Origin of the sequence: Paenibacillus monticola (assembly GCF_009664975.1) — a bacterium.
Classification (GTDB): domain Bacteria; phylum Bacillota; class Bacilli; order Paenibacillales; family Paenibacillaceae; genus Paenibacillus_AQ; species Paenibacillus_AQ monticola.
In genome coordinates this window covers 749041-864383 of the sequence record NZ_WJXB01000002.1, presented here as the reverse complement: position 1 = coordinate 864383, position 115343 = coordinate 749041, and the positions used below count along the sequence as shown (strand labels likewise).

Sequence of the window (115343 nt, the reverse complement as noted above, 5' to 3'; positions counted from 1 at the left end):
CTAGGGGTTATATTGAGACAACGATTGAGGAAATTACAGCCTATCCGGCTGATCATATTTTTATTACTGGAATTCCGTCTTCTATTGAAGGAAAGAAACGTCTATACGATCTGTTCCATAGTCCTTCATGGCTACAGCTTGAGGCGGCCCGCAGCAACCATGTGTATGTCCTGAACCAATCGGATTTGTTCTATGGTTTTGACCCGATGTCCTCGCAAGCTCAGCTTCATGTACTGTTAAGTGCATTAATATCATAAAACTGCATTAATATCATAAAACTGCATAGGAGAAGATCACTCTAAGCCATAGTATTTATCAAGTGAAGCCTGTAAAGTTATAATGAGAATGATAATCATTATACATAGGAGGAATACAAGTTGTCTAATTTACAACGGAATAGCAAGAAGCGGACAAGATGGCTCGCACTCCCTCTGCTGTTAATATTGACAGTAGTAGCCTCGGCCTGCGGAAATTCCAATTCTGCCAGAAACACAGCGGGTGAGACTAACAGCATAGCAACAACAACTCAGATGCCTGCTGAAACTAGCCTGCCCACGGCGACTGCCTCGCTTCCTGAATTTAAAACCGTAACCACCGTAAATGGGGAAATCGAAATCCCAACACAGCCCAAGCGTATTGTTGCAGAGGAATACCTTGGCAGCCTAATTGCGCTGGGTACAATTCCTGTAGGAGCTCCTGGACTCACGTTGCAGAATATGTATTTCAAAGAAGCACTGATAGGTGTCCAGGACACCGGGGAATACGGAAAGATGTCACCAGAAGCGATTATCACCCTTTCTCCTGACTTAATTATTTCAGGCCAAGCGGAAAGTTACGAAACATTAAGCAAAATTGCCCCTACGATCATTGTTCCTTATGGAGATCTGAAAGATGCCCACGAAGAATTAACCTATTTCGGCAATCTGCTGGGTAAGGAAGCTGAAGCGAAAGCTTGGCTCAGCGAATATGACCAGCGTATTGCCGTTGCCAAAGCCAAAGTGGACAAGGTTATTCCGGCTGACGCTACATTCTCGATTATGGAGGACGGTGGCAAATCCATTTGGGTGTATGGTGATAATTTCGGCCGCGGAGGTCAGCCCGTTTATCAGGCACTTGGCCGTAAGCCACCCTCAGCGATCGCAGCGGAAATTATGGAGAAGCAGTGGGCGGAAATATCCACCGAAACCCTCGCCAAATATGCAGGGGATTATATCATTATGACCTCCAATACGCTGACTGCAGAGGATTATAAAACCACTGCGATCTGGAGTAGCCTGCCGGCTGTCAAGAATGGTCATCTCTATGTATGGAAAGAAGAGCGTTCCTGGTATTATGATCCGATTGCTGTGCTCTCTCAGACCGAAGAATTGGCAGACTGGTTAACCCAGTAAGCATACAGTAAATATAGTGACTATTTTCTCTAGCTGTAAAATATAGAAATTCACTTCTGTTCTTCATCAATTTCGAAGAATTGATTGAGTTCCATGCCTTGTTGCCCTATCGTTGCGAATTGTCCTTTTGGATCAATAAATCCGTAACGGGCTTCCATAATGGGAAGCATTAGTTCATAGAAGACAATACGTCTGGTAACGGTAGGCATTTTTCCATCCTGTTTCAGAATTTTAAAGGGTAAAAAGAAATAAGGTCAGATCTCCCCTTTCATCATTTTATATCGAAAAACCCCCTTGAGTTAACGGTATAAGTTACTGTTACTCGAGGGGGTTTTTTTTGAAAAATATTAAAAAAATAGGATAGCAGCAGTTACGCCCATTTGGCTGACCACAGCTTCATTTCCTTCAGAATTTGGTGTAAATCCTCGCCTTTTGGCGTTAAAGAATATTCTACTGTGACTGGGACTGTGGGAAAAACATGGCGTTCGAGCACGCCCTGCTCCTCCAGATGGCGGAGGGTAGTAGTCAAAGCGCGAGGGCTGACATTCGTGATTTTGCGTTGCAGCGCTCCGAAGCGCTGGGTTCCGTCGAACAATTCCCGCAGAACGAGGAAAGCCCATTTTCCACCCAGCACATTTAGTGTTTTTTCCACATTACATTCAATAATAACCGGACTCTTCGGGATATAATTACTGGCAGATTTAGCCGTGTTCAAGGAATCTCCTCCTGCTCCGATGTTGCTATACTTGAGTATAGCAACTATATTTGGGATCATATAATAAACTATTTTTCACTTCTTTCTATTATATACAAACTATTCTAGAATGAATATGAGCTTGAAGCAACCCTACTAATGATAACAGTAGGATATTGAGAGGAGCAATACTAATGAAATATCGCAGACTAGGTGGAACCGGTCTTAAAGTTAGTGAAATCAGCTTAGGCAGCTGGCTGACATACGGAGGATATGTAGAGAAGGAGAATGCTGTCAAAGCCATTGAAACCGCTTACGAATTAGGTATTAATTTTTTTGATACAGCTAATGTATATGAGAAGGGTGCCGCGGAAAAAGTACTTGGTGAGACACTACGTGGATATCCACGCGAGTCTTATGTTCTGGCAACAAAAGTATATGGTGATATGGGTGAAGGACCGAATGATCGCGGGCTTTCCCGCAAGCATATTACGGAGCAGTGTCATGCCAGCTTAAAGCGGCTTGGAGAAGATTATGTGGATATTCTCTATTGCCACCGTTATGATACGGAGACTCCGATAGAGGAGACTTTGCGTGCACTGGATGATCTGGTTCGCCAAGGCAAAGTATATTACATTGGTGTTAGTGAATGGACTGCAGCACAAATGGCGGAAGCGCTGGCTGTAGCGGATCGTTATCTGCTTGATCACATTGTCGTCAATCAGCCTATTTATAATATGTTCGAGCGTTATATCGAGAAAGAGATTATTCCGCTTGGGCAGCGGAAGGGTATTGGACAGGTTGTGTTCTCCCCGCTGGCGCAAGGATTACTGACTGGTAAATATAGCTCCATAGCTGATATTCCTGCAGATAGCCGTGCGGCTAAGCTGGATTGGATGCGCAAAGGCATTACAGAAGAGAAGATTGAAAAAGTCCGCCAATTGGGTTCAATTGCAGCTGAACTGGATATTTCAGTCGGGAATCTGGCCTTGGCTTGGATCTTGCGTCAGCCGAATGTAGCCAGTGCACTTGTGGGTGCAAGCCGGCCGCAGCAGGTGGAGGAGAATGTTCTGGCTTCTGGAATTGAGCTTACCGATGATGTCCTCAAGCGGATTGAGGGTATTATTACAGAGTCTGACGGAGAGCGGGCCAGATAAGGGGCTGCTTACTAAAAGGAGAATATGAACATGGCTAAGGTTGTTATTACTGGCGGAAGCGGAATGTTGGGTAAATGGGTAGTGCGGCATTTTGTAGAGCAGGGCTATGAGGTTGTAAATGTTGATACGCAAAAACCTGCTGAGCCGCTCTGCCATACCCTCATTGCTGATTTGAATAATTTGGGTGAAGTGTATGGTGTACTGGCAGGTGCCGATGCAGTGGTGCATTTGGCTGCCATTCCGGCCGCCCATATCAAGACTAACGAAGTCACATTCCAGAATAATGTCATGTCGACTTATCATATTTTGGAGGCAGCTGCAGGTCTCGGTATTCGCAAAGCGGTTATCGCTTCCAGTGAATCTTCCTACGGGATTGTATTTGCAGTCAATCGTTTCGGGCCACAATATGTCCCGGTTGATGAGGATCATCCTCAATTGCCTCAAGATAGTTATGGTCTGTCCAAAATCGTGAATGAACAAACAGCAGATATGTTCCACCGCAGATCGGGCATGCAGGTAGTTTCGCTCAGAATTGGAAATGTAATTGATCCGTCGGCTTATGAACGTTTTTCGTCCTTTATTCATGATCCTGAGCAGCGTGATCGGATTCTGTGGAGCTACATCGATACAAGGGATGTTGCAGAGGCTTGCCAGTTGGCAATTGAAGCCGAAGGGCTGGGTTCTGTAGCACTTAATATAGCGGCGGACGATACAAGCATGGCGGTTTCCAGCCGGGATTTAATGGCCGCACGCTTTCCAGAAGTGACGGATTTCCGTCAGCCATTTGAAGGTCATGAGACGCTGCTCAGCAATGCGAAAGCCAAGAAGCTGCTGAACTGGCAGCCTAAGCATGTTTGGCGGGATTATGTTAAGGAGAGTGAAGCATGAAGGTATTATTTATCGGCGGCACGGGACTGATCAGCCAGGCTGTATCACGGCTAGCCGTGGAACGCGGGATTGAGCTGTATTTATTTAATAGAGGCCAGCGTGACGAGTTCGTACCGGAAGGTGCGAAGGTAATCAGGGGCGATATCCGCAATCAGGCAGAGTCTGCAGAAGCGCTGAGGGAATATGAGTTCGATGTTGTCGTTGACTGGATAGCATTCACGCCTGATCATGTGCTGACAGATATTGAACTCTTTACGGGCAAAACGAAGCAGTATATTTATATCAGCTCCGCCTCTGCCTACCAGAAGCCACAGCGGAATTATCTCATTACGGAAGAGACACCGCTCGAGAATCCTTATTGGCAGTATTCTCGTGATAAAATTGCCTGTGAACAGTTATTGACGGAAGCATACCGCAACAGCGATTTCCCAGTCACCATTGTTCGCCCTTCCCATACCTATGGAGATACAGCGATACCGGCGTCACTCAGCAGTTGGGAGCATCCATGGGCACTGGTGGACCGTATTCGCAAGGGTTTGCCCCTCGTCATTCATGGTGATGGCACCTCTTTGTGGACGCTGACTCATAATTCGGATTTTGCCAAAGGGTTTGTCGGATTGCTGGGACATCCGGACGCGATCGGAGAAGCTGTTCATATTACTTCTGACGAGGTTTTGAACTGGAATCAGATTTATACAGCGATCGGGGAAGCCGCAGGAGAAGTACCTAAGGTTGTGCATATTTCTACAGACTTCATCGCTGCGTATTCTTCAGTTGACACAACAGACGGGCTTATTGGTGACAAATCAGTGAGTAGTATATTTGATAATAGCAAGATTAAACGTTTGGTGCCGGACTTTCAAGCTACTGTCCCTTTTGCTGAAGGGGTCAAGCAGACCATTGCCTGGTTTGACGGTCATCCAGAGCTGTGCACCGTAGATCCGGAATGGGCAACGCTACTAGATGAATTGATTCTGAAACACGGTGTCGAAGCAAAGCCGCTTTCCTACTACAATTAGTACTGAGACTTAGCTGATTCATATAAGGTGCAAAAGACAGCAGATCCCTTCCAAGGGTAATCCGCTGTCTTTTTTATTGTCCATGACCTATGTATGTAAGGTTATGGTATGAAACAAAGAAATCCGAATATACTTTCACTACCGAAATTCCCCGTAAAAGGAGTCCTGGCCATGCCAACACATCCATATGTTTCCCGTTTTTTTGTGAACTCCGATGCACGTCGTGATCATTTGATTTTTGATTTGCCGGAATCATGGTGGAGCCGCCCCTTTGAATACGAGTGGTGTATTAATTTCATCTCACCTCATGGTGTAGTACTGGATGCCGCTTGCGGCATTTCTCACCCGCTGAAGTTCTATCTTGCCGGAGTTTGCGCCGAAGTCCATGCTTGTGATATCGACAGTAGGATTGTCTCAAGGGAAGCAATCCTAGAGGAAATCAGCTATGAGATTGGAACAGAAGCAGCGAGGCTCGTTCAAGCAGAAAGCATGTTGAATCTAGACCTGATACAAGCCAATTTGACCGCTCTTCCTTACGATGATGAGAGCTTCGACACTATTTTTTGCATCTCCGTGCTGGAACATCTGACGCTTGAAGATACAGTTCGAGCGTTGCAGGAATTCCACAGAACATTAAATGGCGAGGGCTTGCTGGTACTGACCTTTGATTACCCAACGATAAACCTCTCGCTTATGAATAATCTTCTTATGAAGGCCGGCTTTCTATACTGGGGCGAGACCGATTTTGAGTTACCTGATGATGCAGTGCATACGAACGCCTTGGGCGGACTGAATTGTTTCCGGGCTGTACTGAAAAAATCAGGAGATTAGCGACTCGTTTGAGCACTCATTAGGATACCTCCTCCCAGTAGAGTAGAATAGATAAGACATACTGAGAACAGGAGGCTGTGAACATGGGAATGACAGGCCAATATATAGCTGTAAGTTCGGATATGCTTCAGGCAATCAAGAATCAGGAATTAAGCATTCATAGTCTTGAGGTAGGTTTGGATATCGATAAATCGTGGCAGGCACTGCATTATGTGTTGTGTGGAAGTATTGCTGAGGGAGAACCGCCGCTAGGGTATATCGTACCTCTGACTACTAGTTATATTGGGCATTTATCGGATGTTGAGGCATTTGCTCTGAGTCCGGAACAAATCCGTGAAACTCTGGCAGCGGTAGAACAGATTACAGCAGCCGAGTTAAGAGAACAATACAATTTCGTTGAGATGCTAGAGAACGCGGTCTATCCACTAACGGAAGACGACACTGCTGAGGAGTTTTTTGACTATATTTATGAGAATTTTGTGGCTATCCGGGAATTCTATACCCAAACAGCGGCAGAAGAGCAGAATATTATATTTTATGTTTTTTAAAAGGGGTCTATATCTTGCGGAGATTTACAATCATTACAGTTATCTTGTTACTTATTTTTCCGGCAGCTATGTCATCAAGTAAGGCTTCGGCAGCACCGGCAGATCGTATTAATATCACTTTCGTAGGCGATATTCTTTTGGACGGTTTTGTTGGTGACCAGATTGCCAGATACGGAGCGAACTTTCCGTTCGTCAAAGTTGCACCTGCGTTACAAAAGGCCGATATCGCCTTTGCCAATCTGGAAACTCCTGTATCCATAAGAGGTGTATCGGCGGAGAAAACCTTTGTCTTTCGCTCTAAACCAGCAGCGCTAAGCGGATTGAGATATGCAGGGATTGATGGAGTGAGTCTTGCCAATAACCATATTCTGGATTTCGGGAAAGTCGCCATGCTGGATACCTTGGTACATTTGGATAAATACAAGATTGCTCATACAGGTGCGGGCCGAAATATTGAACAGGCGTATAAACCGTATATCAAGACGGTAAAAGGAAAAAAGGTTGCTATTCTGGGCTTAAGCCGTGTATTGTCAGATCCTTCATGGTATGCCGGTACTAACAGCCCCGGCGCGGCCTCGGCTTACACTCCAGAACCTATGCTCAATGCAATTAAGAAGTCGGCTAAGGACAATGATTACACGATTGTGTACATCCATTGGAATGAAGAATTTAAGGATTACCCTGAGCAATACGCCCGAACGTTGGCTAAAAAGATGATTGACAGCGGAGCGGATATTATCGTTGGTTCGCATAGCCACTGCCTAATGGGTATTGAATACTATAAACATAAGCCGATCTATTATTCATTAGGCAACTTTGTATTTAACCGTTCTACTCGCGGGGGCGAGAAGACTCTACATTCCATGCTGGTAAACATCGCCATCGACGGCTCCAAGCTGACCGGCAAGATTACACCCGTCAAAATCATTGGCGGCCAACCCAATTTCATGGGTGCTGCATACAATAAAGAGACTATTAAGCTGATGAACAAGCTCTCCTTCAACGCAATTATTGATGGGAACGGTAATGTGAGCGAAAAGAAACTTTAAAGAGGTATAAACGATTGTCGAGACCATAAAAATTAAGTCGAAGTAGAATAAATTAACATGAATTCCTGCTGCTAATATGAGGTCGTATCACACTTGGAGGCTCATTAACATGAATTACTGCCTCTAATTTGGCTCTTGGACGCTGATTTTCTAAATACAGATGGAAATAACGGCATGAACTGCTGTTATTTAGAAAATTCACCCTGTATCCAACGATTTAACGGCATGAACTGCTGTTAAAATAATTAAGCCTCCGGATTCTTGATAAAGATCAAGATGTCATCCGGCGAAAAGCCAAACGGCAAGTCTCCACTAATAGGAGACTTGCCGTTTTTTGTAATCAGTTTATAAGGAGAGGTAACACCTCATTTTGCAAGCGGATACCTATTCAGGTTGTTAAGACTTGCTTGTTTAAGATTTAGGTATGCTTTCTGCTGATAGCAGCGGAGAGAAAGGAACGATTGCGGAAAAGCGGAGCGTTCGCCTTTGTCTCCGGATTTAGACCGCTAAGGGATAATTCAATAAATCTGGAGACAACAGCGATTGAAGCAACGTTCCGTTCACGGAGCGTCCGCATAAAGCACCTACATAACTCTTAAGACAGGAGGCCTGTCGAGCAATCAACCCTTAACAGCCCCAGCCACAACACCCTTAACAATATACTTTTGCAGGAAGATGAACACCACGATGGATGGCAGCACGGCCATTACCATGGCGGTCATTGCATATTGCCAATCTGAGGTATATTGCCCAACGAAGGTGTAGGCGGCCAGCGTTAGAGTTTTTGTATCCGGCGAGCCATTGACCATAAGCAGTGGGAGCAGGAAGTCATTCCAGATCCACATTACGTCGATAATGACGATAGTTGTTGTAACGGATTTCAGTAGTGGGAAGATGACACTAAAGAACAGGCGGAAGCCGGAAGCTCCATCAATCGTCGCACTTTCATCAATTTCCAAGGGGATCCCTTTGACAAAGCCATGGTAGATGAACACGGCGAGTGGAGCGCCAAAGCCCCAATACAGTAAGCCTAGACCCCAAGTGCTTTCAGACAAACCAATTTTCTTGGCGATTTGCAGCACGGTCAACATGATCGATTGGAACGGAATCAGCATCGGCATGATGCACAGGAAGTAGAAGATTCCGCTCAGTCTGTTTTTCGTCCGAGCCAGCTTATAGGCTGCAATAGAAGAGACGAACACGATGCCCAGAAGGCCGATAACAGTAATTACCAGATTGTTCATGAACAGTTTGGGATAGTTGATAAACTGCCAAACGTATGAATAGTTACTGAACACCAGATGTTTTGGCAACGCGATTACATCGGTCATAACCTCGCTAAAGCTTTTAAAGGAATTGAGAATGGTCAGGAACAGCGGATATAAGAACAGAAGAGAGAGAAGGACCATAACAACCTCTACAACGATTCGACCTGTCTTGTTGTTATTTTTATTCATTATGCTTCAACCTCTCTTCGTTTGAAGAATGCCAACTGCAGGATGGTAACAACCAGCACGGCTAAGAATAGAATTAACGCTTTAGCTGTACCGTATCCATACAGATTATTCTGGAAGGTATCCCGGTAAATATCGTAAGCGATACTATAAGTTGTTCCACCAGGGCCGCCTCCGGTTAGTGACAGAATGACGTCAAATACCTTAATGGAGTTGGTCAGGGCCATGAACACCGAAATGGTGATCGATGGTGCCAGCAATGGAAGAGTAATACTGAAGAATTTTCTCATAGGACCTGCGCCGTCAACGGTGGCTGCTTCCTTGAGATCCTCAGGTACAGATTGCAGGCCGGCAATGTAGATGACCAGATAAAAACCGATCGACTGCCAAATCGAGACCAGCAGTATGGAGATAAAGGCAAGTCCCGGCGTCCCCAGCCAGCTTAGGGCGAATACAGACCAGCCTGTACTTTCTCCGAGCGAGTTGAAGCCCTGCATGAAGATGAACTTCCAAATGAAGCCGACAATAACAAGACTTAAGATGTAGGGAATGAAAAAGGCTGCTCTCAGCCAAGGTGTAGTCTTAAGCTTCATATCCAGGACGACTGCAAGCAGAATAGCGAGTACATTAACGAGAACAATGTACAGTACCGCATACTTTACAGTGAACCAGGCTGAATCGGCGAAATTCGTATCCCCCGTAAAGATTTGTTTGAAATTATCAAGTCCAACAAATACGGGATTCTTGGAGATTCCGTTCCATTTAGTCATGGAATAGCGGACGGTCATGGCAAACGGAATGTAGAATGCTACAGCGATACAGATCAGAACCGGGAGTGTGAATATCCCGAACTCTATTTTCTCGCGCCATTTTCTGCCGAGTGTTTTTAACATGGATGCACCTCTTCTTGATTTGTTGGGTGGGAGTGTATTCCGTTTAGTCTATATTGTGTATTATAGAGCAGTCCCCTATACTCAAAAATGGATTTAAGAGTACAGTTAGGGGTAAAAAGGTGAACTCAAATTTGATAGAGCAAGGAGGCGCCTGTCATTATTAAGAATTCGATACTGAAGCTGTTTGAACCTTTACTGGAGCGTGTATCACGCAGGCTGGCGAATAAGCTTATTCTCCTGTTCACAATTATCATTATTATGGTAGTGACCTCATTAACGTTTATCTCCTACGGAATGCTGCAGAAGGAGTCAGTGAATAACAGTATTGCCAGTACAAGCAACAATCTGCTGCTGGTGGGACGCAATCTGGAAAGCTATCTGGATGGGATCGAGCAATTGTCCCTGCCGCAAATATCATACGATGAGATTACCTACGCGATTCTGCACGAATCAGAGGATTATGCCTCGAAGATGTATGTGGAGGATTATTTGAAGAAGCTGTACTTCTCCCGTGAGGATCTGGAATCCATCTATCTGTACGTGATCAAAGAGCATAAATATTATTATGTCACCAAAGAGAGCTACAATATTACAGTACGGGTGGCAGAACATCCTTCTATTGAGAACCTTCCTTGGTATAAAAGAGCACTGGAAAGCCCGTTCAACCGTTCTTACCAGTCTTTTGTGGAAGAAGAATCTCCGCAGAATAGTGAAGATTATTACGTAAATACAGATAAAAGCTTCATGGGATACCATCGGGTGCTGCGCTCCATTGTTTCCAGAGAGCCGCAGGCGGTTTTATCTCTGTACTTCAATTCTACGGTAACGAATGAGATAATGAAGGATATCCCTTTCAGTGAGGGACAGCATTTGATGTATGTCAGCCCGGATAATCAGCCTTTCTTTGTAGATGATCTGAAATTCTATAAGCAGAGCGAAGCGGGGGGATTGTTTACTCATCTAACCACGGCTGCAGGTGGACGTTTTACATGGTCGGATAGCGAACAGAAGTATCTGGTTATTTATAACAATAGTAAAAAAGAGAACTGGAAGCTCATTAAGCCCATTCCCTACAAAGAGATTTATGAAGCTGCTACAACGACTCGTAAATTAAATTACCTTATAGGTTTTTTGTTTCTAATTGTCTCTGTAGTCCTTGTCAGCTATACATCCAACAAAATCACGAATCCATTAAAGAATCTGTCGCTACAGATGAAGCGATTCAGTACAGGCAGTTTCGAAGCTGAGGCGCTGGTGGAGGGGAACGATGAGATAGCTTACCTGTCACGCCACTTCAATAAGATGGTGGAGAAGACGAATGAGCTGATTAATGAACGCTACAAGATGAAGATAGTGGAGAAGAACGCTGTATTAAAAGCTTTGGAGGCGGAGATTAATCCCCATTTCTTATATAATGCGCTGCAAGCTATCTCCACGATGGCCCTTAAAAACAATAATGATGATATTGTCGATATGATTGATAATCTGGCTTTAACCTTAAGATATTGTGTGAGCGGCAAGGATGTTGTTCAAGCCAAAGAAGAATTGAAGCATATTGAACGTTATTTGGCTCTGCAGAAGGCCCGTTTCGGAAACAGAATGCAGGTGGCTTATCGCTGGGACGAGAATCTAATGGGGCTGGAAATTCCAAAGTTGTCTATTCAGACACTGGTGGAGAATTGCATTAAGCATGCGCTGGAGAAAGTCTCGAGTACAATCACAATAACGATTGAGGCACGAGTGACTGCCAACCATTCGATCATCTCTGTGTTGGACAATGGGCCAGGCTTCAGCCGGGAGCGGCTGGAACGGGTGCGAAATTCATTGCAGCTTCAATGGGAGGAGCAGGATGAAGACAGCGTGGCTGAGAATGACATGCAAAGTATTGGACTGAAGAATTTGAATACACGCTTGAAGCTTCTATATGGAGCAGAGGCAGGACTGTTCATTACGAGTAATCTTTATGGGACGAACATGGAAATGCGAATACCGCGGGGAGGGCTGGGACATGTATAAAATACTAATCATAGATGATGAAGAGCCGCTGCGCGAAGCGATAAATATTCTTGGCGACTGGAAGGGTCTTGGCGTCGATCAAGTGCTTGAGGCTACAGACGGCAATGTTGGACTGGCTATGCTGCGTCAGCATAAGATTGATATTGCCTTGGTGGACATGAAGATGCCGGAGTTGAACGGGAGTGAACTACTACAGATCATAGAACTTGAATTTCCAAATCTGCTGACGATTGTGGTCAGTGGTTATAATGATTTTGAATATACCCGCCAAGCTATTCGCTCCAAGGTTGTCGATTATTTACTGAAGCCGGTTAATCGTGTGGATCTCAATGCCGCACTGCGTAAAGGAATTGATATGCTGGAGGCCAAACGCGAGAAAGAGAGCGAGTTCATTAACAAGAACATTACGCTCAATATGTCCATTCCGAAGCTAAAAGAGAAGATGTATCTCTCAATCATTGGCCGCAGCTTCAAGAATCAGTCGAATGAAGCCTTCCTGCCGCTAATTGGTGCAGATCGAGCAGGTAATTATTTTGCAGCAGGTGTGCTGCGAGTGCTTAATCTGGAGCAGGTGCGTAAAGACCGATTTCATGAGGATCGTGATTTACTGCATTTTGCCGTGACCAATGTGATTAATGAGAATAACGATGCACAATTTAAGGCCTTTAGCTTTGCAAGCCATAAGGGGGAACGGGAATTTATCGTTATCTTCACGATGACAGGCGGCTATGTGGAAGATGCAGCCTTTCTCTCCCTTCATCATATGAAGAAAGTGACCTCTACGCTGAAGGAGCTATTCGGTATTGTCTCTGCAGGTGGAATTGGCGAGCCTTATGGCGATATCACGGATATTGCCAATTCTTATGAGAGTGCCAAATCCTCTCTAGATGGAATTGACCTGTTAAAGCTAAAAGGGATTGCAGTTATGAACAGCAGTACTGATAAATCACTTACTAAAGATAGTCCTTCGCTGACGGGGCGTATGCCGCTAATCCGCAATGCTCTGGAGAACGGGAACATCAGCCATGCCAAAAGTATTTTATTTGAATTTACGAAAAGATGGAATTCCTCAGAGCATTTTAGTCTGGGAGAAGCGGACAGAACCATTCAGGAATTCTTTATTTTGCTAAATGATATCGCTATAGATCTGGATGCTGTGCCTGAGCAACTCCAGAACGGAAAAGACAAGGGACTGCACGGACTTGGCATTAGTGTCGACTTTGCTTCTTTTGGACAATTTGAGATCGTGCTGAATGATATCTTGGATTGCTATGCTAACAGCTTCAGCAAGTCGCTTGCCGGAAACCGTAGCAGTGTGCTGGAAAATATTAAAGCATACATTGATAACCATTATTTTGAGAATATTAAAATATCGATGTTTACGGATAAGTATTTCCTGAGCAGAGAGTACTTGATGAAGCTGTTCAAGGGTCAGTATGGCTACGGCATTCACGAGTATGTGCAAAAGGTGAGAATGGACAAGGCGAAGGATATGCTATCTGACTCCAGCTTGAAAATTCAGGACATATCCGAAATGCTGGGATACAAGGACAAGAACTATTTCAGTAAGGCGTTCCGGAATTACTACGAATGTTCCCCTACTGAATATCGAATCCAGCTTTTGGGGGTGGAAAAGTGAAACGGTTACATGAACACACTTTTTTACCCTTATAAGTTCACTTATGTACATTCTTATCCTTTTCCATTTTCATTAGAATAACACCAAGACCACAAGATGCATAAGGAAAAGGGGGCAACATCATGTTAAAGAGATTTACAGCACTATCTGCAAGTTTGCTGCTCGTTGGCGGTCTATTGGCCGGCTGCGGAGGAAATAATAACGCTGCTAATAATACGGCCGCAACAAATGAAGCTGGAGCAGAGAACACTGCAGCGACAGATTCTACCAAGCCGGTTACGATCAATATGTTTACCGCGTCTCCTGAATACACGGATGCTTTTAATGCTTACATTGCCGAGTACAAGAAGGTTAAGCCGAATGTAACGATTAATCTGGAAATTATGCAGGCCGACTACAATACAGTACTTAAATCCAAAATTGCTGCCGGAAGCACGCCTGACGTATTCCAAACTACGGCTGGCGGCGATATCGATACTTTTGCGGAATACAGTGCCGATCTTACTAACGAACCACTGGCAGCGGCTATGACCGATGCTGTTCGCGCTAACATGAGTTCAAAAGACGGTAAGGTACTTGGACTTCCTGTAAAAGGAAACTTGTTCGTACTGATGTACAATAAAAAACTTCTGGCCGATGCCGGAATTACGGAGCTTCCAAAAACAACCGCGCAAATGGATGATGCGATTACTAAGCTAGAAGCGAAGGGAATTACACCTTTTGCCAACGCTTATAAAGAGTGGTGGGTATGGAAGCACATCTTCCAACACTTCGTGGATGCAGCTGCCATTGATGCTGGTACGGACGCTAAAACGCTGGTAGGCGATTTCATCGCTGGAAAAACTACCTTTGCGGATCACCCTGTGCTGAACGATAACTTCTTCAATTTCATTGATACTACTGTCAAACACGGAACAGACAAACCACTGGAACGGGACAGCAATGCTGAAGTCAGCGACTTTGCACTTGGCAAAGCAGCATTTATGACAGGTAAAGGCGCATGGGATGAAGAAGCAATCAAGAAGATTACGCCTGACTTTGATCTGGGAATCATGGGTTACCCTGTCAGCGACAAAGCGGAACAGTCCACAATCATTACCGGTGCCGATCAGGCGCTGCGTATTAACAAGGATTCTGCTGTAGCTCCTGAAACCATTGAATTCTTTAACTGGCTGTATACTTCTGAATACGGCAAGAATTGGTTCTCTGCTGTAGCAAAGGTTATTCCTCCAATCCAGGATGCTCCGATGCCTGACCTGCAAATGCCACAAGAAATGGCGGAAATTCTGAAAACAGAGAAATCCGGCGACCTGTCGGTTAACTACTCTCTGGATACGTTCCACCAGAAATTCGGTGAATTGATGCAGGCTTATATTGGTGGAAGCAAGACTAAAGAACAAGCTATCACCGAAATTCAAAAAGCTTGGATTCAATTCGGATCAGCTGCACAATAACTAATATTCGTTAAGATTCGGGGCGGTCTCCAAGTAAGATTCATTACTGGAGAACCGCCTCTTTCTATGTGTATATAATGAGAACTTTGGGAGGCTAAGATTAGATTATGAGCAGTAATAGGATTGAAATAACGGAAAATGGACTTTATCTTGTCCTTGAGATTACCGCAGACCAAGATGTTCAATTGCTCCATTTCGGAGCTGGACCCTTGGAGGCTGGGGTCATAGCAGATAAGCATAAACCGGGTTTTCGGCTGCTGGAGCTGCAATTATCAGGGGAGGATCGGGCTGAATATCACGGGCGCACCCATCGTGCTTCTTATCCTGGACTTCGTATGATTTATGACGGTCATAGTGACACTGTGAATGAACTGGGGCGTAAGTTTGAACTCGCGCTGATTGACCCCGTAACCCGCTTGAAGGCGGTCCAGCATTTTCAGTTCTATCAAGGCATTCAAATCGTACGTTGCTGGACGGTATTGAGAAATGAAGGTGAAGCTGCAACAGCGGTAGAATATATATCTTCCTTTGCGCTCACTGGAGTGGATAAAGAGGGATCTGAGGACCGCAACGACAAAATAGAGGTAACTATTGCTCATAGCGGCTGGCAGAGCGAGCTGCAATGGCGGACCTATAGTCTGCCGGAGCTGGGGATGTCTCACCTGTCTGACCGGGGATCGAAACGGATCGCCTGCAGTAATACAGGTTCTTGGTCCGCAGCGGAGTTGCTGCCTATGGCTGTCCTGCATAATAAAGAGAGTGGGACAAGCCTGTTCTGGCAGATCGAGCATAACGGTTCTTGGCATTGGGAATTAACGGATCAATTCGATCAGCTTACCCTTTTGGTTAGCGGACCGACCGAAAGTGACAACCATTGGTGGGTGAACCTTGAACCGGGCGAAGATTTCACTTCAGTGCCTGTTGCTGTCGGATCCGTTCAGGGTGAATTTCAGACTGCGATCGAACAGCTGACTGCTTACCGTCGTGTTATTCGTAGACCTAATGAGGATAATGAGCTTTTACGGATTATTTTCAATGATTACATGAATTGTCTATGGGGTGATCCCACGACAGAGAAGCTCCTGCCTTTGATCGATGCGGCTGCTGATGTGGGTTGCGAATATTTCTGCATTGATGCAGGCTGGTATGCACCCGGAGAGTGGTGGGATGGGGTTGGGCAATGGGAACCGTCGATGGAGCGTTTCCCAGAAGGAATCAAATATGTCCTAGATTATATTCGCAGCAATGGGATGATTCCCGGCCTGTGGCTGGAGCTGGAGGTTATGGGCATTCAGAGTCCGAAGCTTGCGGAGACAGATGACAGCTGGTTCTTTATGCGCCATGGCAAACGGGTCAAAGATCGCAGCCGCTATCAGCTGGATTACCGCAATCCGCATGTAATTGACCATGCAAATAGTGTCATTACCAGATTAGTGGAAGAATACGGTGTGGGTTATATCAAGATGGATTACAACATTAATTCAGGCATGGGTACGGAAACCGATTCGGATAGCTTCGGAGACGGTCTGCTGCAGCATAATCGGGCCTATCTTGGCTGGTTGGATAGCATCTTTGCACGTTACCCTAAACTTGTTATAGAGAATTGTTCGAGCGGCGGGATGCGGATGGATTATGCCATGCTTAGCCGGCACAGCATCCAGTCTACCAGCGACCAAGAGGATTATGTACAGTATGCGGCGATTGCCGCCGCTTCTCCCGCTGCGCTGACTCCAGAGCAGTCAGCGGTTTGGTCCTATCCTTTGCGGGAAGGTGACGACGAGGAAGTAATCTTTAATATGGTCAACGCGCTGCTGCTTCGTGTGCATCAGAGTGGCCATTTGGCCGAGCTGAGCCCACGGCGTAGAGAGCTGGTGAAGGAAGCTTTGGATTATTACAAAGTTATCCGCGGAGACATTGCAATGTCTACACCGTTCTGGCCGCTAGGCTTGCCTGACGCATCCGGGGAGTGGGTCAGCTTTGGACTACGGCACGGCGAGCGTCGTTATCTCGCGGTATGGCGGATCGCTGGCGAAGCTGCAGCTGTCCAGCTGCCCATTGGAGAGCTGAAGGGCCTTGATCTGTCCGTGAACTGTGCCTACCCACAGGAGCATAGCTCCACTTGGGAGTGGAATAAGGTTGAGGGTATCCTTAATGTTACTCTTCCGGCAGGGAAGACGGCCAGATTGTTTGAGCTTTGTTCCTAAATCAGTAATCAAAAATCCCTATAATGGGAAAAAGGATACCCCGTCTATTTTGGCCTCAGCAGAAGCCACAGGAGACAGGGTGTTTTTTTATAAAAATATAAGTATTATTTAAAAAAATATATGAAAATAAATTTATTATTTGTCGAATTAAAGCTAAACTTATTGAATATTTTGTCGATATATATCAAAAGATGTTGAAATAAAATTGACAGGAAAGAAATAGCACTTTACAATGCAAGTATGGCATAATCATTACTACTTTATAGAAGCTTTGAAAGCTTTTAACACGAATGATTATATAAGTATTATTTCAAGGAGGATGCATAATGATGAAAGCAACAGGAATTGTAAGAAAAGTGGATGAACTGGGACGTATCGTGATTCCGATTGAACTACGCAGAACGATGGGAATTGACATAAAAGACCCGCTTGAGATTTTCGTGGATGGAGAAAAAATCATTCTTAGAAAATACGAGCCTACTTGTATCTTCTCCGGAAGTGCAGAGAATCTCATCAACTTCAAAGGTAAGATGGTTAGTAAAGATGTTCTCGATGAACTGATTTCAAGCTTTGACACTATTTAATCATATCTTAAATTAGCAACGAGCATAAACAATGCAAATAGGGACCGGCTGCAAGCACAGAAACGTGTTTGCCAGCCGGTCCTTTTTTCTGTTCTATTCTGCTCGTTTAAGCGAAATCAAGTTCCAGCACCCGTTGTATCTCTTTAATAAAAGCTGCATACTGTGCCAAACCCAGCTCCATACACATTTTCTGGTAAGTGCCTAGTTTAGTATCCAGCTTTTTTAACTTTTGCTCCAGATCGTCGAACATGGTCTGCTTCTCTTCCATGGCCTGTCGAAGCAATTTCTCTACGGTTTCTTTATCGGTCATATCTCCAAAATACAGATGCATAAAAAAGTCTGAACGCAGCACTTCCTTCTCTACCGGTCCATGCAGATAGGTCTGAAAGCGTTCTGTTCCTGTACTTGTAATGGTAAATACATTTTTGTCAGGCTTGCCTTCCTGTCGCACCGATTCTTTGGTTATTAGCTTAAGACCTTCCATCTTGCTCAGGGTAGGATAGATAGTGCCATAGCTGGCATCAAAGAAGAAGGAGAAATACTCCTCGAAATGCTGCTTGATCTCGTAGCCGGAATGGGGCTTTTTATTTAGTATTCCCAGAATGACATCTTGTATGTTCATAATAGCCGCCCCTCCTTTCTATATTCACTACCATATCACAACTCCATAGTTTGCCTCAATTTGATAGGTCATGAATCAAGGTCTTTTCGGGCTCTTTGGTGATCTTCGGTTCCCGGCGAATGAAAGTCAGGAAGATGCTGAGTGCAACAGCCACGGCTCCGATAGCTATAAGGGCAAGCACATTCTGCCCCACTCCTGACCCGCCAATGACGAGGTCAAGCATTCCATTTACTGCATAGTAAGCAGGGAAGAATTGTCCAATCCAGCTATAGAAGGGAGAGAGTAGGTCCCTTGGGATTGTTGCTCCCGAGGACAACATCTGAATGGAGAGGAGGGCGATATTTAACCAAGCGCCGGCATCCCCGAGCAGGATAAGACTGAGTTGGGCAATGCTCATACAGGAGATAATAACAATGAATTCGAACATCCACATCGCCATGAACCCAAGACTGGATGGGATGCCAAGCCAATGAATCATTGAAGTGCCAATCAGAGAGGTTATAAAGGCAGTTGCCCCGAGCAAAATAAAACGGGCGCTCAGTCTCTGCCACTTTCCAGCTTGCAGTGATAAGTTCGAGGAAGCTCGGTTCAGGTTCATGGCTAATAACATAGATCCAGTGAAGGAAGCCGTAACAATCATTAAGGGCACCATCGTTTGTGCAAAGTTGGTCGCAGGATTAATGATTTGTACATCAGAAGTCACCCGGTCACCCGTGCTGTTCCTGATTATCTTCGCCTGAGCTTCCGGAAGCTTCATTCCGATTAAGGTCTGGTTGAGGGAAGAGCTGCTACTCTCCGTATTCAGCGCCGCTGTAACTTTAAGCGCTACGGTCTGCATCACATTGCTTACCATTTGCGGATTAGACTCATTTAAGAAATAGCGGATCTCGGCATGGCCGGAAGGATCACTAATTTGCCCAGTGAATCCTTGGGGGATATTAATAATCAGACGAATTTCACGACTCTCCAGAGCATCCTTTGCTTCAGCCAGTGTAAGATTCTTCTTGATCTCGAATTTCAGCGACTCTGAAATTCCGTCAGCAATAGGCTGTGCAGCAGCGCCGTCTTCATTCACAATAGCTATGGGCAATTGAGTCACCCGATCTGTTACATGATCATAACCCGTAATCCAGATTAAGCTGAAAAAGACTTGGAATAATATGGCTGTGATGATACCGACTATAGTGACAGGCTGTTTAAGAAACTGAAACAATAATTTACTGTTCATTTTGAACTCCTCCTTCATATATCAATATGTAATATGATAATACGAAATATATCATGCTGATATATAAATGACAAGAGGTGATTTACATTTTACTGTTTCCGGAGTGCTTGAACTTGGCCTTAGCCTAGACAATTCAAAGTGATTTCCTATATCATAGGCATAAAAGAAGTTAAGAGGGGAAGATTCGTTAGATGACTAACCTGAAGCTAAAGAAGCCAGAAGCTATAATATTTGATATGGATGGAACGTTGTTCCAGACAGAAAGTCTGTTATTGCCTGCATACCACAAGATGTTTGATATTCTGCGGGAGGAAGGTCTGTATTCAGGCCCCACACCACCTGAGGAACGCATTCTGGGCAGCCTGGGCATGTTACTGTCACAAATATGGAAGAATGTAATGCCAGAAGCGGATGAAGCAGTTCACCAGCGGGCTGATCAACTGCTGCTGCAGTTGGAGATCGAAGGACTTGAAGCAGGTGAGACACAACTGTATCCGTTGGTAGTGGAAACACTGAGCGCGCTTAAAGGACGCGGAGTACGGCTATTCGTTGCCAGCAACGGACTGCAGGATTACATTCACAGCATCGTAGTGGTTCATGAGATGAAGGAGCTGTTCGAGGGATTGTACAGCGCGGGAGGACAAGGAACGGCAACCAAGGTTGATCTGCTGCGGATTCTGCTTGAGGAGCAAGGAATTAGCAATGCCTGGATGGTAGGGGACCGCTCGTCCGATGTTGAAGCAGGCAAAGGGAACGGACAGATTGTAATCGGTTGTAGCTATGCGGGCTTTGGGAAGCAGGATGAACTTAAAGGCTCTGATGTGATCATTACATCTTTTGATGAACTGACTAGCTTGTATGACAGTGCAGAGTAGAAGTTAAACCAGACTATGCAACTTGAATGGCTTACACTCGATGTGGACGCTCCGCGAACGGACCGTTGTTCCAATCGCAATAATTGGACCCACCCTTCTCAGACAGAGAGAAGGATGGGCCTTTTTGTGTGGATAGTCTTGCAACTTCTTAGGCTGCTTTCTTCGGACTGGTTTTCATTTTTTGTAATTTACGTTGTTTTTGTATCTTTGGACGCTGTAATGATTTTTTCTTCCCAATATTATTTTTTGCGTTTCGTAACTTTTTGCGTTTTCCTTTCAGAGTTCTATTCAACAAGGTATTTATTGCCTTGCGCTTTACCGTAGATTTTCGTAATCTTCGTTTGCTTCTCCGCTTTTTTCTCACTTTAGGCTTTGAAGCTATAGTTGTACTAAAGGAATTGACTAACCCTGGAACTTTAACAATAAGGTTATCGCTTGATGCAGTACCTGTGTTTGAAGCGGGTTCATTAGGTTGTTGTGCATGTACGGTTGAAGGAACTGGAATGAGCCCTTGTACTGGATCGTTAGCAGGCAACGGTGGGTCCTCCAAAAGAGAGGCCGTTGGAGGCGGATCACTCCTTTCTATTGGCTGAACGTCGGCTTCGACGCTCGCAGGGATGAAGACAAGTTCATTGCTGGTTTGCGGAGACTCTGCAGATTCCAAAGGAGATGTCGTGAAGCTGTTTAGAGCTTCGTCCTGAACGTCTGCCATAACTTCAGTAGTTGTGGCCTGTTCCGCTTCCCTGGTAGTTGATTCACTTGGGGATTGATAAAAATAGATTGCGTCGCCTAGAACAGCGTTATGGATCAGTTCATCCGCAATTTGGATCACTTGCTCGAAGCGGCCTCCGACTTGTTCAAAGGCCTCCATCGACGAGATGGGATGGAGTGTTATCCCCCGGCGCAAGTAAACAGTAGGTCCGGAACCCTTGAAGAATTCACCAAGTAGAAGAGGATTGTTAACATCGATCTGAGGAATCAAAGTATCCATCGTCTCGCTGAGATGATTGATATTACGTTCGAACGCAGCAAGACCAAACACTTGTTCAGCCTGCAAATAGTTTTGCATACCAATCTCAGTTAAATGCTGTTCATTTCCGAGCAGCTTCGCTATTGTTTGGGAGAGTAAGGTCACGTCTCCCTTGGGTACCAGAAACTCTTCATTATGGGTCTGGATCATAATTTCGGAGAGCCCGCCCGATGCATAAGCAACCACCGGTTTCGCAAAAGCAAGTCCTTCGAGTGCTGTCATTCCAAAACCCTCATCACCGATGCTGGGTACAACCAGAATATCAAGTGCCGGATAAATTTGATCGATATTCAGCTCGAAAGGATGAAAGATAAATCTTGAAGGGTCAACGGTTGCCGCGATAAGCCGTTTGCATTCCTCTACATAATTCTGATTCGCTAACTCTTGGCTGCCGACAATGAGATATCTTGTATTTGGGAATTTGGACATCAGAATATGAGCCATCATAATAAACTCCGCAATACCTTTATGAGGGGCTAACATTGCCGTAACAACACCGATCAGCAGCTCCTGTTGCGCCACACCGTATTTTTCCCTAAATGTATAACGATGCTGAATACATCTTTCTGTATCTAAGGCTGAACGGTCCCATGTTGGATTGATTAGCAGCGTTTTCTCTTCCAGTTGAGCACCTGTATACGGGGTTAAGACAGCTTCTGATATCCCAATGATATAAGTAGAATACCGATTTACGGTTTGCACAGATGATATCTGATATTCTCCCGGGTACATGACTTCAGTAAGAATCCATGCTGTGGGAATGCCAATTTGTGTTGCTGCCAAGGCTGGCAAAGCGGCTACAATCGTATTGACAATGATCCAATCAGGTCTATGCATATGGAGGAAATTTATTAAATGGTGATAGAACTTACTCTGTTGGAGCGCATCCAGTTCCCTTTTTGTGGAGGCGGAAGCTTGATAAAGCGACCATGATAGTGGATAGTCTGCAATGACGATATTAATGGACAGGGCCTCAGCCTCGATCGAAAGGATGCCAGGTTGGGGCACAACAAGCCAAACCTCATGCTGGCGGGCTAATATTTTGCCGATGGAAAGGAGCATCTTCTCCGCACCCGTGATACGTCCTGGATCGCTGATATGGGAGAATAACATGACTTTTGGTTTTGAGGTCACAGACTGCATACCTGTCATGTTGCCACAAGTATGCTTTTTCACCTCCTTCTTATAAGTAATGTAATATATGTAGACTCTATCTCCGCCCGTCACGACGGTTTGCTCAGGAGAAATGCCCATTTTCAGTAAAAAACCGGTCTCCAAGGGAGCCGGTTCACCTAAAATTACGCAACGAGTACACTTCAAACAATATTTGGCCCTTTGAGACAACTATCGAAGATAGGCTGCGGAAGAAGAATTGGTTTTTGCAAATGCCACTTATATTTCACAAGTTCAGCTACAGTGGGGATTGGACGCAACCGTCCTCCTTCGGCATAATATTGGCCTTGTTCAGGATCCATGTACAGACGATAATCAATCAATTCATGATTTTCCAGTACATTGGAGTCGATTGGCACACTCAAGGGAAAGTAAGCCAACTGCTCCGCTGTTAGCAGAACAGCTTCTTCGGTCCGATACCCTAAACGTTTAAAGGATAAATAGTCGACGAAAGGGTAACGCAATCCATGGCTGATGAGGTACATTCCGTCATCGGTACTCCGTGCGATAAAGACGTCGGGGTAATGACTAGGAATGAGGCCATCATTGATCAGTGTCTCGCCTACCGGGAGAAGTGCGAGTTGGTCATCCGTGATCTGGACCACTTGTTCCATACGAAATCCGAAGGCATAAAAGTCTTCAAGTGAACAGATGGGCTGTTTGTTTCCTTGTTCAACTTTGTACACCTCTCCTCGGGTATTGCAGACAAGTATGCCTGAGGGAGGCGTAGGTTCAGCGGAAGGATGATGGGGGTGTGGAGCAGCATAGCTGCCTGGCAGGAAATTCTCATCCAACGTATAAATCAATCGATCCGGATTAAACCCCCATTTTTTTAAAAATACACGACGATTGTTCATCGCAAAAGAATTCATATCAATGGAGTTGGATAGAAAGCTTGCATTGCCTACATGATGAACATAGGTATCGCTAGCAATCACTAGTCGCCTTCCAGCTTTCAAAGCTCGATAGCAGAAATCAATATCCTCATAGCCCCCACGCAAGAAGGATTCGTCCAAGCCCCCAATCTGATGATACAACTGCTGATGGAATAACATGCAGAATCCACTAATAGCTGTAGCATCCCGCCATATTGAGGCATTGGACCGGTTGAAAGATTCAGCAAAGCGATGATATTCTTCATAGGTTGGATATGATGCGGGATATCGCTGCTGTGGAATTACTAGATTGGACATGGGACCCACAATACCTACCTCAGGTGAGCTTGTGAGCACAGTCATTAAATTTCCGAGCCAGCGATGGGAGACGACGGTGTCGTTATTCAAGAGAAGAATATAATCTCCAGAAGAAGCGGCCATTCCTTGATTACTAGCGCGGGAAAATCCCAGATTCCGTTCGTTTTCTATAAAGTACAGATCTTTACGGTCACGTAAATGAGCCTGAGTCCCATCGGTCGATCCATTATCAATACAGATGATTTCATATGGAATCTCCGTATAATTCAAAATACTATGCAAACATCGCTCGGTTAAGTTCCAGTTGTTCAACGTCAAAATAACAATACTGACTAACATCTGCTCCCCCCAACCTTGTTGTCATTTTTGAGATTACAGTGCTTATACAGACACTCCGAGATATTTCAGCATGCCTATGAAATTTGTTGCATACGTGTAGGGGCTAAAAGAGGCCTCCATTAGTGCTCTGCCTTGAGTCCGGATGGACTCCCGAAGCGGTCCTCTCATGAGCTCAAGACTTTCTTTAACAGCCTGTTCGAAATTGCCTAATGGATAAAACTTCCCGGTTACGTTATGGGAAATAAATGAACGTACACCATCGGAATCGGTACTGAGAACAGGGCACCTACAGCTGATTGCTTCAGCAACCGCATATCCGAAGCCCTCCATAATGGATGTGGATAACAATAAGCCACGGGATTCACCAATGATAGATAAATAATCAGCCATTTGCTCATGCGCGATATTGGAGAATATATCGATTTTTTTGCTTAGTCCCAAGCGTTTGACTGCATTGAGGTAAGCGAGACGCTCCGATTCAAGCGATAGATTGGAGTCTTCAAAAAACCACAGACGAAGCTGAGACTCATGTAAGGAAATTCGATAAACAATTTCCAGACATTCTTGCCAGTTCTTGTTGGGTTCAAGTCGGCCTACCCAGCCAATGATGGGATAGGGGGGGGGAGTGTGCTCCCGGTACTGAAATTTAGTCGTATCCAAACAATTAGGAAAACAAAAATGAAGCTTTGTCGGAAATCTGGATAACAAGTGGATCAAGTGAGAAGTAGGAGGATATAACAAGGCATCTGCGTACGCCAGAATATAAGGCGTGGCCTCCGTGATGACACTTTCCGCCTGTTCCAACGTTCCAAGCCCTTGTACTTCATAGATTAAGGAGCCTGTATAACCCAATAGACGAAACTTTTCCAATAACATAAAATTGGAGGAGACAACCACAGCCTGAAAGGATTCAGTGGAGAGCAAATGGCGAATCTCGTTATCATTTTCGGTTACATGTGTCGGGCAAGTCGCCATATTTTGCAGTCCTGCTCCATAACGTTCATATAGAAGATGACAGTCAACACCTTGTTTGCGTAACTCTTCCGTCCGAGTTCGATTCAGGGTGTCCATTCCGCCACTCGGTAGGATGTAGCTTAATAGAACTTTCAATCGGCTCCCTCCTTAGTAGACTGCTTCTCCATACCATATGTGGCGGCAAGGAGAATTGGATGTACGGATAACCAATACAGTGAAAGAAGTTACTGTTAACTTCCCATCCCAAAGCAGCTACGAGTCCACAACTATAAACTGCACTATGCATATGTTATAAGACTTGATAAATAAGAGAGGTGTGCGGATTGGCAAAAGTATCGGTGATTATACCGTTTTATAACTGTAAATATGTAGATCAGGCTATAGATAGTGTACTAAAACAAACCTTCTCGGATATAGAAATCATTCTGGTAGATGACGGTTCTACGATGTATACAGAGAAATTATTTCCTTATTTAGATCGGATTCATTGTATAAGACAGATAAATGGCGGAACCGCTTGTGCGCTGAATCGTGGCCTTCAAACGGTTAAAGGGGAGTATGTGGCCTGGCTTAGCTCGGACGATTTATTTTACCCGGATAAAATTAAGCGTCAGGTCGAGTTCATGGAACAACGCAATGCAGCATTCTGCTATACAGATTACCATGTCATTAATGAACGAAGTCAAATCATCCAGCATGATGCGACGGCAAAATTTCGCACGTTTCGTTCATTCATAGAAGCATTTACGAGCTACTGTCCAATCAATGGATGTACGGTCATGATGAAAAGCTCGATTATCAAGCAAATTGGATATTTCAATGAAACGCTCACCTATACCCATGATTATGATTTTTGGGTGCGTTTGTTATTAGAGAAAGAGAATATGTATTATATGAATGAACCGCTAACCGCGTATCGCCGGCATGAAGAGATGGGGACCATCCGGCATTTGGGCAGTATCCAAATTGAACTTGAGAAAGTGAAGGTCAACTATTTCAATGAGTTTCAGGGATTATTGGCGAATTATTAACAATATCACACCCGAAAACCTCCGAATTCGCCACAGAAGACGGACTTGGAGGTTATTTTATTGTGGAAATTACTACTTGCTTTTAATATCGTTATAACGTAATATTACGATATAAAGATTATTTGCGAAGAGGTGAACAGCTCCATGGATAATAATTTTAAAGCCTACAATGAAGCCGCTGATCTATTAAAAGCTTTGGCTCACCCCGTCCGATTGTGCATTGTAAGAGGACTGATCGAGAAGTCGTCCTGCAATGTTACCTATATGCAGGAGTGTTTGGATCTGCCGCAATCTACAGTATCCCAACATCTGCAGAAGCTGCGCAGTATGGGAATCGTTGAAGCAGATCGTAAGGGTCTTGAGGTTAACTATTCAGTCACCAATGAAAGAGTCAAGCAGATCATAGAAATCATGTTCAAGGAGGAAATTAATAATGAGTAACAAAGTTCTGATCGTCGGTGGAGTGGCCGGTGGCGCATCTGCAGCAGCAAGGTTGCGCCGCTTGGATGAAGATGCACAGATCGTGATGTTTGAGAGAGATCCCTATATCTCGTTTGCCAACTGTGGGCTCCCTTATTATATTGGGGATTCCATCAAAGACCGTTCAAAGTTACTGGTGCAGACACCCGAAGGCATGTACCAACGCTTTAACATCGATGTTCGAATCGAAAGTGAAGTAATGGGGATCGATCCAGTGAACAAAAGAGTTCGTGTCCGCAGCAAGGAACGTGGCGAATATATGGAAAGCTACGATTCTTTGATTCTTTCGCCGGGGGCCAAACCGCTTCGCCCGAATTTACCCGGTATTGAAAGTACCCGAATTCATACACTTCGGAACATCCCTGATACGGACCGAATCAAAAAACGAGTGACAGAAGAAAGAATCCGTTCAGCGGTTGTCATTGGTGGAGGCTTCATCGGTGTGGAAATGGCTGAGAACTTAAAGGAAATTGGATTGGAAGTGACCTTGGTCGAAGGCGGAACGCAAATTTTGGCCCCCTTTGATAGGGAAATGTCCTCTGCTTTATCCAAGGAACTGGAAGAGAATGGCGTTAGCCTATTATTGTCGCAAAGCGTGCAGTCGTTTCGGGATACAGATGATCAGATCGAAGTGTATCTAGCAAGCGGTACGGTACTAGTCAGCGATATGGTTATTCTAGCGATTGGTGTAGCGCCGGACACCGCTTTTTTAAGAGACAGTGGAATGGAATTGGGCCCGCGGGGCCATATCATCGTCAATGACAAGCTGGCAACAAACTTGAACAATGTGTATGCCGTTGGGGATGCGGTAGAAGTCACAGATTTCGTGAATGGCAAGAAAACCGCTATCCCACTGGCTGGCCCAGCCAACAAACAAGGGCGAATCGCAGCGGACAACGTGTGTGGGTTGGAGACGACTTTTAAGGGGACCCAGGGAACCTCCATAATCAAGGTATTCGGCCTGACTGGCGCATCTACCGGAAACAACGAGAAGACCTTGCAGCGGCTGGAGATTCCTTACCGTGTATCCTATGTTCATCCGAATTCTCATGCGTCTTACTATCCTGGAGCCACGCCGCTTTCCCTTAAACTTTTGTTTAACGATGCAGGAACGGTGCTGGGAGCGCAAGCCGTCGGCTTCGATGGCGTAGACAAACGAATTGACGATATCGCCACGGTTATCCGGTTTCGGGGAACGGTTACGGACTTGACAGAACTTGAGTTGGCTTATGCTCCTCCGTATTCTTCTGCCAAAGATCCAGTTAATATGGCTGGTTATACGGCAGAAAACATTCTGACAGGCAAAACGGAGGTATTCGTCCCACAGGATTTAGAGACGCGAAATGTGGAATCCACGCAACTGATAGACGTTCGGTCCGAGATGGAGCATGCCAATGGGAATATTCCAGGTTCGCTGCTTATTCCAGTGGATGAACTTCGCGCAAGACTGCAGGAATTGGACCCGGCCAAAGAAATTTGGGTTTACTGTCAGGTAGGCTTGCGGGGATATACAGCTTCTAGAATTCTCACTCAAAAAGGGTATAAGGTGCGTAATCTGACTGGGGGCTACAAAACCTACCAAATGGCTACTTACAAGCCAGGAAGCAGCATGAATCAATCTTTTGAACCTATACAAGTCATCCAACCCTCCCTCATAGAAACGAAGTTGGATATCGCCAAAGTGAATGATGCTGTGCTTCGAGTCGACGCGGAGCTGGATGCCTGCGGACTATGTTGCCCAGGACCTCTGATTCAGGTGAAGCAGAAGATGGATCAGCTTATGGCAGGACAGGTGCTGCACGTAACGGCATCCGATCCGGGCTTTTACGAAGATATTCAATCGTGGGCCGTCATGTCCCGAAATCGGATGATTAAGGTAAGTAAATCTGCCAATGGCATTATTGAAGCCTACCTATGCAAGGAACCGCCTGAGCTGAAAGATGCTTCTAAACCAACTCTCTCAACGCCTGAAGGCAGTACGATGGTCGTCTTCAGCGGCGATCTCGATAAGGCGATTGCTTCGTTCATCATTGCGAATGGTGCGGCAGCGAGTGGTAAGAAAGTAACGATGTTCTTCACCTTCTGGGGCTTGAATGTGATACGGAAGTCTGCTAAAGTCCCAGTTTCCAAGAGCCTCGTTGGACATATGTTTGGTGCTATGATGCCTCGGGGCAGCCGTAAATTGTCGCTCTCCAAAATGAATATGCTGGGCATGGGCGCCAAGATGATTCGCGGCGTCATGAAGAGCAACAATGTTTTTTCCCTTGAAGAACTGATCGATACAGCTATTGGCCAGGGCGTTGAAATCGTAGCTTGTCAAATGTCTATGGATGTTATGGGCATTAAGGAACAGGAACTGATCGATGGCGTTCTGATCGGTGGAGTGGGCTATTACCTCGGCAAGGCAGATCAAGCTGGCATTAATCTTTTTATATGACAACAGATAATAAAAAAAGTGAAGGAGAGAACAACGATGGCATTTAAGATCCCTAAAGAAATTAATCCTCAACAGGTTGCGAAACGTCTAAAGGCAGGAGAGTCCCTGATAATGGTGGACGTTCGTGAGCTTGCAGAATGGGCGGATGGACATATAGTAGGTGCCAAACATATCCCGCTTGGACAGTTAATGGAACGGCTGGGTGAGTTGGACCCGAAGCGTGAAACTCTTGTGATGTGCCGAAGTGGCAGCCGAAGCGGTCTTGCCTGTGAGATGCTGAGTGAGAAAGGCTATAATGTTGTGAATATGACCGGCGGACTGAGTGCTTGGACGGATGAATCACTGTGGGAACAATAAGGAGAAGATAATCATGTCTATTCTGTATCTGCTGTTAGCCCTAATAATCATTTGGGCCTTACGTCAGGCTTGGCCCGTAAACTCCCTTTCCTATGTGGATGTCCATAGGGTCAGACAAGGCATAGAAATACCAGCAACGGTAAAATTAGTTGATATCCGAGATGCGGTGGAGTATCAGAAAGACAACGTTCGTGGGTCAATGAATATTTCTCTCGGTCGGCTGCCTTACGTGTGGAACAAGGGTCTCTCACCAGAGGACTCTGTCCTGATTCTTGCGGATAATCCCTGCAAAAGCAATAAAGCTGCGAGAATTCTTCACAAGCGGGGATTTCGAAATATGTATAGCATAAACGGTGATTTTTTACTTAACAAAACAACGCTGTCTGAACTAATAGCGAAAGGGTGAACAATAACTTGGAAATAGGTACAGTTATTAATGTTGCTATCTTAGTACTTCTTGTCTGGTTTGGCTTTTCCCGTCTTCGGCCAGCTAAAGGATTAAGAACACTGAAATCGAATGAGTTTAAGAGCGAAATGGAACAACTCAAAAATAGGTTGCTGCTCGATGTCCGGGAACAGAATGAATACAAGCGAGGATATATTCCTAATGCGAAGAACATCCCGTTATCCCAGTTACAGCAGCGACTCGGAGAAATCCCGAAGGAGCAAGATATTCTGCTCTACTGTCAAAGCGGCATGCGTAGTAAGAATGCGGCACGAGTTCTTCAGAAGCACGGTTATACCCGACTTGCTCACTTGCGGGGCGGAGTTAGTACTTGGAGTGGTAAGTTAACACGGAGCTAGAGAGGGTGTAACAAAAGGGACGGCTGATGAACTTGTGGCCACGGAACAACTAGTATTTTTTATTTTTCGTGAAAAAAACTCAATAAGTAAGGCGAATTCCATTCGATTTTGAATGAGAATTCGCCTTTTTAATTGTTTTTTCAATAGATACTAATTATTTTATAGGTTTTATACGATTCATTTCTCAGCATAGTTCGCATTATCCAAAAATCACAGAGCATCAATTAATATGATAGAATTTTGTTATGTCAAAAAGTTTAAAAGAGATTGGAGGAAGCTCGATTGGAATTGTTTGAGTATATTTTACTTATGCTAGCGGCTATCTCAGTATCAAATTTAGTGAATCGATTTGTCCCTTCTGTTTCTGTACCCATCATTCAAATCCTGCTTGGGATGGTTATTACACTACTGCCTCTGCACTACGAATTAACATTAAATCCTGAATTATTTTTATTGTTATTTCTTGCCCCATTGTTGTTCAATGATGGGAAGCATGCAGATAAAGAGGCGCTTTGGGGTCTAAAGAAACCGATTCTTTTACTAGCGCTGGGATTGGTCTTTTTGACAGTAGTAGCTTTGGGTTATTTTCTGAATTGGATCATCCCAATCATTCCACTAGCAGCTGCTTTTGCTCTGGCGGCGGCGCTTGCCCCTACGGATGCTGTGGCAGTCGGTTCGCTGGCTGAGAAGGTTGAGATCCCGCATCAAACCATGCAAATTCTAGAGGGCGAGTCCTTAATTAATGACGCATCGGGTTTGGTATCTTTTCAGTTCGCAGTAGCAGCTATGGTCACAGGTATGTTTTCATTAAAATCTGCCAGTTTGAGCTTTGTGTATATTTCCTTAGGGGGTATTATATTAGGCCTCCTATTGACACTAGTTAAATATATAATCGTCAAATGGCTGCGAAAGCTGGGCATGGAAAATGTTACGCTTCATATGCTGATTGAAGTATTAACACCCTTTGCTATTTATTTAGCGGCTGAAGAGTTAGGAGTAAACGGTATCCTAGCTGTAGTTAGTGCAGGGATAGCCCATTCTTTTGGCTATAAGAAATTGAATCCAGAGGTTGCGAAACTGAATATAGTATCGAAAAGCACCTGGTCCGTGATTATTTTTGTGTTAAATGGACTAGTATTCTTGCTATTAGGCACACAACTGCCAGACATTATCCAGACCATATGGAGCAGTTCAGATATAGGACATTTTCAAGTGATCACCTACACCTTGTTATTAACTGTGGCTGTATTAGGGTTACGTTTGATCTGGATTCTAATTATGGATATTCCTCGAAGCACGGACTTGCAAGAACCATGGCGGGATAAAATGAAGAAGGCATTCATCCTTAGTTTGGCGGGTGTGCGGGGAACAGTAACACTGGCAAGTACAATGTCATTGCCGTTTTTTTTGGATAATGGCAATCCATTTCCACAAAGGGATCTGATCATCTTTTTAGCTGCGGGTGTAATATTATGGACGCTGCTTGCTTCCAACTACCTTTTTCCTGTTTTAGTAGGAAGAGAAACGGTGGCTGAGCGAAATGAAGACGAAATTCAGGCGAAGATTGATATTCTTCGGAATGTCATTGTCGGATTAAGTGAACAAAAAACGGATGAGAACAGATTTGCTATTGGCAAAATCATTAATACATATAATGATAGAATTCGAATGCTTAAGGGAAATGAACATAAGAACAACGCCGAGAAATTAATGTGGGTTTCCACTCTAAATTGGGAAAGAGAGAATACCCTATCTGTTATGGAGAGCAAAGAAGTACATCCATATATGGCTTACCGGCAATTAAATTCGATCAATAGATTTTTATTTAGGCTCACTCATGAGGATCAGTACAAAAGAGGTTCTCTTCCGGTTACGTATTGGCAAGAGGGAATTGGGATGGTTCAACAATTCAGATTAACTATCCATGAGAGACGCGCGGAACTGGATAAATTAAGAATTCTAAATATTACTTATGTGCTGCAGCAGCTAAGAGATTTATTGAATAAGGATGAACTAGATATTGAGATTGTCAGCTCGTTTATTTTGCATTACGAAGGAAGATTGAGGAGATTGAAGGGAAGCGAAGCTGTCTCTGCTACCAAACAGGAATTCGACACAGAATTGCAAGAGTTGGCGAGGCTCGGGATTCAATTGGAAAGAGATAATATTCAGTTAATGTTCGAAACTGGGCGGATTCTAAGACCAAGCATGAAGGAAATGAAGCGCAATATAGCCTTAATGGAACATGATCTTAGAGAAGAGACAAGTTAAAAGGTGTCTCACCGTCATGAAAATGGCGGTGGGGACACCTTTTTTTGAGCTTATCTCTATTCCTCAACCGTCTTCGCCGAGCTCGGTGTGTTCTTATACGTATCCAACGGACGCACCAGAGCTTTGCGGTAGGTACTGCTGTCCCCAGACCGAGCGAATACTTCGCGGGTGGGTTTGGGATTTACCTCAAGCACGTAAATCTTTCCTTCACGGTCAATGACTAGATCCAGGGCAAGTTCGCATAAGGCTCCGAAGCTGTCTTCAAAGAAAGCTGCGGCTTCGAGACCGGGCTATGCTTCAGCATTCGTTGCAGGTCGGCAGAGGACTAGTAGAGCAGTGTCTCCGGCAGATGCTGCCGAAAGCGGGGCTTCTGAGAGAAGGTCTGATGAATCGTCCAGTTGTTGCGCAGCGGCCGATTTAAATATTCAACAAATCGTATATTAATTTTTTTTCTTACACTGCGATGATCTCACGAACATGTTGCCGCGTTATGCTGAAAACGCTTGTCCTTTAAAATTTAAATTTTTAAAAATGGGGTTTAGAGGTTAACAAGAACAGATAACAAGGAGCGTGGCGGTTAGTGAGTAATCATCATCCATTTGTAAAGAGAGTATTGAGCGGAATATTGGCAATAACGGTTCTGATCCCGTTTATTCCACCTTCACTTTCATCGACATCCACGGCCTATGGGGATGCAGCGGAGCCTAGCGGTGTCGTCATGGTAGAAGATTTCGAAAATGTTAGTTTAGCTGACTTAACTTTTGACCGTGCACGTATTTATAGCGGCAGTTTAGCGCTTGAAACGAATCCGAAATACGTCCGTGACGGGGCAAAATCCTTGCGGATTGATTATGACTTTATTGGCGTAACAGATAATCCATCCCAGGTTGCAGTGGGGCCGGCAACTCAGTTGGCGTTGACAGGCAGAGTTCCCAAAAAAATCGGGATGTGGGTATACGCCAACAACGAGGGACATGGTCTAACTTCCAAGTTCTACATTTCATCCACTGGAAAATCCAAAACGTATGAGATTAGAAGTGAAGAGGTAGGTATAGACTGGAGTGGCTGGAAGTATGTAGAGGCTGAAATAGGGAATGATTTGTCTCTTCCGGGCACTTTGGCGTTCTACTTCCAGATGAAAGAAAGACAAGTGAGTAAAAAGAATAAAGGCTCGATTTGGATTGACGATGTCAGGCTCATTTATGATGAACCGGTGGATGAAGATATGGATGTTCCCGTGTTAAGCCCAACGTCTCCCACTCCCAAACAAACGCTGACTGCCCCCGTCTCCGATATTATTCTGTCGGCGGATGATGCTAAGTCGGGCATCGACCCGGATTCGGTCCAATTCACTGTGGATGGACAAGCTGCTGCACCAGAGACCTACACCTATGATCCGATAAATAAAGCGATAACGTATCATGCGGAGGAACCGCTGGGTGGTGGTTATCATCAAGTGCTTGCGGAAGTTAAAGATTTGGCAGGAAATCCTGAAGCAGCAGAGTATACTTTTAACATTGAGCACGGCGCCATGTTTACATTAGAGGCTCCAGCGGAAGCTGTCAGCAATGAGATTTACCGGTTGAAGCTTGAGGCGAAGGATGTAGGCGAAGCCAAGAGCATGCATGCTAAGATCAAGTTCGATCCGGAGACACTGCAGGCGAATGTTGTTAACGCACGTTCCGGTTTAAGTAATGTGCAGACCATCATCGATAATGCTGGCGGTTATGTTGAATTCAGTGCAGAGGGACTGCAGGGCGACAATGCGGCAGCTCTGGCAAGCATCGATTTCGAGGTGAACAGATCCGCGAAGATGGAACGCGGCGAGATGTATAAGCAGATTACCATGGTTGGGGGCGGATTTGGGTATGGCGGCGGCCGCACTCCCGTGAATTCCTTTGCCACACCGCTGAATTATACGATCGGATTCCCGTACACTGTAACGGTCAAGGGTTCAGGGCTGCAAACACCGAATATCATCACCGTTACAACTCACATAGGAGAGCCGGTACAAGGAGCGGAGATCGATTTTACCGATGCAAGCGGCCCTCAGACTTATGTGACCGTAACCGCTGATGGTTCCAATATCTATACGAGTTCGGATAGTTCGTCCGCAGTGTTGCTGGCGGCAGCGAAGAACGGGCAATTTTTCGGTACAACAGGTAATACATCCGGATTCGTAAAAGTGTATCTGCCGGATGGAACCAAGACAGGCTACATACCAACCGCTGATGTACAGCAGAAGGATCTTACCGAAGGGTTGGGCTTGACAGATGCCAAGGGAGAGATTCATACAGCACTAGCTAACCTTGCAATAGGCACCTGGAAAGTGCAGGCGGTCAAGGATGGCGGTACCAGCGAGAGTATCAGTATGAACGTTGTTTCTCAGTTTGGTGGAGGCGATCCGAAATATGTACAAACCTTTGTTACTGAAGATATGCGTACGATGATGAGCGTAGGGTGGCAGACGGCACCAAGAGTTCAAGAAACTTCTATTCAATATGTGAAAAATAGCGATTTGATTAATGGTGATTTGACTACTGCACCAGAAAAGGCGGCAGAGCAGCTTGCGCTCTCTGAAGTGGAGGTCATCCATGAGGTCCAGGGCGGGCCACTGGGCGAAATTAAGTTCCATAAATCATTGGTTACCGGCCTCGAGGCAGGTACGGATTATCATTACAGAGTTGGCTACGAAGGACATTGGAGTACATGGTACGAGTACAAGACATTGGATGCAGCGCCAGATCAACCTGTCTCTTTTGTATTCGTAACCGATTCGCATACGAAAGGGGATAACGGGCTTGAAATCTATCAGCAATTGATCAGTGATGCTTTAACCCATTATCCGGACACCCAGTTCATTATGCATGGCGGAGATATGGTTGACGATGGAGCAATCTTGAATGAGTGGAACCAGTTCTGGGAAGCTTCATCGATCTACGCATCCTCCATTCCTTCAGGTTACACAATGGGTAATCATGATGTTAAAGGTGAAGGCAAAGAGATATTCGCCAAGGGATTGGATCTTCCGAATAACGGACCGGAGATTCAGAAGGAGTACGCCTACTCGTTCGATTCAGGTGAGGTGCATTTCATTGTGCTGAATTCCGAAGCAGACGAAGTAACCATGTCCAAGCAAGCAGCATGGCTTCGCGAGGATATTCAGAAAAGCAATAAAAAATGGGAGATTGTGATGTTCCATAAGCCTGCTTATCATACAGAAGACGGACGCGGGGATGTGATCGAATATACACAAACATATTTTGCTCCTATTCTGGAAGAATTGAAAGTAGACTTGGTACTGGAAGGCCACGATCACGTATACGCACGTACCTATCCAATGAACGAAGGGAAGCCTTTGTTGAACGGAGAGCGTGGGACTGTCTATTTGGATGGAGGCGCATCCGGCTGGAAGTTCTACGATGGAAAAAAATATGAGTATATGAATTTCATGTTTGACGATGACGTTCCGGTATACTCTGCCATTCAAGTTAGTCATGACAAAATTATTGTTCAGGCTCGTACTACGGAAAGCGGAGAATTGATCGACAACTACACGATTGAGAAGAAGGATGAGCTAACGGTGACTTCAGTGGCAGTATCACCGGCCCAACTGACGTTAAATGTAGGTGAAGAACGTGGGACTGTTCTTACCGCTACTTATAGTGATAACTCCACTCTTGATGTCACGTATCAAGCAACGTGGACTTCTTCTAATGAGAGTGTAGCTACGGTAGATGCCAAAGGAATCATTCATGCTGCTGGAATTGGCAGGACGACAATCCAGGCGAGTTACGTCAGCATGTCGCCAGTTGAAATTTCTGTAACTGTTCAGGCTGAGGGTACGGATCCTGTGCTGCTTAAACTGACAGCTGATCCAGGCACTCACACATTGCGAGTGGGTCAGACAGCTACTTCTGTTATCACGGCAGTGTATGACAATGCAGTAAATACAGTAGTCACGGATCAAGTGATTTGGACGTCATCTGACCCTGTCATTGCCTCGGTATCTGATGCGGGCATCATCACGGGTGTAGCAGTAGGCAAAGGGGTAACGATCACGGCATCGTTCGGAGGCAAATCCATTTCAATTCCAATTATGGTTACTGAGGTTCCAGCTCCGACAGTGGTTGATTTGGCCGTGATCCCCGCTTCGGTCTCCTTGACAGCAGGTCAAACGCAAAGCTTATCTGTAACGGCAAAATATTCGGACCTTTCTACTGCCCTCAAGACTTTGGAAGCACAATATGTATCGAGCAATACTTATATTACTACTGTGAGTGAAACAGGTGTAGTGACAGCGGCTGCTACAGGAACGGCTATGATTACTATTTCATACGGGGGGATTAAAAAGGAGATTCAGGTCTCCGTAACGGCGGCCATAGGCAACAACGTTGGAGGGACGACACCGGCAGCAACGCCAACACCGACAGCAACAGCGGTACCAACAGCGGTACCAACACCAACACCAGTTGTAACTGCCGATCCATCGAAGCCAACCGTAGCGAAACCTGTGTTCAACGACAGAGTAGACCTTGATAAGGTTAAAGTTATCGTGGCTAAAGGGGAGGCGGCTTCTGTTGTGAAATTCTCAGATGTCCCTGCTTCTGTGTGGAGTGCATCGTTTGTTGAACGCGCAGCTAGGATGGGGATTGTAAAAGGCTATCAGGATGGCTCGTACCGTCCTGACGTCAAAGTCACCCGCGCTGAGTTTGCTATAATGCTTGTCAAAGCTTTTGATCTGACAGCTTCAGGTGGTAACGGATTCTCCGATACGCAAGGGCACTGGGCTTCGGAGGCGATTGCAGCGCTTCAAGATAATGGAGTGATTATGGGCTACGCCGATCGTTCATTCCATCCCAAGCAGGAGATCACCCGGGCAGAGATGGTGACGATGCTGGCTCGCCTTACGAACTATGTTACCAGCACATCGGCGCAATTTTCCGACATCTCTACGAACTGGGCAGCAGAATCAATCAATGCCTTTGCTAATGCAGGTATCGTATCAGGTAAAGGTAACGGGGCGTTTAAACCGGACGAATCTGCTTCCCGCGCCGAATCAGTAGTGATGATCATCCGTCTCCTGGATAAGCTCCTAGCACCATAAGAAACATTTACTGTTTAACAGCTAATGGAACCGGGCGGACAACGGAAATTACAAAGTTGATCGCCCGCCGCCGATGTAAACAAGCTGAACAAAAAGAACAGCCCAAGAGAGGCCACTGAAAGCCCAACCTTTCTTGGTACAAACACGTATCAAAAAGACGACGTCCATTCTGTTACTTCCGAGTGGATGTCGTCTTTTTTCTCGCTGTTTGCCTTCGTAGCTCAGGTTTACTCCATCAGTTTCAATATTCGTATAAATTGACGGTGAATATCGCCACGACTCCCTGAATTTCCGTTCCTGCTTTAAATGCTCGTGACTCTTTATGCTCACCGAGTAGGTTTTGCTTTGGGAGCCTTCTTTGTAGCAACCTTCTTTCAACGGGCATCGCTTGCACTTTTTAATTATTCCAGACCTGATCCCGTTGAATAATGATCCACAGAATAAAGTTCTGAAAGATATGAAATTATAAATTAAGCAGACAGCCCTCCACAGATGTAGGAGGGCTGTCTGTTCTATATCTTCCTCTATTCCTCAGTTGTTTTCGCCGAACTCGGCGTGGTCTTGTTCTTATACATCCATAACGCGTATTCCAACGGACGCACTAGGGCTTTGCGGTAAGTACTGCTGTCTCCAGAACGAGCGAATACTTCACGGGCGGGCTTGGGATTTACCTCAAGTACGTAAATGCTTCCCTCACGGTCAATGGCTAGATCCAGAGCAAGTTCGCATAAGGCGCCAAAGCTGTCTTCAAGAAAGGCTGCGGCTTCGAGACCGAGCTTCTCCGCAGTTTTCATCACCTTCTCTGTCTTTTCCTCACTGCCAAGCCATTGCTTCAGTAGTATTTCCGCACGAACGGCGTGTCCACCGCCGTGCAGATTGGAGGTGACACTGCGGGCGGCACCGACCCGGCCAGCCATGCCGGTCAGCTCCCAGACGCCATTACCGTTCTTCTGCACGAGCATACGGTAATCGTGGAAACGACCGCTGGATAAACGCAGCGGGATACCCTGCTGCACCAGAAAACGTCCCCCGATGCACCATTGCCGGACAATGCCCTCCAGTCGAGATTGTGAAACCTTTCGCGGTGTGATAATCCGGCGATCCAGGCGGCGGCCTTGAATGTCGAATACACTGCGGGTACCTTTCAGCCTCTCAATGCGAAGGATTCCGCGTCCACCCGTTCCGTTAGCTGGTTTGAGATAGATGACTTGATGCTGCTTGAGCATTTTCAGTAAGTCCGCAGAGGAGTTATAGAGCAGGGTCTCCGGCAGATGTTGCCGAAAGCGGGGCTTCTGGGAGAAGGTCTGGTGCACGGTCCATTTATTGCGCAGCGGCCGATTTAGAAAAGTGAGATGATTGTAACGGGAACGGAAGCGCAGCAGCTGTTGGAAACGTTCGCTGCGCTGAATGCGGCAGCGGTCATAAATCATGTTCGGGAATGCCCGCCATTTGCGCGACCATTTGCCCGTGTTGGGATCATAGACAAGTGCATGAATTTGTTCTTTGCTGGTATGCACATCTGCAGGGGTAAACACAAAAACATCCAGCCCCATTCGATGGCCTTCAATAATCATTCTCCGGTATACACTTTGTTCTTCAAGCTGCTTAGCATTATTTAAATACAGGGTGAGGATGCCTAAAACGGGCTGTGGCACAGTAATTCACCTTCTTGTGGAGAAATGGTTGGGCTAATGGCACTTTGCAGTGCTCGAAGCAGCAAGGTGGGCTTGGGGCTCCCTGTTAGCGCAACGGCAGCAAGGCCAGCATTGAAGCACATCTTCAGGCTGGCAATGTCGTCACAGGCCACGTTGCATTCCAGCGCTCCGAGACGTTCCAAATGTGCGGCGAGCAGTGCCGTGCCGGTATGTCTGCTCCTATATAGCGGATGGACAGCTACAAGGCAGGTTTCCTTGCCAAAGTTCGAAACGAAGCTAACGCCTGCGAGCTGGCGGCCATTCTGGCCGCGTACGGTGGCCACCAGCAGCGAGACACCCGGCAGGGCCAGCTGATCAGGGGTGAGCTCTGCCAGAACCCTACACCCATGAAGCGTTATTCGTCTTTCCCCATATTGCCTAAGGAAATCGAGCAGTTCGGTCAAACGAGATTTCCACTGCTTAAATTCCGTGTCATAGATGGAGGATATCTGCATGCATCGTCACTTCCTTTACAGTTTCTACTTGGGTTGGCGGGCTAAATGCTGGCTGTATTGAAAGATTCGTTCCAGTGACAATTTACGGATAGCCGGTTCATCAAATTTCATTGGCCGGGAGTTGGCCTCAAAGAACCAGAGGCCTCCTTCTTCATCTACCCCAAGGTCCATGGACATCTCTCCGAGAATGGAATCAGATGCACGCTCGATCTGTCGAGCGATCAGCAAGGCAGTTGTAGGGACATTTTTCAGAATAGTAGCTGCCCGTTCGGGACCAAAGGTTCCTTCCAGCATGCTGGCGGGCTCCTCAATGCTGCCACCTCGCGGTACATGGGTGGTGATGCTACGGGCTCCGGCCAACCGTGCACCGATGCCAGTTACAGCCCAGGCTCCTCTACCATTCTTTTGCAGCAATACACGCAGGTCAAATGGGCGGCCACGATGTGTTGCCAGCTCAATCGCCTGTTGCACGATATAGTGGGTTGCCCCTTTCTCTTTGCCGATGCGTGCCCAGAGGCGGTCCATGGAGGCCGCCTTGTAAGTCAGATTTCTTTTGTCGCTTTGGATTTGTAAACGGTAGGGCAAGCTAACATCGCTTCTGTACCTAAGCCGCATAATCCCTTTGCCTGCTTTGCCGTCCTCCGGTTTCAGGTACAGGCTGGCATGATTCTTCAACATAGTCGTGAGCGTATTAGAGCTGCGCAGACGTCTGGTTTTGGGAATATGCTTAGTCGTCGCACGCGACCCTTTCAGCCATTCAAATAAGTCCCATTTATTGAAAAAGAACGGATTGTATAGATGCATATCTGGATGCTCCAGACATTGAGCTATTTTGCGGACAACAGGCTCCCTCTCTTCTCTTTCCCGGGTAGGAATCCGATTATAGATGATCTGCGGCAGCGGTACCGGGATGTTATACCATACCCTGCCGCTAGGCGAAGGGACATAGCCGTTCACGATCCGCTCATCCAGCTTTAGATCGCGGACCGTGACTACATACACTAGGTATCCCAATTCTTTTCCAGTGCGGATGATATCCCGGAAATTATTACGGTTTCCGCAAAATTGCCTTTGTTTATCACTGGTTGTCAATATGGCGATTACAGGTTTGCTGCCGTCAGGAATGCGGGTATTCACATGTCATCCCTCCTGCGGAATTTGCTGAGATACAGACAATGCTCCAAAATATGCTCGATGGAAGCTTTGCCCTCAGCACGCAGGGAAGGGTGACGGAAAATAGAGCGTCCCGGTTTAGCATTGGCTTCGAACATCCAGATATCTTCATCCTGATCAATCCCAAGGTCAAAGCCAATTTCACCCAACAAGTGCCGATGCTGAATCTCAAGCGATTCTGCCAGCTTAACGGCTGTTACTTTGGCTCGCTGCAGCACTTCGTCAGCTCTGGCACCGAATACACGACCAAGTGCCTGTTGCGGGGTAAGCAGGGCTCCACCATTTTTAAGGTGAGTCGTGACGCTCCCCCGGCCCGCCTTCTTGGCACCGATGCCGACAACGACCCATTGATTGCTACCATTCTTATGCATATGGAAGCGGAAATCGATAGGGCAACCATCAATTTCGATCAGCCTGATTCCTTGTTGAACAACATAATTCTGCAGACTATGACCATGCCGGCCCCGCAGCATACGCATCAGGCTGTCAAAGCTTGCAAAGCGCAGCAGTACATTCTTGCCATCCCGGCGATAACGGGCGAAATAGCCCTTTTTTGGCAAATAGGTAAGCCGGTAGATCCCATGTCCAAGACTGCCCGCCGAAGGTTTGTAATAGACGAAATGATGGCGGTCCAGCATATCTCGCATTTTATCCGTGCTCGGATTGCTAATCGTTTCAGGCACAAAACTGTTTGCTACACCGTCATTTTCCAGAAGCCGGTAAATATCCGATTTATTAAAAAAGCTCCAGTTGAAATAAGGAATCTTCTTACGCATAAATCGTTCGCGGAGCTGGTTTATATAGGGTGAGGTCTCGGCCCTTCGGCTGGGTAGACGGTTATATACAACATCAGGCAGGGGGACCATTTTGCGTTCGAACTTGCCGCTTCCGGTCAGAAAGTAGCCATATACCTGCTCTTGTTGCCAGTCGATGTCACGCGGCATAAATGCAAAAATATAACATTTGTTACTTCCCTCTTGCAGCAACTGTTTAATAAAGCCCGTGCGGGAGCCGAAAGGCTGGGCTGAAGAAGCTGGCCCATCAGACAATACGCCAACCAGTGGTCCAAGCTGGAATTCGTCATTCTGAAGATTGCGCAGATAGATACCGCCGGTATTCGGAACCTTAATCGCTCGTTTAACACCTGAAGCGAGGAACATATGCTTGCCGGCTCGCTTGATGGGTTTAATCATTGCCGGTATCGTATCCTTACCTAGACGTAGCCGGATATTTTTCTTTCCGGATAGCTTCAAGCTTTTCATCAGCGAACCCGATACGTATACAACTCTTTGAGGCTGCTTGGTGAAATGCACATTGCAAAAAGTGAGACCCATTGATGAATCCTCCTTAGGAACCATTGTTATCATTCTCCTGCTTGTAACAAAAACTGTCCGCAGGCAGGATTGGTATCCGCCGGTGCGTGAGCAGCAAATGGCGCGCGTAGCGCAGCGGATTCTCATTGGCCAGTCGCAGCGCCCGGTGGTCGCCCGTCAATTGGAACGCCGTTCGTCCTGGCTTGGAATTGGCCTCGAGTAGATGAATTCGGCCACCGCGATCGAGACCGAAATCAAGGCCGAGCTCGCCCAATCTGCCGCATCGGGCTTCCAGCAAGGGAGGCAGGAGTGCTGCTTCTGTGGCGATCTCCTCCATAATATATTTTCCAGCAGAGCCATACTCGGCTTTCAGAAAAGGCAGGACTGGAACAGCCGTTCCGCCTCCATGCAGATTCGAGGTTAGCGAGCCTTGGCTTCCAAGTCTTACAACCATACCGGTGAGACTCCAGGCACCATGGCCGTTTTTTTGCATCAATACACGGACATCGAACGGCTGTCTTTCACTGCTGGTTAGGTGCAGATAGGGCTGGATAATATAGTGGCGTGAGCCGATGAAGTTCTGAATCCACTCCAATCCTTCCGCCTGCGTGTCGAATATATATTGAAAGGGCGTATTAGCCCCATCTCTTCCTTTTATCCTCATTGCACCCCCAGAGCTTTTGTTCTGCAGTATTGCGTGCAGAGTTCGTTTGCCATGTGAACCAGCCGTTGGCTTCAGAAAGACGCCGTATTCTCTTTCCGCGAGCATGATGTCCAGAATACGGTTGCCAGTATAGAGCTTGGTTTCAGGCAGGAGCACAGCTGCTCTGCGGTTTTCCCTTAATATTTCATAGACCCCCCATTTATCGGGCAATCCGCGTGACCAGGGCAATGTTTCAGAAAGAGCGGCGAGTGCTGCTGAAGCTGTTCTTCGTTCTCTCGGACTTTCGTAAAAACAGCGATTGTACACTATATCAGGCGGAGTGGAGAGGGTGCTTTGCCAGCTCCCGTCTTTCCAGCTATAACCGGTTATGGTTTTTCCGTCTGCCGCTACCCCATCCGGGTGAAACACGAGGACTTCCAGGTTATACAGCGGGGCTGCCCGACATAAATGACTGCAGAAGACTGGTTCTGTGATAGGTGGATTCCCATGGCGATGTCCAGTCATAATGCCGAGGAACCCCACTGCTGCTTCCGTCATAATGTCCTCCTTATATCCCGGCCAAATAACGGCAATACAGAATCATTTGCTTGACCGACGGTCTTATTTTTTGATCGTTAAGCGGTGTATTATCATTCTTTGATGGTTTGGAATTAACTTCCAACAACCAGATCCGGCCGGATTGATCCAGCGCTAGGTCGATCCCAAGCTCCCCGAAATGAGCGGGAATATAGGTTTCAACACCACGCGCTATGGCCAAGGCTGCACGTGGTAGCTGTAGCTGCACGCTTTCCTTCGTACCGGGAGGAAGACTGCTCTTGCCAATCGCTTCACGAACTGTGCTTAAGGTGCCACCTCGGGCTAAATTCGACACGAAGTTATTGCTTCCGGCCGTGCGGGCAACAATCGAGGTAACCCCCCATTTACCGGTGCCGTTCTTCTGCACGAGCGCCCGGAAATCTACGGGTCGCCTTCCCAGTTCCATCAGAGGTAAACCCTGCTGAATTTGATAACGTGTGCTCTTCATCTTGGGTGTAATGCTCTGAAAGAGCTTGGTGAGACTGGGATAAATCTGTTTGCGTGTACCAAGCGGCGTAGTAGACAACAGCCGATAGCTTCCACCTTCATCCTTAGAAATGCGGAGAATACCTTTGCCGAGACTGCCGCGCACGGGCTTCAGGAATACACTCGGGTAGTGGTTGCACATCTTTTTTAAGACGGCGAAGCCGCTTAAGGCATGGGATTCCGGCAAATACCGCTGCAGGGCGGGATCATGGCCCAATGCCTCGAATACTTCTGTCTTGTCGAGAAATTTTTCGTTGAAGAAATGAGTTCCGTAGCGTGATTTTACATCCGCCAAAAAATGCTGTACGCTAGGTTTGTTCTCCATTTTGCGTGTCGTGAGTCGATTGTTGATGACGTCAGCAATAGGTAAACTCAGCTTCCGCCAGCCCTCACTGTATACCCAGCCTTGGATGGAAGAGCTGCGTTGCTCCAGCGCCTCCGGAGTGAAGAAGTATACATAGGCACCCTGTGCATGGCAGGCATTCGTCAATTCCCGGCAAAATAAGGTGATCGGGCCAAATAGCCTGTCGGGATTATTCGGATGGTCGCGACTTACTAGCACTCCAATTAATGGGCCCAGCCGCAAAGTGCGGTTTCCTGAGTTATAGGAAACGCCTAGTGTCTGTCGAGGGTTCCAACCGATCCGCCGCGCCAGCCCTTCACTTACACGCAGATTTTCGGATTTGGGAACTGGGATGACGGTAACCTCCTGTCGGAAAGAGCCGAACGCCAGCTGGACAGTTCCGTGTGCCGGGATTTTGAGTCTTTTCATGGATCGGTCGCCAAGCATTATGGCGTTTTCCTGCAGGATGCCCGAGTGGACCGTATGGACCGGGATCTTGAATTGGGACATCGTGGATCTCCTTCCGGTAGGCAGCATGATGCCGGCAATTTGATAGCTAAGGGTTACATATCATTCATCATATGGAGACATCTGACCCTTGGTGATTGACCTATATTTTTAAAAGCCGTGCCTGCCGAATTAAATCAAGCAGACAGGGCAAACGAAACGAGCAATCTGGAGTAACCCAGTGGAGCAAATGCTCACAAAACTTAAGCGTATGCTTACGAAGCAGTTTTGTACGAAGTAACTCAGTGATGCAGATGCTCACAAAACTTAAGCGTATGCTTACGAAGCAGTTTTGTACGAAGTAACTCAGTGAAGCTAATGCTCACAAAACTTTTAGGAGGAATCATAATGAATGTTTATGACAAAGCACATGATTTGGCACGGGCGATTAAAGAGAGTAGTGAGGTCGCGGATATTACCAGCGCGATGAAGCTTGTGGATGCCGATCCTGACAGCAAACGGATGCTGGATAACTTTCGGCAGAGTCAGTTAGATTTGCAGCAGCAGATGATGACTGGAGAGATGCCTCCACCGGAGGAAATGGAAAAGATGGAGAAGCTGTTCGAGGTATTGAATCTGAACCTTGGCATTCGCCGCTTGTTCGATGCGGAGCGCCGCTTAAGTGTAGTTATCGAGGACGTAAATAAAATTATTACGGATAGCTTGTCCCAGCTTTATGGCAATCAATAAAGTATTCTGTCCTAATAAACAAAATGAAGGTGTTTCTTGAGCCACTTGGCTTTAGAAACACCTTTTTTTCGAAAAAAATTCCAGCCCTTGACTCATAAGAGCAATGGACTGGCATAATGAATTGCAAGAGTATTCACAAAGGAATTCGGCTCTTCTAATCCTGCTTGCCTTCGATTACACAGAGCAGAATACCCGCAGCCAGACCTAGACGCCGATCCAGCCGTCTCTTCTGATCCTCGGAGAAGTCGGCAATGATTTTGGTAACGAACGGATTGAAGTTCTGTTTGAAGATCGGAATGCTGTTTCCGTCCATCTCCACCTTATAGCTCTGGGGGATGAAGCTGATAAAGCGCCGCAGCAGAGCCAGAGCAACATTATTTTCCTTTATTTTCCCAATTTCCTGGTCATTTTTGTCTAGTATTATCCATTCATCTATCAGAATTGATTTGAGTCCTTTGCGGCGAAGAGCGCCGACATGTTCCCCAGTTTCCGAATCTACCACATCATAAGTAGCCCCAAAGTCAATGATGCTGCGGGCCTTGATACGTAAAAGCTCTTTATTCATGCTCTCATCGGTGAACAAGGCAATATCCTCTTTTATTTTGAAAGCCTTCATTTGCGAATAGAGAACGAGCTCCTCCGAACTATCATAAATATGCAGCTTTGCTCCTAGAACAGAGAATACTTTTTTGCGGATTGTATATTGAGTATGATTAAATGCATTATTCAATTCAAAGTCGCCTCCCCAGAATAAAGCAATCATCTCATATATAAGCAGTATATTCCATATAAATGCCTGTAAATGAACTACAAGGCGCTAAAATACCAAATGTGCATTCATAATTTTCCTGGACTTGTCTCATATTTCAAGAACAACGTTCATAGAGTAGAGATATAGATTCCACATGAATCATCTTTCCAGAAGGAGCTGTCCCAAATGAGAAAAAGAAATAAGTTCAAGCATGGGGTATATCTGCTGGTGGCCCTGGCCATGCTCGTGTATGCAATGCCAAGGCTGTCACTCGCGAATGGGCCGAGCTGGGTATTCGGTTTTGGTGTGGTCTGGTCAATCTTCGCTTTTTTGGTGATTGCCGCCCATTTGCATTTCATTATCGGTGTGGATGAGGAGAAGGCCAAGCGGCTGGAAGCTGTACGCAAACACAAGCTCGAGCAGTGGCCGGGCAAGTGGAGTGAAGAGGGCCGGGTTACGCAAAGATAAGCAGATATTCAATTGACAAGAAACATAAATAATCCCTGAATTCGCTGTTTTTTGGCGGAACAGGGGTTTCTTTATTTTCTCCAACTATTGGCCCGATAATCTGTTGTACTGAGCTATTCTCTCCGTTATAATGAGTACAGTATAGTACAGATCGGAGCATGGAGGTGTAACAGTTGGAAGGTCAAGTCGATACGATTACCAAACATGAGCAACTGCTGCAGCACATTGAAAGTCTTAAGGTTAGCACCAAGATATCCGTCCGCAAGCTGGCAAAAGAAATGGGAGTCAGTGAGGGTACTGCTTATCGAGCAGTTAAAGAAGCGGAGAATCTCGGAATCGTGATTACGAAGGAACGAATCGGGACAGTTCGGGTGGAGAAGACGCCCCGCAATATTTCAGAGCAGCTTACATTTGGAGATGTGGTAGACATTGTTGAGGGTCATGTTCTGGGTGGAGCCAACGGTCTGACTAAACATCTTCATAAATATGTAATCGGGGCCATGAAGGTTGACGCCATGATTCGTTATATTGATGCTGATAGTCTGTTGATTGTGGGTAACCGTGACGACGTGCACTCGCTTGCACTGGAACAGGGGGCTGGGGTTCTGGTTACGGGTGGTTTTGGTACAAGCCGTGATGTAAAGACGCTGGCAGATGAGCTGGATTTACCAGTCATCTCCTCAAGACACGACACGTTTACAGTAGCTTCGATGATTAACCGGGCAATTTTTGACCGGCTGATTAAGAAGAAGATTATGCTGGTTGAGGATATTGTCGATAGCAAGCCCCGTATGAATACATTAAAGATAGCAAGCACTGTCGCAGAGCTGCGCCAGTTGTCACTTGAAACTGGCGAGCAGCGTTTCCCCGTAACGGATGAATGGAATCGGGTCATCGGGATCATCGGCCGCCGTGATGTAGAAGACCTCATGGAGGGGCAGAGTATTGAAAAAGCCATGATTCGCAGTCCAATTACTGCGGTGCTGCAAACGTCGCTGGCTTCGGCCGCCCAGATCATGATGTGGGAAGGTATTGATTTCCTACCGATCGTGGACCGCAACCGGAAATTAGTTGGCTCCCTTACACGCAAAGAGGTGCTGCAAAGTCTGCGTGATGTCCGCAATCAGCCTCAACTGGGTGAGACGTTCGATCATCTGATCTGGAATGGTTTCGCGGATGAACGGGATGAGAATGGCAAGTTATTCTTTCATGGCTTCATTACACCACAGATGGCGACTGACCTTGGGACGATTTCAGAAGGTGTACTTTCTACGCTGATGACTCTTGCTGCATTCAAGGCGGCTAAGGACCTGACAGGAAACGATTATGTGCTGGACAACATGTCTACCTATTTTATCCGGCCAGTCCAGATTGAACACTCCGTCATTGTCATGCCGAAGTTGCTTGAGATTAGCCGTCGGACGTGCAAACTGGAAATTGAAATTAGCCATCTGGATACACTGGTAGGCAAGTCTGTATTAATGCTGCAGTCCATTGACTACGGATAGCAGATTTATTGGGGGAAGATCGCCACTGTGTAAGGCCTGAATTGTACCTGCCAAATAGACTATCCTCGGCTTTTACTAAGTGAGGATAGTCTATTTTTAAAATGACGCAAAACCGAAATTTGTGGTTGACGAACTCGAACGAGCAAACAAATAGGCAAACATGCAAAGCCTGAATAGTTGGAGCTAACCCTAGCGGACTGTATAGCTGCTATTTTACTTTTGAGGGGATATGGGGAACATGAAGCGGACACAGAAGACGTTATTGAATCAATAACAGGCTCTTTTGGGAGGGAATGGGGTCAATAGTGTCGCTGGAGTCCGTCAAATTCCCAAATCACCTGATTTCGAGCAAATAGGGGCTTTTCAGTCCGGTTCCTAAGCTTGCGCTCTCTTTACGCTCAACAAGCTTCCTAATGTGGTACACTAGGTCAACCCCTGATTTTGAGCTAGAGCCTACAAAATATAACGGTTCTTCTGAACTCGTGTTTCAACTAACTTCAATCCCTGTAGGATGTCCTCACTTCGCTTCAGTCCCTGACTTCGTCCGGCTGTAATAACCGTAGCTGCGCAGCCCCGAGAAGATATTGAATGCGCCAATCACGAGGAATGCTGCTTCTACAATAATATTAACTGTAGATCCGTGGAACAGGAACATGGATATCAGTGCTAGGGTGATCAGCATAGCACCGAGTAGTACATTCATGACAGACCGCTTTAGTCCTTTGTCTCGGGGGTTTGAGGTCCGGCGTGAAGATAGGCTATACACGGCGGCTCCAATGACAAAGACCATCAGCAGGATAAACAGCAAATACTTAATGAACATAATCATGGGTAGGCAGCTCCTAATAGCATGTCATGCAAAGCTCCGAATGACGAATACATTGTTGATCAAAGTCTTACCTGTCCATTATTGTAGCATGATTATCTTCAACTGCGTCTGTAAGGATTAATCTCGACCCAAATTTGCAGTACACCCTCCATGACGAGCATCGTTCGTATTCGAACGGAATATTCTTTTTCACGCACGATGTACATTTTGCCATCCAGCAGTAAACGGGCCAGCTTGCCATCAGTGTCGATGTCGAACATGCTGCGGCCGCGCATCGGTTCAAGGTCTTTGCCCATTTCCCTGATGATTTCTTTTACGGTCACAGGGTCCATGGCGTCCGCTCCTTCTTTAATCTTGCTTTCTTCTGCGCGGATCTTGATCTCTCTGATCACGGTAGAGGTATTATTATATTTCTTGAGCGTTTTGATATCCTTCTGATACTGCTCGATCTGCACCCGCAGATCCTGATTATGCAGCCACATCATGTTATACCCCATATGAAAAATTGCATTGTATACAACGCTTCCCACAACAACCCCGAGAACGAACACGGCCGAAACCTGGGAGAACTGGCGGAAGCGGTGAAAAGGCGGAACCCTCAATAGAACTACCCCCTGCCGCACACCCATTTGACAAGCTCACTGCCCATATGGGCACCTAAAAAAGCGAAGACGAGATATAATATTTGCTTGATGGCCGGGGAAAGATTGCCGCCAAGCATATTGCTCTCAATGACCCGCATGGGATCGATCGTACCGCCGACAGCAGCGGCCAGCGCCCATATCTTGATCCGGTCAGCGACTTCGAGCATTGTGAGCGTAGGAGGCTGCAGAGAAAAGACTGCGCCAATGCCGCCAAGCATCGATCCGCCAAGCACAATTCCGAAAGCTATAAAAAAATCGAGGACAGCCTTGCTTAAAAAAATGTTCATAGAGGCCCCTTTCTTAGACAAGGCATTTGCCGGCTCCGCCTGTCCATGTGCGCTTAATCCATTCTATGGGCGGTTCCCCTACTAATATGATAAAATAGTTACATCTTATGGTTGATTTCTGGAGTGGAAGGAAGTGGGGTTATGAGCTCTTTCGTGCATTTGCATGTGCACAGCGAATACAGTTTACTGGACGGAGCGGCGCGTATTACCGATCTTGTGCGCCGGGCCGGGGAATACGGCATGAAGTCGCTGGCGCTAACGGATCATGGAGTGATGTACGGGGCCATCCCCTTTTATAAAGCGTGCATAGAGAAGGGCATTAAGCCGATTATCGGCTGTGAAGCCTATTTGACCGCAGGTTCGCGCCGGGAACGGGGCAGCCGCAAGGACCAGCCGATTTATCATTTGATCTTGCTTGTCAAGAATCAGATCGGCTACAGAAACTTGATGAAGCTGATCTCCATCGGTCATCTGGAAGGCCAGCACTATAAGCCGCGTATCGATATGGAGGTTCTCGCTGCGCATTCAGAGGGTATTATTTGCCTGAGCGCCTGTCTCGGAGGAGAGGTGCCGCAGCACCTGCTGCATGGTCGGGATGAGGAGGCGCGCAAGGCAGCGCTGCGCTATAAGGAGATTTTTGGAGAGGATTTCTACCTGGAGCTGCAGGACCACGGTATAGGTGAGCAGAAGCGGGTTAATCCGAAGCTGATTGCTCTGGCCGCTGCCTGCGACATTCCTTTGGTTGCCACCAATGATGTCCATTATCTGCAGCAGGAGGATTCCGAAGTACAGGATGTATTGATCTGTATCGGTACGGGCAAAACGGTGGATGATGAGGAACGTTTCAAGATCGGAACAGACCAGCTGTTTATGAAGAGTCCTGAGCAGATGGCTGCTTTGTTCCCGCATGTGCCGCAGGCGCTGGCGAACACGCTCTTGATCGCTGATAAATGCAATCTGGAGCTAACGTTTGGCAATCATATCTTGCCTGCTTATTCACCGCTTCCAGAGGGCATGGATTCTGCTGTCTATTTACGTGAGCTATGCTGGAGAGGGCTAGAGGAACGTTATGCTGACACGCCGTTATGGGCATCTCCAGAAGAGCGGGAGACTGCAGAGCAGCGACTAACCTATGAGCTGGGTGTTATTGAAAAAATGGGCTTTTGCGATTATTTTCTGATCGTTTGGGATTTTATCGCCTATGCTCATCGCAAAGGGATTGCTGTCGGTCCAGGCCGCGGCTCCTCCGCAGGCAGTCTTACGGCGTATGCCCTGCGGATTACTGATGTGGACCCGCTCAGATATAATCTGCTCTTCGAGCGTTTCCTGAATCCGGAGCGGGTCTCAATGCCTGATATTGATATTGACTTCAGCGATGAACGTCGTGAAGAGGTTATTGCCTATGTCGTGGAGAAATACGGAAGAGAGCATGTAGCCCAGATTATTACATTTGGAACCATGGCAGCGCGGGCCGCTGTGCGGGACGTTGGACGAGCGCTGAATCTTCCCTACAACGAGGTGGATAAGGCGGCTAAGCTTATTCCGGGGCAGCTTGGAATTAGCATTGCCCGGGCACTGTCGAGCACACCGGAGCTGCAGGCGCTGTATGACAATAATCCCAAGATTAAAGGGCTGCTGGACATGGCAATGAAGGTGGAGGGCATGCCGCGCCATGCTTCGACGCATGCTGCCGGGATCGTCATTTCTAAGGGTCCTCTAACCGATGCCGTACCACTGCAGGAAGGGAATGAAAGTACGGCTCTGACCCAGTATTCGATGGAGCATCTGGAAAGTGTCGGACTGCTGAAGATGGATTTTCTGGGTTTGCGCACGCTGTCGATTATCGAACGCTGTATGAACTCGATCAGGGAAATGACCGGAAGCGTTCCGGATTTCCGTATTATTCCCGATGATGATGCCATGACTTACGAGATGCTGGGGATCGGCGAAACGGCTGGTGTGTTTCAAATGGAATCTGCGGGCGTAAGGCGGGTCCTGAAAGATTTGAAGCCTACCGGCTTTGAAGACATTGTATCCGTGCTTGCGCTGTATCGCCCGGGCCCGATGGAGTTTATCTCCAAGTATATCGGAGGCAAGCATGGTCTAATTGAGGTCGAATATCCGCATCCTGATCTGGCGCCAATCTTGGCGGACACCTATGGAATCATCGTCTATCAGGAGCAGATTATGCAGATTGCTTCCCTGATGGCAGGCTTCTCATTAGGTGAGGCGGATCTGCTGCGCCGGGCGGTCTCGAAGAAGAAACGGGAGACGCTGGACAAGGAGCGCGGCCACTTCGTACAGGGCAGCTTGCAGCAGGGATATAACGAAACAGATGCAAATGCTGTCTACGATATGATTGTACGGTTTGCCGATTACGGCTTCCCGCGCGCTCATGCCGCCGCTTACGGCGTGCTGGCTTTCCAGACAGCCTATCTGAAGGCTCATTACCCTGTGCAGTTTATGGCTTCTATGCTTACGGCTGTGATGGGAACCCACCGCAAGGTGGCAGAATATGTGCTGGAATGCCGGCGCACGGGCATCGGTGTATTGCCGCCGGATGTTAATGAGAGTGGTGTGTTGTTTACTCCGGTACCGGGTACCGACTCAGGCCATATCCGTTTCGGCCTGGCTGCGGTTAAGAATGTTGGCATATTGGCTGTTGATAACATTATTGCTGTCCGCAAGGAGCGTCCGTTCGACAGTCTGCTTGATTTCTGCCGTCGTGTTGATCTGCGCGTCTGCAATAAGCGGGTGGTAGAATCTTTGCTGCAGGCAGGAGCTTTTGATCGTTTGCCGGGCCATCGGGCCCAGCTGCTGGCAATGCTGGATGAGACGGTGGATGCTGCGGTGAAATGGCGCAAGGAACGGGATGAACTGCAAATTCAGCTCTTCGACGATCTGATTGAAACCCCAAACTGGGAGATCCGTTATCCGGAAATTCCAAAATTCACGGTGGGACAGCAGCTTGAGCTGGAGCGTGAACTGCTCGGTCTGTATCTTTCGGGCCATCCGCTGGATGATAGTGCCGTACTGCTGGAGGAACCTGGCATGCAGCGGCTGATGGATCTTGGCGAGGCTGCGGATGAGAGTGGGACAGTGACGGCGGGCATGGTTGTCTCCGTCAAGGAAATTACCACGAAGCAGGGCAAAGCCATGGCCTTCGTGGAATGGGAGGATCAGATCGAGCGCTGCGAGGTCGTGTTCTTCCCCGAGGTGTGGAAGCGAAGCCGCAGCCTGATCGAGAAGGGCGCGCTGCTTGCGCTGCGCGCCAAGGTGCAGCAGGAAGACGAAGGCTTCAAGCTGCTGGCCGAGGAGGTGGCGCCGCTCGCCGCGGACGCCGTCCGCGGCTTGCTGCAGCGCCGCAGTGCAGCTGCGGCCCGGCCATCCGGCACGGGCCGCGCAGGGCCAGCAGGAGCGCCTGGCGCGGCTCCTGCTTCCCGGGCAGGCGGCGCTGGCACTAGTGCCGCCCATCACAGCGCGGCGGGCAGCAGCGGCGCCCGCCCTACTGCCGGCGGGGCTGCGCCACCGCCCGCCGCAACCCCGCTGGCAGCGGCGTCTGGGGCTGTGGCCTCCGGCCAGAGCCGCGCCGCCGCTACAGACGCCGCGGATCGGCTTCCTCCCGCCGCGCAGAGCACGCAGCGTGTCTATATCAAGATCACGCCTGCTACCGAGAATGCGGCGCTACTGTCGCGCCTCAAGGAACTGCTGCAGAGCCATCCCGGCGCTGCTGCCACGCTGCTGTTCTACGAGCGGGAGCAGAAGCTGCTGGCGCTTAGCGACAGCTACAGGATCAAGCCTTCAGAGCAACTTATTGCGACCATCGAGGCTATGCTTGGGACTGGCACCGTAAGAATAAAATAAGCACATTTTGCCTGCTTTCCGCATACATTAGGGAACCACAGGGTACTCCCTGTGCGGAAAGGGGAATGACATCATGTCCTATCAAATGGCAGTAGAGCTGCTGGAGCGCAGAGGAGTGTCGCTTTCTTCTATTGCAGAGATCGTCTATATCTTGCAGTCGGCCTACTATCCCGATTTATCCGAAGAGGAATGTCTTTCCAGTGTCAAAGCAGTTCTTGGTAAACGAGAAGTGCAGTATACATTGATGACGGGGATTGCCCTTGATGAGCTGGCGGAGAAGGGGTTGCTGCCGCAACCGCTGCAAGCGGTCATGGAGGCGGATGAGTCACTCTACGGAGCGGACGAGACTCTGGCGCTAGGGATTACAGGGGTATATGGGATGATCGGACTGACAGGTTTCGGTTATCTGGATAAAATAAAGCTTGGAATCATCGGCCAACTGAACGATGATAAGAGTAGCATTCATGTATTTCTGGACGACCTGGTTGCTAGTGTGGCGGCTGCGGCTTCCGCTAGAATTGCCCATCGGCATGAAGGTGCGAAGGTGTACCCACATGTCACAGGCACGGAATAAAGGTTCTACCCGATACAGTTTCCTAATTATACAGTTCTTCATGAGCTAATTTCGAGATGAATACTGTATTCAAGAGTTTCTCGTTAGTATGGAAATATAGCTCTAGCGCAGCCTGCCCCGGTCTTGCTTCCTTCCTGTAACTTCTGTTGCGGGAAAAAAGAAAACTGTGTTATCATAATTCCATTATACGGGATACGGCTAGGAATTAAGATGAGGGAGGCCTCGCAGGGCATGTGGACGGTAATCTATATCGCTCCAACCGCCAGAGTGGCGGAAATGATTAAGAGCAAGCTGATGGAAGAAGGATTTCTGGTAGAATGCCGTCCAATCAATATGTCCAAGCAGCAGTTTGAGGTTTTGGTTCCTTCGGGTGAGCTTGAGGAAGTGCAGGAAGCTCTTAATCTGATTCTGCATCCCTGAATTTAAATTTCATCTAGAGCAGTCATGACAGCGGCAAGCTGCATAACGCAAATAAACGGCTGAAGAGGTGCGGTTGTGTTTAAAGATTTATTTCAGAAAAAACGGAAGTACGCGACTATTCCTTCAGAACGTCTGGAGCGGAGCGGTGGACCGGCGGAAGGGGAACGCCCGAAACGGGAGATCCCTGAAGGACTTATGAATAAGTGCAACAAGTGCGGAACGATTCAGTACAGCAAAGAGCTGGAGAAGAATCTAAAGGTATGTCCGTCCTGCGGTTACCATATGCGCCTAAACGCCACGGAGCGTATTGCAATGATGCTAGACCCAGAAGGCTTTACCCAGTTTGACAGCGAGATGACATCTGTAGACCCACTGCATTTTCCTGGCTATGCTTCCAAGCTGGAACAGCAGCAACTGAAAACTGGACAACTTGATGCTGTGATTACCGGACAGGGAACGATCGGCGGTCATCCAGTTATCGTTGCTGTGATGAATTTTGAATTTTTCTCCGGAAGCATGGGATCAGTCGTTGGAGAGAAGATTACCCGTGCTGTCGAGGCGGCTACGGAGAAGCGGCTTCCGATGCTGATTTTCTCAACCTCGGGCGGAGCCAGAATGCAGGAGAGCATCCTTAGTCTTATGCAGATGGCGAAGACGAGCGCAGCGTTAGCTCGTTTTAACGAAGCGGGAGGGCTGTATATCTCGGTGATTACGGATCCGACAACCGGCGGAGTTTCGGCAAGCTTTGCTAGTCTTGGTGATATTAATATTGCCGAGCCTGGAGCGTTATTCGGTTTTGCTGGACGGATTGTGATTGAACAGACTATTCGTCAGAAGCTGCCGGATGATTTCCAGACCGCGGAGTTTAATCTGCAGCATGGACAGCTGGATTTAGTAGTGCACCGCAAGGAATTGCGGGCAACACTGACCAAGATTTTGGATTTGCACGACGTGAAAGGGGGATTTTAGGTTGGCAGGAGAGTTGCCTTTTGAAATGCCTCTGGTTGAAATGCGCAAGAAGATCGCAGAGTTGAAGCAGTTTGGCGAAGAGAAGGGGATTGATTTCAGCGATGAGGTCGCCCGGCTGGAGGAGCGCTACCACGTATTGGAAGAAGAACTGTACTCTAATATTTCTCCATCTCAGAAAATGCATTTGGCCCGTCATCAGGGACGCCCGACATCCCTTGATCTTATAGGACTGATCTTTACTGATTTTATCGAACTGCATGGGGACCGCTTGTTTGGTGACGATCTTGCAGTTGTAGGCGGCATCGGCAAACTGAATGGTATTCCGGTTACCGTGATTGGTCAGCAGCGCGGGAAAGATATGAAAGAGAATATTTTGCGTTTCTTCGGCAGCGCGCATCCCGAGGGCTTCCGCAAGGCGCTGCGTCTGATGCAGCAGGCGGACAAGTTCCGGCGTCCGATTATAACCTTTATCGACACGAAGGGTGCTTATCCCGGCAATACAGCAGAGGAGAGAGGCCAATCGGAAGCGATCGCCCGTAATTTGCGCGACATGTCCCAGCTTGGTGTACCAGTCATCTGTGTGGTAATCGGGGAAGGTGGAAGCGGTGGTGCCTTGGCACTAGCTGTCGGCAATCGTGTGCTGATGCTTGAACATGCGATTTATTCAGCAATTACCCCTAACGGGGCTGCCTCTATTCTGTGGAAGGATGCCTCCAAGGCAGAACAGGCCGCTGAAGCTATGAAGATCACAGCAGATGATTTGTTTGGCATGGAAGTAATCGAAGAGATCGTTCTGGAGCCAAAGGGCGGTGCACATCGTGATTACGAGACTACAGCAGCAAATATCAAGGATGCGGTGTGGCGTCATTTGCAGGAACTGTCCACTTTAGATTCTGCGGAACTTAAAGAGGATCGCTACCGTAAATTCCGTAAAATTGGTGAGTTTGCCGAGACCCAGCAGGAGCTAATGCTTCCTGAAGAAGAGGCCGTAAGCGAAGAGTAAACAGGCTGATTCATTTGCACTTTAACACATATAGCAATCCCATAGAGCTCTATTTTCAAAAATGAGCTAATTATACATTTTTTTCAATAAAAATAATCCCGGTAAGCTACTGGGGTTATTTTTATTGTGAACGTGCAGGCACAAAATCCGACTTAAAATTACAGCGGAAAGTCGCTATAACATTGATTTTGTGTCCAAGTTGCAGTAATATTCATAGAGGTGTAGATAAAGGTGCATGTGATAAAGTTCCTATTTAATCATTAAGCCTTATAGTAGATTTTGTAGTTGGAAAAAGTGAGACAGAGAGAACGAAAAAACGGAGGAAAACCTAATGCGGAAAAGTAAAATTGTATGTACGATTGGTCCTGCTAGTGAATCGTTGGAGAATATCAAAAAATTGATTTTGGCCGGTATGAATGTAGCCCGTCTGAACTTCTCCCACGGCGATTTCGAAGAGCATGGTGCCCGGATCACAACGATCCGTCAAGCATCGAAGGAATTGAACAAAACTGTTGCAATCCTGCTCGATACGAAAGGACCTGAGATTCGTACTGGCAAGCTGGAAGTGGAACCGATTGAACTGGTTCAGGATGAGTATTTGACACTGACTACGGAAGAAATCCTTGGTGATGCAAACCGTATCTCGATCACTTACAGCAACCTTCCTAATGATGTTCAAGTGGGTTCAACTATCCTTATCGATGACGGCCTTATTGGTCTGACAGTTGTCGACATTCAAGGTACAGAAATCAAGACACGCATTGTTAACGGCGGTACGATCAAGAGCAAGAAGGGCGTTAACGTACCAGGAGTACACATCTCCTTACCGGGCATTACGGAAAAAGACACCAACGATATCATTTTCGGGATTGAACAGGACATCGATTTTATCGCCGCTTCGTTCGTTCGCAAAGCTAGCGACGTTCTGGAAATTCGTGAGTTGCTTGCGAAACATAATGCTTCCCACATTCAAATCATTTCCAAAATCGAAAACCAACAAGGTGTTGACAACCTTGATGAAATTTTGGCGGTTTCCGATGGCATGATGGTTGCACGTGGCGACCTTGGTGTGGAAATCCCGGCTGAAGATGTGCCGTTGGCTCAAAAAATGATGATTGAAAAATGTAATATTGCCGGCAAACCAGTTATCACAGCTACACAAATGCTGGATTCCATGCAGCGCAACCCGCGTCCTACCCGCGCTGAAGCGAGTGACGTAGCTAACGCTATTTTTGACGGAACAGATGCAATCATGCTTTCTGGTGAAACTGCTGCTGGTAAATATCCAGTTGAATCCGTACTCACAATGTCCCGTATTGCTGAGAAGGCTGAATCTGCGCTGAACCACCGTGAAATCTTCATGAAGCAACAAATCGCACAAGAGACTACTGTTACAGAAGCAATCAGCCAATCCGTTGCCATTTCCGCTCTGGATTTGAATGCTAAAGCGATTATTTCTTCGACTGTTACAGGTCACACTGCACGTGTTGTTTCCAAATACCGTCCTAAAGCTCAAATCATTGCAGTAACAACTCAGGAAAGAACTATGCGTCAATTGGCGCTGGTATGGGGCGTAACTCCAGTATTCGGCTTAGAAGCTTCTTCGACAGACGAACTGCTGGAAACAGCAATTAAAGGCGGTAAAGATTCCGGATTGGTTACTACTGGAGATCTGGTTATTATTACTGCAGGTATTCCACTGGGACGTTCCGGTTCGACTAACCTGATCAAAGTTGAGACTATCTCCTAACAAAGGGTTTCAAGAATGACATGGATAGAATTCTTTATTCATGACCAAAAGCAATGGTGTAATCCGCCATTGCTTTTTTTGATGGATAAATCAAGATTGAACGTTTTGACAAATCCATATATGCTATTGTAATGAAAGTTATTACTTTTGCTTGGAACGAATTAGAATCGGGCTTCTGGAATATACAAGAGGTGGCATTTTCGGGTAGAGCCGCTTGACCACAAACGCGTCACCGTTAGCATTAGGATAAGAGGGCACAGCAACCGTAACATAATTCTGAACCATAATACCTCCCTTAGAGGGTGTAAGCTTTGGACTCCTCCCGTTAATCCGACAGCGGGTAAAATAGGTTGGCGATACACGGGCGAGCTTGGCAATGATACCATCAATCTGTGGCGCTTCCATGATCCATTCAGCCGAGGTTTGGGGTCCACTGTAACTCTGCAGAGTCCGGAAGGTCCATTTCCGGCTTAGATTGCTGATTGTAATTGACCATTTGGTGCGGCTAATCTTTACGATTGTCGCCCGCATCAGATCTCCGGGACAAACCTTCTGTGGAATAACCGTCTCAGCGGCCGGTAGAATTTCCCACCAGGCATAATAACGGGCAACGCCATTTACGAATTCATGGCCTGTTCCCGTCTGAATAAGGCTGCTATTCTTAAATCCATCGATCCCGATCCATGCAGAGGAATAGGTTGATTTGGAGGTGGGTTTTACATAAGGAACACGCCACTCACCGGAAATACGCTGAAAAGCTCCTTTTTTACCGGTGATTGCGTAGCCGCTCCAGTTCCCGGAAGACCAACCAAAACCGGAACTTTTTGCTTTTCCTGTATTGGATTTGTCAGTAATGCATGGTTGATGTAACTTATTAGTATAGTTTGGATTCATCCCTTCACCGCCTTTATTAGTTTCTGTAGTATTTAATGCGATGAAGGGATGAGCAGTATGGGTTTTCTGTAAAAAAAGGCATGGAGAGGAATTTAGTACAAATGGAAAAAATAGTGAAGCTGCGTGGCTTTTATCTCTTTTTAGGACTGGCAGGCGGCTCATTTGGCTCTTATTTAACACTGTTGCTGGTCAACAATGGACTCGACGCTGGACAGGTCGGTATACTGATGGCTACAGGGACGCTGATTGCTTTATGTATCCAGCCGATGTGGGGCATTATCTCCGATCGGTATAATCAGACCCGCTTGGTGCTTATCCTAAGTGTGGCTGTGCCGGCATTGCTGGCTGTCTTTTACCGCTCTGAATATTTCCTGGTGCTGCTGCTGGTCTTCACGATCTCAACAATCTTCTCGTCTACACAGGCCCCTATCGCTGATTCTTACGCCATAGCAGCAGCGAAGAAGGCTGGTTCGACTTACGGCAGCATTCGGCTTATGCTCAGCCTTGGAGCGGCTGTGGGGTCCTTTGGCGGTGGCTGGTACGTATCGACCTTCTCTGTATCCACGATATGGATGCCCTTTCTCTTCTTCAATCTGTTGGCAGTGGTCATAGCGTTGACATTACCGAAGCAGGCGGAAGAGAATCATATGATGAGCCAGTCCTTCAGCCAGGGTGTGAAACAGTTGCTGGGTAATCGGATCTTTCTAGCCTTTTTGGGCGGGAGCTTTCTCGTGAACCAGACGATGACGGCCTTCGGTACGTATTTTGTACTCGCTTTTCAGTCTGTAGGAGGTTCCACCCGTTACGCCGGCATTGCGCTGTTCATTGCATCCGTGACTAACGTGCCCTCTATGCTGTACGCCTCCAAGGTCATCAAAAAGCTGGGCAGGGAACGTACATTACTGCTCGGAGCAGTCATTTATGTGCTGCGTTGGGGAATTCAGTTTGCCTTCCCTTATCCGTCAGTGATGATTGGAGTACAGGTGCTGCACGGGCTATCTTTCGGATTCTTTTATATTGCTGCGGTCGAATACGTCTCTCAGATCACTTCCTCTGAGATGCAGGCTACTGGGCAAAGCATATTTAATATGGTTTTCTCCGGCTTTGCGGGGATCATGGGGAATTTACTGAACGGCTTCCTGTTTAAACAAGGGGGCGTAGGGGCTATGAATCTGTCCTGTATGCTGAGTGCCATCGCGGGAGCAGTCCTGCTGCTGTATGTGGCCAGAAGCTCCCAGCGCAAACTACCTTTACATTTGCCTTCAAAAGGAATTGGCATCTAGAGACTTTTCAGTGCTAACAAGCAGAAAGGAGCATTTCCTTTATGGAATCACGTGATCTGGGCCTGCCCAGTCGTTGGTTCGCGAGTACCTTTCGCGTCCGATATCAGGAAAGCGATCAAATGGGTGTGGTCTATCATGCCAACTATTTAAATTGGTTTGAAAGCGGCCGTACGGAGATGTTTCGCCAGTTAGGCTTCACCTACCGTGGGCTGGAGAGCAAGGGAATACTGCTTCCTGTTACCGCTGCAGATTTGCAATTTAAAAGTCCGGCGAGATATGATGATCGTATCGCCATTTATGCGCGATTGACTACTTTTACTGCGCTGAGAGTTGTATACGAGTATGAAGTACGGCTGCTTTCGCAGGAAGAGGATCACGGGAATGAAAGCTCTTCGAGTACTGAAGAGCAGGAGAGTCTGCCTAATCCGCTTCATCCTTCGGGAAAGCTTCTTGTCAACGGTTCTACAAGCCATGTCTGGTTGAATAAGGATTGGAGACCGACGAGGTTGGATAGAGCTTTGCCGGAACTGTTTCAGGCAATAACAGGAGTGCTGCGGCAAGAAGGGAGTTCAGTATGATTAGAAGCAAGTGGCTTTGGGCTGCGTTATTTATTGTCCCGGCCGTGGAATTATTAGGGTTTATATATGTAGCAGGTTATCTAGGAGCACCCAAAACGTTGCTGCTGGTGATAGGCACCTCAATTATCGGCTTTTTGATGATGCGTTTCGAGGGCAAGAAGGTGCTGCAGGATAGTAGAACGCATATGCAGGAGGGCCGGGTTCCTGGCCGGATGATGCTGGACGGGTTATGTGTTTTTTTCGGCGGCTTATTGTTGATTCTGCCCGGATTCGTCACCGATATTATCGGCTTCACCCTGGTGTTTCCATTGACAAGGCCAGTGTACCGTGGATTTCTTTTGAAATGGATCGAGAAAAAAATGAAGAATGGCACCTTCACCTTTTACCGGCGCTAAATGGTATGAAATACAGTTTAATAGTTTATTTGAAAAAAACATCCCCATTAACTGTGCTATAGCAGTTAATGGGGATGTTGCTGCAAATTGAGATTATCCCCCTAAGTTGCCATCGTTTAGCGTTCATCACTTTACGCTCGCTTTAGCTCAGTGCAATCTGCCGCTGACAATATAGCTGTGCAGAGCCCGGAATACACCCGCGCGGTTAAATGCATTAAGAATCACGAGACAAACGGGGCCAAGAATTAGACCCAACATGCCGAACAGCTGCAGCCCGGCGAACATTCCGATCAGCATGGCAAGCGGGTCCAGTCCAATGCTGCTGGCGAGCACCTTTGGCTCCAGCACCTGCCGGGTGATGAGAATAACCGCATACAGTACCGACAATCCTACACCTAACCCCAGATTGCCTGTCATGTAAGAATAGAGTGACCAGGGCAGCATAACGATGCCCACACCGAGATAGGGCAGCAAATCAACAAAGCCGATCATCAGTCCGAGTGCTAATGCGGATTTTACACCGAGTAGCAGCAGACCGATACTGACAATTACCGCTGTGATCGAAATGAGGATTACTTGTGCCCTGAGATAGCCGAAGAGTGCTTTGCGCAGATCCCTCCAGATATCCGACACCGGCTTCAGAAGCGGTGTGGGCAGCAAGCCCGTCCATTTGTCGTTATGCCGTTCCCAGCCTGTGCTAAGAAAGAATGCAGCCAGCACGACCACAATTAGAATGGTGCCCATGCTGGGCAGTGCGGAGATCAGCTTCAGAATCACATTGAAGAAACCGGTAACTAACTGGGTTACGGCATAACCTACTGTTTCTGTAGTTCTGCTGATATTACTGTCAATTGTGGCATGGTAACCGGGATTTTCGTGGTAGAACTGATTGATTTGGTTAATAATATTCTGAATGCTGGCATTCCGGCTCCAGGACAACAGCAGCCCCCGCCATTGCTCGGTATGGAGATTAAAGGTCTGCAGCAGTACAATCAGTTCTTTCACAAGCCGAGTGATCAGAGCGGTCAGCACCAGTGCAGTTCCGCCAATGTAGAACAGCAGCGATAGGGACACTGCCAGCCAGGCCGGCAGTTTAAAACCTTTGAGAATTAGCACGAGCGGGTGCATGATGTAAGCGAGCAGCCAAGCGAGCAGTAGGGGGTATAACAGCGGCAGAAGTACATAAAGCGCCAGCAGTAAAGAAATGGTGGCTAGCACGACCCACAGGCCGCGCAGAAGCCTTTTTAAGACCAATCGGTCCATGCTGCTGCCTCCTCAGATCCATTAATCTATTTTTACTTACAGGAATAAAAGCTCGTCTTATGTATATTCATAGATCATATTTAAAGACTATGAAACAAGAGGAAAGCCGTTAAGGAGCATTTTCTATACACTGAAAGCGCAGTCATGAATCAGAAGTGCGGATTTTTTTTTCTATCTCTCCGATAAAATCATTTGATGCGCTACAAAGCTTCCACGTTGTTCACATAACCGTCAAAATCCGGTATGATGATTAAAGCTTCTAATTCCGAAAGTAAAGCTGCATCCTGGAAGGTTTATCGTCGCTCATTCAAATACTTGCAATACTTAGAGTTGTAAATGTTTTCATGAATGTAAGGAATGGCTTTAAATATTGTGTGCAAAGGAGAGATCTACTTATGACAGCAACCAAAGGCCTTGAAGGTATCGTTGCAACAACTTCCTCCATCAGCTCTATTGTTGACGGTGTGCTAACTTACCGGGGTTTTGATATCGATGATCTCGCAGAGAATGCCACTTTCGAAGAAACCGCTTATTTGCTTTGGTTCGGCAAGCTGCCGACAGCACCTGAGCTACAGGCGTTGCAACGGGATCTCAACAAGTTCGCTCCAATTCCGGAGCAGCTGATTGCCCAAATGAAATTGTATCCGAAAGAATCCAATACGATGGCTGCGTTGCGGTCTGCTGTATCAAGTCTTGCTCTTTATGATGCAGAGGCAGAAGATATGAGTCTTGCGGCGAATGAAGTCAAGGCAGTGAAACTGCAAGCTCAAATTCCGACGATTGTAGCGGCGTTGGCCCGTATCCGCAAGGGCTTGGAGCCGGTGGCTCCAAAGGAGAGCGCTTCCATTGCCGAAAACTTCCTCTACATGTTATGGGGAAAGCAGCCTGATCTCGTGTCCGTGAAGGCGCTTGATACTGCGCTCGTGCTGCATGCCGACCACGAATTGAATGCATCTACCTTTGCCGGACGGGTAACGGTTGCTACATTATCTGATATTTATTCTGGTGTAACCTCCGCGATTGGCGCACTCAAAGGTCCGTTGCATGGTGGTGCCAATGAGGCTGTAATGAAGATGCTCGAGGAAATCGGAAGTCTGGAAGCCGTTGAGCCTTATGTCCGCGCGAAGCTGGAACGCCGTGAGAAGATCATGGGTTTCGGTCACCGTGTATATAAGAATGGCGATCCTCGTGCGAAACATCTGATGAAGATGTCGCTGGAACTGGGCACAATGAAGAATGATACCACGCTTTATGATATGTCCGTGAAGATTGAAGAGATGATTACTGGGCAAAAAGGTTTGAAGCCGAACGTTGATTTCTATTCAGCTTCCGTATATACGCAGCTGGGTATCGACAGAGAGTTGTTCACGCCGATTTTTGCCATCAGCCGGGCTTCAGGGTGGACTGCACATATTTTGGAACAATATGAGGATAACCGTCTCATTCGTCCGCGTGCAGAATACACGGGTCTTGTAGAACAAAAATATAACCCGATTGACGAACGATAATAGAGTGGCCTTGCAGGCCACTTCTCTAATTTAGTAGAATTAAGCTGTACAGAACTTAAGATAATGCACATACTAACAAAACTTTTAGGAGGAACACACACAGATGGTGAAATTCGATAAGTATGATCTGCCGACAGAAGGCGACACAATTACAATAGTAGATGGTAAGCTACAGGTTCCTGATCGTCCGATCATTCCTTTTATCGAGGGTGACGGTACTGGCCGTGACATTTGGAAAGCCTCCAAACGGGTTCTAGACGCTGCAGTTGCCAAGGCATACGGTGGCACTAAACAAATTGCTTGGTACGAAGTATTTGCCGGCCAGAAGGCTTTTGATACGTATGGTGAATGGTTGCCGAACGATACTCTGGAAGCAATCCGTGAATATTTTGTTGCGATTAAAGGTCCACTGACCACGCCAATCGGGGGCGGTATTCGTTCCCTGAATGTGGCGCTGCGTCAGGAACTTGATTTATATGTATGTCTGCGTCCAGTACGTTATTTTGATGGTGTACCTTCTCCGGTTAAACGTCCTGAATTGGTTGATATGGTTATTTTCCGTGAGAATACTGAAGATATCTATGCCGGAATTGAATATCAAGAAGGAACTGCTGAAGTTAAGAAATTGATTGATTTCCTGCAGAATGAAATGGGAGTCAACAAAATCCGCTTCCCGGAAACATCTGGTATTGGAATCAAACCCGTATCCAAAGACGGCTCGAAACGTCTGGTGCGTGCGGCAATTGTCTACGCCATCAAGCACGGACGCAAGAGTGTTACCATTGTGCATAAGGGCAATATCATGAAGTACACCGAAGGGGCCTTCAAGAACTGGGGCTACGAAGTGGCTGAAGAGGAATTTGCGGATAAGGTCTTCACTTGGAATCAATATGACGTGATCAAAGATCGTGAGGGTGAAGCTGCTGCGAACGCTGCCCAAACCGAAGCGGTTGCGGCTGGCAAAATCATTATCAAGGATGCTATTGCTGATATTGCTCTGCAGCAGGTGCTTACACGCCCAACGGATTTCGACGTTATCGCTACGTTGAACCTGAACGGGGACTATTTGTCTGATGCATTGGCTGCACAAATCGGCGGCATTGGTATCGCACCAGGAGCGAACATTAACTATATGACCGGGCATGCTATTTTTGAAGCAACGCATGGTACGGCTCCGAAATATGCGGATAAAGATGTAGTGAATCCAGGTTCTGTTATTTTGTCAGGCGTAATGCTGCTTGAGCATTTGGGCTGGCAGGAAGCGGCTGATCTCATCTACAAAGGTATGAGCACTGCAATTAATAATAAGACTGTAACCTATGATTTTGCCCGTCAAATGGAAGGTGCAACCGAATTAAAATGTTCGGCCTTTGCTGACGAAGTCATCAACCATCTGTAATCAAGAAGTTTATGCTTACAAAACTTAAAGCGTATGCTTACGAAGTAATTTTGTACGAAGTTGTTCAATGAAGTTTATGCTTACAAAATCTTAGGAGGGCAATTCGTGGCCATCAAACGTTATAAAATTACAGTCGTGGGCGCTGGTTTTACCGGCGCTACCACGGCCCTTATGCTAGCTCAGAAGGAACTGGGTAATGTTGTTCTGCTTGATATTCCGCAATTGGAGAATCCAACTAAGGGCAAAGCGCTGGACATGCAGGAAGCCGGTCCTGTGCAAAAGTTCGATAGTCAGATTACAGGAACATCGAGTTATGAAGATGCTGCTGATTCGGATATCGTCATCATTACAGCAGGTATAGCCCGTAAGCCGGGAATGAGCCGTGATGATCTCGTCAACACCAATGCAGGTATTGTGAAATCAGTATGTGAGAACGTTAAACGTGTAGCTCCTGAATCCATTGTGATTATTCTGAGCAACCCCGTAGATGCGATGACTTATGCTGCTTATCATGCGCTGGGCTTTCCGAAGAATCGTGTAATTGGACAGTCAGGTGTGCTTGATACAGCTCGTTATTGTACCTTTATTGCGCAAGAGCTTAACGTCTCTGTTGAAGATGTGCGTGGTTTTGTACTTGGCGGCCATGGTGACGATATGGTTCCACTTGTACGCTATTCCAGTGTTGGCGGCATTCCGATCGATACTTTGATTTCTCCGGAACGAATCGCTGAAATTGTGCAACGAACACGTGTGGGCGGCGGCGAAATCGTCAGCTTGCTAGGCAACGGCAGCGCTTATTATGCGCCTGCGGCTTCCCTGGTACAGATGACGGAAGCCATCCTGAAGGACAAGAAGCGGATTATTCCGGTTATTGCCCTGCTTGAAGGCGAATATGGCTATGACGGCTTGTTCATGGGCGTTCCGGCCCTGCTCGGCGCGAATGGCATTGAGAAAATATTTGAACTGGAGCTTACCGCTGAAGAGAAGGCGGCTCTGGATAAGTCAGCTGACTCCGTACGCGCCGTAACGGCTGCAGTAACACTCTAAATTTAGGGTCTCATCGAAGAAAAGGATATCCAAAGTCCATGATTAATGGCTAGGATATCCTTTTTTCTTTTCTTAATTCCCAGAAATGGGTTATACTTAAATGTAACTAATATCACAGAAAACATTGGAGGAGTTATGGTATGGAGAAAGTCTTCTTTTTACTACATATGATTGGGACATTGGCGTTGGGGTTCTATCTTGTACTGCCCTTTATTCTCAGCCGTGCTGAGAAGCTCTCCGTACCGGCCAGAGAAGGTACGCTCAGCGCAGTAGGCGGATTTAACCGTTTTGCTCAATACGGACTGGTCATTCAACTGCTTACGGGTGGCTACATGATGACCCAAGGTGATTATTCCGTACCGTGGATGATCATTGTTGTCCTGCTGTTGTTAGCGATGTTCGCTCTTGGTGGAATTATCAGTAAGCCGCTACGTCTTGCCGCTGTTGGCATGCGCGAGAATCGTGATGTCTCTAGCGAGACTGGCAAGATTCGGACCTTAAGTGCGCTGCTGGCAGTCGCTTTGGTCGTGATGGTGTTCTTCATGGTGTATAGACATATTATTTAATAGTAGTTGTAGACGAAGCTTGTTAGGCCCGCTCTCCGTTATGTGGAGAGCGGGCTTTTACAACAGGCCTTCCAGTTCGAACATATTATTTTTCTCAAAATCAGCAGTAATCTGGGGCGGTAATAATGTCCGTACTTGTTCTTTGGTACACCATTTGTAGTCTACGTGCTCTCTGGACAAGCGAACGGTATTTTGTAAACTTTTACATAAGTATGTAAGAATAATAACCTGTCTTGCCGGATCTGACATAAACGCGGCTGCATATAAAATCTTCCCGACAGTAACCGTAAGTCCCGTTTCCTCAACAATTTCCCGGATTAGAGCGACTTCCAGTTCTTCTCCGAATTCAATCTTTCCTCCAGCACACTCCCAAGTTCCAGCGCCGACATAATCGTCTGCAGCACGCTGCACGAGCAGCATTTTACCTTCAAACAGGATAACTCCCTTGACAGCGACAACGATGTTATGGCTATTTTTTATCATGAATTTTTGCTCCCCTTTGGTCTAAATCAAATCCTACACTAATTATAATTCATACCGTGATCAATAAACCTACTGTTTAATTTTCGTGATACCGTGGTAAAAACATATTGTAAGAATGGTATAAACCAAGCCCCTTAAGCCATCCTAAGACGATTCGGCTAATATCCAATTGCAAAGCGAAAGGAGACAGGGATTTTGTCAAGTAGCAATCAAACACAGAAGACCTTACCCCCACAGGAGCAGAACCAGCAGCCCGGGATTGAAAGTAAAATGGACCCGCGGCCTAAATACGAGCCGGCGAATTATAAAGCAGCGGGTAAGCTGCTGGGTAAGGTTGCCCTCATTACGGGAGGCGACAGCGGAATCGGACGAGCCGTGGCGGTTCTTTTTGCCAAGGAAGGTGCAGATGTAGTTATATCTTATCTCAATGAGCATTCCGATGCGGAGGAGACCAAACGGCAGGTTGAGCAGGAGGGACGGAAATGCGTCCTAATCGCTGGAGATATCGGTGTCGAAGCTTTTTGTCAGGATCTCATTAACCAAACGGTAAAAGGCCTCGGTAAGTTGGATATTCTCATCAACAATGCAGCCGAGCAGCATCCGCAGGATAAAATTGAGGATATTACCGCCGAACAGCTGGAGCGTACGTTCCGGACGAATATTTTTGCCATGTTCTATTTGACCAAAGCTGCGATGCCCCATCTGAAGGAAGGTTCTACAATCATCAATACGACTTCTATTACGGCCTACCGGGGCAGCCCGCAGCTGTTGGACTATTCGTCCACGAAGGGGGCAATTCTCAGCTTTACACGTTCGTTGTCCACGAATCTGGCGGATAAAGGCATACGTGTCAACGCAGTCGCCCCAGGGCCAATCTGGACGCCGCTGATCCCTTCAACCTTTGATGCCCAAAAGGTCAGTGAGTTCGGTTCAACACAACCGATGAAACGTCCTGGACAACCAGAGGAGCTGGCACCGGCATACGTATATTTAGCTTCTGACGATTCGACCTATGTGACTGGGCAGGTTATGCATGTGAACGGCGGGGAAATCGTAAACGGATAAATAATTTTAAGCTCTGAACCTGGCATGTGATGCGGGCTCGGGGCTTTTTTGTGCTTCTAAAGCGAGTGATTTTCGTCTGAACTCTATTAATAGATGTTTCTAAGAGGAATATTATGTTAGTATGATATTCATATTCTATAGTTAATTCAAATAATAATTTAATATTGTGTTGTCACTAGGGGGGCCGCAAGGCTGAGACGGAGAAACAAGTTCCGGACCCTTTGAACCTGATCTGGGTTATACCAGCGGAGGGAAGTGGAGAACGAATGACTGTAACCAGGCCCTTATCAGCCTTATTCACTTGCAGATTCCGACTGCCTTCCTTCTGGGGGGCGGTTTTTTTGTGTTTTCTGAGCAATAAAGCACTCTACTATTTAACGAAAGAAGGGTCAGGTATGGCACAAGGCGAGATTCATGTAATTTCGGATGGCAAGCTCCCTTTGAGGCAATTCATTGAAAAAATAATAGTGCTGCATCCTTTGGCAGATTATATCCATTTACGAGAAAAGCATCTATCCGCCGGTGAACTATTGGCTGCAGGAGAGCAACTGCTTGAGGCAGGTATCCCTGCTCCTAAGCTGATTATTAATGACCGCATCGATGTTGCAGTGGCATTGGGCGCTGGCGGTGTGCAGCTGGCCTGGCATAGTCTGAAACCTGCTGCCGCTAGAGCACTGGGACCCCATCTGCGTCTGGGAAGCTCGGTTCACTCCCCGGAGGAGGCATCTGAAGCGGCCCTGCAGGGAGCGGATTATTGCTTGTTCGGCCATGTATATCCATCGACCAGCAAGCCGGGACAACAAGAACGTGGGTTGGAGCTATTGGCAGATGTTGTGCGGTATAGTTCCATTCCGGTGATTGCCATAGGCGGAATCAAGCCTAACAATGTGGTCAGAGTGATGGAGCAGGGGGTTGCGGGTGTAGCGGTAATGTCCGGGATTTGCGGCGCCGAAGACCCTTTAACTGCTATGAATGCCTATCGCACAGCGATGCAAAGGAGGTGAAGGATGAATGAAACTGCTTATCAACGGAACAGTGAGTGAATATTCCGAAGACTGTAGAACCATAGACGAGTTACTTAACCGTTCCGAATGGTCTGGACGTCTGATTATTGTCGAGTTAAACGGAGGGATAATCAGCAAGGAAGATTACGGAAATGTTTGTCTGGCCGATGGGGACCGCATTGAATTGGTCCATTTCGTAGGGGGTGGTTGAGGGCCAACAATCGGCGCGATGGTTGGCGCTATCTCAACATTTGGGGTTTGATCTAGTGAACCGGACTGAGAGGTCCCTATTTGCTCGGAATCAGGTGATTTGGGAATTTGACGGACACCAGAGACGTTATTGACTCAATTTCTTCCCAAAAGAAGCTGTTTTTGTTTCAATAGCGTCTTCTGAGTCCGATTCCCGTTCCGAACCCCCCTCAAAGGAAAAATAGAGGCTACACAGTCCGTCAGATTTGATCTGCAACTCTGCAGGTTTGATATGTTTATCTCATTAGATCGTTCGTTCGAATTTGATCGTAAGTAATTAGAATTTAATTCAGGAGGCTGAGTTCATGTTTGATCCTTTAGTCATTGGCGATACCGTCTTATCCAGTCGGCTGTTCATTGGAACCGGCAAATATAGCCGCAATACACTTATTCCCGAGGTGATTACCTGTTCCGGTGCAGAGGTAATTACAGTTGCACTTCGCCGGGTTGACCCTGCTGGAGGCACAGAAAATATTATGAATCATATTCCAGCCCACATGAAGCTCTTACCCAATACCTCTGGTGCGCGTACGGCCGAGGAAGCGGTACGTATTGCCCGGCTGGCAAGGGCAGCCGGGCTTGGGAATTGGGTCAAGATTGAAGTCATCAATGACCAGAAATATTTGCTGCCAGATAATCTGGAGACGATCCGGGCTACTGAAATTCTCGCAGCTGAGGGCTTTATTGTCCTGCCTTATATGAGTCCTGACCTTTCAGTCGCTTTGCGGCTGCGGGATGTTGGTGCCGCAGCCGTGATGCCGCTTGGGTCGCCCATCGGTACCAACCGTGGGCTTAGAACCAAAGAATTGCTGCGCATCCTTATTGAAGAGGTGAACCTTCCTATTATCGTAGATGCAGGTATCGGCAGGCCTTCTGAAGCGGCGGAAGCCATGGAGATGGGGGCAGCGGCAGTGCTGCTGAATACAGCCATCGCAACAGCGCGTGATCCGCTGGGAATGGCGGAAGCTTTTCGTGAGGCTGTATCCGCAGGTCGTAAGGCATATCTGGCAGGCCTGGGTCCTGTTGAAGAAAGAGCAGCAGCGTCTTCACCGTTAACCGGATTTTTGGGCTGATCGAATCAAACGGTACCTAGGAAATGGGGGATAAGGATGAGCTTTTATGAAACGTTGACTACGTTAGAGAAATATCCATATGAGGAGTTATGGAAGCGATACACCGAGGTAGATGTAAAGCGGGTACTTCAAAAAGAACGGATGGATGAAGGGGACTTACTGGTGCTGCTCTCTCCGGCTGGTGGGACTTATCTGGAGGAGATGGCGGGTAAAGCGCAGCGGATTACCCGTTCGCATTTCGGACAGGCAATTCAACTGTTTACTCCAATGTATCTGGCCGATTTCTGCGTCAATCACTGCACCTATTGCAGTTTTAGCTCTATATATGACTTTCCACGCAAGAAGCTATCGATGGATGAAGTCAAGCGGGAAGCGGAGATGATTGCAGCTACGGGCATACGTCATATTCTGATCCTTACTGGAGAATCCCGCAGAGAGAATCCCGTTTCCTACATCAAGGAATGTGTAGAGGTGCTGCGTCAGTATTTCACTTCGATCAGTATTGAGATCAACCCGCTTACTACCGCTGAATACAAGGAATTGCTGCAAGCGGGCGTGGACGGCCTCACGCTTTTTCAGGAAGTGTATCATCAAGATACCTATAAAGAGCTGCATGTTAAGGGGCCCAAGAGAAACTATCGCAACAGATTGGATGCTCCAGAACGAGGCTGTCAGGCCGGATTCCGTTCCGTGAATATTGGTGCCCTGCTGGGGATGCACGATTGGCGGAAGGAGGCTTTCATGACGGCTATGCATGCCCGGTATTTGCAGAACAGCTATCCTGAATGCGAAATCAGCTTGTCGCCCCCACGCTTTCGGCCCTATCTGGGAGAGTTTAATCCAGAGAGTGACGTAACCGACCGTGCGCTGGTGCAGATTATTTTGGCCTACCGTCTGTTTCTGCCCCGCTCAGGAATCACCCTTTCGACAAGAGAGCCTGCTGTTCTTCGTGATCAACTAATTCATCTGGGCATTACCAAAATGTCGGCTGGGGTATCGACTGAGGTAGGCGGACATACGAACGAAGGTGGAACTCCACAGTTTGAGATTTCTGATGGACGTAGTGTTCAAGAAATTACAGACATGTTGTATGCGAACCAATTGCAACCCGTATTCAAGGATTGGGATATACTCACAATGCCCGCCAGCCTTTCTATCTGAGGAGACAAAGGGTCAGGAAAGCTCTTCTGAAGTATGTGAGATCATTCTAAAATGAGAATGTTACAATCTAAGATTATGGTGGTATACTCGTCTTACTTTAAGCAGGAGAGAGGACTACCAGTGAAACTTAGACTTCCTTTTTTATACTTTTCAGGAAAACGAACAATTGTATTATGGATATTTATGTGTGCTGTATTTCTGCTGATTCACACAGAGTCAGCATCTGCATCTGCATCTATAGTGAAAGTTCAAGAGCAGGGCTTTAGCCTCAAGCTTGATTCCTACCTAACGATTATAAAGGACAAAGATAAGAACAAGGACGTATACGATATTTTAAAGGTTGTAGAGAGCGGTGCCAATGGACCCCATACAGACCCAAAGACAAACTTCGGGCGGACGGACAGCGTCTATTGGGGTTATGTTGAAATCGTCAATGATTCGGACAACGAAGTAACAACGGTCTACGAAATTGCCGGCAGAAATGAACATGTTGAGCTATTTATTGAGAACGCAGCCGGAGATTTCACACGAAAGATTGCAGGGACCGAATATCCGTATAAGCAAAGCGGCTTGAAATACAGGAATATCGCCTATGAGATCAAGCTGCTTCCACATGAGAGCAAGAAGGTCATCCTGAGAAATGCGTCATTGCTGGTAAGATTCCCGGTAACATTGTGGGATCAGGACAGCTATATCGCAAAAAACACAAGAGATGCTCTCCTGCTAGGCATCACCTATGGAATTTTCCTGATTATGTTTGTGTATAACTTATTTCTGCTGCTGTTCCTAAAAGAGATAACTTACCTCTATTACATTTTGCTGGTGTTGAGTAGCTGGTTTTTCTTCATGGTCATTAATGGTACGGCGTTCAAATATATTTGGCCAGCTCAGCCATTTTGGGAAACGAGAAGTTATATGTTTTTTAACATGGTAATGATGGTGTGCTTGTTTCTATTCATCCGCAGCTTTCTGGAAACCCGGAAATATGCGCCGAAACTGGATGGGCTGATCTCACTATGGATTGCCTATTGCTGTATCGGGGTTGCTGCCTCGTTGGGATTGGACTTCGTCACCAGTAGAACGTTGCTGCCGTTTATAAATTTCCCTAGTTTAGTTTTTGCAGTGTCGATCGGTGTTCTAATGCTTCGCAAGCAAGGGAGATTTGCAGCTTCGTATCTGTTTTCCTTTATCCCTTCTTTTATAGGGGCAATGTTTTATTTGCTCAAGCAGTTTGGGATTTTACCTTTTAATGCAATCACGGAATATTCACTGCAGATTGGTTTCACCTTGCAAATAGCCTTCGTGTCCATTGCCTTGGCGAATAAGATCAATATGCTGAAAAGCCGACTTATCGTGGTGGAGCAGTCGGCGCTGCAATCCCAGAAAGACCTCACACACCAGTTGAGCGAGAAGGTGAAAGAGCGGACGAGTGAACTGGAGATTGCAAACGCAGAGCTGGAGAAATTGTCTCGCTTGGACAGTCTTACCTCTTTATATAACCGGAGATATCTGGATCAAGTTCTTCAGGAGGAGCTGCAGCAGCATATAGCTGAACAGGCGGATTTATCGGTGTTGATTTGCGATATCGATTATTTCAAGAATTATAACGATACTTATGGTCATGTGGCGGGTGACTGGTGTATTCGTCAGGTTGCAGAAGCTATAAGTGAAAATTGTGGAAGCGATGGAGTTGTCGCAAGATTTGGTGGTGAGGAGTTCGTAGTTATTTTACCCCGCACAGATGAGAAAGGCGCAGCTGTCTTTGGGAAGGCTATTCGCCAAAGCGTGACGGATCTTCAACTGCCGCATACGGCTTCTGTTAAGCAAACCGTATCTATCAGCATCGGTATTGCCAGCGGAATTCCTGCGTCCGGTATCACCGGAAATGAAGTGCTGACACTGGCTGATGGAGCTTTATATATAAGTAAAGCTAAGGGTAGAGATCGGGTAACTTTAATTCCTTCACTCACCGGCAAGGACAAGACTGTACAAATTCAGTAGTAGTTCAACTTTAAAGTAAACCCTTTCATACGAGGCTCAATATGATATTATTATTATAGTTAATGTATCAGATATTATAGACAACCTTGAACGGACTGAGAGGAGTTTGAGTGAATATGCAGCAATTTGAAGATAGTATTTATAATCTGATTGTAGAAACCTCTACGAATTTGCCGGGAGATGTGCGCCGGGCAGTCGCCAAAGGACGAGCACTAGAGGATAAGGCTACCCGTTCAGGACTGGCTCTGACTACTATTGCACAGAATATCGGAATGGCGGAGCAGCAGATATCACCCATCTGCCAGGATACAGGGATGTTGACGTTTATCATTCATACACCTGTAGGCATTAATCAGATTGAGATGAAAAAAGATATCTATAACGCCATAGTACGGGCTACCAAGAACGGCAAGCTGCGTCCGAACTCAGTGGATTCTCTTACAGGCGAGAACAGTGGCGATAACCTGGGAGAGGGCACGCCGGTTATTCATTTCGAGCAATGGGAAGAGGATAGCGTAGATGTAAGACTTATTCTTAAAGGCGGCGGCTGCGAAAATAAGAATATTCAATATAGCCTTCCGGCTGAGCTGGAAGGCTTAGGTAAAGCGGGCCGTGATCTGGATGGCATCCGCAAGTGTATCCTTCATTCAGTCTATCAGGCACAAGGCCAGGGATGCAGCGCAGGGTTTATCGGTGTCGGCATCGGCGGTGACCGCACGACCGGCTATGAGCTGGCCAAGAAGCAACTCTTCCGTAAGGTGGAGGATGTAAATCCTATTGAAGATCTGCAGAAGATGGAAGATTATATTATGGAGAATGCCAACAAGCTGGGGATCGGTACGATGGGCTTTGGCGGCGAGGTTACACTGCTTGGCTGTAAGGTTGGCGTAATCAATCGTCTTCCAGCCAGCTTCTTCGTATCTGTAGCGTACAATTGCTGGGCCTTTCGCCGCCAAGGTGTACTTGTTGATGCGGCAACAGGAAGTATTAAAGAGTGGCTATACGAGAGCGGTACCGGAGTTTCAGTGGATGAAGGGAGCGTTCAGCAGCCTGAACCCGCAGTTGTTATAGCTGCTGCAGGCAATGCTGGCGTAACCACGGAGGATGCTTCCATTGCTGGGGCACCGGCTGAAATCGCCACTGCAGCTGCAAGAACGGATACAGCTGCTGCAGGCGGCTCGCGTGAAGTGCGGCTTACGGCGCCAATAAGTGAAGAGGATATCCGCAGTCTCCGTGTAGGTGATGTAGTTATTCTGTCCGGCGAAATGCATACCGGACGTGATGCATTGCATAAATATTTGATGGACCATGAGGCTCCTGTCGATCTAAATGGAGCTGTGATCTATCACTGTGGTCCTGTAATGATGAAGGATGAGGAAGGCTGGCATGTGAAGGCGGCCGGGCCGACAACAAGCATCCGCGAGGAGCCTTATCAAGGCGATATTATGAAGAAATTCGGCATCCGTGCTGTAATCGGCAAGGGAGGCATGGGACCCAAGACGCTGGCAGCCTTGCAAGAGCACGGAGGTGTATATCTCAACGCTATTGGTGGTGCCGCGCAATATTATGCGGAATGTATCAAAAAGGTAAATGCTGTTGATTTCATGGAATTTGGTATACCTGAAGCGATGTGGCATCTGGACGTGGATGGCTTTGCAGCCATTGTTACTATGGATGCTCACGGCAACAGTCTGCATGCGGATGTGGAGAAGGATTCGGCCGCGAAGCTGATTCAGTTCCGGGAACCTGTATTTAAATAAGCTTGTAAAAGGAATGAATGGAGTGGCAGCTCTAGGTTCCACACGATAACTTATCCTTATATTTCGCGAAGAAACGGGTACCGTCCAGTATAAAGGATGGTACCCGTTTCTTCTTGGGTGAGTTCCTATGATAAATACCAAGCTGGTATTTTGAAGAGAATGGAGTTAGGATTAATTTCAAGAATATTTAGATAATAAGAAAGAGGAGCACTTCTGATGAAACCGTTTCGCATTCGTCTTACGCTAATCCTGATGGCCCTGATCGGTATTTCCATGATTGGTGCCGGCTTTACGATGGCTCATTTGTTTAAGAATTCTCATGTTGCCGCACTTGAAGAGAATATGTCCCGGGAAATAAAACTCTTATCGGGTACATTTCAGTTTCAGGATATGAACGGGGCGGATGCCATCACGTATTATACTGGGCAGGCTGAGCGTATTGCTAAGCTGACGAATTCCCGGATTACTTTTATTACGAAAGATGGTAAAGTCATTGGGGATTCGGAAAAAAACCCACGCGAGATGGACAACCATTCCACCCGTGAGGAGGAGGTCATTGCCGCCGAAGAAGGAATAGGCCGTGCCATCCGATATAGCAATACATTGGATCAGAAAATGCTGTATGTAGCAGGAGCGGTGGTCTCTGACCAAGGCTTTGATGGTTTCATTCGGCTATCCATGGATTTGAAAGCAGTAACTGAAGGTTTGAACCGGGCTTGGACGATTATGGCTGGAGGTTTGATCCTATTATTTATCGCCGCGACGTTTGTAAGCTATAAAGTGGCATCAAGTATGACATCTCCGCTTGAACAGATTACCAGAGTAGCCCGCCGGATTACCGATCTTGATTATGATGCCCGTGTACCTTGGAAGCGCAAGGATGAGATCGGGCAGCTCGCGACTGCAATCAATGTGATGGCAGATAGTCTGCAGACCCAGCTGAAGACGATTCGTGATAACGAAGACCTACTGCAAAGCGTGTTGGATAATATGACCGGCGGGATTGTGATGATCAATGCAGAGGGCGAAATTGCACTTTTGAACCGGGCGTCAGAGCGATTGCTGGATGTGGATAACAGCGAGATGGCTGGCCATTCCTTCCGGGAGTTGAAGCGACACTATGAGCTTACGAAGTTGGTTGAAGAAGGCGTGTCCCGCAAAGAGCCTATTCATGAAGAGCGAAGTATCTACAATCCGGGAGAACGAATAGTACGGCTAGATGGTGTTCCGATGATCCAAGATGGAACTTATCGGGGAATGCTGTTCCTGCTACAGGAGGTAACTGAAATCCGCGCGCTGGAAAGAATGCGTAGCGAATTCGTGGCCAATGTTTCCCATGAGCTGAAGACGCCGGTGGCGGCTGTCAAGGGATTTGCCGAAACACTACTCGGTGGTGGAGTTAAGGACGAGAAGACCGCTAACTCTTTTCTGCAAATTATTTATGATGAGAATGAGCGTTTGAATCGTCTGATTGGTGATATTCTGGAGCTTTCCAAGATAGAATCCAAACGCGTACAGTTGGACTGCTCACCTATTCATTTGATTGAATTCTTCGATTCCGTGCTGGAAACGCTCAGTAAGGTGGCTGAGAAAAAGAATATCAGTCTAAGTAGTAATGTGCCAGCGGAGCTGTTCATTGAGGGTGATGAGGATAAGCTGCGTCAAATCTTCATGAATCTGCTCTCTAATGCTATTAATTACACGCACGATGGAGGCAGTGTAAAAGTAACCGCCATGAACCACCTGAAACCGGACGGTACTGAAAATGTGATCTTCACAGTCAGCGACACGGGGATGGGAATTCCACGCAAAGATTTACCACGCATCTTCGAACGCTTCTACAGGGTAGATAAAGCAAGGTCGAGAAGTTCCGGTGGAACCGGACTTGGCCTCTCTATTGTGAAGCATCTGGTAGAATTGCACCGAGGAGTCATTTCCGTAGAAAGCGACCTTGGGATTGGAAGTTCGTTCATTCTGGAATTGCCCTTACTGCAGGAAGAAGAGGAATGAGCAGAAGTAGAGAATATAGAGCTTTGAAGTGAATAATAGAGCGTTGAAGTGAATAATTGCAGATCAACAGGTAAAAATGCAGAAGGGTCCTTCTTTTTTTACACTAAGTTAACATTCTGGTGATATGATAGCTTTGTTGTTGTTTTGTAAATTTAAAAACATATGAAGACGGGGGAACCTATGGCACAACGATTGCTTGTCATTGAAGACGAACCGACACTGGCTCGACTGCTGTCCTATAATTTAACGCAGGAAGGTTACGAGGTGACGGTGGAAGATCATGGAACGGCAGGGTATGATCGTGCAACTAGAGAACCTTTTGACCTGATCATTCTGGATCTTATGCTGCCGGGGATGAACGGGATTGATATTCTTGATAAATTGCGTGGACAAGGCATCCGCACACCTGTTATCGTACTTACCGCCAAGAATGCGGAAGAGGACGTTGTCCGGGGATTGAAATCTGGTGCGGATGATTATATAACCAAACCCTTTGGCGTCTCAGAGCTTCTCGCCCGGGTTAGCGCCGTACTTCGCCGGATCTCTGGCCTCGCTGAAGAAGCTCAGCCCGAAACAGCTGTCTCTGCATCAACGATTATTCTGGGACAGTTGGAGATATATCCGGAAAGGTATGAGGTTTCACTGGGTGGGCAGAGCATAAACCTGCGTCCCAAAGAATTCGAGGTATTGCTGTATTTGGCCCGTAAGCCAGGTGTCGTACTGACGCGTGACGATTTAATGAATGCTGTATGGGGCTTCGATTATATCGGCGGACAACGGACGGTTGATGTGCATGTTAGTTCACTTCGCAAGAAGCTGGAGCTTGATCCCGATTCGGTTCATATTGATTCGATTCGCGGGGTAGGCTACAAGTTAGTGGTTAACAAAAAGAGAACTCCGGTCGTTTAAATGACGGAGTTCTTTTTTGTTAGTTAATAGTTATGAAGTATAAAAGATGTGGCGGGACCGTAAGATAAGTTGAATAATTGGATTTTTAAATATCTCGCGCGAATTTTACAATGCGTTTACAATTCTCGTCAACTCTATTTACACTAAAGGCTTATTATGGGGAACGAAGATGATGAGAAGGAGACAGAAAAACTAATGAAATCCATCATTGACATAGAGAAACTAGATCTCTACTATGAGAATTTTCACGCGTTGAAGAGCGTGGACTTGCAAGTTCCTGAGAAGCAGGTAACCGCGTTTATTGGCCCTTCGGGCTGCGGAAAGTCTACACTGCTACGTACATTGAATCGAATGAATGATATGATTCCCGGCACACGAATTGAAGGAACTGTGAACATTGGCGGCAAAAACATTTATGGTCCTGAGGTAGAAGTGGAGAGCTTGCGCAAGCAGGTAGGTATGGTTTTTCAACAGCCCAATCCTTTTCCAAAGTCGATCTATGACAATGTAGCTTATGGTCCACGCCTGCATGGCGTTCGTTCCAAGAGCGAGCTGGATGAGCTTGTGGAGCAAAGCTTGCGTCAGTCTGCCCTTTGGGAGGAAGTAAAAGACTTCCTGAAGAAATCAGCACTCAGTTTATCAGGTGGTCAACAGCAGAGATTATGTATTGCTAGAGCACTCGCTGTGCAACCGGATATTCTGCTTATGGATGAAGCGACCTCTGCACTTGACCCGGTATCCACCCTTAAAATTGAAGAGCTAGTCCAAGAATTGCGAGACAGGTATACAATCGTTATGGTCACGCATAACATGCATCAGGCGGCACGTGTATCGGGCCGGACGGTATTTTTCCTGAACGGTGTGATTGTAGAGGCGGCGGATACAGAGCTGTTGTTCTCTAACCCTAAGGATTCCCGTACAGAAGATTATATTTCCGGGCGTTTCGGCTAACTGTCAACGGAAAAGGCCCAACCTTGAAAGTGCTAAGCTGACCATAAGTTTGAGGAGGATCGCTCTTAATATGATTCGCAGAAAAGAATTTGATAAGGACTTGGAAGAGTTGCGCAGCTTGCTGCAGCAAATGGGTGAGCATGTTACAGATGCTCTTGAAGGTGCAGTTGTCGCTCTGCAGACCCTTGATACCACACGTGCTCAGGACATAGTGAAAGCAGATTTACGATTAAATGCCATGGAAGATCGAATTATGGAAATCGGTTCGCGGTTGATCATTACTCAGCAGCCGGTAGCCAAAGATTTGCGTCGTATTCTCGTAGCGTTCAAAATATCGAATGACCTCGAGCGAATGGGTGACTTGGCGCTAGACGTAGCCAAAGTAACCATGCGCCTGCAGGGGCAGCATTTAATTAAGCCGTTGGTGGACATTCCCCGTATGGCTGAGATCGTCACTCTTATGACTACGGATTCTATTCAGTCTTATCTGGATGAGAATACGGATTTAGCCTACAAAATGGCTCAGGACGACGACCAGGTTGACCAATTATACAGCACAATGATTAACGAGTTGTACACCTTCATGCTTGAGAAGCCTGATGCTCTGTCGCAAGTGATCGTACTGACATTAGTAGGTCGGTATATCGAACGAATTGGCGACCATGCTACTAATATCGGAGAGAGCGTTGTTTATCTGGTAACAGGCAAACGTCCAGACCTGAATCAGTAATTGGTGTATATTGAAGCAAGATAAAGAGAATTTCTAAAGCAAGCTTTCCTTCATTGGGGAGCTTGCTTTTTTTCTGGTCATAGGACAACTCTCGTGTTGATGGACATTCGACTAACGAGGACTGCTTAGGTTCTTTTTTGGGCAGAGCATATGGTAATATGTAAGAAGTAAGCAACATAAAGGCGAGGTGCTCAAGTGGAAAAGTTGATTCTTATAGATGGTAATAACATTATTTATCGCGCATTCTTCGCGATGCCGCCGCTCACGAATACAGCAGGGCAGCAGACGAACGCAGTATACGGATTTACTACCATGCTGCTGCGGTTAATCGAGGAGCATAAGCCTACTCATATGATTGTGGCTTTTGATGCTGGGAAAGTAACCTTCCGCCATGAAGGATACCAAGAATATAAAGGTGGAAGAGAGAAGACACCGCCGGAACTCTCCGAACAGTTCCCGATGTTGAAGGAGCTGTTGCGTGAACTTGGGGTTCCCCAGTTTGAAATTGCCAGCTATGAAGCTGATGATATTATAGGTACCATCTCCCGCCAGGCGGATGAAGCCGGACGGCAGGTCATGATCGTGTCGGGAGACAAGGATATGCTGCAGCTGGCTTCCGAGCATACGACGGTAGCTCTGATTCGAAAAGGGGTTACGGATATTGAACTGTATGGACCGGAGCAAATCCGTGAGAAATATAATCTTACACCGCTGCAGATTATAGACCTTAAAGGCCTGATGGGCGATGCCAGTGATAACATTCCGGGTGTGCCGGGTGTGGGTGAGAAGACCGCTCTTAAGCTGTTGCACCAGTTCGGATCCGTGGAAGCAGTTCTTGCTGGAACCGGCGAACTAAAAGGCAAAATGAAAGAAAAACTAGAGGCCCATGCGGATGACGCCGTTATGAGCAAAAAATTGGCGACCATTTATCGGGAGGTTCCGCTGGAGCACTCGTGGGAAGATATGGTCTTTAGTGAAATTAAGGCAGACACCGCCGGGCCGGCGTTTGCAAAGCTGGAATTCAGATCCTTGTTGGAGCGTCTGTCACTGAGTGCTTATGCGCCAGCCGTTGCCGGTGAGGAAACGGAAGCAGAGTTGGAAGCAGCCGCGCTTGATATTACTATCGTTGGCACTGCAGAATTGGATGAGCTAATTGCAGCACTTCCCGGTATATCGGCGCTGCATGTGGAGTCGAATGGGGACAACCCGCATCGGGCTGAAGTGATCGGGTTAGGTCTGTCTTCACCAGAACGGCATTACTTCGTGCCGTTTGCGCTGCTGCAAACTCCTGAAGCAGCGAAGCTGCGGGAGTGGCTGGGAGACGAGAAAGCACCGAAGAGTGGGTACGATCTGCACCGTGCCGATCTTGCGCTGCATTGGCAGGGGATTGCTTTTGCCGGAGCCGCCAATGATGTACAGTTGGCAGCTTATTTGCTTGACCCTACTGAAGCCAATCAGAATCTGAACGACCTGAATGCCAAGTATGGCCTGCCTCGCTTGTCAGCAGATGAAGAGATATTCAGTAAAGGCGCTAAATATAAAATCCCGGATCTGGAAGTGCTGGGCAATCATGTGGCGCGTAAAAGCGCAACAGTACTCGGTATTGTACAAAAACAGGAGCAGGAACTGATTGAGACGGCTATGACGGGTCTGTTCGTGGATCTGGAAATGCCTTTATCACGCATCCTAGCGGATATGGAGAAGCAGGGCATTGCGGTCAATAAAGAAGAGCTTAAAGAACTCGGCAAGGAATTAGAAGAGCAAATCTCCAAGCTGGTGACGGGAATATATGAAACCTGCGGTGTCGAGTTTAATTTGAACTCACCGAAGCAACTGGGTGAAATATTATTTGTGAAACTTGGCCTGCCCGTGGTGAAGAAGACGAAGACCGGATATTCTACGGACGCTGAGGTGCTGGAAAAGCTGGCTCCTTATCATGATGCGGTACGCCTGATCTTGCAATACCGTACGCTTGCCAAGCTCCAGTCTACGTATGTAGAAGGATTGCTGAAGGAAATTTCCCCGCAAACAGGCAAGGTGCATACCTTCTATCGGCAGACCATCGCGGCTACAGGGAGGCTCAGTAGCCAATTTCCGAACCTGCAGAATATTCCGATCCGGTTGGAGGAAGGCCGCAAAATCCGCAAGGTGTTCGTTCCTTCTGAACCGGGCTGGTCTATTCTGGCAGCAGATTACTCGCAGATCGAGCTGCGGGTGCTGGCTCATATTTCGGATGATGAGAACTTGAAGGAAGCTTTCCTGAATGACATGGATATTCATACGAAGACGGCAATGGATGTATTCGGAGTGAGTTCCGAACAGGTGGACAGCAATATGCGCCGCTCAGCCAAGGCGGTCAATTTTGGCATTGTATACGGCATCAGCGATTATGGGCTTTCGCAGAATCTGAATATCCCCCGCAAGGAAGCCGCGCGATTTATTGAACAATATTTTGAGGTGTTCAAGGGCGTGCGTCGCTATATGGACGATATTGTGCTGGAAGCACGGAAGAATGGCTATGTGACGACCATGCTGGAGCGCCGCCGCTACTTGCCTGAGATTAACGCGAAGAATTTCAATTTGCGTTCTTTTGCCGAACGTACAGCCATGAATACACCGATACAGGGAACTGCAGCAGACATCATTAAGCTGGCTATGGTACACATGGATAAAGCACTTTTCGAGCGTGGGCTAAAGAGCCGCATGTTACTTCAGGTTCATGATGAGCTTGTCTTCGAAGTGCCGGGCGATGAGCTGGAGTTGATGAAGAAGCTTTTGCCGGAAGTGATGGAGGGTGCATTGGCGCTTTCTGTACCTTTGAAGGCAGAGGTAAGTTTTGGCAGCAACTGGTATGAAGCGAAATAGCCTCCCGCGTAGTGTATATATCCGCTATAATGGAGTAGAGGTGAGATATAATGCCGGAATTACCGGAAGTGGAAACCGTCAAGAGAACACTTAACGTTTTAATTAAAGGAAAGCAGATAGAGTATGTAACCGTCCGACTAGCGCGAATTATTCAACGTCCGGATGATATTCAGGCCTTTGCCAATATGCTGGCAGGCCATAGCGTGGTAAATGTAGAGCGGAGAGGTAAGTTTTTACGCATAGTGTTGGACGGTCTGGTCCTCGTGTCTCATCTACGGATGGAAGGGCGGTACGGGCTGTTTCAGAAGAATGACCCGCTGGACAAGCATACACATGTTATTTTCCATTTTACAGATGGTACGGAGCTGCGATATACGGATGTGCGCCAGTTCGGTACAATGCATCTGTTTCAGCCGGGCGAAGACCTCAGACTACCGCCTCTGAATAAGCTGGGGCAGGAGCCGTTGGAGCCTGCTTTTACTCCGGAGAGGTTCAAGGAGATAGTGGCTGGCAAAAGTACAAAAATCAAGTCACTGCTGCTTAATCAGGAATATGTGGTTGGCATCGGTAATATTTATGTAGATGAGTCGCTGCACCGGGCTGGTATTCATCCGGAGGATAGCGCCAAGGTTCTTTCTGGTGAACAGCTGGATAATTTGTATGAAGCTATTGTGTCTACGTTAACAGAGGCGGTAAACGCCGGAGGTTCATCCGTGAAATCGTATGTGAACGGTCAAGGAGAGAGCGGCAGTTATCAGGATCAGCATTTGATATATGGACGCAAAGACCAGCCGTGTGTTTCCTGTGGAACGATGATCGAGAAGACTGTAGTCGGAGGTCGTGGCACGCATTATTGCCCCAATTGCCAGCGTCCAACTGCAATCTGATATTGGTAGGCACTCACAACCTGTCCCGCCCATATACTGTGTGAAGAATGCTTAATCGAGCGAAGAGAGGCTGCGGATTCATCCGCTTAGGCTCTCGTTCTTCACAGGAGGGATTGCGGGTGCTTAGCCCATTTTTTTCACTGCTGCTGCTGGCGTTTGCCTTGAGTTTGGACGGTTTTGGTGTTGGTATTACATATGGTTTACGCTCAATGAAGATACCGCTTCTCTCGATCCTGATCATCTCCCTTTGTTCAGGCGTAGTCATTGGTGTCTCCATGCAGGTGGGTGTACTGTTAGCTAAGGTAGTATCTCCACATGCTGCTTCTGCAGTCGGAGCTGTTATTCTCGTCCTGATGGGTTGCTGGTCTTTAGTCCAGATGCTGATGCAGAGGGAAAAAGAACAGAATTACGAACGAAAGTTGCCGGGAAACGGTACAGAATCGTCGACAGCCCAAATGTGGCTGCAGGCGGTTGATCAAGGGGATTCAGCCCAGTTTATCGGTGCGGCTGCAGAGGAACCACTCAAATCAGCTGTATTCTCGCTTGAACTGCGGCACCTGGGAATTGTGATTCAGATCCTCCGCACCCCATCGTCAGCGGACATGGACGCCTCAGGAAGCATCTCATCAATGGAAGCGATGGTGCTCGGTATTGCACTCTCTCTAGATGCTTTTGGGGCTGGACTTGGAGCGGCATTACTGGGGTTCAATCCAATCTGGACTGCACTTATGATCGCTCTGTTCAGCGGTTCATTTCTGATGGTGGGCATGAAGACAGGACTTAGATTCGCGGGAAGTTACTGGATGAAACATGCTGCGGCGCTACCTGCGTTATTATTAATTTCAATGGGAATAATGAAGCTGTTATGAGGTGAATTCATGATTATGGGCTTAACCGGAGGCATTGCTTCTGGAAAAAGCACGGTGTCCACACTATTTGTTAATAAGGGAGCGAGACTGGTTGATGCTGATGTTATCGCCAGAGAAGTTATGCTCCCCGGGACTCCGGTGCTGGCTGCTGCCGTGCGTTATTTCGGAAGCGGAATTTTATTGCCAGATGGAGTGCTGAACAGAGCGAAATTGGGTGAAATAGTTTTTAAAGATGCAGAGGCAAGGCAGGTGCTGAATAAACTGACGCATCCGGCAATTCGCCAGGAGATTAAAGAACGCATGTACAGCATGGAGCAGGAAGAGCCTCAACGGTTAATTATAGTGGATATCCCGCTGCTATATGAATCCAGGCTTGAGGATCTGTTTCAAGAGATAGTGGTGGTATATGTTCCAATGGAAATACAGATTGCCCGCTTAATGGAGCGTAACGGTCTATCGCTTGAACAGGCGGAAGGACGTTTGGCTTCTCAAATGGACATTGAGATCAAACGCAGCAAGGCGAATTATGTGATCGACAATAGTTTGGACCTCACTCATACTGAGCTGCAGGTTGCCACTTTGTGGGACAGGCTGGGGTTATCATGAAATGGCTGCGTAAAAAAAGGGTGCTGCTCCTGTTGTTCGTAGGTTTTACAGCAGTACTGTTTCTAAGCACAAACTGGATGTCGTGGTTCTACCCCATTTATTACAAAGAAGAGATCCGTAAGCATAGTATTACTTATGAGATGGATCCTTTCCTTGTGGCAGCAATTATCCGTGTTGAGACTAACTATAAGACCGGACGTGAATCCAAAAAAGGCGCACTAGGATTAATGCAGCTTATGCCGGATACGGCCAAGTGGGCACTCGAAATGGCCAAGCTGCCCGATGTATCCTTGGTTCAACTGAAGGAGAAGCCGTCTGAGAATATTGAGCTCGGGACTTGGTACTTGTCCAATCTGTCCCGTCAGTTCGAAGGCAACCGCACGGCAGTCATCGCCGCGTATAATGCAGGGCCCGGCAATGTGAAGCACTGGCTGGAAGCAGGATCTTGGGACGGAACTGAAGCTACTGTCAAGGATATTCCCATTGGGGAGACCCGTCATTATGTGCAGCGTGTTCTTTATTATTATGATCAGTACACGGAGATTTATAGTGAATTCTAATCTGTGCACTTAATAAAAAGAAGCATTAAACAGCCCGTGAGCCGTTTAATACTTCTTTAGGCAAGCATATGCAGACAGGTTATTTGTATTGACCTGCCAGTTGCTGTTCAGCCAGGGTTACAAGACGTTTAGTGATGTAACCACCGATCGAACCGTTTTCGTAAGATGTTTTATTGCCTTGATACCCATCTGGGGAAAGTGTAATACCCAGTTCTTGGGCAACTTCAAATTTCAATTGATTCAAAGCTGCGCTGGATTTAGGAGCTACCAGGTTGTTGGAGCTGTTGTTTTGGCTCATTGCTGTTCACCTCCTATCGGTTGGTAACTGTATTATGTGCTGGACTTGCCATATTCATAACAACAAAAATACGGTGATTTATGGAAAAAAGAATTACACCATTATTGCAGAGGAAGTGATTAAACTTATGAAATGCCCATATTGCGATCACACCAATACCAAAGTGCTGGATTCGCGTCCTGCCAATGAGAATAAGTCGATCCGACGGAGGCGTGAATGCGAGCTGTGCAGCAAGCGTTTTACTACATTTGAGATGATTGAGGAGACCCCTCTAATTGTTATCAAGAAGGATGGCAGCCGTGAGGAATTCAGCCGCGACAAAATACTGCGTGGTCTCATCCGTGCCTGTGAGAAGCGCCCTGTGTCCGTTGAGCGTCTAGAGGTCATCGTGTCTGAGGTCGAGAAAGCGCTACGTGGCATCGCTCTGGCCGAAATTGAGAGTCGCCAGATCGGCGAGCTGGTGATGGAAGAACTCTACCCTGTCGACGAGGTTGCCTACGTCCGCTTCGCATCTGTCTATCGTCAGTTCAAGGACATCAACATGTTCATGAAGGAGCTGAAGGGGCTGCTGTCAAAGAGCGAAGAGCTGGAGGGGCTCTAGAAGGATTAGAGCCATTCAAGCGAATTATATCTGCGAAAAAAAACTATTGACACCATAGGCGATTTTTTATATTATATAGGAGTCGCCTACAAAGCTTAAGGTTATGTGAGTGATTATGATTACCGCACAAACGGTTACATAAATCATTGTAGATACCAGTAATTCGGGGGATTAGCTCAGCTGGGAGAGCGCATCGCTGGCAGCGATGAGGTCAGGGGTTCGAGCCCCCTATTCTCCACCAAATTTCATACATGGACTCTTAGCTCAGCTGGTAGAGCAGTTGACTCTTAATCAATTGGTCCAGGGTTCGAATCCCTGAGAGTCCATCACAGAAAGAACGGCAGAGATGCCGTTCTTTTTGCTTTATACTTTTAACATCAAATATTTTGGGTGTTATTTTGCCATTGGCCCGTTTTGTGAATGCGCAGGAAAGATTTTGAGTAAACACTTTAAAAATGTACTAACACGAATCCACCTAAAAAATAGAGCGCATCCTTTGGGAAAAGGCGGTCTATTTTTTTGGCGGTTTGATCAACCTACCCTCAAATTCTGCAGCTTAGCTCTCTATATTTGCAGCTTACTTTAGCACCTATTGAATATAAATTACCGCGAAAATATACTGTAACTGTAAGCAGGAGCTCAAGCCGGCATTGACAGAATAGCGACTGTTCCAATATCTAAAATGGGGTGAGACGATGAAAGTTACGATTGAGAATATCCCACCAGGAAGTGAACCTGAGATCATAATACGATGTAATGAGCCTGATGAATCATTGATGAAACTAATTTACTCCATTAAATCAACCTCCAAAAAGCTTGTTGGAATCATGGACTTACAGATGCACATTATCAATCTCAATGATGTTTTTTATTTCGAGGCTGTAGACAATAAAGTATTTATTTATTGCCAAGAGAAGGTTTTTGAATCCAGGCTTAAGCTTTATGAGATTGAGACGGAATATGAGCACTGGGATTTTTTTAGAGCCTCCAAATCAACTATCCTTAATATTTCAAAAATTGAATCGGTAAGCCCGATTCTATATGGGAGGTTTGAAGCGTTGCTTCAGAATAGTGAAAAGGTCTTCATTTCCAGACAATATGTTCCGGTGCTCAAAACAAAATTAGGACTCTAAGGAGGCTCCATTATGAAAATCAGCAAATATCTATCGTATATGTTAAAAGATTTTCTGATAGCTAGTGGATTCTTGACAGTCATTGCCGCAATAGTGTTGGCCCTCTCTTCTTCAGGAACGATTCAAGCCTCACTGCTCGGGCAAATCGTCTTAATTGCTGCAGCGTTTACTTGTTTCAAGTACGCTTTAGTGAACACACATGAACTAGGGAAAAAGGCTGGAATCATCAGCTTCTATGTTTGTTTTATAATGGCAGATGTATTTTTAATATTATGGTTATGGTTTTTTAGCTCCCGCCAAATTTTTGATAGGGATCTTTTATTATCGTATACAGTTGTAATTCTTCTTGTTAAAGGAGTGGTCTTTACAATGATGCATATGGATGGACAGAATGAGGCCAAACAACTCAATCAAAAGCTGAGCGAGTATAAGAATAGTGAGGATAAGCGATTGGTGTGAGTGATGACTCTATAAAAATAAATCAAAAACCGTGCTCTCACTGGAGAGTGCGGTTTTTGTATTTTTAAGAATATATAAATATCAGTGACAATATTCACTTTCATCATTGAGAAACCGATAAATATTTTGACGAAATTAAAAATAATGTCGAAATTTGTTGGCAGAAGAGGAAGTAAGGTTGAGTGGTTTATTAGCAGAAGGTTCGCAGAAGAGTGGTTAGGATACTTGGTTTGACAAATTTGAATTTTAGGAGACTCATATGAAACTTATACGTCGCTTGTCCAGATGGAATTTTCACTCGATCACAAACAAAATGACCATCGCTTTTTCTCTTATTTTAATAATACCCAGTTTATCAATAGGCTTGATTTCTTACAATCTGGCTAAAAATAAAATTGATGAGCAAATGCAGAAGGCTGCATCTTCCAGTATTACGCTGTTGAATCAAACTATTAATCAACTCGTAGAGGGGCAAATGAAGAATGTGGATTTTCTGGCTTCACAACTTTCAACAGCCAATATTGGTTCGGTACAGGGAGATGAGAACCCGGAAATAAGAAAGCTTCTGGATAGCAATAAGAAACTTTTTCCCGAGCTTGAGGGTGTAAATCTGGCAACGGATAAGGGGGTCACTATTTCTTCTCCAATTATCGACTTACCTGCTGGTTTTGATGTAAAAGTTAGACCTTATTATATTGCAGCTATGAGCAACAAAGGAAAAGTAGCCATTACAGATCCATTTGTGTCAGCTGCAACAGGCAATCTTGTCATATCCATATCCAAGGTGACGCAGGATGGTCACGGTGTATTGTTTGTAAATCTCAGCTTGGAATCGTTAGGGAATATTGTAAAAGATGTGAAGATAGGCAGCGAGGGCTACGTACTAATCTTCGATAAAATGAAAAAATATTTGGCGGCACCTGATACGCTGGATATAAAATTAGGCGATACTGCAACGGGAACAATCTCAGATACGGTGGAGGGCTCGAATTCAGGTACAGCAGACTACATAAGCCCCTTAGATGGAAAATCAAAGAACCTTGTATTCTCGACTAATCCATTGACGGGATGGAAAATACTGGGTAGTTGGGATACTAATGAAGTGGCGCAAGAAGCATCCGCTATATTTAATACAACGGCTCTTGTTATTGCTATCGCCTTATTAACAGGAGGAATCATTGTATTTTTTATCATTCGTTCCTTTACGATTCCTATGACTTTATTAACCTCTACATCAGAGAAAATCAGTGCCGGTGATTTAAGACAACGGGTAAATATTAAGTCGAAGAACGAATTCGGCCAGCTTGGTGCAAGCTTTAATCAGATGGTGGATTCACTGCGATCCATTTTGGTTGAGGTTAGTGAATCGTCCGGGCTGTTAGCCGCTTCTTCAGAGCAATTGGCGGCCAGCGCAGAGGAATCCTCCAAAGCGACCGAGCATATTTCGGGCATCGCTGAACAAATGTCGGATGGAGCCAACCAGCAAACCCAGCAGGTAGAGCAAAGTTCCCAAACGATTTACGACACAACGGCAAGAATGCAGCAGGTCACAACAAATATACAGCAGGTGACCGAAACGACGGTCAAGGCTTCTGCGAAATCGGCAGAAGGCGGCCGCGCTATACACACAGCTGTAGGACAAATGAATTCCATTAGCGGATCTGTTGATGAACTATCACAAGTCATTAGCAATCTGGCAAGCACTTCACATGAGATTGGCCAAATTACGGAAGTGATTACACAAATAGCCCAGCAAACGAATTTACTTTCGCTGAATGCTTCCATTGAAGCGGCCAGAGCTGGTGAACACGGTCGCGGATTTGCAGTAGTAGCCAATGAAGTGAAGAAGTTGGCTGAAAAATCCTCCAAATCGACTGAAGAAATCGCTAATCTGATCGGTAACATTCAGGAAGATATCAGTAAAGCGCAGCGATCGATGGAATCTTCAAAAAATGAAGTGAGTGTCGGAATGAATGTTGTTCATCAGGCCGGAAGTTTGTTCTCAGAAATTGAAAGCTTCGTCGATGAGGTAGGCAGCCAAGTACAAGAGGTTTCGGAAGCGACCCTAATCATATCCAACCGGTCATTGGAAATTGATCAACAGATCTCAGAAATCGCCGCCATTGCGCAATCAACGGCAGCCGGGGCTGAAAATGTGTCTGCAGCCTCAGAAGAGCAACTGGCCTCCATGCAGGAAATTTCATCATCTTCATCGTCCCTTACCAAAATGGCTGAGGATCTGCAGTTATTGGTCGATAAATTCAAGCTCTAAAGTCGAGGATTCTACCAAACGAAAAATCGCTAAGCTGAGCGATTACAGGGGATGGTGGGAGTTAATGATATGGCAGTTGTTAATGCCTATACTTCTCTCTGTAATGGCTCAGCGTAAGGAGCGGCCAGATGTAACGATAGCTGTGATAGTGAGTGTAATAATTGCCCGGGAGACCAGCACCTGTCGGATAAGAGATCATCCAGTTATCTTCTTGTAAGGACGCAATAAGTCTATAGATTCCTTTATTTATTTGGGCTGTTGGCTGTGGATGAACAGCAATAAGTGCATCTAACGCCCAGGCGGTCTGAGGGGGTGTGCTTTCCCCTAAAGGTACATAGCGCAACAGACGGTCACTTCTACAGGATTCCCCCCATCCCCCGTCAGGGTTCTGAATACGTAATAACCATTGGGTTCCTTTTTGTACAGTTATATGGTTGGAGGAGACCCCTACAGCCTCTAAGCCCGTTAGTGCTGCCCACGTACCATATATGTAACAAATCCCCCATCGACCATACCAAGAGCCGTCCTTTTCCTGATGCTTAATCAACCATTTCGTTCCGTACTTGATGAACTCGTGCCGGATATCAAGGCCACAGAAATTACCGAGGTACTCTAAGGTTCGCCCTGTAAGGTCAGCCTCCGATGGGTCTATAGCTGCAGATTTAGCACCGTCAATGGCCAACCAAGTGAGCATTTTTTTTGTTTTTTTTTCAAAAGCCGGCCAGCCTCCACCTTCATTTTGCATGGATAGAACCCAATTCAGACCACGATTCCATGATTCCCTGTGCAAAGGGTCAGTCTGGGATAAGGTTTGAATTGCTCGTAAAGCAGCCGTGGTATCATCCACATCCGGATTAAGCGTATTGGAGTCAGAGAATCCCCATCCCCCAGGAATGGGATTAGGATTGTGAATACTCCAGTCAGCCGTTTTGTCTTGCTGTTTGGAGAGCAGATAGGCAGCCGCGTTCCGAATCGCTACATGATCAGCATTGATTCCGGCTTCTTGCAGGGTGTAGGCAAGCAAAGCGGTATCCCATACGGTAGAAGGTGAGTTTTGAATTGTGGTTTTGTCGTTAAAGTTGTACTGCATAGCGGTTATGCCTTGAACGGCATGAGTGATGAGTGGATGGTCTTTATCATACCCAAGTGCAAGTAAGGCGAAGATCATCAGGATGGTACTGCTGGCGTAGCTGTATAGGGTTCCATCGGCTTCAAGCCGTTGCAAAATGAACTGTTCAGCCTTTGTTATTGCGGCTTCATGGATAGAACGGGGAGTGCCAATAAGTTTACGTAAGCCGGAGTTTATGCTGTCCAGTACCTCTTGGTCTTCCCGAGAATGAGGTTCATTGATGTGAATACGATCCACCTTAAGTTCATCTAGCTCAGGAGTATGCGCGGTTTTTATTGAAAAATGATGATCGGCCATGATTAATATCGGAGTAAGATGGATTCTTGAATACCCGGAAAACTCAAAAAAGTTGATTGGAGAAAATGTGGGGAGAAGCAGTACCTCAAGGGGAATGGAAGATAGTGAAGCGGGCCATTTCATTTGTCCAGTAGCGGCGAGGATGACTTTGGTCAGGATACTGGAAACTTGCCCAAGACCTCCCTTGGACTGTATAAAGCGCTTGGCTCGTAGCATAGGTTCGTCCGTTTTCTGGCTATACCCAGAATAGAGCAGGGCATAATAGGCTTCAATTGAAGCAGATAAGTTTCCTTCTTCTTCATCGAAATACAATTTCCAGCAGCCTTCGGGCTGCTGTTCGGTGAGGATGCGATCATGTAGTTGTCGAATAAGAACCTCATTCTGAATGTTCAACGTTCGAAAGAGGATGATCACGTAAGCATCTATAATGATTCCATTCTCAAAACAAAAATGCCAAGTCCCATTGTGCTGTTGCTGCTGGATAAGGGTTGCTGTCAGTTGATCAATCGCTTCATCTACTGCGCTTAAGACATTGCCCATCCCCTTTGTACCTCCCAAGTCTTTTTTATCATTATATGATTGTCGGCAAAGGGAAATGAGGTTAAAGTTTCTAGCTATATATCCAGTTTTGTTGATATGGGTCATCAATTGCTACTATGGGTATTTATACATGTAGAACAATCATTTGACAAGATACATATTTTAGGAATAAATAGAGAAAAGGGGAAAAGTATGAAGGTGAGATATCTAAAGTTAACTGTATTAATACTGGTTTTCACGCTTTTATTTTCTAGATTTTTGATGCCCGTTTCCGCTGCATTAAGTGAAATAAACCTGGGGTCAGCCAGTACTTTTGGACTTCTCGCCAATACGATGACAACTGTTGGAACTTCCGTTTACGGAGATACTGGAGCTATAACCCAGACGGGAATACCCTTTTTAACGAATGGATCCAATCATATAAATGATAGTGCCTATAATACCGCAAACAGCGACTTGGGAAATGCAATTATTAACGCGAATTCTCAGACACCAACTATTATTGGTACCCCTGGAGCTGATCTGGGAGGCCTTACTCTACTCCCAGGCGTTTACAGTTATCCGGGCGCAGTAAATATTGGAACGGATGTAACACTCAGTGGAAATGATGTCTTTATCTTTCAAATTGAGGGTACCTTGGATACAGTGGCTAATACAAAAATTTCATTAACAAATGGTGCCCAAGCCTGTAATATTTATTGGGTAGTAAAGGGTGCCACAACACTTGCAGCTAATACTAGCTTTGAAGGTAATTTAATGAGCGAATCTGCAGCAGTGACAGTTGGGATTAATACAACTATAAATGGTAGGATCCTATCACAAAATGCAGTGACATTCACGAATCCTGGACCTTCGATCATTACAGTTCCAACCTGTGTACAAGCATTACCAACACCAACAGTAACACCAACAGTAACAGTAACACCAACGACATCTGCATTGCCAACAACAGTGACACCAACGGCAACAGCGACGTCACCAGCAGTGACACCAACACCAACACCAACAGCAGTATTGTCAACGGCAACACCATTAGTAACGCCAACAGCAAGCGCAGTGGTAGTAGCACCAACAGGAACACCTACTGCAACACCTACTGCAACACCTACTGCAACACCTACTGCAACACCTAGAACTATGCCTGTTCCTACATATCCTACTGGAGCTCCAGTAGATGGGAAATTGATTGGTGAATCAGAGTTAGTTGAAATATGGCTGCTTCCAAATGGAGGTATAGTCATCGTTGCACAACTTCCTGATAATACAAAAGAAACTGGAGTATGGAGTTTTGATCTGGGGGGAGTCGTCTACACGATAGAAGGAAATAGGAGCGTAAGTTATACTGTTCTTAAAGCACCAGTCGGGACTTATAATATATCAGTAAAATTCACTCCCCAAAGCGGACCTGTGTATAGTTTTGAAGCAGTTCCAGTAACCGTGCCAACAGTTACTGGCGGCGAACTTCCGAACACGGCTACGCCTTGGTACAACATGCTCCTAGTCGGTTCTGTATTCACAATAATGGGAGTTGTAATGTGGAGAAGAAAGCTTCGTGAATAATATGAATATGAAGAACAAAGTGAAAAATAGAAAACGGGTTAACCTTATCTCCCTGGGATCATTGATTCTGGGGGTCTTTTTTATCAGCTGGGCAATGATTCATATTCAGAAAGAGACAGCTCCGACCGTTTATACAGAGAATACTAATTTAACATCAAACAATGTTATTCAACAAAATGCCTTCAAGAGCAATAGCTTTGTTCCAGTGGAGACAAGTTATCCTATCAGCACTCCGAATCATGATGATATTCTTTATCCTATAAGGCCGTTAGAAGGCGATACTATTGGAAATCTGACGATTCCAGCTTTAAAGCAAATTATACCGATTATTCATGGAACAGATGAAGATGAGCTGGAGAAAGGGATCGGACATTTTTCCCAAAGCGTTCTACCGGGGGAGAATAACAATTCTGTTCTATCCGGTCATCGAGATACCGTATTTGCGAAATTAGGGGAACTGAAGCTTGGGAATACGCTCATCGTTGAAACATCAGCGGGTATTTTCACCTATAAGATCAGTGCAATACGAATTGTTCATAAAGAAGATCTAACGATTATTGTGCCTACAGATCATGCTGTGCTAACAGTCATTACTTGCTATCCCTTCCATTTTATTGGTGCCGCACCTGATCGCTATATTCTTACGGCAGATTTGATATGAAATCTTGGGTTTACTTTATTTAGTAGGCTGAACTTGACTGACAAATTGGGTCAGATCATTTAAGTATTGATCGTCAAATAATTTTCTAGGAAAGAAGATCGCCGTTAAATAGGTTCTTAATTCAGATTTAGCAAGTGCCTTTTTTAGCATGGAGTGATCAGCATTGGGCAAGTTGGATACTGAAAGCAAACTGGAGGATATTTTGTGCCGGTATACACGTTCAGTATCCAGAACATCAACATTAATATCTTGTCCTCCTAGAACCAGGTGGACAGGGGACGCGAAATAAGCTAATTCCTCGGTAGCATCGGACTGAACATTTTTTGCTATAAACTCCCACCTTTCTTTAGAAATCAAATCGTTCTGCTGAGCAAATTTCAAGTAAGTACTATATGAGGCTTGTTCTTGAATTAAATGTAAGACTTGCTCATTGTAAGTTTCCTTCTCCATAATTTCTTGTGCGGAGTACCCATCTTGTTCCATCTGCGCTTTCGTATTATATTTTCCTTGAGCAATCCAATTAATGGCCGGCGATACAAGGATACTGAAGGAGATATTATGTTCTTCTCTAACGATCTTTGGAATTACCCAACCAGCCTGACTTGCTCCCCACAAGCCAATTCTTTTGTCGTCAATCATAGGTAAAGATTTAGCCCAGTCTATCGCATGTATGGCTTCCTGTGCACGGTCCTCCATGCTTTGCTCCAGCCAGTTCCCTGAGGAACCGTGAATACCAGGTTTGTTTAGTGACAATGAAGCGTAACCGACGGAAGCGAACTTTTCCCATAAAGGTTTATAACCGCCATCGTAGGTGTCATTAGTCGGGCCATCTCCGTGAATAAAAACTACAAGTCCAATGTTTGCGGAATAATTTTTTGGCAAAGCTAAAGTTCCTGTCAATAGGCCTTGTGGGGTTTCAAATTCTATTTTTTTCTCAATCATCTTATATGAATTTTGGTTTAATACGAACAGAACCAAGGCAATCAATAACCCTGCTACTAACCCTAAGGAAAGCTTGATATATCTTTTCAATAATTCCACTCCCTAATGTTGCAGTGATGCTCTCCATGACATGAAATTCCAAATGGGATACTGAAAGAAAATATGTCTCATCATATTGTAGTTGGATCTTTCAATATCAAAGGCCATCTTCTCATACAAATGTATGGCCTGTTTGTTATTGCTTACAACGTGAAGAGATAATTGGTCAAATTCAGAGTTAAGCGTGAAATGTTGTGCCCAGGCCAGGAGCTGTCCGCCAATTCCCTTATTACGATGGCTTGACCGAATAGCTAAATGATCGATATAACATTCATGTGCTTTGGGTTGATAATCTAAAAAGCACATCCCTACTATAAATTTACATACATTGAGGTATCCGAACTGCTTGAAGAGCTGCGCTATGTGGATTTGATCTGCCCTTTTATTTGAGGGAGCGTTTCCTTTCCATTTGAGGCAAAGAGTACCGACTACTTTTCCGTTTTCTTTGGCAACTATTTGTTTTACAGTTGAAGCATTCGGATCATCAATCCAGATACTCCCCAATAGCTTCCTAATTTGATTAATATCCAGATGGACAAGCGCATGGAATTTTCCTAGAAAAGAATCCACTATAAGTTCGCGTACAGCTTCATTGTCTTCTTTTTGGTAAGCAACGATTTCAATGGGGTTCAGACTCATTAAGCACCTCCGCTAGGTTTTAACTCACTTTTACTTGTATTTCATAGTGCAGCTTGTTGTTATTGAATATGGAAAGATAGGATTTTTCTAAAATGATAATTGGGCCATGCTGGGCGTACTGTTGTTGTATTAAATATTGTTCAAGCAGGCTAATTTCAGACTCAATATCCTGATCTTCAGAGACTAGAAGGTGTATATAGAGATAATCTCCTTTCTCCAGGATGACATCGGCTGGGTCAGTCGTTTCAAAACAGAGGGTTAACTGATTGGAATCGTATAAATAATGCAGATCATCTTCAAATAAATGAGGCAGATTAGGCTTGTTGTCATACAGACTTCGGGCAGTGAGCACCTCTGTAACCCCTAACTGAAGCCACTGTTTCAAATGACGGGTATTCATCGACTTAATTTGGTAGCTGTTGTTAAGATTATTCAACTCTTGATGTTCTGAAAGTATCTTTTGAATAAATGGCTTGAACAGCATTAGCTGATCAATTTCAGATTGAACCTTCTTTAAGGATTCTTTCAGAAGCTGATTATAATCATCCGCAGAGTAAGTGGAAATACATTCTTTAATCTGATTAACAGGGACGTTTAGCTTGCGGAGCAGTAAAATATGGGAAAGCTGATAAATTTCCGTGACACCGTACATTCGATATTTATTTGTGTCTGTGTAAGCTGGAACAAGAATTTCTTTTTCTTCAAAATAACGGATTTGATGCACAGATACGCTCATCAGTTTGGACAACTCGCTAATGGTAATGTACTCTTTCAATTGTAGTACTCCTGTCTAAATATTATTTAATATACCAACTATAAACCTTAGGTCTGACCTAAGGTCAAGAGAAAATGAAAAATCAGAAATCCTTCCGTTAACATTATAGATATATCACGAAAATACTCTCTTAACGTATGTACTTTACTATAAGGTAGTAAACACACCTTAGGAGGGAATATATGAAATCACAGAACAAGAATAGATTCAAAGCTGCGATGGTGGTTACTGCAGCGAGTGCGCTTTTGGTTACAAGCGTGGTCACTACTCAAGCAACAAATTCTGCAGACGCGGCGTCTGCAAAGACGAAGAATGTAATTCTGTTTATCGGTGATGGCATGGGAACAGCCCAACGCGATGCAATCCGATTGGCGACCGTAGGTGAAAAAGGCAAACTGGCCATGGATGCGATGCCATACGTTGGATTAATTCATACGAGTTCTACTATTCCGGTGACGGATTCGGCTGCTTCAGCTACAGCATATGCCAGCGGAGTGAAGACGTATAACGGAGCTATAGGTATGGATGCTAACAAAAAATCCGTAAAAACGATCATGGAATATGCTAAAGAGTCTGGGAAATCTACCGGAGTGGTAACGACCAGCCAAGTTACCGATGCTACGGGTGCCGCGTTTGGCGCACATGTAGAGGACCGTTCCAAACAAAGTGACATCGCCTTGCAGCTATTGACCAAGAGCAAAGTTGATGTACTTCTCGGTGGCGGAGAGGATTTCTGGTACCCGGCAGGAGAACCCGGTAAATTCAAAGATGAGCCAGCGGAGGATCCTTCGGAGAAAAGCAAGGGGACACAGGGCAATCTTATAACCAAAGCTAAACAATTAGGGTATAGCTATGTATCGAACAAAGCTGATATGCAAAAAGCAAAAGGCGGTAAGCTTCTCGGACTGTTCGCAAATGAGGAAATGTTCCAGCAAAAAGCAGAAGGTGAAGGGGATATTTATAACCCGGTTGTCTCCCTGCCAGAAATGACTAAAAAGGCGATAGACACGCTTGCCTCCAACAAAAAGGGATTTTTCCTAATGGTTGAAGAAGAAGGTACGGATGAATTTGCCCATCAAAACAACGCCAAAATGACGATTAAAGCGGGTCAAGAGCTGGATAAATCCGTACAAGTGGCTAAGGATTTTGCCAAGAAAAATCCGGATACGCTTGTCCTTGTCCTTGCTGATCACGAAACAGGCGGATTCTCCATTGAAGAAGTAAACGCTGATGATGAATCTGGTGATGGTATTTCCAAAGAAGACGGTCCATTCGCCATCGCCAATTCCAAGTTCAACTTTGTGGTAGATTGGACAACCTCGGGTCATACAGCGGTTGATATTCCTGTCACAGCAATGGGTAGAAACTCTGAGTTATTTACTGGAATTTACGAAAACACTGAAGTATTCACCAAGCTTATGCAGTCGCTAGGATATAAAGTGAAATAATATAGATAGAATAGCAGGAATACGAGACCAACACATATCTGAGCATTGCATCTGTTACCCAAGGGCAGATGCTTTTTTTTGTGGATCAACATGAAGTAATTTAGTTTAATTAAGCTGTTGCTTTAGCGAAGACGATAAAAAACAGCATGATTTCACCTAATATAAGATGAGGGGAAGCAACTATGAATAGATCCAAGGTGAATAAGGTGCAGAGCATTCCGGTTAATGAAAGAATGATTTTGAAGTTTAGGTTGAGATGATTAAATCTGTATCGATGGAACACAAACATGACCGACAAGAAATAGATCAGAACGGAGGTGAAGGTGAAGCAAAGGATAAAGATATACTCCAATTGCTCCAGAAACAGGAGTTGTATCGCGGCAGCAATCATGCTGAGTGAACAATAAATAAATAAATGTCCGTAGATGATCGTCTGTCCTGCTGTTTGTTTCGACTTGTCTACGCGCTTCTCGACATTCTCAAAGTATTGCCACCAGATCGCAATAATTAATATAAAAGCCAAGGAAGCAAATAAAATGGAGGAGGCTGTGAATTTATCGGACTGTAAGACGGATAGCATGCTGATCACCGATTCACCTAATAGGATCAGCGTAAACAAAGCAAATCGTTCTAATAAATGTGCAGTATGGATAGGTGTTTTTACCAAATAGGTGCGGCCGATCAAAGGTACAATGATGTCTATAGCAATGCCTGCATACAGAATCAAGTATCTAGCCCAAGAGTCAAAAAAGAGGGATAAACAAGAGATCACAATCCCAAGCCAGAAATAGGTCCCCAAAAATCGCGCGGTTTCCTGTCTAAGTTTAGTATCCCTTCGGGCAGACACTAAATACTGAACGGCAGTTAAGCCCCTTAATCCTATATAGCCGACTAAAAAGGGTGCGTAATTCGCGTCAAAGTCTGCATCCAGACTCGCTGTCATGATCAGAACAAAAAACAATTGCAGAATCATAAAGATCCGATGGGTTGTGCTGTCTTGACCAAATCGATTGTTATAAACGGTTTGTCCCACCCAAGCCCACCAAATCGGAACGAAAATAAGAATGAACTTTTCCAGATGCTCTATTGAAATACTGCCATGCTCAACATGCAATAATACATGAGTCGCTTTGGAGACAGCGGCCACAAACAACAAGTCATAGAAGAGCTCAAGCCAGGTCACCTTTTTTTCGGCCATTTTGTGAGGATGCTCCTCTCATTTTGTCATTCGCTGATGCTTTTAGCTTTAATTCTATAAAATTTCAAAGGAAATGTCCTGCTTTTTTGAAATATAATTATGTCACTCTGATATTGGATAAAAAATTCTCGACCGCATGGTTAAATTCAGAGGGAGCATCAACATTTGCACAGTGGCCCGCCCCTGGGATAACAACTCGTTGCGATTGTTCTTCTAACGTATGCAGTTCAACGGAAGCTTCTAGAATAAGCTGTTGGTCATATACACCGACGATGATTAGTAGGGGATAGGGCATAGGGGTTTCCTTTTTGATGAAAAAGCTGTTCATGCCAGCCATGGCAGAAAAGGACCTTCTGCTAAAATGTTGAACCCCTCGAGCAAATAGATTATGGCCTGAATCAGTGTGACAGGAAACTGTAGTAACATAATTCCTGAATTTCTTCATTGAAAATAAGATATACAGCAACCATTTCAAGCCCTCTTTTTTTTGCCCCTTCAATATTTGTTCATTCGATTTGTGTATAGAATAGCCGCCTACTATGATTACCGATTTTATCCGGTCTGGATAACGATCAGCGAACGCTTGAGCAACAAGTGAACCCATAGAGACACCTAAAAGGTGGCAAGCCTCAATGTTGTTGTCTAACAAGATTTGGTTTAAAACCTCGGGGATAGCACGAATGGACGGTGATGATATCTCTTTGCCTCATCGAATAGAACAGCAAATGGTATACATGGATGCTAACCAGCATATTGGAGTTTGTGGCGGGCAGGCGAAAATATTGGGTAGCGATATGATTCCGAAGAAACCTACGAGTCACGAGGAAATTAAATGCTGGCAGTTATTTCATTGTACTTTTATACACCATACTGTAATTTTTCGGAGGTCAGTAGTGGATGCTCATGGAAATAGATATAATCCATATGCCCATGCCGAAGATTATGAGATATGGAACCGCTTGGGGAGGTTACCCAACTAGCTAATCTTCCCAATGACTGCTTATTTACAGGCTGCATCCGAGCCAGGTGTCTAACGTATTTCAAGGCTTGCAAGAACAGAGTGCTGAGAGCATCAGATTCATTTGGATTTTTGTCACTATAGAATCCGGGTTCATGAATTGGATCACTATCAAAAATGTTTAGCATGGGAGCATAAGATACTGGAGGCGAATTTACGGATGAAAAAATATGAACAGAATACATTAAATACGATATTATCCAGATGCTTTAGTGCATCTGAGTAAACCGCTTCCCGAGGATTCCAAGTCTTTCGAAAAAGAAGCCACTAAACACTCTGTGAGTGTTTGACGACTTCTATTTTTATTCGTAGCCACACTAAAGGATACACTATACTCTGTAGTCTTGCAGAAACCTCATATTGATCTCACCGCTTCCCGCAGTGTTGGCCCGAAGCCCGAGGCGAAAGGCGTTCCGTTTAAGTAAGGCTTTAACCTGTGAAGGTGAAAGGGACGGATTACTCTGCAGCAATTGAGCAGCCGCACCGGAGACGATTGGTGTTGAGACACTGGTACCGGATAGCACAATGTAACCTTTGCCAATCCGCAGGTAAGGAAGATCGCGATTCAGCTTAGAGTATGGAGCTCGAAGCGAGATGATCGTCTCCCCCGGTGCGACTAAGTCAGGTTTATTCTGCCCGCTAAGTGTGGGTCCGCGGCTGGAATACCAGGTTATCCGGTCATCTGCTTGCCTCTGGCTTCGGCGATCATCAACCGCTCCGACAGTAATTGCAGTGGGACTATTTCCGGGAGACTCAATTGTCCCACGTCCAGGGCCACTGTTACCGGCTGCAATAACGACGATTAGTCCGGCCTGTACAGCCTTTTCTACGGCCTGGCACAGAGGGTCATCTTCGCAAGTGGAATTTACAGGACCACCAAGCGACAGCGAAAGAATGCGCAGCTTTAAGCGCTTGCGCTGCGTAATACACCACTCAATGCCTTTAATAATCGTGGAGTCATACCCGTAGCCGTTGCTGTCTAATACCTTGACACCCACGATCCCTGCTTTCGGAGCAGGCCCTTTATATTTCCCTTTACTCATCCAACCGTTACCTGCGGCATCCCCTGCAATGTGTGTGCCATGTCCGTTATCGTCATAGGGTTGTTTTCTGTGATTGATATAATCCTTAAAGGCCATAATCCGGTTTATAGGCCGGGTTAGGTCCGGATGTGGAAATACTCCAGTGTCGAGAATGGCAATATTGATCCCTTTTCCGGTAAGCCCTTTTTTCCTTTGAACAGCCGCAGAACCGATAGAAGGCGTGGCAATATAAAGCGATGTTTTTTTGACGTTATCCAAATATATTTTCCGAACCTCACGGCATCCGCACATCTGCTCCAGACATTTCACCGAAACCTTTGACGATACTGCATTAAGCAAGTGAAGGCGGCGGATAATGGGGAAGCTATGTTGACCTAAGCGCTTTTGTAAGGCATGTAGCCCAGTTGCGGTTATTTTTTGCTTGAATTGAATAATGACCGGAATTTCCAGCGCCTTACGACCGGGGAGATATGCTTGCTGGATCCTATTTCGCAAAGGTCGATTGATTGTTACCGCGTTTTTTTGCAGCCAAATTTGTCTGTTCATGGTTAATTAACTCCCCTCTCCAGTGCATTGTATGCACTGCTGAACGAGTGGGTACATTTCTAGTAACCTGGGAGATGAACTCAATTTGACAACTAATAGGCAATAGAGCGTTTCAGGCATCATACATATTGCATTTACTACCGTATCTTATGAGAAAGTGGTGAAGTGAATGAAGGCTGCTATTAAGAAACCTTTAATGACCAACAGAACTCGTATGGCTAGTAAACTGAGAGCATCTGCAACCCCGAAGAAACGGAGAATTAGACAGACATTGGACAGATTCGTTGTAGTTGCAACAAATCTAAATAATGTGCCTAAAGATTCTGCGGGTTGGACTGCTTCATTAACAACAGGCACAACAACCACCACTGCGGATTTCGATGATTTTGGTGTAGTCCGCTTTCCTACTATTGCTACGTTAACGACGGTTTCCTATATTTTGAGAATAAGAGATGCTAATGGAGTCGTATTAACGAATAGAACGATTCCAGCAGATCGCGAATTTTATGTTGCTAGATTCTAAATAGACGGTACAAAGCAAAGCAGCCAATGCGTACCGATCCATAATCGGTGTGTACGGGCTGCTTTGTTTCATTTCGCGTTAATTTGAACCTTTTTGGGAAATTCAAATAATTTATTTGTCAATATGAAGATTGCCTAGACATCATATGTTAGTTATTATATACAAACCCTAAAGAGAAACTTAGCTATAATGACAATAAACATGCCATACACTTTTAAATGACAGAGCAGACAAGATATAATATGTCCATGGATACGTATTAGATGATGATTATATATCTTAAATATGCCACTGAAGGGTATGAGCAATTATGAGTCTAGAGGCATTAAATAAACGAGTAAATACCGATCTATCCTATCTCGCATTCGGAGGCACGGACTGGGTACGCCCAATTGATCACCCTGCAGGTCATGTTTATGATGTAGTGATTGTCGGTGGGGGTCAAAGTGGTTTAGGTGCGGCTTTTGGGTTCTTGCGTGAGCGAATATCCAATATTCTGGTTATTGATGAAAATAGCGAAGGGTTAGAAGGGCCGTGGGAAACATATGCCCGAATGGTGACCTTACGTACCCCCAAGCATTTAACCTCTGTCGATCTTGGCATTCCTTCCCTGACCTTTCGCTCATGGTGGGAAGCGCAATTCGGACCACAGGGCTGGGAAGAGCTGGATAAGATCCCGCGGGGCGAATGGATGAATTATTTGCGCTGGTATCGACGTGTTCTGTCTCTTCCTGTCATTAATGAAGTGAAGCTGAAGTTAATCGAACCTACAGTAGAAGGCATTCATCACCTACATATCGAAGGGGTGGGAGCGCCGTCCTCACTACTATTGGCGCGCAAGGTCATTCTTGCCACGGGTATTCATGGTGGTGGCGAATGGCATGTGCCGCCGATGATTTCCGAGAAACTACCCAAATATCTCTATGCCCATACCTCAGAGATGATTGATTGTGAAGCACTGCGAGGCAAAAAAATAGCGATTTTGGGCGGCGGGGCATCCGCCTTTGATAACGCGAATTTCGTACTCTCTACAGGTGTGGCAGAAGCCCATGTTTTTGTCCGCCGTGATAAGCTGCCGAGTGTCAACCCGATCCGCCAGATGGAGGTTTCGGGCATGATCGAAAGGTTCCATGTACTTTCAGATGCTGATAAATATGCAACGATTTCCCATTTCTTTAAGTACAATCAGCCACCAACGAACGATACCTTTGAGCGTGCGGCTGCCTGGCCTGGATTTCAGCTACATCTCGGCTCACCTTGGCTGAATGTCGAGGCAACAGCTGAGGGAGCAGTGGTGACTACTCCACAGGGCAATTATACCTTTGATTTTCTGATTATCAGCACCGGTCTACTTAGCGAGCCAGCGTTACGTCCAGAGCTTCAGCTTGTCGAAAGTCATATTGCCCGCTGGAGTGATTGCTACAGTGCTCCGGCTGAGACGAGCAATGCATTGCTTGATGCGCATCCTTATCTCAGCCCAGGCTTTGCATTCATCAGTCGAGATGAAGCGGGCAGCAAGCTCTTGCATGGACTATTTGTGTTTAATTATTCGGCTTTGGCCAGCTGCGGTCTTTCAGCTTCAGCGATTTCAGGCACAAAGAATGCAGTGCCTAAGCTCGTCTCAGCCGTGGCTGATCAGCTGTTCCTTGATGACAAGGAAGAAATTCTTAATAATTTCATTACGTATAATGAAGCTGAATTCACTAGTCAATAATCGAAATGGAACAAATAAACTTTCAAACAGCCAGCTTCCATAAACTTGGAGGTTGTTTTTTTTGTCTAAAGGTCTTCATACTTTTTTCATAAATTATACATATTGCCTATAGGAGTCTACTCTACAATAAGAATTGCAAACCACCGCTCAGAACTATAATTGGAGGTTATATGATGATTAATAAGAAAAGGTTAATGTTTGGTTTTGCTTGCCTTATAGCAATGATGTCGATAGTCGTTCAGGTAAGCTACCTCTTAATGAATGATCAACATACAGCCCATACAAGCTTTAGTGAATACAAATATCTGACCATCATAGTGGCTATTTTGCCTCTAGTGTTCTTAATCTTGAGCTATTCTGCGAAATTACTAAAGAAAGAATCACATATCCCTCTATATAACTCACTAAGTATGACCTTTGCGAGTATATCTATGGTTGCTGGTGCCAATGGTATGGTGGAGTTTCATTTCTCTATCTTCATGGTTATTGCGATCATCGCTTTTTATGAGAACATAACACTAATAATAATCATGACAGTGATTTTCGCGATCGAGCATATCGTAGGCTATTTGATCCTTCCAGAGTTTATTTTTGGGAGTCATGAATATACGTTCTCCATGGTGTTGATTCACGCGGGTTTCTTAATTATGATGTCTGGTGCTACCGTTGTACATATCCTGAATACTCGGAAAGTGACTTTAGGATTAGAGGTGGAGAAAAAAGAAAAACAAATGCTTATTCAAAATACGATAAGCCAATTAATGACCTCTTCCAAAAAATTAGTTGAATCTGTAGATTCATTAAGCGAAAATACAGGAAGAACTATGAAGGCGAATAAAGAAGTTACGGAATCTATGCAAAATGTAACCCGAGGAACGAATAATCAAGCACAATCCTCAAAAGAAAGCGCCAGAGCTATGGAAGAGATGGCTCTAGGCATTCAAAGAATAGCGGAGAATTCCTCGGCTGTGTCCGAAGCAGCGCAAAATATGCTCAAAAAATCAGAGCTTGGAAACGAATCCATGGAAGACACGATGCATCAATTATCCAAAATAAAACAATCTACGGATAAAGTTTCTGAAGCTGTTCATGATTTGGAGAATCAATCCAATGAAGTCGAGAGTATAGCAGAGATCATATCAGAAATTGCGGCGCAAACGAACCTGTTATCATTGAATGCATCCATTGAAGCGGCTAGAGCCGGTGAGCATGGAAGAGGCTTTAATGTTGTTGCAACTGAAGTGAGAAAACTTGCGAGTCAAACCGATCATTCGGCCCAAAAAATAGCTGCATTAATTCAAAAGATTCAGTTCTCCACTAGCCACGTTTCCATTCTTATGAAAGAAGGGGCTGAAGAGGTGGCCATAGGAAATTCTATGGTTCAAAATGCGAAAATTTCGTTTGAGACGATTCTGGAAAGCAGCAAAGAGGTAACTTTTCAAATCCAAGAAATCTCTGCTGCGTCTGAAGAAATGTCTGCTGGATCCGAGCAGGTCACTGCCTCAATAGAGGATATAGCCAATAACTCAGCGAATACAGCACTAGAGGTTCAACGGGTGTCAGACTCTTCCCTGCAAACTCAGATCTCTATAGATAATATGAATAACTCGACTTATGATTTGAATAATTTGGCGCATGAATTAAATGTGTTAACGGAGAACCTTTCAGTATAATAATATGAATTACAGATTGGAGTACTAGAATGACATATCGTAATTTAGAAGAATGTATCATCGATTTAGAAAAGCATGGACATTTGCTGCGCATTCAAGAAGAGGTTGATCCTGATCTTGAAATGGCTGCTATCCATTTGAAAGTATATGAGGCGGGTGGCCCGGCATTATTATTTGAGAATGTAAAAGGTTCGAAGTTTCGTGCGGTATCTAACCTTTTCGGTACTATTGAGCGTAGCAAGTTTATATTTCGCCATACCTGGAATGTTGCACAGAACGTAATTGCATTGCGTAACGATCCAATCCAAGCACTTAAGCATCCTTTTAAATATATAGGGACTGGTTTGGCAGCCAGGAGAGCCCTACCGCTTAAGAAATTAGGCGGTCTGCCAGCGTCCTTCCAAGAAATTCAAATATCCGACCTTCCGCTCATTAAACACTGGAAAGAAGATGGGGGTGCATTTGTCACCCTGCCCCAAGTGTATTCAGAAGATCCGGATAAGCCGGGAATTATGAATTCCAATCTGGGAATGTATCGTGTGCAACTCAGTGGTAACGATTATGAAATGAATAAAGAAGTTGGAATTCATTATCAGATCCATCGTGGGATTGGTGTCCATCAGGATAAGGCTAATAAACAAGGGCTACCGTTGAAAGTAAGCTGTTTTATAGGTGGACCTCCGGCGCATACGCTGTCAGCAGTAATGCCTTTGCCGGAAGGAATGAGTGAATTAACCTTTGCGGGACTCCTCACCGGACGTCATTTCCGCTATAGCTATGTAGATGGTTTTTGTATTAGCAGTGATGCCGATTTTGTGATCACAGGAGAGATTTATCCTGGCGAGACGAAACCGGAGGGGCCTTTTGGCGATCATCTGGGTTACTACAGTCTGACGCATCCTTTCCCTGTAATGAGAGTGCATAAGGTATATGCCAGACAAAATGCCATATTCCCATTTACTGTCGTCGGGCGGCCGCCGCAGGAAGATACATCATTTGGCGAATTAATTCATGAGCTGACCGGTGGAGCGATTAAGCAAGAGATTCCAGGTGTAAAGGAAGTTCATGCAGTAGATGCTGCGGGCGTACATCCACTGCTCTTAGCGATTGGCAGCGAACGGTATACGCCGTATCAACCCTTGAAACAGCCAGCAGAGATACTCACCATGGCGAATCGGATTCTGGGTACAGGCCAATTAAGCTTAGCAAAGTATTTGTTTATTACGGCAGAAGAAGATCAGAATATAGATATTCATGATATCGCAGGTTTTTTAACCTATATCCTGGAGCGGATCAATCTTCGTCGGGATATACACTTTTATACAAATACGACAATAGACACCCTTGATTATTCAGGTACAGGGATTAACAGTGGTAGTAAGGTTGTATTTGCAGCTGTTGGAGAACCCAAAAGGGAGCTGTGCAAAGAGGTACCAGGTATTCTTCAGGGGTTCAAAGAGGCACGTATGGTGATGCCGGGGATTGTGGCGCTTCAAGGGACTAAATTCACAAATTATACGGAGGCGGAAGCGGAACTAAAAGGTCTAAGTGATGCTATTCTGGCAAAAGGTGAGATCTCTGCTTGTCCGCTGATCATCCTCTGTGATGACAGTGATTTTATGAGTGCGACCCTCAACAATTTCCTGTGGGCTACTTTTACCCGTAGCAACCCCTCACATGATATTTATGGTGTAAACAGTCATTATGAGAACAAGCATTGGGCTTGTGATAATATAATTATTGATGCCCGTGTTAAGCCGCATCAGGCCCCCCCATTACTATTGGACCCAACTGTAGCAAAGAATATCGAACGGTTATTTGCTAAAGGCGCTAGTTTAAATGGTATTTAAACTAGCGAATTACAATGACAAAAGAGCTGTGGATAAACTTGCCGGTCCAAGATCTCCATAAGTCGAAAGGGTTCTTCAGCAAGCTTGGATTTTCTTTTGACCCGCGACATCAAAATAGCAATGACATGGCCGGCATGGTTGTCGGCGACAGCAAGATCATGGTGATGCTTTTTCCAGAATCCACGTTCAAAAATTTTACCGGAAATGATATTTCAGACACCCGGCAAGGAACCGAAGTGTTGTTCTCCATTGATGCGGCGAGCAGAGAAGAAGTGGATGAAATGGTAAGGAAAGCGGTAGAGGCAGGGGGTACAAGCTTTAGTAAGCCTCAAGACGAGAAGCCCCAAGAAGAGAAGCTTCAAGACCAAAGCTGGATGTATGGTGCTGGTTTTGCTGATTTGGATGGGCACTGCTGGAATGTATTGTATATGGACATCAGTAAGATGCCGAACGTTTAAGTGGGCAGCAGAACCTGTGTTTATTGTACTCGGCGGTGTAACAGGATAGCATTAATCTCACCGCCTACGAGTAGAATCATGGAGCTGAAATATAACCAGATTAGCAGGATCGTCACTCCCCCAAGGCTCCCATAGGTTTTGGTGAAATCTCCAAATTGGTTAACATAAATAGAGAAAAGCACAGATGTCGTAACCCAGCTAATGGTCGTAAAAGCAGCTCCAGGCAGGACCTCTTTATAGGTTATTCTCCGGTTAGGAGCAATCCAATAAAGCAAACTAAACACAATAAACATAATGAGCAGAGGTATGGCATATTGCAGTAAACTCCATAGTTGATAAAGGCCATAGGGCAGATTGGTCAGCAAAAAGAGTTTCGTCTTTAACCAGGTTCCGAATATGAGCAACAGAGTGCTGAGCAGTATGACGAGTCCGATGACCAGCGTTGCCAGCAGAGAAATGCCTCTAACTTTCCAAAATACTCTGTTCTCCTCAATGTCATAGGCTCGGTTAAGACCTTTCATAATCGCATTAATCCCTTTGGAAGCAGTCCACAGCGTAGCAAGCATACCAAATGAGAGCAAAGCCTGACTCCGTCCCTCTGAAACTTCCTTTACAATTTCTTCGATGATCGTTACTGCTTCTGCAGGCATTATCTCTTCAAGATATTTGATCTTCTCACCCATAGAGATATCGGCATAACCAATAAGCGTCATAATGAATATTAAAAAAGGGAAAAAGGATAGTATGAGATAGTAAGTTAATTGTGCGCTTATCCCTTGAACATCATCATTTTTAATTTTTTTGAATAAATGTCGGAGAAAAACGAAGAACCCCATCTTTGAAGCCTTTTTCATAGTTCACTCCTTCTCGGGAATCAGCGCTAGTAACCTTTTCTACTTTGTTTTTGCGCATACATTGCTTGATCAGCGGTCTCCAAGATTTGATGAATACAATCGACAGCTTTTGTATAGCCAGCCAAACCAAAACTGAATTTAAGTCGATACGGTTTCATTGCTCTAGTATTATACGTCTCAACCTGTTGAATTAGTAGTTGGATACAAGCTTCAACCTGTTCCTGCTTCTGCGCGTTTAGTAGAATTAAGAATTCATCTCCTCCTAAACGAATCAATCGTTTATGTTTAACTCGAAAGCTCTCCACGAGCAAATCAGCAAAGATCTTAATCGCTTCGTCACCCTCGAGATGTCCGAATTGATCATTGATCATCTTAAATTCATCTATATCCAGATAAACAATAAACAGCTTTTGCAGCCTTTTTTTATTTATATTCTGAGCATAATGCTCATAGGACAAACGATTTTCAAGTCCAGTCAGACTATCCCGATAGGCCTGTTCATTTAGGATGAACATATAAGCAAAGACAAGAATGATTGTCAAACTATTCCAAATGGTCAAATAAGAAGCGTATTCCAACTGAATATAAATAGATATAGCCGGCACAATGTAAAAAGTGCTGAAGATAACGAGTTCCGAAGATGAGAATTTTCGGCGTAGCTTATAGATGAAATAAAGGTTATAGCTAAAGTATATGTAAGTGATAGTGGGTAATATAAAAAATAAAGTCCCTCGTTCATAAGTATTCGTGCCAGTGATGTGAAAGAGTCCGTTTCCTTTATAACTTAACAAAGCACCTATCAGGTTAATGACCAACGGAAGGGTGAAGAGGAGATAATTGCTCTTGATCTTCTCTTTCTGATATCTGCTAACCCATTCTTTACTAAACATATACCCCAGAAACGGAATAACAGGAGCTATTGAAAAACCCAATATATTGACTAACTTATGTAATGTGATATATGGCCTCATCTCTGGTCCATCCAACAAAATACTGAAAGTCTCTAATATTAAAGTGAGCAATGTTAACGCAAGAATCCAAAGAAATATTTTATTGCGTATTTTTTTCCTATTCATATTGAAATAAGCATGCCCCAATATAATAACAGCTAAAATGGATGAAACTATATTTATTTGGACTTGCAATAAGACATTCATAATGAATAACACTCCTTATATATTCGGACAACTAAATTATACCATAACGTAATTCCACCATTGTTGCTTCTTTATAGTTGACAGAAGCCTTTTTGTTCTATATATTTAAATGCATGAGCATACATGTAATATATAAAAAGGAGAGAGATTATGAAGGATTTATTTACCCCCTATGAATTGAAGGATTTGAAGCTGAAGAACCGCGTGGTTATGCCTCCAATGTGTCAATATTCAGTTACTAATAAAGATGGAATAGCCACGGATTGGCATTATAACCATTATGTGAGCCGAGCTATTGGTGGGGCTGGGTTAATTATTATTGAGATGACAGATGTAGAACCGGATGGCCGCATTACTGATTATGATCTTGGAATTTGGTCTGATGAGCAGATCCCCGCATTGGCTAGAATTATTGACGCGTGTCATTCTTACGGCGCCAAAGTGGGCATCCAAATTGCCCATGCAGGGCGTAAAGCTGAAGATGCTGCAATACCGGTAGCCCCATCGGCGATTGCTTTTAACTCGGACTCCAAGACTCCAAAGGAATTAACGACTGAAGAAGTGAAGACAATGGTAGAGAAATATCGCCTGGGTGTGAAACGTGCTATACAAGCCGGATTAGATGTGATTGAGCTTCATGGTGCGCATGGTTACCTTATTCACCAATTCCATTCACCACTGACTAACCATAGAACGGATGAATATGGACAGGACTTAACCTTGTTCGGGAAAGAAGTTATTCTGGCGGCTAAGAGCGAAATGCCAGCAGGTATGCCTTTGATCATGCGTGTTTCTGCTAAGGAATATGTAGAGGGCGGTTATGGAATTAACGAGAGTCTGGAATTCAGCAAAGTGTATAAAGACGCTGGCGCAGATATTTTTCATATTAGTGCAGGTGGAGAAGGTCCAATTGCTGCTGCAGGAAAACCAGGCACGCATGCGGGCTATCAAGTCCCGTTGGCTAGAGAAATCAAGTACAGCTTGAATGTTCCGGTTATTGCGGTAGGTAGATTGGATGATCCAACACTCGCCAATGCCGTGATTGGCAATGATGAAGCAGATCTTGTTGCCATTGGACGAGGAATGTTAAGAAATCCATATTGGACTTTGGAGGCTGGAGTACAACTTGATAAAGATGCTGGACTTCCTAAACAGTATGAACAGGGATTTCCAAGAATAAAGAGATAAGAGAACAGCGGCCAGTGTTATAATGGGATAAGGAAAGATTAATAAAATTCATCGTAGGACTTACGCCTGAGAAAGGAATACTGAGATGAAGGATGACCTTGAACGTAACCTTATAACAAACTGGTTGACTTTGACACATATACAAATGAACGTTGCCAATGCCTTGGAAACGAAGCTGCAAGAGAGACATGACTTGTCTTTGAAGGAATTTTATTTGCTACTGTTTCTGTCTGAGGCATCAGAGAAGAAGCTGAAACTGCAGCAACTGGAGTCGATGGTGGGCTTAAGCCAGAGTGCCGTATCTCGACTTGTGAGCCGCTTTGAAGCTAAGGGTTGTGGAGCCTTAGAAAGAACTGTCTGTGATGATGATCGCAGAAGCATCTATACTTCTTTGACCTCAATAGGTCAAGACAAGATCGACAAAGCACAAGGGACAGTTAAAGAGATTCTAGTGGCGGCTTTTCCCGAAAAAGAAGTAGTGCAGCTGCTGCAAGACATGCTCCATGTCAAACAATAATAAGGGATAAGAAAAAATCATGGAACTAACTGACGCGTAGCCCGTTTTTTTAGGCTACAGGTCGGTTAGTTTTTGTTTTATTTGGAGATACTAACAATTCGGTTGCGACCTTCTTTTTTGGCCTGGTATAAGGCTTTGTCTACAGATTCATATAACTCATTTAAGTATGAATTCTGTGGATTTTCAACGGCAAAGGTAGTAATGGACAACAATCCCATACTTATCGTAATGGATATAGATGTAGCTATATTAGGGATGATCATTTTATTGGATTCGACTGCCGATTTGACGCGCTCAGCCAAGATGGTAGCCTGTGTTTGATTCGTATTGGGTAAATATATAATAAATTCCTCTCCGCCATAACGAGCTAGAATGTCAGTCCGCCGCAGAGCCAGCTTGATGGCTTCCACCGTGCTGCATATCACTTCATCACCTACCAAGTGGCCGTAACTATCATTGACTAGTTTAAAATAATCGATATCTAAGAGAAGGATCGCAAACGGGATTTGGAAATTCATGTTCTTCATAACTTCCTGCTCCAGCTGTTGGGTCAAGTAATGACGATTATAACAACCAGTCAAACTGTCGGTTATCGCCATCTGTTCTAGTTTCTGATTGGTTTGAAAAAGCTCAGTCTGAATTCCAATTAAAGATTGATTACGGACTTGCAGAATTTGGTTCTGATTACTAGTCTCATCGATGAGACGGCGAAGCTCACTTCTATCCTGGAATGTGATAATTCGTCCAACCCTTAAACCGCTAACCATAATCGGAGCAACCTGAATATTGACATGGACTGGCATTAAATTCCCCTCATATATTAGTTCCGTTTCTGTTCTTTCTAGCGGTTGATTCCGGTAAGATTCGAGGAATAGCTCTCTTTTGTCAGAGTTCTTGGGAAGAATAGCTTCGATATGGAAGCGGTCACCTAATTTCAATTGGACATAGGGTAGCAGTGAATGATTTATTTCTATAACGGTGTCATTATCATCAATCACCAGAATCCCAATCGCGATCGTGTCAAAAATGTCCTGATGAGCGATGGTCACAATATCAAATACTTTATCACGATGAATGGCAATGATAAAAAAGACGGCAGATAATAGAATGCCAAAAGATGTGAATCCTGGAATAACTGGTAGGAAACGGGATAACCCCACATTGAGGATGATGTCCGACAAGATGAATGCTGTCATCACCATAATGCCTTGAAGCACGCGTTTGATTTGCTTTTTGATACGGAGTGCTTTATCGGATACCAAAGCTAAATACATAATATAGAGCGAAACCACTACATAAGCTATCAACATGGTGATATGAAACCAGAAAAGAGGACCGTAAGTTCTCTGGATATACGTACCGTACACAGGTTGAACGAACCAGCCGTTGGGATTGAATATTACACCGAGCGCTACTAATAGAGCAGGAATAAACAGTAGTAAGGAAATTTTTCTTCGTAGAAATGAAGAATGACCCGTGAGGAAAATGGTGAACAGAAGCCATCCAATAGCCAGCAGAGACGTATCGACAAAAGCGAGCTTTACGTAAAATAATTGAAACCGTGGATTGTCAGTTGTTTTAATTGCAAACTGGCAGAAAGGCCATAACATCATGGAGAAGTGAAAAACTAGATAAGCTTTATGTAGGTTAGTAATGGTTACAGACGCAAATACATAAACAAAGAGCACAAATAAAAGCAAACACAACGCCAAGTCAATCCATGGAATTAGGCCCAATTTATAACACCTCTTAAGTGGTTGTAGTCATTTGGTCAGCTAATTTGGGCCAAAAGGCTTATAACTATAATACCAATATATAAGTAGAGTGAAAATAATACAACAATATTAACTCTTTATACCTAAGAAAACTTAGGAGTGGAAAGCAGCAATGCACTAATGTAATTTATATTATTATAAACACAGAA

The 115343-nt window shown here is 45.7% G+C and carries 102 protein-coding genes, 2 tRNA genes, 2 pseudogenes and 1 riboswitch (1 of these 107 running past the window's edge); of the genes and pseudogenes, 71 read left to right on the top strand and 35 right to left on the bottom strand.

The window, feature by feature from the left end; translation table 11 throughout:
• Both GJB61_RS08415 and GJB61_RS08410 read left to right on the top strand, forming a co-directional pair.
• A protein-coding gene (locus GJB61_RS08415; RefSeq protein ID WP_154118005.1) for an AraC family transcriptional regulator crosses the window boundary here: on the top strand, positions 1 to 257 show its 3' end. The gene continues 1336 nt to the left of window position 1, outside the view; 257 of the gene's 1593 nt are visible here — the last part of the coding sequence; its start codon lies off the left edge, out of view; the stop codon is at positions 255 to 257.
• Between the two features lie 120 nt (positions 258 to 377).
• A complete protein-coding gene (locus tag GJB61_RS08410; protein WP_195724279.1) occupies positions 378 to 1391 on the top strand; it encodes an ABC transporter substrate-binding protein in 1014 nt (337 codons plus the stop codon).
• Between the two features lie 50 nt (positions 1392 to 1441).
• Here GJB61_RS08410 and GJB61_RS08405 read toward each other — a convergent pair whose 3' ends face one another.
• Both GJB61_RS08405 and GJB61_RS08400 read right to left on the bottom strand, forming a co-directional pair.
• Positions 1442 to 1600, bottom strand: coding sequence for a hypothetical protein (locus GJB61_RS08405; protein WP_154118004.1), 159 nt, complete (start codon positions 1598 to 1600; stop codon positions 1442 to 1444).
• 161 nt (positions 1601 to 1761) lie between these two features.
• Positions 1762 to 2106, bottom strand: a complete 345-nt coding sequence (locus GJB61_RS08400) for a winged helix-turn-helix transcriptional regulator (RefSeq protein ID WP_229521534.1) — start codon at positions 2104 to 2106, stop codon at positions 1762 to 1764.
• Positions 2107 to 2279: 173 nt separating this feature from the next.
• On the opposite strand from GJB61_RS08400, the gene GJB61_RS08395 reads away from it, so the two are divergent.
• The 6 genes from GJB61_RS08395 (at position 2280) to GJB61_RS08370 (ending at position 7577) form a co-directional block, all read left to right on the top strand.
• Positions 2280 to 3242, top strand: a complete 963-nt coding sequence (locus tag GJB61_RS08395; protein ID WP_154118002.1) for an aldo/keto reductase family protein — start codon at positions 2280 to 2282, stop codon at positions 3240 to 3242.
• A gap of 30 nt (positions 3243 to 3272) precedes the next feature.
• On the top strand, positions 3273 to 4130 hold the full coding sequence (locus GJB61_RS08390; RefSeq protein ID WP_154118001.1) for an NAD-dependent epimerase/dehydratase family protein: 858 nt from the start codon (positions 3273 to 3275) through the stop codon (positions 4128 to 4130).
• Entirely contained in the window at positions 4127 to 5149 is a 1023-nt protein-coding gene (locus GJB61_RS08385) for an SDR family oxidoreductase (RefSeq protein WP_154118000.1), read from the top strand. Before GJB61_RS08390 ends, GJB61_RS08385 begins: the two co-directional genes overlap by 4 nt.
• A 171-nt stretch (positions 5150 to 5320) precedes the next feature.
• Positions 5321 to 5980 (top strand): class I SAM-dependent methyltransferase, encoded by a 660-nt coding sequence (locus GJB61_RS08380; protein ID WP_154117999.1) that lies wholly within the window; start codon positions 5321 to 5323, stop codon positions 5978 to 5980.
• An 83-nt stretch (positions 5981 to 6063) separates the two neighbouring features.
• Positions 6064 to 6528, top strand: a complete 465-nt coding sequence (locus GJB61_RS08375; RefSeq protein WP_154117998.1) for a YfbM family protein — start codon at positions 6064 to 6066, stop codon at positions 6526 to 6528.
• Positions 6529 to 6539: 11 nt separating this feature from the next.
• Positions 6540 to 7577 (top strand): CapA family protein, encoded by a 1038-nt coding sequence (locus GJB61_RS08370; protein WP_420819736.1) that lies wholly within the window; start codon positions 6540 to 6542, stop codon positions 7575 to 7577.
• A gap of 620 nt (positions 7578 to 8197) precedes the next feature.
• Here the strand turns inward: GJB61_RS08370 and GJB61_RS08365 are convergent.
• A complete protein-coding gene (locus tag GJB61_RS08365; RefSeq protein WP_154117997.1) occupies positions 8198 to 9034 on the bottom strand; it encodes a carbohydrate ABC transporter permease in 837 nt (278 codons plus the stop codon).
• The gene (locus GJB61_RS08360; RefSeq protein ID WP_154117996.1) at positions 9034 to 9924 is read right to left on the bottom strand and encodes a carbohydrate ABC transporter permease; all 891 of its coding nucleotides are present in this window, start codon (positions 9922 to 9924) and stop codon (positions 9034 to 9036) included. Before GJB61_RS08360 ends, GJB61_RS08365 begins: the two co-directional genes overlap by 1 nt.
• Positions 9925 to 10182: 258 nt before the next feature.
• Here GJB61_RS08360 and GJB61_RS08355 point away from each other — a divergent pair, with 258 nt between their 5' ends.
• From GJB61_RS08355 to GJB61_RS08335, 5 genes are all read left to right on the top strand, one after another.
• On the top strand, positions 10183 to 11940 hold the full coding sequence (locus tag GJB61_RS08355) for a cache domain-containing sensor histidine kinase (RefSeq protein ID WP_154117995.1): 1758 nt from the start codon (positions 10183 to 10185) through the stop codon (positions 11938 to 11940).
• On the top strand, positions 11933 to 13579 hold the full coding sequence (locus GJB61_RS08350; protein ID WP_154117994.1) for a response regulator transcription factor: 1647 nt from the start codon (positions 11933 to 11935) through the stop codon (positions 13577 to 13579). Before GJB61_RS08355 ends, GJB61_RS08350 begins: the two co-directional genes overlap by 8 nt.
• Positions 13580 to 13701: 122 nt before the next feature.
• On the top strand, positions 13702 to 15033 hold the full coding sequence (locus GJB61_RS08345; RefSeq protein WP_154117993.1) for an ABC transporter substrate-binding protein: 1332 nt from the start codon (positions 13702 to 13704) through the stop codon (positions 15031 to 15033).
• Between the two features lie 107 nt (positions 15034 to 15140).
• Positions 15141 to 17237, top strand: coding sequence for a glycoside hydrolase family 36 protein (locus tag GJB61_RS08340; RefSeq protein WP_154117992.1), 2097 nt, complete (start codon positions 15141 to 15143; stop codon positions 17235 to 17237).
• Positions 17238 to 17563: 326 nt separating this feature from the next.
• On the top strand, positions 17564 to 17821 hold the full coding sequence (locus GJB61_RS08335; RefSeq protein WP_195724278.1) for an AbrB/MazE/SpoVT family DNA-binding domain-containing protein: 258 nt from the start codon (positions 17564 to 17566) through the stop codon (positions 17819 to 17821).
• A gap of 106 nt (positions 17822 to 17927) precedes the next feature.
• Here the strand turns inward: GJB61_RS08335 and GJB61_RS08330 are convergent, their stop codons facing one another.
• Complete coding sequence (locus GJB61_RS08330; protein ID WP_154117991.1) at positions 17928 to 18443, bottom strand: PadR family transcriptional regulator; 516 nt, start codon at positions 18441 to 18443, stop codon at positions 17928 to 17930.
• A gap of 55 nt (positions 18444 to 18498) precedes the next feature.
• A complete protein-coding gene (locus GJB61_RS08325; protein WP_195724277.1) occupies positions 18499 to 19671 on the bottom strand; it encodes a YhgE/Pip domain-containing protein in 1173 nt (390 codons plus the stop codon).
• Between the two features lie 191 nt (positions 19672 to 19862).
• Between GJB61_RS08325 and GJB61_RS08320 the strand changes: the two genes are divergently transcribed.
• Positions 19863 to 20546, top strand: a complete 684-nt coding sequence (locus GJB61_RS08320; RefSeq protein ID WP_154117989.1) for an HAD family hydrolase — start codon at positions 19863 to 19865, stop codon at positions 20544 to 20546.
• Positions 20547 to 20694: 148 nt separating this feature from the next.
• Here the strand turns inward: GJB61_RS08320 and GJB61_RS08315 are convergent, their stop codons facing one another.
• The 3 genes from GJB61_RS08315 to GJB61_RS08305 all read right to left on the bottom strand — a co-directional run bounded on the left by GJB61_RS08315 (position 20695) and on the right by GJB61_RS08305 (position 25391).
• Positions 20695 to 22728 (bottom strand): glycosyltransferase family 4 protein, encoded by a 2034-nt coding sequence (locus tag GJB61_RS08315; protein WP_229521533.1) that lies wholly within the window; start codon positions 22726 to 22728, stop codon positions 20695 to 20697.
• 164 nt (positions 22729 to 22892) lie between these two features.
• Positions 22893 to 24281, bottom strand: a complete 1389-nt coding sequence (locus GJB61_RS08310; RefSeq protein WP_154117988.1) for a glycosyltransferase family 2 protein — start codon at positions 24279 to 24281, stop codon at positions 22893 to 22895.
• A 42-nt stretch (positions 24282 to 24323) separates the two neighbouring features.
• The gene (locus GJB61_RS08305; RefSeq protein ID WP_154117987.1) at positions 24324 to 25391 is read right to left on the bottom strand and encodes a glycosyltransferase family 4 protein; all 1068 of its coding nucleotides are present in this window, start codon (positions 25389 to 25391) and stop codon (positions 24324 to 24326) included.
• Between the two features lie 188 nt (positions 25392 to 25579).
• On the opposite strand from GJB61_RS08305, the gene GJB61_RS08300 reads away from it, so the two are divergent.
• The 7 genes from GJB61_RS08300 (at position 25580) to GJB61_RS08270 (ending at position 32636) form a co-directional block, all read left to right on the top strand.
• Complete coding sequence (locus tag GJB61_RS08300; RefSeq protein ID WP_154117986.1) at positions 25580 to 26287, top strand: glycosyltransferase; 708 nt, start codon at positions 25580 to 25582, stop codon at positions 26285 to 26287.
• 144 nt (positions 26288 to 26431) lie between these two features.
• Positions 26432 to 26728 (top strand): ArsR/SmtB family transcription factor, encoded by a 297-nt coding sequence (locus GJB61_RS08295; RefSeq protein WP_154117985.1) that lies wholly within the window; start codon positions 26432 to 26434, stop codon positions 26726 to 26728.
• Positions 26721 to 29204 carry an FAD-dependent oxidoreductase gene (locus GJB61_RS08290; RefSeq protein ID WP_154117984.1) on the top strand — a complete coding sequence of 828 codons (2484 nt, stop codon included), beginning with the start codon at positions 26721 to 26723 and terminating at the stop codon, positions 29202 to 29204. The genes GJB61_RS08295 and GJB61_RS08290 overlap by 8 nt, the downstream gene beginning before the upstream one ends.
• 36 nt (positions 29205 to 29240) lie before the next feature.
• Positions 29241 to 29561, top strand: a complete 321-nt coding sequence (locus tag GJB61_RS08285; RefSeq protein ID WP_154117983.1) for a rhodanese-like domain-containing protein — start codon at positions 29241 to 29243, stop codon at positions 29559 to 29561.
• 13 nt (positions 29562 to 29574) lie between these two features.
• Positions 29575 to 29967 carry a rhodanese-like domain-containing protein gene (locus tag GJB61_RS08280; RefSeq protein ID WP_195724276.1) on the top strand — a complete coding sequence of 131 codons (393 nt, stop codon included), beginning with the start codon at positions 29575 to 29577 and terminating at the stop codon, positions 29965 to 29967.
• Between the two features lie 8 nt (positions 29968 to 29975).
• Positions 29976 to 30365, top strand: coding sequence for a rhodanese-like domain-containing protein (locus GJB61_RS08275; protein WP_229521532.1), 390 nt, complete (start codon positions 29976 to 29978; stop codon positions 30363 to 30365).
• Between the two features lie 282 nt (positions 30366 to 30647).
• The gene (locus GJB61_RS08270) at positions 30648 to 32636 is read left to right on the top strand and encodes a Na+/H+ antiporter (RefSeq protein WP_154117981.1); all 1989 of its coding nucleotides are present in this window, start codon (positions 30648 to 30650) and stop codon (positions 32634 to 32636) included.
• Positions 32637 to 32692: 56 nt separating this feature from the next.
• Here the strand turns inward: GJB61_RS08270 and GJB61_RS31145 are convergent.
• Positions 32693 to 32923, bottom strand: a pseudogene (locus GJB61_RS31145) (YheC/YheD family protein); the annotation flags it as partial.
• Between the two features lie 5 nt (positions 32924 to 32928).
• Here GJB61_RS31145 and GJB61_RS32130 point away from each other — a divergent pair.
• Both GJB61_RS32130 and GJB61_RS32365 read left to right on the top strand, forming a co-directional pair.
• Positions 32929 to 33057, top strand: a complete 129-nt coding sequence (locus tag GJB61_RS32130) for a hypothetical protein (protein WP_267490782.1) — start codon at positions 32929 to 32931, stop codon at positions 33055 to 33057.
• A 159-nt stretch (positions 33058 to 33216) separates the two neighbouring features.
• Entirely contained in the window at positions 33217 to 37743 is a 4527-nt protein-coding gene (locus GJB61_RS32365) for an S-layer homology domain-containing protein (RefSeq protein ID WP_154117980.1), read from the top strand.
• A gap of 524 nt (positions 37744 to 38267) precedes the next feature.
• On the opposite strand, the gene GJB61_RS08255 is transcribed toward GJB61_RS32365, so the two are convergent.
• The 6 genes from GJB61_RS08255 to GJB61_RS08230 form a co-directional block, all read right to left on the bottom strand.
• The gene (locus GJB61_RS08255; protein ID WP_338115710.1) at positions 38268 to 39398 is read right to left on the bottom strand and encodes a YheC/YheD family endospore coat-associated protein; all 1131 of its coding nucleotides are present in this window, start codon (positions 39396 to 39398) and stop codon (positions 38268 to 38270) included.
• Entirely contained in the window at positions 39380 to 39721 is a 342-nt protein-coding gene (locus GJB61_RS08250) for a hypothetical protein (protein WP_154117979.1), read from the bottom strand. Before GJB61_RS08250 ends, GJB61_RS08255 begins: the two co-directional genes overlap by 19 nt.
• 195 nt (positions 39722 to 39916) lie before the next feature.
• The gene (locus tag GJB61_RS08245; protein ID WP_338115709.1) at positions 39917 to 41029 is read right to left on the bottom strand and encodes a YheC/YheD family endospore coat-associated protein; all 1113 of its coding nucleotides are present in this window, start codon (positions 41027 to 41029) and stop codon (positions 39917 to 39919) included.
• Positions 41026 to 42399, bottom strand: a complete 1374-nt coding sequence (locus tag GJB61_RS08240) for a YheC/YheD family endospore coat-associated protein (RefSeq protein WP_154117978.1) — start codon at positions 42397 to 42399, stop codon at positions 41026 to 41028. Before GJB61_RS08240 ends, GJB61_RS08245 begins: the two co-directional genes overlap by 4 nt.
• Positions 42400 to 42412: 13 nt before the next feature.
• Entirely contained in the window at positions 42413 to 43579 is a 1167-nt protein-coding gene (locus GJB61_RS08235) for a YheC/YheD family endospore coat-associated protein (RefSeq protein WP_154117977.1), read from the bottom strand.
• A gap of 10 nt (positions 43580 to 43589) precedes the next feature.
• On the bottom strand, positions 43590 to 44957 hold the full coding sequence (locus GJB61_RS08230) for a YheC/YheD family endospore coat-associated protein (RefSeq protein WP_154117976.1): 1368 nt from the start codon (positions 44955 to 44957) through the stop codon (positions 43590 to 43592).
• 345 nt (positions 44958 to 45302) lie between these two features.
• On the opposite strand from GJB61_RS08230, the gene GJB61_RS08225 reads away from it, so the two are divergent.
• Complete coding sequence (locus tag GJB61_RS08225) at positions 45303 to 45644, top strand: YlbF/YmcA family competence regulator (protein WP_154117975.1); 342 nt, start codon at positions 45303 to 45305, stop codon at positions 45642 to 45644.
• A 154-nt stretch (positions 45645 to 45798) separates the two neighbouring features.
• On the opposite strand, the gene GJB61_RS08220 is transcribed toward GJB61_RS08225, so the two are convergent.
• Positions 45799 to 46374, bottom strand: a complete 576-nt coding sequence (locus GJB61_RS08220; protein ID WP_229521531.1) for an LURP-one-related family protein — start codon at positions 46372 to 46374, stop codon at positions 45799 to 45801.
• 207 nt (positions 46375 to 46581) lie between these two features.
• Between GJB61_RS08220 and GJB61_RS08215 the strand changes: the two genes are divergently transcribed.
• Together GJB61_RS08215 and GJB61_RS08210 are read left to right on the top strand one after the other, a co-directional pair.
• Entirely contained in the window at positions 46582 to 46863 is a 282-nt protein-coding gene (locus tag GJB61_RS08215) for a hypothetical protein (protein ID WP_154117973.1), read from the top strand.
• 173 nt (positions 46864 to 47036) lie between these two features.
• Positions 47037 to 48371, top strand: coding sequence for a DRTGG domain-containing protein (locus tag GJB61_RS08210; RefSeq protein WP_154117972.1), 1335 nt, complete (start codon positions 47037 to 47039; stop codon positions 48369 to 48371).
• Positions 48372 to 48888: 517 nt separating this feature from the next.
• Here the strand turns inward: GJB61_RS08210 and GJB61_RS08205 are convergent.
• The 3 genes from GJB61_RS08205 to GJB61_RS08195 form a co-directional block, all read right to left on the bottom strand.
• Positions 48889 to 49200, bottom strand: coding sequence for a YtpI family protein (locus GJB61_RS08205; protein WP_154117971.1), 312 nt, complete (start codon positions 49198 to 49200; stop codon positions 48889 to 48891).
• A 98-nt stretch (positions 49201 to 49298) separates the two neighbouring features.
• On the bottom strand, positions 49299 to 49802 hold the full coding sequence (locus GJB61_RS08200; RefSeq protein WP_154117970.1) for a sporulation membrane protein YtrI: 504 nt from the start codon (positions 49800 to 49802) through the stop codon (positions 49299 to 49301).
• A 5-nt stretch (positions 49803 to 49807) separates the two neighbouring features.
• A complete protein-coding gene (locus tag GJB61_RS08195; RefSeq protein WP_154117969.1) occupies positions 49808 to 50131 on the bottom strand; it encodes a YtrH family sporulation protein in 324 nt (107 codons plus the stop codon).
• 141 nt (positions 50132 to 50272) lie between these two features.
• Between GJB61_RS08195 and GJB61_RS08190 the strand changes: the two genes are divergently transcribed.
• The 6 genes from GJB61_RS08190 to pyk all read left to right on the top strand — a co-directional run bounded on the left by GJB61_RS08190 (position 50273) and on the right by pyk (position 58711).
• Positions 50273 to 53995 carry a DNA polymerase III subunit alpha gene (locus tag GJB61_RS08190; protein WP_154117968.1) on the top strand — a complete coding sequence of 1241 codons (3723 nt, stop codon included), beginning with the start codon at positions 50273 to 50275 and terminating at the stop codon, positions 53993 to 53995.
• 73 nt (positions 53996 to 54068) lie between these two features.
• Positions 54069 to 54569, top strand: coding sequence for a phosphatidylglycerophosphatase A family protein (locus GJB61_RS08185; RefSeq protein ID WP_154117967.1), 501 nt, complete (start codon positions 54069 to 54071; stop codon positions 54567 to 54569).
• Positions 54570 to 54800: 231 nt separating this feature from the next.
• Complete coding sequence (locus GJB61_RS08180; protein WP_154117966.1) at positions 54801 to 54989, top strand: glutamate decarboxylase; 189 nt, start codon at positions 54801 to 54803, stop codon at positions 54987 to 54989.
• A gap of 75 nt (positions 54990 to 55064) precedes the next feature.
• Positions 55065 to 55958, top strand: coding sequence for an acetyl-CoA carboxylase, carboxyltransferase subunit beta (gene accD / locus GJB61_RS08175; protein ID WP_338115708.1), 894 nt, complete (start codon positions 55065 to 55067; stop codon positions 55956 to 55958).
• Position 55959: 1 nt separating this feature from the next.
• Positions 55960 to 56961 carry an acetyl-CoA carboxylase carboxyltransferase subunit alpha gene (locus GJB61_RS08170; protein WP_154117965.1) on the top strand — a complete coding sequence of 334 codons (1002 nt, stop codon included), beginning with the start codon at positions 55960 to 55962 and terminating at the stop codon, positions 56959 to 56961.
• A gap of 331 nt (positions 56962 to 57292) precedes the next feature.
• Positions 57293 to 58711: a pyruvate kinase gene (gene pyk / locus GJB61_RS08165; protein WP_154117964.1), complete on the top strand. Its 1419-nt coding sequence runs from the start codon at positions 57293 to 57295 to the stop codon at positions 58709 to 58711.
• Positions 58712 to 58852: 141 nt separating this feature from the next.
• On the opposite strand, the gene GJB61_RS08160 is transcribed toward pyk, so the two are convergent.
• Entirely contained in the window at positions 58853 to 59605 is a 753-nt protein-coding gene (locus GJB61_RS08160; protein WP_154117963.1) for a G1 family glutamic endopeptidase, read from the bottom strand.
• A gap of 80 nt (positions 59606 to 59685) precedes the next feature.
• On the opposite strand from GJB61_RS08160, the gene GJB61_RS08155 reads away from it, so the two are divergent.
• Genes GJB61_RS08155 through GJB61_RS08145 form a run of 3 tightly spaced genes read left to right on the top strand, consistent with a single transcriptional unit; the run spans position 59686 to position 61861 of the window.
• Positions 59686 to 60888: an MFS transporter gene (locus GJB61_RS08155; RefSeq protein WP_229521530.1), complete on the top strand. Its 1203-nt coding sequence runs from the start codon at positions 59686 to 59688 to the stop codon at positions 60886 to 60888.
• 41 nt (positions 60889 to 60929) lie between these two features.
• Positions 60930 to 61466, top strand: a complete 537-nt coding sequence (locus GJB61_RS08150) for an acyl-CoA thioesterase (RefSeq protein WP_154117961.1) — start codon at positions 60930 to 60932, stop codon at positions 61464 to 61466.
• On the top strand, positions 61463 to 61861 hold the full coding sequence (locus GJB61_RS08145; RefSeq protein ID WP_154117960.1) for an FxsA family protein: 399 nt from the start codon (positions 61463 to 61465) through the stop codon (positions 61859 to 61861). The genes GJB61_RS08150 and GJB61_RS08145 overlap by 4 nt, the downstream gene beginning before the upstream one ends.
• 147 nt (positions 61862 to 62008) lie before the next feature.
• Here the strand turns inward: GJB61_RS08145 and ytvI are convergent, their stop codons facing one another.
• Positions 62009 to 63124 (bottom strand): sporulation integral membrane protein YtvI, encoded by a 1116-nt coding sequence (ytvI, locus tag GJB61_RS08140; protein ID WP_154117959.1) that lies wholly within the window; start codon positions 63122 to 63124, stop codon positions 62009 to 62011.
• A 395-nt stretch (positions 63125 to 63519) separates the two neighbouring features.
• Here ytvI and GJB61_RS08135 point away from each other — a divergent pair, with 395 nt between their 5' ends.
• The 4 genes from GJB61_RS08135 (at position 63520) to GJB61_RS08120 (ending at position 67644) form a co-directional block, all read left to right on the top strand.
• On the top strand, positions 63520 to 64632 hold the full coding sequence (locus GJB61_RS08135; protein ID WP_154117958.1) for a citrate/2-methylcitrate synthase: 1113 nt from the start codon (positions 63520 to 63522) through the stop codon (positions 64630 to 64632).
• Positions 64633 to 64735: 103 nt separating this feature from the next.
• Entirely contained in the window at positions 64736 to 66031 is a 1296-nt protein-coding gene (gene icd, locus GJB61_RS08130; RefSeq protein ID WP_154117957.1) for an NADP-dependent isocitrate dehydrogenase, read from the top strand.
• A gap of 105 nt (positions 66032 to 66136) precedes the next feature.
• On the top strand, positions 66137 to 67078 hold the full coding sequence (gene mdh / locus GJB61_RS08125) for a malate dehydrogenase (protein WP_338115707.1): 942 nt from the start codon (positions 66137 to 66139) through the stop codon (positions 67076 to 67078).
• A 140-nt stretch (positions 67079 to 67218) separates the two neighbouring features.
• Positions 67219 to 67644 (top strand): hypothetical protein, encoded by a 426-nt coding sequence (locus GJB61_RS08120; protein ID WP_154117955.1) that lies wholly within the window; start codon positions 67219 to 67221, stop codon positions 67642 to 67644.
• A 57-nt stretch (positions 67645 to 67701) separates the two neighbouring features.
• Here the strand turns inward: GJB61_RS08120 and GJB61_RS08115 are convergent, their stop codons facing one another.
• Positions 67702 to 68127 (bottom strand): NUDIX hydrolase, encoded by a 426-nt coding sequence (locus GJB61_RS08115; protein ID WP_154117954.1) that lies wholly within the window; start codon positions 68125 to 68127, stop codon positions 67702 to 67704.
• Between the two features lie 195 nt (positions 68128 to 68322).
• Here GJB61_RS08115 and GJB61_RS08110 point away from each other — a divergent pair, with 195 nt between their 5' ends.
• The 16 genes from GJB61_RS08110 (at position 68323) to GJB61_RS08035 (ending at position 86827) form a co-directional block, all read left to right on the top strand.
• Entirely contained in the window at positions 68323 to 69192 is an 870-nt protein-coding gene (locus tag GJB61_RS08110; protein WP_154117953.1) for an SDR family oxidoreductase, read from the top strand.
• A gap of 167 nt (positions 69193 to 69359) precedes the next feature.
• A riboswitch (TPP riboswitch) is annotated at positions 69360 to 69463 on the top strand.
• A gap of 124 nt (positions 69464 to 69587) precedes the next feature.
• Positions 69588 to 70196, top strand: coding sequence for a thiamine phosphate synthase (locus tag GJB61_RS08105; protein WP_154118186.1), 609 nt, complete (start codon positions 69588 to 69590; stop codon positions 70194 to 70196).
• Positions 70197 to 70203: 7 nt separating this feature from the next.
• On the top strand, positions 70204 to 70407 hold the full coding sequence (thiS, locus tag GJB61_RS08100; protein WP_154117952.1) for a sulfur carrier protein ThiS: 204 nt from the start codon (positions 70204 to 70206) through the stop codon (positions 70405 to 70407).
• A gap of 343 nt (positions 70408 to 70750) precedes the next feature.
• Positions 70751 to 71518: a thiazole synthase gene (locus GJB61_RS08095; protein ID WP_154117951.1), complete on the top strand. Its 768-nt coding sequence runs from the start codon at positions 70751 to 70753 to the stop codon at positions 71516 to 71518.
• A gap of 36 nt (positions 71519 to 71554) precedes the next feature.
• A complete protein-coding gene (gene thiH, locus GJB61_RS08090; RefSeq protein WP_154117950.1) occupies positions 71555 to 72679 on the top strand; it encodes a 2-iminoacetate synthase ThiH in 1125 nt (374 codons plus the stop codon).
• Positions 72680 to 72862: 183 nt separating this feature from the next.
• Positions 72863 to 74680: a sensor domain-containing diguanylate cyclase gene (locus GJB61_RS08085; RefSeq protein ID WP_195724274.1), complete on the top strand. Its 1818-nt coding sequence runs from the start codon at positions 72863 to 72865 to the stop codon at positions 74678 to 74680.
• Positions 74681 to 74796: 116 nt separating this feature from the next.
• Complete coding sequence (locus GJB61_RS08080; protein ID WP_154117948.1) at positions 74797 to 76440, top strand: fumarate hydratase; 1644 nt, start codon at positions 74797 to 74799, stop codon at positions 76438 to 76440.
• A 216-nt stretch (positions 76441 to 76656) separates the two neighbouring features.
• Positions 76657 to 78450 (top strand): two-component system histidine kinase PnpS, encoded by a 1794-nt coding sequence (gene pnpS / locus GJB61_RS08075; RefSeq protein WP_154117947.1) that lies wholly within the window; start codon positions 76657 to 76659, stop codon positions 78448 to 78450.
• 180 nt (positions 78451 to 78630) lie between these two features.
• Positions 78631 to 79359: a response regulator transcription factor gene (locus GJB61_RS08070; protein ID WP_154117946.1), complete on the top strand. Its 729-nt coding sequence runs from the start codon at positions 78631 to 78633 to the stop codon at positions 79357 to 79359.
• A gap of 195 nt (positions 79360 to 79554) precedes the next feature.
• Positions 79555 to 80310 carry a phosphate ABC transporter ATP-binding protein PstB gene (gene pstB, locus GJB61_RS08065; RefSeq protein ID WP_154117945.1) on the top strand — a complete coding sequence of 252 codons (756 nt, stop codon included), beginning with the start codon at positions 79555 to 79557 and terminating at the stop codon, positions 80308 to 80310.
• A gap of 70 nt (positions 80311 to 80380) precedes the next feature.
• Entirely contained in the window at positions 80381 to 81040 is a 660-nt protein-coding gene (gene phoU / locus GJB61_RS08060) for a phosphate signaling complex protein PhoU (RefSeq protein ID WP_154117944.1), read from the top strand.
• 195 nt (positions 81041 to 81235) lie between these two features.
• Complete coding sequence (gene polA, locus GJB61_RS08055) at positions 81236 to 83905, top strand: DNA polymerase I (RefSeq protein ID WP_338115706.1); 2670 nt, start codon at positions 81236 to 81238, stop codon at positions 83903 to 83905.
• A 50-nt stretch (positions 83906 to 83955) separates the two neighbouring features.
• On the top strand, positions 83956 to 84792 hold the full coding sequence (mutM, locus tag GJB61_RS08050; protein ID WP_154117943.1) for a DNA-formamidopyrimidine glycosylase: 837 nt from the start codon (positions 83956 to 83958) through the stop codon (positions 84790 to 84792).
• A 119-nt stretch (positions 84793 to 84911) separates the two neighbouring features.
• Complete coding sequence (locus tag GJB61_RS08045) at positions 84912 to 85661, top strand: manganese efflux pump (protein WP_338115705.1); 750 nt, start codon at positions 84912 to 84914, stop codon at positions 85659 to 85661.
• 9 nt (positions 85662 to 85670) lie between these two features.
• Complete coding sequence (gene coaE / locus GJB61_RS08040; RefSeq protein WP_154117941.1) at positions 85671 to 86267, top strand: dephospho-CoA kinase; 597 nt, start codon at positions 85671 to 85673, stop codon at positions 86265 to 86267.
• Positions 86264 to 86827, top strand: coding sequence for a lytic transglycosylase domain-containing protein (locus GJB61_RS08035; RefSeq protein WP_154117940.1), 564 nt, complete (start codon positions 86264 to 86266; stop codon positions 86825 to 86827). The genes coaE and GJB61_RS08035 overlap by 4 nt, the downstream gene beginning before the upstream one ends.
• A 79-nt stretch (positions 86828 to 86906) precedes the next feature.
• On the opposite strand, the gene GJB61_RS08030 is transcribed toward GJB61_RS08035, so the two are convergent.
• Positions 86907 to 87125, bottom strand: a complete 219-nt coding sequence (locus GJB61_RS08030; RefSeq protein WP_154117939.1) for an alpha/beta-type small acid-soluble spore protein — start codon at positions 87123 to 87125, stop codon at positions 86907 to 86909.
• A gap of 127 nt (positions 87126 to 87252) precedes the next feature.
• Here GJB61_RS08030 and nrdR point away from each other — a divergent pair, with 127 nt between their 5' ends.
• The 6 genes from nrdR to GJB61_RS08000 all read left to right on the top strand — a co-directional run bounded on the left by nrdR (position 87253) and on the right by GJB61_RS08000 (position 91590).
• A complete protein-coding gene (gene nrdR, locus GJB61_RS08025) occupies positions 87253 to 87726 on the top strand; it encodes a transcriptional regulator NrdR (protein ID WP_154118184.1) in 474 nt (157 codons plus the stop codon).
• 165 nt (positions 87727 to 87891) lie between these two features.
• Positions 87892 to 87967: transfer RNA gene (locus GJB61_RS08020), tRNA-Ala, on the top strand.
• 12 nt (positions 87968 to 87979) lie between these two features.
• A tRNA-Lys gene (locus GJB61_RS08015) sits at positions 87980 to 88052 on the top strand.
• Between the two features lie 369 nt (positions 88053 to 88421).
• Positions 88422 to 88859, top strand: coding sequence for a LytTR family DNA-binding domain-containing protein (locus GJB61_RS08010; protein WP_154117938.1), 438 nt, complete (start codon positions 88422 to 88424; stop codon positions 88857 to 88859).
• A 12-nt stretch (positions 88860 to 88871) separates the two neighbouring features.
• Positions 88872 to 89318 (top strand): DUF3021 domain-containing protein, encoded by a 447-nt coding sequence (locus GJB61_RS08005; RefSeq protein ID WP_154117937.1) that lies wholly within the window; start codon positions 88872 to 88874, stop codon positions 89316 to 89318.
• Positions 89319 to 89577: 259 nt separating this feature from the next.
• Entirely contained in the window at positions 89578 to 91590 is a 2013-nt protein-coding gene (locus GJB61_RS08000; RefSeq protein WP_154117936.1) for a methyl-accepting chemotaxis protein, read from the top strand.
• Positions 91591 to 91669: 79 nt separating this feature from the next.
• Here the strand turns inward: GJB61_RS08000 and shc are convergent, their stop codons facing one another.
• Positions 91670 to 93556: a squalene--hopene cyclase gene (gene shc, locus GJB61_RS07995; RefSeq protein WP_154117935.1), complete on the bottom strand. Its 1887-nt coding sequence runs from the start codon at positions 93554 to 93556 to the stop codon at positions 91670 to 91672.
• Between the two features lie 96 nt (positions 93557 to 93652).
• Here shc and GJB61_RS07990 point away from each other — a divergent pair, with 96 nt between their 5' ends.
• Positions 93653 to 95116 (top strand): ice-binding family protein, encoded by a 1464-nt coding sequence (locus GJB61_RS07990; protein WP_154117934.1) that lies wholly within the window; start codon positions 93653 to 93655, stop codon positions 95114 to 95116.
• Position 95117: 1 nt separating this feature from the next.
• Positions 95118 to 95777, top strand: coding sequence for a class D sortase (locus GJB61_RS07985; protein WP_229521570.1), 660 nt, complete (start codon positions 95118 to 95120; stop codon positions 95775 to 95777).
• 15 nt (positions 95778 to 95792) lie between these two features.
• Here the strand turns inward: GJB61_RS07985 and GJB61_RS07980 are convergent, their stop codons facing one another.
• From GJB61_RS07980 to GJB61_RS07970, 3 genes are read right to left on the bottom strand one after another with little or no spacing between them, the layout of a single operon-like run.
• A complete protein-coding gene (locus GJB61_RS07980) occupies positions 95793 to 96809 on the bottom strand; it encodes an alpha/beta hydrolase family protein (RefSeq protein WP_154117933.1) in 1017 nt (338 codons plus the stop codon).
• 12 nt (positions 96810 to 96821) lie between these two features.
• Positions 96822 to 97457, bottom strand: coding sequence for a GNAT family N-acetyltransferase (locus tag GJB61_RS07975; RefSeq protein WP_154117932.1), 636 nt, complete (start codon positions 97455 to 97457; stop codon positions 96822 to 96824).
• 19 nt (positions 97458 to 97476) lie between these two features.
• Positions 97477 to 98232 (bottom strand): helix-turn-helix domain-containing protein, encoded by a 756-nt coding sequence (locus GJB61_RS07970; protein WP_154117931.1) that lies wholly within the window; start codon positions 98230 to 98232, stop codon positions 97477 to 97479.
• Positions 98233 to 98414: 182 nt separating this feature from the next.
• On the opposite strand from GJB61_RS07970, the gene GJB61_RS07965 reads away from it, so the two are divergent.
• Positions 98415 to 99680, top strand: a complete 1266-nt coding sequence (locus tag GJB61_RS07965) for an alkaline phosphatase (RefSeq protein ID WP_154117930.1) — start codon at positions 98415 to 98417, stop codon at positions 99678 to 99680.
• 109 nt (positions 99681 to 99789) lie between these two features.
• Here the strand turns inward: GJB61_RS07965 and GJB61_RS07960 are convergent, their stop codons facing one another.
• From GJB61_RS07960 to GJB61_RS07950, 4 genes and pseudogenes are all read right to left on the bottom strand, one after another.
• Entirely contained in the window at positions 99790 to 100878 is a 1089-nt protein-coding gene (locus GJB61_RS07960) for a low temperature requirement protein A (protein ID WP_154117929.1), read from the bottom strand.
• Positions 100879 to 100975: 97 nt separating this feature from the next.
• Complete coding sequence (locus GJB61_RS31575) at positions 100976 to 101215, bottom strand: alpha/beta fold hydrolase (protein ID WP_229521529.1); 240 nt, start codon at positions 101213 to 101215, stop codon at positions 100976 to 100978.
• Positions 101216 to 101410: 195 nt separating this feature from the next.
• Positions 101411 to 101551 (bottom strand): annotated as a pseudogene (locus GJB61_RS32530) (alpha/beta fold hydrolase); the annotation flags it as partial.
• Positions 101552 to 102225: 674 nt separating this feature from the next.
• Positions 102226 to 103485 (bottom strand): S8 family peptidase, encoded by a 1260-nt coding sequence (locus GJB61_RS07950; RefSeq protein WP_154117927.1) that lies wholly within the window; start codon positions 103483 to 103485, stop codon positions 102226 to 102228.
• A 196-nt stretch (positions 103486 to 103681) separates the two neighbouring features.
• Here GJB61_RS07950 and GJB61_RS07945 point away from each other — a divergent pair, with 196 nt between their 5' ends.
• The 5 genes from GJB61_RS07945 to GJB61_RS07925 all read left to right on the top strand — a co-directional run bounded on the left by GJB61_RS07945 (position 103682) and on the right by GJB61_RS07925 (position 109703).
• Positions 103682 to 104008, top strand: a complete 327-nt coding sequence (locus GJB61_RS07945) for a hypothetical protein (protein ID WP_154117926.1) — start codon at positions 103682 to 103684, stop codon at positions 104006 to 104008.
• Between the two features lie 310 nt (positions 104009 to 104318).
• A complete protein-coding gene (locus tag GJB61_RS07940; RefSeq protein WP_154117925.1) occupies positions 104319 to 105722 on the top strand; it encodes a flavin-containing monooxygenase in 1404 nt (467 codons plus the stop codon).
• Between the two features lie 170 nt (positions 105723 to 105892).
• Entirely contained in the window at positions 105893 to 107395 is a 1503-nt protein-coding gene (locus tag GJB61_RS07935) for a methyl-accepting chemotaxis protein (protein WP_154117924.1), read from the top strand.
• A 29-nt stretch (positions 107396 to 107424) separates the two neighbouring features.
• Entirely contained in the window at positions 107425 to 109245 is a 1821-nt protein-coding gene (locus tag GJB61_RS07930; protein ID WP_154117923.1) for a UbiD family decarboxylase, read from the top strand.
• A 14-nt stretch (positions 109246 to 109259) separates the two neighbouring features.
• Positions 109260 to 109703: a VOC family protein gene (locus GJB61_RS07925; RefSeq protein ID WP_154117922.1), complete on the top strand. Its 444-nt coding sequence runs from the start codon at positions 109260 to 109262 to the stop codon at positions 109701 to 109703.
• Between the two features lie 20 nt (positions 109704 to 109723).
• On the opposite strand, the gene GJB61_RS07920 is transcribed toward GJB61_RS07925, so the two are convergent.
• Positions 109724 to 110557 (bottom strand): YihY/virulence factor BrkB family protein, encoded by an 834-nt coding sequence (locus GJB61_RS07920; RefSeq protein ID WP_154117921.1) that lies wholly within the window; start codon positions 110555 to 110557, stop codon positions 109724 to 109726.
• 26 nt (positions 110558 to 110583) lie between these two features.
• Positions 110584 to 111714: a GGDEF domain-containing protein gene (locus GJB61_RS07915; RefSeq protein WP_154117920.1), complete on the bottom strand. Its 1131-nt coding sequence runs from the start codon at positions 111712 to 111714 to the stop codon at positions 110584 to 110586.
• A 150-nt stretch (positions 111715 to 111864) separates the two neighbouring features.
• Here GJB61_RS07915 and GJB61_RS07910 point away from each other — a divergent pair, with 150 nt between their 5' ends.
• Complete coding sequence (locus tag GJB61_RS07910) at positions 111865 to 112902, top strand: NADH:flavin oxidoreductase/NADH oxidase (RefSeq protein ID WP_154117919.1); 1038 nt, start codon at positions 111865 to 111867, stop codon at positions 112900 to 112902.
• Between the two features lie 85 nt (positions 112903 to 112987).
• Positions 112988 to 113419: a MarR family winged helix-turn-helix transcriptional regulator gene (locus tag GJB61_RS07905; RefSeq protein WP_154117918.1), complete on the top strand. Its 432-nt coding sequence runs from the start codon at positions 112988 to 112990 to the stop codon at positions 113417 to 113419.
• Positions 113420 to 113496: 77 nt separating this feature from the next.
• Here GJB61_RS07905 and GJB61_RS07900 read toward each other — a convergent pair whose 3' ends face one another.
• A complete protein-coding gene (locus tag GJB61_RS07900; RefSeq protein ID WP_229521569.1) occupies positions 113497 to 115119 on the bottom strand; it encodes a histidine kinase N-terminal 7TM domain-containing diguanylate cyclase in 1623 nt (540 codons plus the stop codon).
• Between the last annotated feature and the right edge of the window lie 224 nt (positions 115120 to 115343).

What these genes read in the sequence shown, in the direction of transcription:
- GJB61_RS08405 (WP_154118004.1), bottom strand. Translation starts at nt 1,600, where the DNA reads ATGCCTACCGTTACCAGACGTATTGTCTTCTATGAACTAATGCTTCCC.
- GJB61_RS08395 (WP_154118002.1), top strand. Translation starts at nt 2,280, where the DNA reads ATGAAATATCGCAGACTAGGTGGAACCGGTCTTAAAGTTAGTGAAATC.
- GJB61_RS08390 (WP_154118001.1), top strand. Translation starts at nt 3,273, where the DNA reads ATGGCTAAGGTTGTTATTACTGGCGGAAGCGGAATGTTGGGTAAATGG.
- GJB61_RS08385 (WP_154118000.1), top strand. Translation starts at nt 4,127, where the DNA reads ATGAAGGTATTATTTATCGGCGGCACGGGACTGATCAGCCAGGCTGTA.
- GJB61_RS08380 (WP_154117999.1), top strand. Translation starts at nt 5,321, where the DNA reads ATGCCAACACATCCATATGTTTCCCGTTTTTTTGTGAACTCCGATGCA.
- GJB61_RS08375 (WP_154117998.1), top strand. Translation starts at nt 6,064, where the DNA reads ATGGGAATGACAGGCCAATATATAGCTGTAAGTTCGGATATGCTTCAG.
- GJB61_RS08365 (WP_154117997.1), bottom strand. Translation starts at nt 9,034, where the DNA reads ATGAATAAAAATAACAACAAGACAGGTCGAATCGTTGTAGAGGTTGTT.
- GJB61_RS08360 (WP_154117996.1), bottom strand. Translation starts at nt 9,924, where the DNA reads ATGTTAAAAACACTCGGCAGAAAATGGCGCGAGAAAATAGAGTTCGGG.
- GJB61_RS08355 (WP_154117995.1), top strand. Translation starts at nt 10,183, where the DNA reads ATGGTAGTGACCTCATTAACGTTTATCTCCTACGGAATGCTGCAGAAG.
- GJB61_RS08350 (WP_154117994.1), top strand. Translation starts at nt 11,933, where the DNA reads ATGTATAAAATACTAATCATAGATGATGAAGAGCCGCTGCGCGAAGCG.
- GJB61_RS08345 (WP_154117993.1), top strand. Translation starts at nt 13,702, where the DNA reads ATGTTAAAGAGATTTACAGCACTATCTGCAAGTTTGCTGCTCGTTGGC.
- GJB61_RS08340 (WP_154117992.1), top strand. Translation starts at nt 15,141, where the DNA reads ATGAGCAGTAATAGGATTGAAATAACGGAAAATGGACTTTATCTTGTC.
- GJB61_RS08335 (WP_195724278.1), top strand. Translation starts at nt 17,564, where the DNA reads ATGATGAAAGCAACAGGAATTGTAAGAAAAGTGGATGAACTGGGACGT.
- GJB61_RS08330 (WP_154117991.1), bottom strand. Translation starts at nt 18,443, where the DNA reads ATGAACATACAAGATGTCATTCTGGGAATACTAAATAAAAAGCCCCAT.
- GJB61_RS08325 (WP_195724277.1), bottom strand. Translation starts at nt 19,671, where the DNA reads ATGAACAGTAAATTATTGTTTCAGTTTCTTAAACAGCCTGTCACTATA.
- GJB61_RS08320 (WP_154117989.1), top strand. Translation starts at nt 19,863, where the DNA reads ATGACTAACCTGAAGCTAAAGAAGCCAGAAGCTATAATATTTGATATG.
- GJB61_RS08315 (WP_229521533.1), bottom strand. Translation starts at nt 22,728, where the DNA reads ATGACAGGTATGCAGTCTGTGACCTCAAAACCAAAAGTCATGTTATTC.
- GJB61_RS08310 (WP_154117988.1), bottom strand. Translation starts at nt 24,281, where the DNA reads ATGTTAGTCAGTATTGTTATTTTGACGTTGAACAACTGGAACTTAACC.
- GJB61_RS08295 (WP_154117985.1), top strand. Translation starts at nt 26,432, where the DNA reads ATGGATAATAATTTTAAAGCCTACAATGAAGCCGCTGATCTATTAAAA.
- GJB61_RS08290 (WP_154117984.1), top strand. Translation starts at nt 26,721, where the DNA reads ATGAGTAACAAAGTTCTGATCGTCGGTGGAGTGGCCGGTGGCGCATCT.
- GJB61_RS08285 (WP_154117983.1), top strand. Translation starts at nt 29,241, where the DNA reads ATGGCATTTAAGATCCCTAAAGAAATTAATCCTCAACAGGTTGCGAAA.
- GJB61_RS08280 (WP_195724276.1), top strand. Translation starts at nt 29,575, where the DNA reads ATGTCTATTCTGTATCTGCTGTTAGCCCTAATAATCATTTGGGCCTTA.
- GJB61_RS32130 (WP_267490782.1), top strand. Translation starts at nt 32,929, where the DNA reads ATGCTTCAGCATTCGTTGCAGGTCGGCAGAGGACTAGTAGAGCAGTGT.
- GJB61_RS08240 (WP_154117978.1), bottom strand. Translation starts at nt 42,399, where the DNA reads ATGGGTCTCACTTTTTGCAATGTGCATTTCACCAAGCAGCCTCAAAGA.
- GJB61_RS08235 (WP_154117977.1), bottom strand. Translation starts at nt 43,579, where the DNA reads ATGACGGAAGCAGCAGTGGGGTTCCTCGGCATTATGACTGGACATCGC.
- GJB61_RS08230 (WP_154117976.1), bottom strand. Translation starts at nt 44,957, where the DNA reads ATGTCCCAATTCAAGATCCCGGTCCATACGGTCCACTCGGGCATCCTG.
- GJB61_RS08225 (WP_154117975.1), top strand. Translation starts at nt 45,303, where the DNA reads ATGAATGTTTATGACAAAGCACATGATTTGGCACGGGCGATTAAAGAG.
- GJB61_RS08215 (WP_154117973.1), top strand. Translation starts at nt 46,582, where the DNA reads ATGAGAAAAAGAAATAAGTTCAAGCATGGGGTATATCTGCTGGTGGCC.
- GJB61_RS08205 (WP_154117971.1), bottom strand. Translation starts at nt 49,200, where the DNA reads ATGATTATGTTCATTAAGTATTTGCTGTTTATCCTGCTGATGGTCTTT.
- GJB61_RS08195 (WP_154117969.1), bottom strand. Translation starts at nt 50,131, where the DNA reads ATGAACATTTTTTTAAGCAAGGCTGTCCTCGATTTTTTTATAGCTTTC.
- GJB61_RS08190 (WP_154117968.1), top strand. Translation starts at nt 50,273, where the DNA reads ATGAGCTCTTTCGTGCATTTGCATGTGCACAGCGAATACAGTTTACTG.
- GJB61_RS08185 (WP_154117967.1), top strand. Translation starts at nt 54,069, where the DNA reads ATGTCCTATCAAATGGCAGTAGAGCTGCTGGAGCGCAGAGGAGTGTCG.
- GJB61_RS08180 (WP_154117966.1), top strand. Translation starts at nt 54,801, where the DNA reads ATGTGGACGGTAATCTATATCGCTCCAACCGCCAGAGTGGCGGAAATG.
- pyk (WP_154117964.1), top strand. Translation starts at nt 57,293, where the DNA reads ATGCGGAAAAGTAAAATTGTATGTACGATTGGTCCTGCTAGTGAATCG.
- GJB61_RS08160 (WP_154117963.1), bottom strand. Translation starts at nt 59,605, where the DNA reads ATGAATCCAAACTATACTAATAAGTTACATCAACCATGCATTACTGAC.
- GJB61_RS08155 (WP_229521530.1), top strand. Translation starts at nt 59,686, where the DNA reads ATGGAGAGGAATTTAGTACAAATGGAAAAAATAGTGAAGCTGCGTGGC.
- GJB61_RS08150 (WP_154117961.1), top strand. Translation starts at nt 60,930, where the DNA reads ATGGAATCACGTGATCTGGGCCTGCCCAGTCGTTGGTTCGCGAGTACC.
- GJB61_RS08145 (WP_154117960.1), top strand. Translation starts at nt 61,463, where the DNA reads ATGATTAGAAGCAAGTGGCTTTGGGCTGCGTTATTTATTGTCCCGGCC.
- ytvI (WP_154117959.1), bottom strand. Translation starts at nt 63,124, where the DNA reads ATGGACCGATTGGTCTTAAAAAGGCTTCTGCGCGGCCTGTGGGTCGTG.
- GJB61_RS08135 (WP_154117958.1), top strand. Translation starts at nt 63,520, where the DNA reads ATGACAGCAACCAAAGGCCTTGAAGGTATCGTTGCAACAACTTCCTCC.
- icd (WP_154117957.1), top strand. Translation starts at nt 64,736, where the DNA reads ATGGTGAAATTCGATAAGTATGATCTGCCGACAGAAGGCGACACAATT.
- GJB61_RS08120 (WP_154117955.1), top strand. Translation starts at nt 67,219, where the DNA reads ATGGAGAAAGTCTTCTTTTTACTACATATGATTGGGACATTGGCGTTG.
- GJB61_RS08115 (WP_154117954.1), bottom strand. Translation starts at nt 68,127, where the DNA reads ATGATAAAAAATAGCCATAACATCGTTGTCGCTGTCAAGGGAGTTATC.
- GJB61_RS08105 (WP_154118186.1), top strand. Translation starts at nt 69,588, where the DNA reads ATGGCACAAGGCGAGATTCATGTAATTTCGGATGGCAAGCTCCCTTTG.
- thiS (WP_154117952.1), top strand. Translation starts at nt 70,204, where the DNA reads ATGAAACTGCTTATCAACGGAACAGTGAGTGAATATTCCGAAGACTGT.
- GJB61_RS08095 (WP_154117951.1), top strand. Translation starts at nt 70,751, where the DNA reads ATGTTTGATCCTTTAGTCATTGGCGATACCGTCTTATCCAGTCGGCTG.
- thiH (WP_154117950.1), top strand. Translation starts at nt 71,555, where the DNA reads ATGAGCTTTTATGAAACGTTGACTACGTTAGAGAAATATCCATATGAG.
- GJB61_RS08085 (WP_195724274.1), top strand. Translation starts at nt 72,863, where the DNA reads ATGTGTGCTGTATTTCTGCTGATTCACACAGAGTCAGCATCTGCATCT.
- GJB61_RS08080 (WP_154117948.1), top strand. Translation starts at nt 74,797, where the DNA reads ATGCAGCAATTTGAAGATAGTATTTATAATCTGATTGTAGAAACCTCT.
- pnpS (WP_154117947.1), top strand. Translation starts at nt 76,657, where the DNA reads ATGAAACCGTTTCGCATTCGTCTTACGCTAATCCTGATGGCCCTGATC.
- GJB61_RS08070 (WP_154117946.1), top strand. Translation starts at nt 78,631, where the DNA reads ATGGCACAACGATTGCTTGTCATTGAAGACGAACCGACACTGGCTCGA.
- pstB (WP_154117945.1), top strand. Translation starts at nt 79,555, where the DNA reads ATGAAATCCATCATTGACATAGAGAAACTAGATCTCTACTATGAGAAT.
- phoU (WP_154117944.1), top strand. Translation starts at nt 80,381, where the DNA reads ATGATTCGCAGAAAAGAATTTGATAAGGACTTGGAAGAGTTGCGCAGC.
- mutM (WP_154117943.1), top strand. Translation starts at nt 83,956, where the DNA reads ATGCCGGAATTACCGGAAGTGGAAACCGTCAAGAGAACACTTAACGTT.
- coaE (WP_154117941.1), top strand. Translation starts at nt 85,671, where the DNA reads ATGATTATGGGCTTAACCGGAGGCATTGCTTCTGGAAAAAGCACGGTG.
- GJB61_RS08035 (WP_154117940.1), top strand. Translation starts at nt 86,264, where the DNA reads ATGAAATGGCTGCGTAAAAAAAGGGTGCTGCTCCTGTTGTTCGTAGGT.
- GJB61_RS08030 (WP_154117939.1), bottom strand. Translation starts at nt 87,125, where the DNA reads ATGAGCCAAAACAACAGCTCCAACAACCTGGTAGCTCCTAAATCCAGC.
- nrdR (WP_154118184.1), top strand. Translation starts at nt 87,253, where the DNA reads ATGAAATGCCCATATTGCGATCACACCAATACCAAAGTGCTGGATTCG.
- GJB61_RS08010 (WP_154117938.1), top strand. Translation starts at nt 88,422, where the DNA reads ATGAAAGTTACGATTGAGAATATCCCACCAGGAAGTGAACCTGAGATC.
- GJB61_RS08005 (WP_154117937.1), top strand. Translation starts at nt 88,872, where the DNA reads ATGAAAATCAGCAAATATCTATCGTATATGTTAAAAGATTTTCTGATA.
- GJB61_RS08000 (WP_154117936.1), top strand. Translation starts at nt 89,578, where the DNA reads ATGAAACTTATACGTCGCTTGTCCAGATGGAATTTTCACTCGATCACA.
- shc (WP_154117935.1), bottom strand. Translation starts at nt 93,556, where the DNA reads ATGGGCAATGTCTTAAGCGCAGTAGATGAAGCGATTGATCAACTGACA.
- GJB61_RS07990 (WP_154117934.1), top strand. Translation starts at nt 93,653, where the DNA reads ATGGGTCATCAATTGCTACTATGGGTATTTATACATGTAGAACAATCA.
- GJB61_RS07985 (WP_229521570.1), top strand. Translation starts at nt 95,118, where the DNA reads ATGAATATGAAGAACAAAGTGAAAAATAGAAAACGGGTTAACCTTATC.
- GJB61_RS07975 (WP_154117932.1), bottom strand. Translation starts at nt 97,457, where the DNA reads ATGAGTCTGAACCCCATTGAAATCGTTGCTTACCAAAAAGAAGACAAT.
- GJB61_RS07965 (WP_154117930.1), top strand. Translation starts at nt 98,415, where the DNA reads ATGAAATCACAGAACAAGAATAGATTCAAAGCTGCGATGGTGGTTACT.
- GJB61_RS07960 (WP_154117929.1), bottom strand. Translation starts at nt 100,878, where the DNA reads ATGGCCGAAAAAAAGGTGACCTGGCTTGAGCTCTTCTATGACTTGTTG.
- GJB61_RS31575 (WP_229521529.1), bottom strand. Translation starts at nt 101,215, where the DNA reads ATGGCTGGCATGAACAGCTTTTTCATCAAAAAGGAAACCCCTATGCCC.
- GJB61_RS07950 (WP_154117927.1), bottom strand. Translation starts at nt 103,485, where the DNA reads ATGAACAGACAAATTTGGCTGCAAAAAAACGCGGTAACAATCAATCGA.
- GJB61_RS07945 (WP_154117926.1), top strand. Translation starts at nt 103,682, where the DNA reads ATGACCAACAGAACTCGTATGGCTAGTAAACTGAGAGCATCTGCAACC.
- GJB61_RS07940 (WP_154117925.1), top strand. Translation starts at nt 104,319, where the DNA reads ATGAGTCTAGAGGCATTAAATAAACGAGTAAATACCGATCTATCCTAT.
- GJB61_RS07935 (WP_154117924.1), top strand. Translation starts at nt 105,893, where the DNA reads ATGATGATTAATAAGAAAAGGTTAATGTTTGGTTTTGCTTGCCTTATA.
- GJB61_RS07930 (WP_154117923.1), top strand. Translation starts at nt 107,425, where the DNA reads ATGACATATCGTAATTTAGAAGAATGTATCATCGATTTAGAAAAGCAT.
- GJB61_RS07925 (WP_154117922.1), top strand. Translation starts at nt 109,260, where the DNA reads ATGACAAAAGAGCTGTGGATAAACTTGCCGGTCCAAGATCTCCATAAG.
- GJB61_RS07920 (WP_154117921.1), bottom strand. Translation starts at nt 110,557, where the DNA reads ATGAAAAAGGCTTCAAAGATGGGGTTCTTCGTTTTTCTCCGACATTTA.
- GJB61_RS07915 (WP_154117920.1), bottom strand. Translation starts at nt 111,714, where the DNA reads ATGAATGTCTTATTGCAAGTCCAAATAAATATAGTTTCATCCATTTTA.
- GJB61_RS07910 (WP_154117919.1), top strand. Translation starts at nt 111,865, where the DNA reads ATGAAGGATTTATTTACCCCCTATGAATTGAAGGATTTGAAGCTGAAG.
- GJB61_RS07905 (WP_154117918.1), top strand. Translation starts at nt 112,988, where the DNA reads ATGAAGGATGACCTTGAACGTAACCTTATAACAAACTGGTTGACTTTG.